At 47.1% G+C, this 115,343-nt stretch carries 100 protein-coding genes (2 of these 100 cut by a window edge); 56 read left to right on the top strand and 44 right to left on the bottom strand.

Features of this window, described 5'->3' with window-relative positions; translation table 11 throughout:
* Nucleotides 1-305, top strand: partial view of a carboxypeptidase-like regulatory domain-containing protein gene (locus GV030_RS16440; protein ID WP_159584323.1) — the 3' portion only. 289 nt of this gene lie to the left of the window's left edge; 305 of the gene's 594 nt are visible here — the last part of the coding sequence; the start codon falls outside the window, past its left edge; the stop codon is at nucleotides 303-305.
* Nucleotides 306-379: 74 nt separating this feature from the next.
* Here the strand turns inward: GV030_RS16440 and GV030_RS16435 are convergent, their stop codons facing one another.
* Nucleotides 380-1,633, bottom strand: a complete 1,254-nt coding sequence (locus GV030_RS16435; protein ID WP_159584321.1) for a dipeptidase — start codon at nucleotides 1,631-1,633, stop codon at nucleotides 380-382.
* A 139-nt stretch (nucleotides 1,634-1,772) separates the two neighbouring features.
* Nucleotides 1,773-2,723 (bottom strand): hypothetical protein, encoded by a 951-nt coding sequence (locus GV030_RS16430; RefSeq protein ID WP_159584319.1) that lies wholly within the window; start codon nucleotides 2,721-2,723, stop codon nucleotides 1,773-1,775.
* 362 nt (nucleotides 2,724-3,085) lie between these two features.
* Between GV030_RS16430 and GV030_RS16425 the strand changes: the two genes are divergently transcribed.
* Nucleotides 3,086-3,826, top strand: a complete 741-nt coding sequence (locus GV030_RS16425; RefSeq protein ID WP_159584317.1) for a hypothetical protein — start codon at nucleotides 3,086-3,088, stop codon at nucleotides 3,824-3,826.
* A 52-nt stretch (nucleotides 3,827-3,878) separates the two neighbouring features.
* Here the strand turns inward: GV030_RS16425 and GV030_RS16420 are convergent, their stop codons facing one another.
* Both GV030_RS16420 and GV030_RS16415 read right to left on the bottom strand, forming a co-directional pair.
* Nucleotides 3,879-5,306 (bottom strand): aldehyde dehydrogenase, encoded by a 1,428-nt coding sequence (locus GV030_RS16420; protein WP_159584315.1) that lies wholly within the window; start codon nucleotides 5,304-5,306, stop codon nucleotides 3,879-3,881.
* A 2-nt stretch (nucleotides 5,307-5,308) separates the two neighbouring features.
* Nucleotides 5,309-6,082, bottom strand: coding sequence for an SDR family oxidoreductase (locus GV030_RS16415; RefSeq protein ID WP_159584313.1), 774 nt, complete (start codon nucleotides 6,080-6,082; stop codon nucleotides 5,309-5,311).
* An 82-nt stretch (nucleotides 6,083-6,164) separates the two neighbouring features.
* Between GV030_RS16415 and GV030_RS16410 the strand changes: the two genes are divergently transcribed.
* Genes GV030_RS16410 through GV030_RS16400 form a run of 3 tightly spaced genes read left to right on the top strand, consistent with a single transcriptional unit; the run spans nucleotide 6,165 to nucleotide 9,294 of the window.
* On the top strand, nucleotides 6,165-6,695 hold the full coding sequence (locus GV030_RS16410) for a 3-hydroxyanthranilate 3,4-dioxygenase (protein WP_159584311.1): 531 nt from the start codon (nucleotides 6,165-6,167) through the stop codon (nucleotides 6,693-6,695).
* Nucleotides 6,696-7,973, top strand: a complete 1,278-nt coding sequence (gene kynU / locus GV030_RS16405) for a kynureninase (RefSeq protein WP_159584309.1) — start codon at nucleotides 6,696-6,698, stop codon at nucleotides 7,971-7,973.
* On the top strand, nucleotides 7,963-9,294 hold the full coding sequence (locus GV030_RS16400) for an NAD(P)/FAD-dependent oxidoreductase (RefSeq protein ID WP_159584307.1): 1,332 nt from the start codon (nucleotides 7,963-7,965) through the stop codon (nucleotides 9,292-9,294). The genes kynU and GV030_RS16400 overlap by 11 nt, the downstream gene beginning before the upstream one ends.
* Here GV030_RS16400 and GV030_RS16395 read toward each other — a convergent pair.
* On the bottom strand, nucleotides 9,266-9,712 hold the full coding sequence (locus GV030_RS16395; RefSeq protein WP_159584305.1) for a hypothetical protein: 447 nt from the start codon (nucleotides 9,710-9,712) through the stop codon (nucleotides 9,266-9,268). The two genes, GV030_RS16400 and GV030_RS16395, sit on opposite strands and share 29 nt — an antisense overlap.
* Nucleotides 9,713-9,886: 174 nt before the next feature.
* Here GV030_RS16395 and crtD point away from each other — a divergent pair, with 174 nt between their 5' ends.
* A complete protein-coding gene (crtD, locus tag GV030_RS16390; protein WP_159584303.1) occupies nucleotides 9,887-11,350 on the top strand; it encodes a 1-hydroxycarotenoid 3,4-desaturase CrtD in 1,464 nt (487 codons plus the stop codon).
* On the opposite strand, the gene GV030_RS16385 is transcribed toward crtD, so the two are convergent.
* On the bottom strand, nucleotides 11,334-12,845 hold the full coding sequence (locus GV030_RS16385; RefSeq protein WP_159584301.1) for a transporter substrate-binding domain-containing protein: 1,512 nt from the start codon (nucleotides 12,843-12,845) through the stop codon (nucleotides 11,334-11,336). The genes crtD and GV030_RS16385 overlap by 17 nt on opposite strands.
* An 84-nt stretch (nucleotides 12,846-12,929) precedes the next feature.
* Nucleotides 12,930-14,846, bottom strand: a complete 1,917-nt coding sequence (gene dxs, locus GV030_RS16380) for a 1-deoxy-D-xylulose-5-phosphate synthase (protein WP_159584299.1) — start codon at nucleotides 14,844-14,846, stop codon at nucleotides 12,930-12,932.
* Nucleotides 14,847-14,987: 141 nt separating this feature from the next.
* On the opposite strand from dxs, the gene GV030_RS16375 reads away from it, so the two are divergent.
* Nucleotides 14,988-15,767 carry a ScpA family protein gene (locus tag GV030_RS16375; protein ID WP_159584297.1) on the top strand — a complete coding sequence of 260 codons (780 nt, stop codon included), beginning with the start codon at nucleotides 14,988-14,990 and terminating at the stop codon, nucleotides 15,765-15,767.
* Between the two features lie 45 nt (nucleotides 15,768-15,812).
* Here the strand turns inward: GV030_RS16375 and GV030_RS16370 are convergent, their stop codons facing one another.
* Nucleotides 15,813-16,232: a nucleoside-diphosphate kinase gene (locus tag GV030_RS16370; RefSeq protein ID WP_159584295.1), complete on the bottom strand. Its 420-nt coding sequence runs from the start codon at nucleotides 16,230-16,232 to the stop codon at nucleotides 15,813-15,815.
* A 147-nt stretch (nucleotides 16,233-16,379) separates the two neighbouring features.
* On the opposite strand from GV030_RS16370, the gene GV030_RS16365 reads away from it, so the two are divergent.
* The 12 genes from GV030_RS16365 to GV030_RS16310 all read left to right on the top strand — a co-directional run bounded on the left by GV030_RS16365 (nucleotide 16,380) and on the right by GV030_RS16310 (nucleotide 29,649).
* On the top strand, nucleotides 16,380-17,399 hold the full coding sequence (locus GV030_RS16365) for a bifunctional oligoribonuclease/PAP phosphatase NrnA (RefSeq protein ID WP_159584293.1): 1,020 nt from the start codon (nucleotides 16,380-16,382) through the stop codon (nucleotides 17,397-17,399).
* Entirely contained in the window at nucleotides 17,396-18,280 is an 885-nt protein-coding gene (locus GV030_RS16360; RefSeq protein WP_159584291.1) for an FKBP-type peptidyl-prolyl cis-trans isomerase, read from the top strand. Before GV030_RS16365 ends, GV030_RS16360 begins: the two co-directional genes overlap by 4 nt.
* Before the next feature lie 67 nt (nucleotides 18,281-18,347).
* On the top strand, nucleotides 18,348-18,941 hold the full coding sequence (locus tag GV030_RS16355) for an FKBP-type peptidyl-prolyl cis-trans isomerase (protein ID WP_159584289.1): 594 nt from the start codon (nucleotides 18,348-18,350) through the stop codon (nucleotides 18,939-18,941).
* 5 nt (nucleotides 18,942-18,946) lie between these two features.
* Complete coding sequence (gene rdgB / locus GV030_RS16350) at nucleotides 18,947-19,525, top strand: RdgB/HAM1 family non-canonical purine NTP pyrophosphatase (protein ID WP_159584287.1); 579 nt, start codon at nucleotides 18,947-18,949, stop codon at nucleotides 19,523-19,525.
* A gap of 1 nt (nucleotide 19,526) precedes the next feature.
* A complete protein-coding gene (gene udk, locus GV030_RS16345; RefSeq protein ID WP_159584285.1) occupies nucleotides 19,527-20,147 on the top strand; it encodes a uridine kinase in 621 nt (206 codons plus the stop codon).
* 102 nt (nucleotides 20,148-20,249) lie between these two features.
* Nucleotides 20,250-20,567, top strand: coding sequence for a hypothetical protein (locus GV030_RS16340; protein ID WP_159584283.1), 318 nt, complete (start codon nucleotides 20,250-20,252; stop codon nucleotides 20,565-20,567).
* A 72-nt stretch (nucleotides 20,568-20,639) separates the two neighbouring features.
* Nucleotides 20,640-23,630 carry a protein translocase subunit SecDF gene (gene secDF / locus GV030_RS16335; RefSeq protein WP_159584281.1) on the top strand — a complete coding sequence of 997 codons (2,991 nt, stop codon included), beginning with the start codon at nucleotides 20,640-20,642 and terminating at the stop codon, nucleotides 23,628-23,630.
* Between the two features lie 133 nt (nucleotides 23,631-23,763).
* Entirely contained in the window at nucleotides 23,764-24,459 is a 696-nt protein-coding gene (locus GV030_RS16330; protein WP_159584279.1) for a hypothetical protein, read from the top strand.
* A 91-nt stretch (nucleotides 24,460-24,550) separates the two neighbouring features.
* On the top strand, nucleotides 24,551-26,974 hold the full coding sequence (locus GV030_RS16325) for a TonB-dependent receptor plug domain-containing protein (protein ID WP_159584277.1): 2,424 nt from the start codon (nucleotides 24,551-24,553) through the stop codon (nucleotides 26,972-26,974).
* 95 nt (nucleotides 26,975-27,069) lie between these two features.
* On the top strand, nucleotides 27,070-27,801 hold the full coding sequence (locus tag GV030_RS16320) for a carboxypeptidase-like regulatory domain-containing protein (RefSeq protein WP_221413400.1): 732 nt from the start codon (nucleotides 27,070-27,072) through the stop codon (nucleotides 27,799-27,801).
* Nucleotides 27,802-27,881: 80 nt separating this feature from the next.
* Nucleotides 27,882-28,409 (top strand): hypothetical protein, encoded by a 528-nt coding sequence (locus tag GV030_RS16315; RefSeq protein WP_159584273.1) that lies wholly within the window; start codon nucleotides 27,882-27,884, stop codon nucleotides 28,407-28,409.
* A 94-nt stretch (nucleotides 28,410-28,503) separates the two neighbouring features.
* A complete protein-coding gene (locus GV030_RS16310; protein ID WP_159584271.1) occupies nucleotides 28,504-29,649 on the top strand; it encodes a transporter in 1,146 nt (381 codons plus the stop codon).
* 136 nt (nucleotides 29,650-29,785) lie between these two features.
* Here GV030_RS16310 and GV030_RS21500 read toward each other — a convergent pair whose 3' ends face one another.
* Together GV030_RS21500 and GV030_RS16305 are read right to left on the bottom strand one after the other, a co-directional pair.
* A complete protein-coding gene (locus GV030_RS21500) occupies nucleotides 29,786-29,953 on the bottom strand; it encodes a hypothetical protein (RefSeq protein ID WP_185155831.1) in 168 nt (55 codons plus the stop codon).
* Between the two features lie 54 nt (nucleotides 29,954-30,007).
* Entirely contained in the window at nucleotides 30,008-30,529 is a 522-nt protein-coding gene (locus tag GV030_RS16305; RefSeq protein ID WP_159584269.1) for a mechanosensitive ion channel domain-containing protein, read from the bottom strand.
* Nucleotides 30,530-30,650: 121 nt separating this feature from the next.
* Between GV030_RS16305 and GV030_RS16300 the strand changes: the two genes are divergently transcribed.
* From GV030_RS16300 to GV030_RS16290, 3 genes are all read left to right on the top strand, one after another.
* Nucleotides 30,651-31,334, top strand: a complete 684-nt coding sequence (locus GV030_RS16300) for an energy transducer TonB (protein ID WP_159584267.1) — start codon at nucleotides 30,651-30,653, stop codon at nucleotides 31,332-31,334.
* Nucleotides 31,335-31,456: 122 nt separating this feature from the next.
* Nucleotides 31,457-31,714 carry a type II toxin-antitoxin system Phd/YefM family antitoxin gene (locus GV030_RS16295; RefSeq protein WP_159584265.1) on the top strand — a complete coding sequence of 86 codons (258 nt, stop codon included), beginning with the start codon at nucleotides 31,457-31,459 and terminating at the stop codon, nucleotides 31,712-31,714.
* On the top strand, nucleotides 31,711-31,968 hold the full coding sequence (locus GV030_RS16290) for a Txe/YoeB family addiction module toxin (RefSeq protein WP_159584263.1): 258 nt from the start codon (nucleotides 31,711-31,713) through the stop codon (nucleotides 31,966-31,968). The genes GV030_RS16295 and GV030_RS16290 overlap by 4 nt, the downstream gene beginning before the upstream one ends.
* Nucleotides 31,969-31,999: 31 nt before the next feature.
* Here GV030_RS16290 and GV030_RS16285 read toward each other — a convergent pair whose 3' ends face one another.
* The 3 genes from GV030_RS16285 to clpB all read right to left on the bottom strand — a co-directional run bounded on the left by GV030_RS16285 (nucleotide 32,000) and on the right by clpB (nucleotide 36,272).
* The gene (locus tag GV030_RS16285; protein WP_159584261.1) at nucleotides 32,000-33,325 is read right to left on the bottom strand and encodes a Gfo/Idh/MocA family protein; all 1,326 of its coding nucleotides are present in this window, start codon (nucleotides 33,323-33,325) and stop codon (nucleotides 32,000-32,002) included.
* Nucleotides 33,326-33,405: 80 nt separating this feature from the next.
* Nucleotides 33,406-33,582, bottom strand: a complete 177-nt coding sequence (locus tag GV030_RS16280; protein ID WP_159584259.1) for a hypothetical protein — start codon at nucleotides 33,580-33,582, stop codon at nucleotides 33,406-33,408.
* A 74-nt stretch (nucleotides 33,583-33,656) separates the two neighbouring features.
* Complete coding sequence (clpB, locus tag GV030_RS16275; RefSeq protein ID WP_159584257.1) at nucleotides 33,657-36,272, bottom strand: ATP-dependent chaperone ClpB; 2,616 nt, start codon at nucleotides 36,270-36,272, stop codon at nucleotides 33,657-33,659.
* Nucleotides 36,273-36,527: 255 nt separating this feature from the next.
* Between clpB and GV030_RS16270 the strand changes: the two genes are divergently transcribed.
* Together GV030_RS16270 and GV030_RS16265 are read left to right on the top strand one after the other, a co-directional pair.
* Nucleotides 36,528-37,433 (top strand): prolyl oligopeptidase family serine peptidase, encoded by a 906-nt coding sequence (locus GV030_RS16270; protein ID WP_159584255.1) that lies wholly within the window; start codon nucleotides 36,528-36,530, stop codon nucleotides 37,431-37,433.
* Nucleotides 37,434-37,451: 18 nt separating this feature from the next.
* On the top strand, nucleotides 37,452-38,576 hold the full coding sequence (locus GV030_RS16265; RefSeq protein ID WP_159584253.1) for a TRAP transporter substrate-binding protein: 1,125 nt from the start codon (nucleotides 37,452-37,454) through the stop codon (nucleotides 38,574-38,576).
* A gap of 71 nt (nucleotides 38,577-38,647) precedes the next feature.
* Here the strand turns inward: GV030_RS16265 and GV030_RS16260 are convergent, their stop codons facing one another.
* The 3 genes from GV030_RS16260 to GV030_RS16250 all read right to left on the bottom strand — a co-directional run bounded on the left by GV030_RS16260 (nucleotide 38,648) and on the right by GV030_RS16250 (nucleotide 48,585).
* A complete protein-coding gene (locus tag GV030_RS16260; protein ID WP_159584251.1) occupies nucleotides 38,648-46,357 on the bottom strand; it encodes an MBG domain-containing protein in 7,710 nt (2,569 codons plus the stop codon).
* A 124-nt stretch (nucleotides 46,358-46,481) separates the two neighbouring features.
* A complete protein-coding gene (locus tag GV030_RS16255) occupies nucleotides 46,482-48,134 on the bottom strand; it encodes a LuxR family transcriptional regulator (RefSeq protein WP_221413399.1) in 1,653 nt (550 codons plus the stop codon).
* Between the two features lie 133 nt (nucleotides 48,135-48,267).
* Nucleotides 48,268-48,585, bottom strand: coding sequence for a rhodanese-like domain-containing protein (locus GV030_RS16250; protein ID WP_159584249.1), 318 nt, complete (start codon nucleotides 48,583-48,585; stop codon nucleotides 48,268-48,270).
* A gap of 85 nt (nucleotides 48,586-48,670) precedes the next feature.
* On the opposite strand from GV030_RS16250, the gene GV030_RS16245 reads away from it, so the two are divergent.
* The gene (locus GV030_RS16245; RefSeq protein ID WP_159584247.1) at nucleotides 48,671-49,846 is read left to right on the top strand and encodes a PLP-dependent aspartate aminotransferase family protein; all 1,176 of its coding nucleotides are present in this window, start codon (nucleotides 48,671-48,673) and stop codon (nucleotides 49,844-49,846) included.
* Between the two features lie 13 nt (nucleotides 49,847-49,859).
* On the opposite strand, the gene GV030_RS16240 is transcribed toward GV030_RS16245, so the two are convergent.
* Together GV030_RS16240 and GV030_RS16235 are read right to left on the bottom strand one after the other, a co-directional pair.
* Nucleotides 49,860-51,164 carry a TRAP transporter large permease subunit gene (locus GV030_RS16240; RefSeq protein ID WP_159584245.1) on the bottom strand — a complete coding sequence of 435 codons (1,305 nt, stop codon included), beginning with the start codon at nucleotides 51,162-51,164 and terminating at the stop codon, nucleotides 49,860-49,862.
* Complete coding sequence (locus GV030_RS16235; RefSeq protein ID WP_221413398.1) at nucleotides 51,157-51,657, bottom strand: TRAP transporter small permease subunit; 501 nt, start codon at nucleotides 51,655-51,657, stop codon at nucleotides 51,157-51,159. The genes GV030_RS16240 and GV030_RS16235 overlap by 8 nt, the downstream gene beginning before the upstream one ends.
* Nucleotides 51,658-51,791: 134 nt before the next feature.
* Here GV030_RS16235 and GV030_RS16230 point away from each other — a divergent pair, with 134 nt between their 5' ends.
* The 4 genes from GV030_RS16230 to GV030_RS16215 are packed head-to-tail and all read left to right on the top strand — an operon-like array spanning nucleotide 51,792 to nucleotide 58,736.
* The gene (locus GV030_RS16230) at nucleotides 51,792-52,535 is read left to right on the top strand and encodes a hypothetical protein (protein ID WP_159584243.1); all 744 of its coding nucleotides are present in this window, start codon (nucleotides 51,792-51,794) and stop codon (nucleotides 52,533-52,535) included.
* The gene (locus tag GV030_RS16225; RefSeq protein ID WP_159584241.1) at nucleotides 52,532-55,312 is read left to right on the top strand and encodes a TonB-dependent receptor; all 2,781 of its coding nucleotides are present in this window, start codon (nucleotides 52,532-52,534) and stop codon (nucleotides 55,310-55,312) included. The genes GV030_RS16230 and GV030_RS16225 overlap by 4 nt, the downstream gene beginning before the upstream one ends.
* 5 nt (nucleotides 55,313-55,317) lie before the next feature.
* Nucleotides 55,318-56,490 carry a DUF4249 domain-containing protein gene (locus GV030_RS16220; protein WP_159584239.1) on the top strand — a complete coding sequence of 391 codons (1,173 nt, stop codon included), beginning with the start codon at nucleotides 55,318-55,320 and terminating at the stop codon, nucleotides 56,488-56,490.
* Nucleotides 56,491-56,492: 2 nt separating this feature from the next.
* On the top strand, nucleotides 56,493-58,736 hold the full coding sequence (locus GV030_RS16215; protein ID WP_159584237.1) for a hypothetical protein: 2,244 nt from the start codon (nucleotides 56,493-56,495) through the stop codon (nucleotides 58,734-58,736).
* On the opposite strand, the gene GV030_RS16210 is transcribed toward GV030_RS16215, so the two are convergent.
* On the bottom strand, nucleotides 58,714-59,091 hold the full coding sequence (locus tag GV030_RS16210; protein WP_159584235.1) for a hypothetical protein: 378 nt from the start codon (nucleotides 59,089-59,091) through the stop codon (nucleotides 58,714-58,716). The two genes, GV030_RS16215 and GV030_RS16210, sit on opposite strands and share 23 nt — an antisense overlap.
* Nucleotides 59,091-59,672 (bottom strand): hypothetical protein, encoded by a 582-nt coding sequence (locus tag GV030_RS16205; protein ID WP_159584233.1) that lies wholly within the window; start codon nucleotides 59,670-59,672, stop codon nucleotides 59,091-59,093. Before GV030_RS16205 ends, GV030_RS16210 begins: the two co-directional genes overlap by 1 nt.
* Before the next feature lie 66 nt (nucleotides 59,673-59,738).
* On the opposite strand from GV030_RS16205, the gene rlmN reads away from it, so the two are divergent.
* Nucleotides 59,739-60,782: a 23S rRNA (adenine(2503)-C(2))-methyltransferase RlmN gene (rlmN, locus tag GV030_RS16200; protein ID WP_255465505.1), complete on the top strand. Its 1,044-nt coding sequence runs from the start codon at nucleotides 59,739-59,741 to the stop codon at nucleotides 60,780-60,782.
* Here rlmN and GV030_RS16195 read toward each other — a convergent pair whose 3' ends face one another.
* The 7 genes from GV030_RS16195 to GV030_RS16165 all read right to left on the bottom strand — a co-directional run bounded on the left by GV030_RS16195 (nucleotide 60,783) and on the right by GV030_RS16165 (nucleotide 67,379).
* A complete protein-coding gene (locus GV030_RS16195) occupies nucleotides 60,783-61,481 on the bottom strand; it encodes a DUF4190 domain-containing protein (protein ID WP_159584229.1) in 699 nt (232 codons plus the stop codon).
* A gap of 84 nt (nucleotides 61,482-61,565) precedes the next feature.
* The gene (locus tag GV030_RS16190) at nucleotides 61,566-62,942 is read right to left on the bottom strand and encodes an NAD(P)H-binding protein (protein ID WP_159584227.1); all 1,377 of its coding nucleotides are present in this window, start codon (nucleotides 62,940-62,942) and stop codon (nucleotides 61,566-61,568) included.
* A 60-nt stretch (nucleotides 62,943-63,002) separates the two neighbouring features.
* Nucleotides 63,003-63,494 carry a hypothetical protein gene (locus GV030_RS16185; RefSeq protein ID WP_159584225.1) on the bottom strand — a complete coding sequence of 164 codons (492 nt, stop codon included), beginning with the start codon at nucleotides 63,492-63,494 and terminating at the stop codon, nucleotides 63,003-63,005.
* A 4-nt stretch (nucleotides 63,495-63,498) separates the two neighbouring features.
* Nucleotides 63,499-64,410 carry a rhomboid family intramembrane serine protease gene (locus GV030_RS16180; protein ID WP_255465498.1) on the bottom strand — a complete coding sequence of 304 codons (912 nt, stop codon included), beginning with the start codon at nucleotides 64,408-64,410 and terminating at the stop codon, nucleotides 63,499-63,501.
* Nucleotides 64,411-65,205: a rhomboid family intramembrane serine protease gene (locus GV030_RS16175; protein WP_159584223.1), complete on the bottom strand. Its 795-nt coding sequence runs from the start codon at nucleotides 65,203-65,205 to the stop codon at nucleotides 64,411-64,413.
* Nucleotides 65,202-67,034, bottom strand: coding sequence for a DNA mismatch repair endonuclease MutL (gene mutL, locus GV030_RS16170; RefSeq protein ID WP_159584221.1), 1,833 nt, complete (start codon nucleotides 67,032-67,034; stop codon nucleotides 65,202-65,204). Before mutL ends, GV030_RS16175 begins: the two co-directional genes overlap by 4 nt.
* Entirely contained in the window at nucleotides 67,035-67,379 is a 345-nt protein-coding gene (locus tag GV030_RS16165) for a hypothetical protein (protein ID WP_159584219.1), read from the bottom strand.
* A 151-nt stretch (nucleotides 67,380-67,530) separates the two neighbouring features.
* Between GV030_RS16165 and GV030_RS16160 the strand changes: the two genes are divergently transcribed.
* The 8 genes from GV030_RS16160 (at nucleotide 67,531) to GV030_RS16125 (ending at nucleotide 77,415) form a co-directional block, all read left to right on the top strand.
* Nucleotides 67,531-69,912, top strand: a complete 2,382-nt coding sequence (locus tag GV030_RS16160; protein ID WP_159584217.1) for a serine hydrolase — start codon at nucleotides 67,531-67,533, stop codon at nucleotides 69,910-69,912.
* A 39-nt stretch (nucleotides 69,913-69,951) separates the two neighbouring features.
* Nucleotides 69,952-71,100: an N-acetyl-alpha-D-glucosaminyl L-malate synthase BshA gene (gene bshA, locus GV030_RS16155; protein ID WP_159584215.1), complete on the top strand. Its 1,149-nt coding sequence runs from the start codon at nucleotides 69,952-69,954 to the stop codon at nucleotides 71,098-71,100.
* A 56-nt stretch (nucleotides 71,101-71,156) separates the two neighbouring features.
* Nucleotides 71,157-71,771: a sterol desaturase family protein gene (locus GV030_RS16150; RefSeq protein ID WP_159584213.1), complete on the top strand. Its 615-nt coding sequence runs from the start codon at nucleotides 71,157-71,159 to the stop codon at nucleotides 71,769-71,771.
* 301 nt (nucleotides 71,772-72,072) lie between these two features.
* Entirely contained in the window at nucleotides 72,073-73,170 is a 1,098-nt protein-coding gene (locus tag GV030_RS16145) for a VWA domain-containing protein (RefSeq protein WP_159584211.1), read from the top strand.
* Nucleotides 73,171-73,180: 10 nt separating this feature from the next.
* Nucleotides 73,181-74,698 carry a magnesium chelatase gene (locus tag GV030_RS16140; RefSeq protein ID WP_159584209.1) on the top strand — a complete coding sequence of 506 codons (1,518 nt, stop codon included), beginning with the start codon at nucleotides 73,181-73,183 and terminating at the stop codon, nucleotides 74,696-74,698.
* A 9-nt stretch (nucleotides 74,699-74,707) separates the two neighbouring features.
* The gene (locus tag GV030_RS16135; RefSeq protein WP_159584207.1) at nucleotides 74,708-75,352 is read left to right on the top strand and encodes a helix-turn-helix domain-containing protein; all 645 of its coding nucleotides are present in this window, start codon (nucleotides 74,708-74,710) and stop codon (nucleotides 75,350-75,352) included.
* A gap of 95 nt (nucleotides 75,353-75,447) precedes the next feature.
* Nucleotides 75,448-76,785: a PhoH family protein gene (locus GV030_RS16130; protein ID WP_159584205.1), complete on the top strand. Its 1,338-nt coding sequence runs from the start codon at nucleotides 75,448-75,450 to the stop codon at nucleotides 76,783-76,785.
* A gap of 3 nt (nucleotides 76,786-76,788) precedes the next feature.
* A complete protein-coding gene (locus GV030_RS16125; protein ID WP_159584203.1) occupies nucleotides 76,789-77,415 on the top strand; it encodes an MOSC domain-containing protein in 627 nt (208 codons plus the stop codon).
* A 45-nt stretch (nucleotides 77,416-77,460) separates the two neighbouring features.
* On the opposite strand, the gene GV030_RS16120 is transcribed toward GV030_RS16125, so the two are convergent.
* Nucleotides 77,461-77,652: a hypothetical protein gene (locus GV030_RS16120; RefSeq protein ID WP_159584201.1), complete on the bottom strand. Its 192-nt coding sequence runs from the start codon at nucleotides 77,650-77,652 to the stop codon at nucleotides 77,461-77,463.
* A 144-nt stretch (nucleotides 77,653-77,796) separates the two neighbouring features.
* Between GV030_RS16120 and GV030_RS16115 the strand changes: the two genes are divergently transcribed.
* The 6 genes from GV030_RS16115 (at nucleotide 77,797) to GV030_RS16090 (ending at nucleotide 87,021) form a co-directional block, all read left to right on the top strand.
* Entirely contained in the window at nucleotides 77,797-79,245 is a 1,449-nt protein-coding gene (locus GV030_RS16115) for a BatD family protein (protein WP_159584199.1), read from the top strand.
* Nucleotides 79,246-79,259: 14 nt separating this feature from the next.
* Nucleotides 79,260-80,342, top strand: coding sequence for a chorismate synthase (gene aroC, locus GV030_RS16110; protein WP_159584197.1), 1,083 nt, complete (start codon nucleotides 79,260-79,262; stop codon nucleotides 80,340-80,342).
* 52 nt (nucleotides 80,343-80,394) lie between these two features.
* Entirely contained in the window at nucleotides 80,395-81,804 is a 1,410-nt protein-coding gene (locus GV030_RS16105; protein WP_159584195.1) for a dicarboxylate/amino acid:cation symporter, read from the top strand.
* A 63-nt stretch (nucleotides 81,805-81,867) separates the two neighbouring features.
* Nucleotides 81,868-82,455 carry a NifU family protein gene (locus GV030_RS16100; RefSeq protein ID WP_370519076.1) on the top strand — a complete coding sequence of 196 codons (588 nt, stop codon included), beginning with the start codon at nucleotides 81,868-81,870 and terminating at the stop codon, nucleotides 82,453-82,455.
* Nucleotides 82,456-82,540: 85 nt separating this feature from the next.
* Nucleotides 82,541-82,918 (top strand): hypothetical protein, encoded by a 378-nt coding sequence (locus tag GV030_RS16095; RefSeq protein ID WP_159584191.1) that lies wholly within the window; start codon nucleotides 82,541-82,543, stop codon nucleotides 82,916-82,918.
* Between the two features lie 2 nt (nucleotides 82,919-82,920).
* Nucleotides 82,921-87,021: a M43 family zinc metalloprotease gene (locus GV030_RS16090; RefSeq protein ID WP_159584189.1), complete on the top strand. Its 4,101-nt coding sequence runs from the start codon at nucleotides 82,921-82,923 to the stop codon at nucleotides 87,019-87,021.
* 44 nt (nucleotides 87,022-87,065) lie between these two features.
* Here GV030_RS16090 and GV030_RS16085 read toward each other — a convergent pair whose 3' ends face one another.
* On the bottom strand, nucleotides 87,066-87,623 hold the full coding sequence (locus GV030_RS16085) for an EF-hand domain-containing protein (protein WP_159584188.1): 558 nt from the start codon (nucleotides 87,621-87,623) through the stop codon (nucleotides 87,066-87,068).
* A gap of 155 nt (nucleotides 87,624-87,778) precedes the next feature.
* On the opposite strand from GV030_RS16085, the gene GV030_RS16080 reads away from it, so the two are divergent.
* A complete protein-coding gene (locus tag GV030_RS16080; RefSeq protein WP_159584186.1) occupies nucleotides 87,779-89,341 on the top strand; it encodes an NAD(P)/FAD-dependent oxidoreductase in 1,563 nt (520 codons plus the stop codon).
* Nucleotides 89,342-89,344: 3 nt separating this feature from the next.
* Here GV030_RS16080 and GV030_RS16075 read toward each other — a convergent pair whose 3' ends face one another.
* The 3 genes from GV030_RS16075 to GV030_RS16065 all read right to left on the bottom strand — a co-directional run bounded on the left by GV030_RS16075 (nucleotide 89,345) and on the right by GV030_RS16065 (nucleotide 92,206).
* On the bottom strand, nucleotides 89,345-89,992 hold the full coding sequence (locus GV030_RS16075) for a hemolysin III family protein (RefSeq protein WP_159584184.1): 648 nt from the start codon (nucleotides 89,990-89,992) through the stop codon (nucleotides 89,345-89,347).
* Nucleotides 89,993-90,096: 104 nt separating this feature from the next.
* On the bottom strand, nucleotides 90,097-91,191 hold the full coding sequence (locus GV030_RS16070; protein WP_159584182.1) for a ComEC/Rec2 family competence protein: 1,095 nt from the start codon (nucleotides 91,189-91,191) through the stop codon (nucleotides 90,097-90,099).
* A gap of 4 nt (nucleotides 91,192-91,195) precedes the next feature.
* Entirely contained in the window at nucleotides 91,196-92,206 is a 1,011-nt protein-coding gene (locus tag GV030_RS16065) for a hypothetical protein (RefSeq protein WP_159584180.1), read from the bottom strand.
* A 252-nt stretch (nucleotides 92,207-92,458) separates the two neighbouring features.
* Here GV030_RS16065 and GV030_RS16060 point away from each other — a divergent pair, with 252 nt between their 5' ends.
* The 6 genes from GV030_RS16060 to GV030_RS16040 all read left to right on the top strand — a co-directional run bounded on the left by GV030_RS16060 (nucleotide 92,459) and on the right by GV030_RS16040 (nucleotide 99,488).
* A complete protein-coding gene (locus tag GV030_RS16060; protein WP_159584178.1) occupies nucleotides 92,459-92,842 on the top strand; it encodes an HU family DNA-binding protein in 384 nt (127 codons plus the stop codon).
* Between the two features lie 316 nt (nucleotides 92,843-93,158).
* Entirely contained in the window at nucleotides 93,159-93,305 is a 147-nt protein-coding gene (locus GV030_RS21495; RefSeq protein WP_185155830.1) for a hypothetical protein, read from the top strand.
* Between the two features lie 90 nt (nucleotides 93,306-93,395).
* Nucleotides 93,396-95,030 (top strand): site-specific DNA-methyltransferase, encoded by a 1,635-nt coding sequence (locus tag GV030_RS16055; RefSeq protein ID WP_159584176.1) that lies wholly within the window; start codon nucleotides 93,396-93,398, stop codon nucleotides 95,028-95,030.
* Nucleotides 95,031-95,041: 11 nt separating this feature from the next.
* Nucleotides 95,042-96,145: an AAA family ATPase gene (locus tag GV030_RS16050; protein WP_159584174.1), complete on the top strand. Its 1,104-nt coding sequence runs from the start codon at nucleotides 95,042-95,044 to the stop codon at nucleotides 96,143-96,145.
* The gene (locus tag GV030_RS16045) at nucleotides 96,142-96,822 is read left to right on the top strand and encodes a DUF4276 family protein (protein WP_159584172.1); all 681 of its coding nucleotides are present in this window, start codon (nucleotides 96,142-96,144) and stop codon (nucleotides 96,820-96,822) included. The genes GV030_RS16050 and GV030_RS16045 overlap by 4 nt, the downstream gene beginning before the upstream one ends.
* Before the next feature lie 2 nt (nucleotides 96,823-96,824).
* Nucleotides 96,825-99,488: a DEAD/DEAH box helicase gene (locus GV030_RS16040; RefSeq protein ID WP_159584170.1), complete on the top strand. Its 2,664-nt coding sequence runs from the start codon at nucleotides 96,825-96,827 to the stop codon at nucleotides 99,486-99,488.
* Between the two features lie 78 nt (nucleotides 99,489-99,566).
* Here the strand turns inward: GV030_RS16040 and GV030_RS16035 are convergent, their stop codons facing one another.
* The 5 genes from GV030_RS16035 to GV030_RS16015 all read right to left on the bottom strand — a co-directional run bounded on the left by GV030_RS16035 (nucleotide 99,567) and on the right by GV030_RS16015 (nucleotide 103,174).
* Complete coding sequence (locus tag GV030_RS16035; protein WP_159584168.1) at nucleotides 99,567-100,553, bottom strand: hypothetical protein; 987 nt, start codon at nucleotides 100,551-100,553, stop codon at nucleotides 99,567-99,569.
* Entirely contained in the window at nucleotides 100,550-100,957 is a 408-nt protein-coding gene (locus GV030_RS16030) for a hypothetical protein (RefSeq protein ID WP_159584166.1), read from the bottom strand. The genes GV030_RS16035 and GV030_RS16030 overlap by 4 nt, the downstream gene beginning before the upstream one ends.
* 50 nt (nucleotides 100,958-101,007) lie before the next feature.
* Nucleotides 101,008-101,997 carry a patatin-like phospholipase family protein gene (locus tag GV030_RS16025; RefSeq protein WP_159584164.1) on the bottom strand — a complete coding sequence of 330 codons (990 nt, stop codon included), beginning with the start codon at nucleotides 101,995-101,997 and terminating at the stop codon, nucleotides 101,008-101,010.
* 3 nt (nucleotides 101,998-102,000) lie between these two features.
* Nucleotides 102,001-102,663 carry a TIGR02594 family protein gene (locus GV030_RS16020; protein ID WP_159584162.1) on the bottom strand — a complete coding sequence of 221 codons (663 nt, stop codon included), beginning with the start codon at nucleotides 102,661-102,663 and terminating at the stop codon, nucleotides 102,001-102,003.
* Nucleotides 102,664-102,826: 163 nt separating this feature from the next.
* A complete protein-coding gene (locus GV030_RS16015; RefSeq protein WP_159584160.1) occupies nucleotides 102,827-103,174 on the bottom strand; it encodes a hypothetical protein in 348 nt (115 codons plus the stop codon).
* Nucleotides 103,175-103,445: 271 nt separating this feature from the next.
* On the opposite strand from GV030_RS16015, the gene GV030_RS16010 reads away from it, so the two are divergent.
* Nucleotides 103,446-104,318: a DUF4382 domain-containing protein gene (locus tag GV030_RS16010; protein WP_159584158.1), complete on the top strand. Its 873-nt coding sequence runs from the start codon at nucleotides 103,446-103,448 to the stop codon at nucleotides 104,316-104,318.
* Between the two features lie 75 nt (nucleotides 104,319-104,393).
* Here GV030_RS16010 and GV030_RS16005 read toward each other — a convergent pair whose 3' ends face one another.
* On the bottom strand, nucleotides 104,394-105,164 hold the full coding sequence (locus GV030_RS16005) for an AMP nucleosidase (protein ID WP_159584156.1): 771 nt from the start codon (nucleotides 105,162-105,164) through the stop codon (nucleotides 104,394-104,396).
* A 46-nt stretch (nucleotides 105,165-105,210) separates the two neighbouring features.
* Between GV030_RS16005 and GV030_RS16000 the strand changes: the two genes are divergently transcribed.
* On the top strand, nucleotides 105,211-105,513 hold the full coding sequence (locus tag GV030_RS16000) for a hypothetical protein (protein ID WP_159584154.1): 303 nt from the start codon (nucleotides 105,211-105,213) through the stop codon (nucleotides 105,511-105,513).
* Here GV030_RS16000 and GV030_RS15995 read toward each other — a convergent pair.
* The 6 genes from GV030_RS15995 to GV030_RS15970 all read right to left on the bottom strand — a co-directional run bounded on the left by GV030_RS15995 (nucleotide 105,510) and on the right by GV030_RS15970 (nucleotide 113,223).
* Nucleotides 105,510-106,391, bottom strand: coding sequence for a patatin-like phospholipase family protein (locus tag GV030_RS15995; protein ID WP_159584152.1), 882 nt, complete (start codon nucleotides 106,389-106,391; stop codon nucleotides 105,510-105,512). The two genes, GV030_RS16000 and GV030_RS15995, sit on opposite strands and share 4 nt — an antisense overlap.
* A gap of 8 nt (nucleotides 106,392-106,399) precedes the next feature.
* Nucleotides 106,400-106,801, bottom strand: a complete 402-nt coding sequence (locus GV030_RS15990) for a DUF86 domain-containing protein (RefSeq protein ID WP_159584150.1) — start codon at nucleotides 106,799-106,801, stop codon at nucleotides 106,400-106,402.
* A complete protein-coding gene (locus GV030_RS15985; RefSeq protein WP_159584148.1) occupies nucleotides 106,794-107,204 on the bottom strand; it encodes a nucleotidyltransferase domain-containing protein in 411 nt (136 codons plus the stop codon). The genes GV030_RS15990 and GV030_RS15985 overlap by 8 nt, the downstream gene beginning before the upstream one ends.
* A gap of 42 nt (nucleotides 107,205-107,246) precedes the next feature.
* On the bottom strand, nucleotides 107,247-110,171 hold the full coding sequence (locus GV030_RS15980; RefSeq protein WP_159584146.1) for an FAD-binding and (Fe-S)-binding domain-containing protein: 2,925 nt from the start codon (nucleotides 110,169-110,171) through the stop codon (nucleotides 107,247-107,249).
* A 206-nt stretch (nucleotides 110,172-110,377) separates the two neighbouring features.
* Nucleotides 110,378-111,205 carry an endonuclease/exonuclease/phosphatase family protein gene (locus GV030_RS15975; RefSeq protein ID WP_159584144.1) on the bottom strand — a complete coding sequence of 276 codons (828 nt, stop codon included), beginning with the start codon at nucleotides 111,203-111,205 and terminating at the stop codon, nucleotides 110,378-110,380.
* Complete coding sequence (locus GV030_RS15970; RefSeq protein WP_159584142.1) at nucleotides 111,205-113,223, bottom strand: alpha amylase C-terminal domain-containing protein; 2,019 nt, start codon at nucleotides 113,221-113,223, stop codon at nucleotides 111,205-111,207. The genes GV030_RS15975 and GV030_RS15970 overlap by 1 nt, the downstream gene beginning before the upstream one ends.
* A gap of 254 nt (nucleotides 113,224-113,477) precedes the next feature.
* Here GV030_RS15970 and GV030_RS15965 point away from each other — a divergent pair, with 254 nt between their 5' ends.
* The 3 genes in view from GV030_RS15965 to GV030_RS15955 are tightly spaced (at most 39 nt apart) and all read left to right on the top strand, a layout consistent with a single transcriptional unit that may run on beyond the window.
* Nucleotides 113,478-114,071 (top strand): RNA polymerase sigma factor, encoded by a 594-nt coding sequence (locus tag GV030_RS15965; RefSeq protein ID WP_159584140.1) that lies wholly within the window; start codon nucleotides 113,478-113,480, stop codon nucleotides 114,069-114,071.
* Nucleotides 114,072-114,110: 39 nt separating this feature from the next.
* Nucleotides 114,111-114,899 carry a HEAT repeat domain-containing protein gene (locus tag GV030_RS15960; RefSeq protein WP_159584138.1) on the top strand — a complete coding sequence of 263 codons (789 nt, stop codon included), beginning with the start codon at nucleotides 114,111-114,113 and terminating at the stop codon, nucleotides 114,897-114,899.
* A gap of 2 nt (nucleotides 114,900-114,901) precedes the next feature.
* On the top strand, nucleotides 114,902-115,343 hold the 5' portion of the coding sequence (locus GV030_RS15955) for a hypothetical protein (RefSeq protein ID WP_159584136.1). 407 nt of this gene lie beyond the right edge of the window; only the first 442 of its 849 coding nucleotides appear in the window; it begins with the start codon at nucleotides 114,902-114,904; the stop codon falls past the right edge of the window.

Below are 115,343 nucleotides of genomic sequence, written 5' to 3'. Positions count from 1 at the left end.
AAGATGTGACGCTGCTGAGTGAGGTGGAAGTTTTTCCCTATCCCACAGAAGCCATGTTTAAAGAGGCCATTCTTTCTCTGGAGACGCCCTATCAAAAGCAATATAACAACCTGAATGCCTGGCTTTCGAGTGACTACATGAGCAGCGCCTATGCTGATCTGCCAGCCAGTCCCAATGCCAACCACCAGTATTATATGCAGATGCAAATGCAGGCCATTCAGAATAAATATCAGACCCCTCAAAACAACCTGCTCAATCCCTGGGCCTGGTCTAAGTTTATAAACTCCCTCAAAAAGGGAAACTGACAGGCCTTAAAACAAAATTGCCCGGATGACCCGGGCAACTTCTAAATTCTGAATAGTTTAATGGAAATCAGTCATTAAATCCCCTGAATAGACTCAGCCGTTTTAATCACTTCATTCCACACACGGAAAGTATTTTGATAGCAGATCTTGGCTATGTCCTCCTCTGTATATCCTCTTTTCAATAATTCATAGATCACATTGGGAAACATCGATACATCTTTGAGGCCCTTTGGCAGGCTGTCGCCCACGCCATCAAAATCAGAACCAAAGCCCACAAAATCGATGCCTGCGATCTCCACCACATTATCGATGTGATCAGCCACGATTTTCACGTCTGCATACACGTCATTGTCCTCTGAGTATTTTTTAGCAAAAGCTTTATAGGCAGAATCACTTCTCGAAAGCCCGGTCTCAGCACGGTAATTGGTCATCACAGAATCCATGGCATCATATTTATCCCTGGACTCCTTTGACAGGAATGTTGAGCCAAAGTTGATGTGGATCACCCCACCTTTAGCCGCCAGGTCTTTGATCATCTGATCGGACATGTTTCTGTGAAATCCAGGTGTGAACTTTCTGCAAGATGAATGCGAAGCAATCAACGGAGCTTTGCTCAGTCTGAGTGCATCATAGAAAGCACTGTCTGTCACGTGAGAAATGTCCACCATGATGCCCAAGCGATTCATTTCGGCGATTACCTGCTCTCCAAACGGGCTCACACCATTCCAGGTGTATGTAGTGTCGTAAGACGAATCACTGATCTGGTTGTCTATAGAGTGGGTAAGCGTGATGTACCGGATTCCCTTGTTGAAGAAATACTCCACATTGGCCAGGTCGTCCTCAATAGGTGCGCCATTTTCCATACCCAAAGGCAGGGAAATGAGCCCCTTGTCAAAATTGGCCTGGATATCAGCCGGTGTATTGGCCAGGGCAAACTTGTCCGGAAAAGCAGTCGCTACATTTTGTGTCATCTCTATGAGCGAATCCGCAAACGCTTTGGCTCCACCTTTGACATAATAAGATGAGGGTATGTAGATCGACATAAAGGGTGCATCCAGCCCGCCTTCTTTGGCCTTCGGGTAGTCAAAGTTGCCCTCTGTCTCCACGGACACGTCTTCCACCTTTTTCTTGAGCATGAAGCCCTTCACTTCCATGCGATAGGGAAGGTCCACATGGCCATCCACAATAATATTTTGTTTGGCCAATGCTGTCGCATAGGCCATGACCTCCTCGTCGGTCATGTCAGCTACGGCCTTTTTAACCTCCGCAGGCTTTGCGCAGGCAAAAGCAAGGAGTGTGAGTAGCAATAATTTGGAGAAATTCAACATAGGATGATGTTTGTTTTTTGGTTTATAAAACCCTGATTGAGTTATTTGGGGCTAAAAGTACACAGTCGCAGTATTAAATAAAAAAACCCTCCCGGATAGCTATCCGGGAGGGTTTTATGATTCTGTTAAATTCTAGAAATTAGTTAGCCTCTAACTGAGCTAAAATATCTAATTCGATATAGTCATTAGACTCAAAGCCAGGCTCTATTTCAGAAACAAGGATGAGACCTTTAACTCCATCAACCGTTTCAAAAGCCAATACAGTTCCTTCAGTCAATCCAGTAATTACCCCATTTGCATCCAATGTTCCCGCCTCAAACGCAGCATCAATATCAGCATAAGTGGACACTTCATTAAACTGTGAAGCCGTAAGTGTGGTCGTTTTCAATACTGTTGCATTTTTGGTATTCCAACCTTCCACCTGTGAAGCAAATACAGTCGACTCGAAACCTTTAGGTGAAGCGATGGAAGCGTTTTCAGAATTACCGTAGTAATAACCAAAATCAATCAATGGAGAAATTGCCTCAGTAGTTGAGTTCACTTCTGACTTAGAGTACAGTTCTCCAGTGCTCACACTAAAAAAGTTTTCATTTGTAAAGTCTCCGCTAGGGGCAAGAAGTTTCTTGCTTGCGTAAATTCTCGCCTCAGGAGAGTTAACAACCACCTCGATCTCGGTAGTTGAAGTCTGATCTTTGTCATCTACTACTTCAAATTCGTAAGTAATTGTAGATCCAACGTCTTCTGCTTCGATCTCAGTAGCACGTGAGTCCGTTACCACGGCCACACCAGCATCTACGCTTAGGTCCAGTCGGGTGTACTCAGCCAATTTGGTAGCAGTACCACCATCTTTAGACGCATATACTCTGTATACATTGAATCCACCTTCAGCATTGATGCTCACATTGAACACTACCTCATCACCAGGCACCACATTCAACGGGCTGGTAGCGGCTGTCCCATTCACTGTAGTAGCTACAGCAATGGTCGGCACTGCTGGTGCTGGAGTTTCTTCGTCTCCGCCGCAGCTGTATAAAAAGGCCATTGATGCCACTGCACCGTAAATCATTAGATTTTTAAATACGTTTTTCATTTGTTCAATTTTAAGTTTGAGTTTTTAATTTTAGACGATTACTAGTTAAATCAGGACAAATCTAAGATAGTTTCACTTCATAATTTCAATAAAACCGCCGGTCACCAACAAATACTCGTCGGAATGCTAACCATTCTCTTTCGATAGTGTTTGATCTACCCCTGTGACACTTATTAGAGGAATAACGTTGGAATGATGGTGAATATTGATAAATTCATAGATTCATTGACTTGATGTATTATTTTTAATATTTTACAGGGGTGTTTTAGCGAGAATAAAATCACGTTGTAGAGACAAGTGCATTGTGATTTTAAAAAAATGTGACATTTTTGTATTTTAACCGAATAACCTAAAATTCTACTATGACCGATCCTATATCACCAAGTTTGCTTGAAGCCTGGAATACTTACGGGCAATATCTAGCCTATGCAATAGCTGGTGTTGGTGTTTTGATCTTGTTAGGTCATTACCTGAAATTATTAACCACCACAGATGCTAAATCGAAATACGATTATATCAATATGCATGAAATCAACCTCCTTTGGTATGGTTTTCTGCTGATTCTGATCGGTGCGTCACTGTATGCAAACACCCTAAGAGCTAATACCACCTGGTTGTGGTTCTTTGTTTGGATTTTTGTGACCCTCATGGTCTCCATGATCGTGGGAGTAGTTATCCAAAATGTGTTGAAGTTCTACTATCCTTTCTTCATCGAAAAGAGGTTGAAAAAATTGAGGTTCACACCAAGAATTTCTCCTGATGGTCGCAAAATGAAGCTGCTGAGTGAAGAGGAAGAGGATGTATATCTGGATGAAGGTATGCAAGCTGAGGAAGACGCCTTTTCAGTGGACTATGATGTGTGGGTAGATGAGGTTTCGGGATATACCAAAATAGAAAAATACAATGGTAGACTACACGCACTGCAGTGCTCAGAGTGTAACTACCAGACCCTGAAAATAGACAGAGAAGAAGTGGTGCAAGAGGCCACTACTACTGAAGAGGGCGAATTGATGAAATATTATACTTGTGGATACTGTGGACACAAAGAGCGTAAGTCATTCAGCATCTCCAAGTTGAGGTCTGAAGAAGAGACTACGGCATAATCCAACAATCTTAAGAATCAAAGCCCTTTCATCCAGAAAGGGCTTTTTTTCTCTATAGTTTCACGCAGATATTTTGTGGTTCGGTGAAAAACCGCAAAGCCTCACTTCCCCCTTCGCGCCCGACGCCTGATGATTTCATCCCTCCAAATGGGGTTCTCAGGTCACGGAGCATCCAACAGTTGATCCATATAATTCCGGATTTGATCTGATGCGCCACCGCATGGGCACGCTTCAGGTTCTCCGTCCAAATCACGGCCGCTAATCCATACGGTGTGGAATTGGCCTTGCTGATCACATCCGCTTCATCAGAGAATGGCATGAGTGTCACCACCGGCCCAAAAACCTCCTCCTGATTGATCTGACAGTATTCATCCAGCCCCTCGATGACCGTGGGCTCATAATAGTAGCCATTCATCAAAGTGATTCGGCTTCCACCCGCCAGCACTTTCCCACCATCTGTTCTGGCTTTGCTCACATAGGAGTCTACTTTTTCTAAATGATCGTGGGATACCAATGCGCCAAGATCCACCTCTGTAGCTGGATCACCTACTTTGAGTGCTTTCACCCGCTCCACAAAGGCCGCCTTGAACTGCTCATAAATTCCCTTCTGAATAAAAATTCGTGATCCGCAAAGGCAAATCTCCCCCTGGTTGGTAAAAGAACTTTCGACGGTAGTTTGCACCGCTTCTTCAAAGTTGCAGTCATCGAATACCACTACAGGGTTCTTGCCCCCGAGCTCCAGAGACACTTTCTTGAATTGTCTGGCCGCAGCCTGACCAATGATACGACCTGTCTGAGTGCCTCCCGTAAAGGAAATGGCTTTTACCTCTGCATGATCTACCAGCAACTGGCCAATCTCAGCTCCCCTGCCATGCAGCACATTCAATACCCCAGGTGGCAATCCAGCTTCATTAGCTAGTTGACATAGTAAAAAAGCAGTGTATGGCGTGACTTCTGAGGGCTTGGCGATCACGCAATTTCCGGCGGCCAGCGCCGGTGCTATTTTCCAGGTAAATAAATAAAGCGGCAGGTTCCATGGTGAGATACACCCAACCACCCCCAGTGGAGCCCGCCTTGTATAATTGACCGCATGGCCTTCCATGACATGAGCTTCGGTAGATTCATTGATGATCGCCGAAGCAAAAAACCGAAAATTGGCTGCTGCCCGGGGGATATCTACCCTCCTGGCCAGAGCAACCGGTTTGCCATTGTCCTGGCTCTCAGCCCTGGCCAGGGCTTCCAGATTTTCATCTATCAAATCAGCCAGTCTGTGAAGAATTTTGGAGCGCTGGGCCAGCGTCTTTCGCGACCACTCGTGAAAAGCTCCTGACGCGGCGCTCACCGCCACTTCAAGATCTTTGGCAGATGAGTTGGCAATCTTCGCGAAGACCTCCCCCACAGCCGGGTTGATGTTGTCCAGGTACTGACCGCTTTTAGGTTTGTGAAACTCGCCACCAATGAAATTATCTATGACTATCATACTTATAATGATCCAGTTCGTCCTCCGTCTACAGGAATGCTCACCCCGGTGATATACGAAGCCTTGTCCGAAGCCAGAAAAGCTGCCAGCGCTCCCAACTCGTCAGGTTGTCCGAACCTGCCGGCAGGAATACCGCTCCGCATGGCCGCTGCAGTTTGCTCTTCAGAGATGCCTTTTTTCTCAGCTGTATTACTAATAATGGCCTCCAGTCTGGTGGTTTCCACAGCGCCTGGCAGTATATTATTCACTGTAATCCCATGGGGAGCCACTTCATTCGAGAGGGTCTTGGCCCATGAGGCCATCGCACCACGCGTGGTATTACTCACACCAAGCCCCGTAATGGGGATTTTCACGCTGGTGGAAATGACATTGATGAACCTTCCGAAACCTTTTTCTTTCATGGCTGGCAATGCCGCTTGCATGAGTTGGTGACTAGCATGCAGGTGCATGCTGAAAGCCCGCTCAAAATCCTCCCAGGTAGCCTCAGAAACCGGACCCGGAGGTGGCCCACCGGTGTTATTCACCACTATATCCACCTGCTTTTCACGAATGTGCTGGGCCAAGCGATCCACATCTCCCTGCCGGGACAGGTCTGCCACAACGCTGGTATGACCAGTACCTTTCAGGTTGCTGAGCTGAGCCTGGAGTTCCTCTTCATTGCGGGCTACCAAAATCACTTTTGCACCCTCTGCAGCCAGGGCTTCGGCGATTGCCGCTCCTATTCCCTTAGATCCTCCACACACCAGTGCATATTTGCTATTTAGATTCAGGTTCATTGTTTTAAAACTTTCTTTAGTGGGTCAGGTATTATTTATAACTTTTCACCGTCTAAAGTAATTAATAAAAAAACCAAAGGCCATGGCAATTCAAAGACCCTTTAATCTGCAGGAATGGATAGACAATAACCGTGACCTGCTGAAACCGCCGGTGGGTAATAAAAACCTCTATGCCGATGCGGGTGATTACATTGTAATGATCGTGGGTGGCCCGAATGCCAGAAAAGACTTTCACTACAATGAAACCGAGGAGTTGTTCTTCCAGCTGGAAGGCGACATCATCGTGAAAATACAGGAAGATGGGCAGGCAGTAGATATTCCGATCAAAGCCGGAGAGATGTTCCTCCTCCCTGCCAAAGTGCCCCATTCGCCCATTCGATCAGAAGGATCTGTCGGGCTGGTCATAGAGCGAAAAAGAAAACCAGAGCACACGGATGGACTGATGTGGTTTTGTGATGCGTGCAATCACAAGCTACACGACACTTACTTTCATCTGACGAACATCGAAAAGGACTTTCTACCCCGATTCAGAGAGTTTTATAATGCCGAAGAGAAGAGAACGTGCCCCAATTGTGGAAGCATAATGCAAACTGACCAGAGATTTACAGACTAAATGACTTATCAAAACACCCCGGATTTTGCGAAAACGCAAGATCAAAAAGACCCACTGAGCAGGTTTAGAAAAGAGTATCATATTCCTAAAAAGAATAACAAAGAGGTTATTTATTTCTGTGGGAATTCTCTCGGGCTACAGCCAAAAAGAACTGAAAGTTTTATCCAAAACGAGCTCCAGTCCTGGAAAGAGCATGGTGTGGAAGGGCACTTTGATGGGGATAGGCCCTGGGCCGAGTATCACCATTTTTCCAAGAAATCCCTGGCTCGACTGGTGGGTGGCCTGGAAGAAGAGGTGGTCTGCATGAATAACCTGACTACCAATCTGCATTTGCTATTGGCTTCCTTTTACCAACCTGATGGCAAGCGGGTGAAAGTCATGATTGAAGGTGGGGCGTTCCCCTCGGATCATTATGCCGTGGAGTCTCACATGGAGCACCTGGGGGTCAGCCCCAAAGAACATTTAATTGTACTCCAACCTGCCGATGGTAAAACATTCAGAACCGAGGAAATCACTGAGGCCATCCTGAAACGTGGTGATGAACTGGCCTTGATCCTGTTTCCCGGTGTACAGTATTACTCGGGGCAGTACTTCGATATGAAAGCCATTTCCGAAACCGCCCATCAGGTAGGAGCCTTTGCGGGATTTGACCTGGCACACGCCATGGGTAACCTGCCTATGAACCTTCATGATGAAAACATTGATTTCGCGGCATGGTGCAGCTATAAATACCTCAATTCGGGGCCTGGAGGTGTTTCAGGCATCTTCATTCATCAGCGGCATTGTTCTGATCCAAATTTTCCAAAATTAAAGGGTTGGTGGGGCCACGACCATAACACCCGATTCAACATGGATAACCAGTTTGTGCCCAACCCCGGAGTGGATGCCTGGATGTTGAGCAATAGCAACGTGATCTCCACTGCGGCTCATCATGCGTCATTAGAACTATTCGATGAAGCAGGAATGGAAGCACTTCGGAAAAAAAGCCTTTCCCTAACCGGATACCTGGAATACCTGCTGTCTTCAGGTGACCTCATTAGCAGAAACATTGACATTCTCACCCCGACCGACCCAGAAGCCAGAGGATGTCAGCTCTCGGTATTTATCGCCAAAAATGGAAAACAGATTTACGATGGACTGATCGCCCAGGGGGTGATCCTGGACTGGCGGGAACCTAATGTGATCCGAGTGGCGCCCACGCCTATGTACAACACGTTCAGTGAAGTCTACGAATTTTGTCAAATACTCAAGGCCCTCATCATCATTTATGGAGCATAAGGAGATCAGTATTTTAGGAGCTGGCCTGGTGGGCTCACTGCTGGCAGCGTTGCTTTCGCAAAAAGGCTTCGGGGTAGATGTTTTTGAGATGCGGGGAGATCCCAGGTCTCAGAAAATTGGTGAGGGACGATCTATCAACCTGGCGCTCAGTCATAGGGGAATCACCGCTCTGAAACAAGCAGGGGTTTTCGAGAAAATAGAACCTGCGCTCATTCCCATGATGGGTAGAATGATCCACGACCTCAAAGGAAATCTCAACTTTCAGTCCTATGGCCGGGCCAGTCAGCATATCAACTCTGTCTCCCGATCAGGGCTGAACAACATCCTGATTGATCACGCAGAATCTCATGGGGTCAACTTCCATTTTGGTCACAAATGCAGTCAGGTAGATCTTGAGAGCGTGGCTATGGATTTTGATGACCCCTCAGTCCGCTCCGTTTCATCTGAAGTGCTCATAGGGGCAGACGGTGCTTTTTCCATGTTGAGAAGAGCCCTGGAAAAAACAGATCGGTTCAACTTTCACCAGCACTACATCGAACACGGGTACAAAGAGCTCCACATCCCTGCCGTCAATGGCACGTTTGCCATGGAACCCAACAACCTCCACATTTGGCCCAGGGGTAGCTTCATGCTCATTGCACTCCCCAACCCAGACTGCTCGTTCACCTGTACCCTATTTTTTCCATTCGAAGGAGACCTTTCATTTGATAGCTTGAAGGATGATGACTCGGTTTTACGGTTTTTCGAGACCTATTTTCAGGATGTGCTTCCCCTCATCCCGGATTTGGTAGCTCAATTTCAAACAAATCCTACAGCCTCTCTGGTGACTATAAAAACAAGTCCCTGGGTAAAAAACAGGAGCCTCCTGATCGGAGATGCCAGCCACGCCATTGTGCCCTTTTACGGGCAGGGGATGAATGCTGGATTTGAAGATTGCCGTCTGTTTATGGAATGGGGAGAAAAGCTCAAGTTTGACTGGGATAAGTTGTTGCCTTATTTCTCCAAACACCGGAAAGCAGACGCAGATGCCATCGCTGACCTGGCGATGAAAAATTTTGTGGAAATGCGGGATAAAGTGGCCGATGAGCGATTTGTCGCCATCAAAAAATTAGAATCCAGACTACAAGAGGCTTACCCCGATAGCTGGATTCCATTATATTCAATGGTCACATTCAGTGACATCCCTTATTCAAAAGCCAAAAAACTGGGTGAATTGCAAGAGCAAATCATGAGGGCACTACCTGACGATTTTGACCCTATGAGTCATCCGCTAGTGCCTATCATTGAATCATTTAATGCTCTAAAGAAAGACGTTCTGTAAGCATCTCTATTGTTTCCTGCTCCACATCTGAAATACCATCTGCGGCATTGGCAAACAGGTACATCGACTCCAGAACAAACTCTTTATCCGTGCGGCTGTCACTGATATGGTTTTTAAGAGCATTCAGAAACTTCTTTTGCCACTTCTCTATATTGTCAAGCAGGTATCTGAACTCCGTACGAAACGACTGCTCCAATCTCTCCAGGTCCGGATCACCCAGGCCATCACCATACTCCATGGCCAGACCCTTGGCCAGGCGGAGGACACCATCCCACTCACCTTTGTCCAGCACTCCATCGCACATGCACACGATCAGGGAAGGGTAAAGATTTAGGATATACGTAAACTGATCGAGCGTCAGGTCAATATTTCGTACCTTTTTATACTCGTCTAGAAGTTGCTCAACTTGTGTTTTCATTAATTTCTCAGGGAATAACATGGGCGATTAGGGCTAAGTTAAAATAAAGGATTTAATTGTAAATACGATTAGGTGGGAAGTTGTAACCATTTTTATGGTTATTCCACTTTTTTTTATCACTTTTTTTAGTTATTAGAGAAATGAACAGATCTTACCCTGCAGGGTTGTAACGCTATGTCATACAAAGTGGGAATTATTGGCTCCGGGGTGGCGGGACTGGCCAGTGCCATAAGGTTGGCCATAGCGGGTCACCGTGTGGAGGTATTTGAGGCCAACGCATATCCTGGTGGCAAGCTGTCCGAAATCAAACTGGGGGCCTATCGTTTTGATGCTGGCCCTTCGCTCCTCACGCTTCCGTCACTCATCGACGAGCTGTTTGAACTTGCCGGGGAGAACCCCGCGCAATATTTCACCTACCAAAAACTGGAGATTAACTGTGAATACTTTTTCCCGGATGGGGTGAATATATCTGCGCATGCCGATCATGAAAAACTCATTGAAGAAATTATTCAGAATACCGCCGAGCGACCTGAAAATGTGCGAAAAGCATTGGCCAAAAGCCAACTTCTGTACGAACACCTGAGTGAGCTGTTTATGTTTAGTTCTTTACAGGATCCCAAAACCTTCGTCTCCCGCCCTGCTTTTAAGGCCTACAGGAAGCTCCATCGATTGGGTTTTTTCCAAACCATGAATGGCGCCAATGCATCCACCTTTGACGATCCCCGGATCACTCAGATGTTTAACAGGTACGCCACCTACAACGGCTCATCCCCATATAAAACACCAGCCACCATGAACATCATTCCGCACCTGGAAATGTCTCTTGGGGCTTACTTTCCAGCGGGCGGTATGCATAGCATCACGCTTGCACTGTATGATCTGGCAAAAAGGCTGGGAGTGATCTTTCACTTTAACCAGCCCGTGGAGCGAATTTTGATCGAAAAGGGCCATGCAAAAGGGCTGATGACAGGAGGACTGAGCCTGGACTTTGACCGGCTGGTTTCTAATATGGACATTGTGAACTCCTACCGCAAGCTGATGCCGGACCTCAAAGCGCCAAGGTTTCTGCTAAACCAACCCAAATCAAGCTCAGCCTTGATCTTCTACTGGGGAGTGGGCAAGAAATTTCCTCAACTAGATCTGCACAACATTTTATTCAGTAGAGACTACAAGGCCGAGTTCGAGCATATTTTCCAAAGAGGGGTCATCTTTCATGACCCCACGGTCTATATAAATATTACCTCCAGGTATGAGCCATCGGATGCGCCGGAGCACGGCGAAAACTGGTTCACAATGATTAACGTACCGAACAACCAGGGTCAGAACTGGGAGGAACTGATCACTGAGGCGCGAAAAAACATACTGAATAAGATCACAGCAACTCTGGGGGAAGACATTGCACCGCTCATCGAAGTGGAGGAAATACTGGACCCACGTACCATTGAGTCAAAAACCAGCTCAGCACTGGGCGCCCTGTATGGGAATAGCTCTAATAATCTTTTTGCTGCCTTCCTCAGACATGCCAACAAAAGCAGGCGGGTGAAGGGGCTTTACTTTTGTGGAGGCAGTGTGCACCCCGGTGGGGGAATTCCCATGAGTTTATCTTCAGCCAAACTGGTGGCTAAATATTTTCGCTAAGTACTGGTGATTCCGCTTTGACCTCCGGGCCTTCCGGGAAAAGTATCTTGTAGTTTTTAAAAATTGATAAGATGGTGGTGACGTAGGTGACGGGCTCTATGCCCCTGCAGTAGCCAAATTGCACCACAGGATCATTGAAATAATTACTGTTCGATTTTTTCAGCAGATACTCCTTCACATCCTCCCAAAGCTGGGGATTTCCGTCATATTTTTCGGTGAGTCTGATGGCATCCATCACATGACCATGACCCACATTGTAGGCCGCCAGGATAAATTTCACCCGCTCCAAAGGATCGATGATCACATCAGAAAAATAGGATTGAAGCCATTTGATGTGCTGAGTGCCGGCATAGAGGTTTTGGACAGGATCCTCGAGCATGGTCACATTATATTCTTCTGCGGTGGTCGGGAGGAGCTGTAGCAAGCCCACTGCACCAGCCCATGACTCGGCATTGGGGTCAAATCTTGATTCCTTATAAATCTGAGCCGCCAAAAGCCTCCAGTCCCACTCCAGTTCTGCGGCTGAGCGTTTGATTAAAGAATCATATGGAGAAAGTTTGCCTCCGCCCAGGGAATAGTATTCACTTTGAGTCCGCTTCAGAGAAGCCTTCCTGCTTTTGAAGTATTTATTGTAAATGGTATAATACTCAGAAGTTCTCCTCATTTCGATAATCCAGGCATTCAAAGCTGAAAGTAATTGGTCGCCATTTTTTCGAACCCCCCAGGCAATCTGTGTAGGGAAGCTCACGGCAGTCCTGATGTCCAGATTGGGATAGTAGGTGGAATTAACCAACGCTATGTCCTCTTCTGCCACGGTAAAGTCAATTTCGCCTTCTGCCACCTTTCGGATGATCGCCTCAGTCTCCACTTCAGGTGAGTCTTCGATAATGATGATGTCGTCCCCAATCTCGTTGGACAGGTTTTGTAGCCGATCAAAATAGGATGAATGATGCCGAACCACCACTTCTTTCCCTATGAGCTCAACCGGATTTCTAATGAGTTGCTTTTCGATTTCATGGAGTTTCATTTTTCGCCAATTATCTGGCTTACGCTGGATCAGGACCATCTTCACCAGGTTGTGATAATGGGTAAAGGCTATGCGCTTTTTTCTGTCTTTTGTTACCGTGAGGTTATAGGCCAGGACATCTCCTTCTCCAGCATTCAGCTTTCGGAAGCCCTCCTCCAGGCTTGGGGTCACGTTGATCCGAAGCTCCAACCCCTGAGATTTGGCAAAAGCCTTGAGGAGCTCATACTCATAGCCCATGGTATTGCCCCGATAAATGAAAAGCCCTGTGGAGCTATTGTCCATGATGGCCGTGATGTAGCCACGCTCTTTGATCTTATCCAGATCTAAGTCCACTACTTTTTCGGGAGGTTCGCTGTTGGGATCCTTTTCTTTCTTACTACTGCTGGATGTGGTACAAGCAGTCATCAGTAGCCAGAAAACCAGGCCAGTAACAAGAAAGCCAATCTTATGTATTTGATTTCTTTTCAATGTTCCCATTTAAATTGGAACAGAATATACAAGAAATCTGACGATTGCCCATCCCATTTCTCGACGGATGGGGGTTGTTTGCAGTTAGACTACCGCACTTAGTTCGAGTAACTTGTATGTGGCCTGCAGTATGGCTTCAGCGTCGTAGCCACACTCCTGATAGAGTTCGTCCTGCTCACCATGCTCCACAATGCGATCAGGAATTCCCAGTCGGATCACCTTTGCGTGGTAGTTATGATCAGCCATAAATTCCAATATGGCCGTGCCAAATCCTCCGGGCAAACACCCATCTTCTACGGTAATGACTTTCTTATTTTTCTCAAAAACCTGATGCAGCAGCGCTTCATCCAATGGCTTCACATAACGCATGTCATAATGAGACACCCGAATTCCCTGTTTCTCCAGCTCGTCACATGCTTTCAAAGCATAATTGCCAATATGACCAATGGTGAGAATGGCCACCTCTTCTCCGGCACGCAATAACCTGCCTTTACCGATTTCCAGTTGCTCCAGTGGGGTTCGCCATACCGGCATCACGCCCTGGCCTCTTGGATACCTGATGGTGAAAGGACCGTCTTTAAACTCACTGGCCGTGTACATCAGATTTCGGAGCTCCTGCTCATTCATAGGGGCAGCAACCACCATGTTTGGGATACAGCGCATATAAGCGAGATCATAAGCGCCATGATGGGTAGGACCATCAGCACCGGCAATACCTGCTCGATCAAGACAAAAAACCACGGGGAGCTTCTGAATAGCCACATCATGGATCACCTGATCATAGGCGCGCTGCATAAATGAGCTGTAGATATTACAAAAAGGAACCATCCCCTGAGTAGCCAGTCCTGCTGAAAAAGTAACTGCATGCTGCTCCGCAATGCCCACATCAAATGCACGATCAGGCATGGCGTCCATCATGATATTGAGGGAAGAGCCGGAGGGCATGGCGGGTGTAATACCCATTACCTTGTTGTTCTGCTCGGCCAGCTCTACCATGGTATGCCCAAATACGTCCTGGTACTTCGGTGGTTTGGGCTCTGTGACTACTGTTTTTCGTATTTCTCCGGTGATTTTATCAAATTTCCCCGGGGCGTGCCATTTGGTCTGGTCTTGTTCTGCCAGTTTGAAACCCTTCCCCTTCACTGTTACACAGTGTAAAATCTTGGGGCCGGGAATGTCCTTCAAATCCCGCAATACATGAACGAGGTGGTTGATGTCATGACCATCCACCGGGCCAAAATACCTTAAGTTCAAGGACTCAAAGAGGTTACTTTGCTTCAGCAGCAAGGACTTGATGCTGTTCTCAATGTTCCCAACAATCTCACGGGCATTGGGTCCAAACTTGCTGATTTTTCCAAGCACCTTCCACACATCATCCCTGATCTTATTGTAGGTAGGTGAGGTAGTAATGTCTGTTAAATAATCCTTCAGTGCACCCACATTCGGATCTATGGACATGCAATTATCATTGAGAATAATCAAGAGGTTTTTATTAGAATCTCCGGCGTGATTCATGGCCTCAAATGCCATCCCTCCGGTCATCGCTCCATCACCAATGACTGCTATGTGGTGCTTTTCCTTCTCCCCTTTATAGTCTGACCCAAACGCCATACCCAAAGCGGCAGAAATGGAGGTGGAAGAGTGGCCCACCCCAAAGGTGTCATACTCACTTTCGGATCTTTTAGGGAAACCTGAAAGGCCATTGTAAAGTCTGTTGGTATGAAAATCTTTTCTTCGTCCGGTCAATATTTTGTGGCCATAAGCCTGATGACCCACATCCCACACGAGCTGATCCACCGGTGTATTAAATACGTAGTGGAGTGCCACAGTGAGCTCTACCACTCCCAAACTAGCCCCAAAATGCCCACCATACACCGAGACATGATCTACGATGTACTCACGAAGCTCTTCGGCCACCTGAGCCAGTTGAGTCTCGTCTAATTTCTTAAGGTCGTTGGGATTGTCGATTTCCGCTAAAAGCTTTCCGGGCCTAATCTCCATATAGTAATCTTTTGGGGTGATTCATGAACGACTTTCAATTCTAATTGTTTAGCGGCAAGACAATTATGAATCAAATATTCCACAAATCTAAACTATTTTGAGATTTCCTATTAGTGCCAGAAGTAGTAGCTTTGGCCTACTGTGAGCGATTTCCAAAATTCCAATACTTACGAGATCAAACTTCCTCTCTTTGAGGGGCCATTTGACCTGTTGCTCTTTTTCATTGAACGGGACGAGTTGGACATCTATGATATTCCCATCGCTAAGGTGACCAGTGATTTTCTGGATTACCTCCATCAGCTGGAAACGATGAATGTGGAGGTGGCCAGCGAATTCATACTGGTGGCTGCCACACTGATGCGTATCAAAGCCAAGATGTTACTTCCCAGACCGGTATTGGATGAAGAAGGAAACGAAATAGACCCCCGAGAGGAGTTGGTGAAGCACCTGCTGGAATACAAAAAATACAAATCGGTGATTCAGGAGCTCAACAGCCTGGAAAGCAATCGCCTGGATAGGGAACAAAGGGGAAATCTGCTCAAAGAAATCAAAAAGCTCTCTCAGTCCATTGATGTGGAAGCCGAGATGCAGGATCTGGATCTTTACAAGCTGATGAAGGTTTTCCAGAAGGTGCTGAAGCGGTATGAATTTGATCAAAGCAGGCCTACACATCAGGTGGTACAGTACCCTTACACCATTTCGACGCAGAAGGATTATCTGATCCAGCGGCTACACAGCAGCCCGAATCATCGCATCTCCTTCAGCTCCTTGGTGGAAGAAAAGCCCGAAAAAATTCTGGTGATCTACAACTTCCTCGCCATCCTCGAGCTCCTCCAGCTGGGCACCATCACCCTTCACATTGGCGAAGGATTCAATAACTTCTGGGTAGAAAAACTGGAAGAAGAAAAAATCCCGGACTGATCAGCCCGGGATTTCATTTTCAATCAATACTTTCTTGCTAGTTAATTAAAACTTCTCCAGGCCTGAGAAGAAAAACGAACCCTCAATCTCTGCGTTCTCGTCAGAGTCAGATCCGTGGATAGCATTGGCCTCAATAGAAGTAGCAAATATTTTTCTGATGGTTCCTTCCGCAGCATCTGCTGGATTAGTCGCACCAATCAATTTTCTGAAATCTTCCACTGCATTGTCCTTTTCCAGAATCATAGCCACGATGGGCCCAGAGGACATATAAGTGACCAGGTCATTGTAAAAAGGTCGCTCTTTGTGTACTGCATAAAATTGTCCTGCTCTGCCTGCAGATAAGTGAGTCAGTTTCATTGCTTTGATACCAAAGCCTGCTTCTTCAATCATTTTGGTGATCGCACCGGTATTTCCTGATCCGTATGCATCGGGTTTGATCATTGTGAAGGTCCTTGTTCCTGCCATTTAATTGGTTTTTTTGAGTCTTTTACTAAACGGCTGCAAAAATAACATTTATCCTATTCACTATCACCTTACCAGCCATTTTGTATTTACTTGATTTATTGTGAGTTTTGCGATTCACTTACAGCCAAGGTGAGGCAAGAATTGTTAATGAAGGAATTAAGCGCTTTAAAAGCATTACTATCCACCCCCAAGAAAATAATTATAACCACCCACGCTAATCCTGACGCTGATGCCTTGGGCTCTTCTCTGGGATTATACCATTTTCTTAAAAACCGTGGGCACGAGGCACTTGTGGTCACCCCTACGGATTATCCTGACTTCCTGCACTGGATGGAGGGCAATGATGAGGTGGTGGTGTATGGTGAGAAAAACCATCAGCAGGTTGCTGAACTGTTCGAGCAGGCAGATCTGATCTGCTGCCTGGATTTTTCCGGACTCAACAGGATCAAGAAGCTGGGCGAAATGGTAGGCTCCTCCAAAGCTAAGAAGTTGCTGGTGGACCATCACCTGAACCCTGAGCAGTTCGCAGATTATGAACTTTGGGACAACAAAGCCGCAGCTACTGCGGAGCTGATCTACGACCTTATTCTGCTTCTGGATGGTAAAGAAGAGATTAATTTGGCCATAGCCGAGGCCTTGTATGCGGGCATCATGACCGACACAGGTTCGTTCAAGCACGGCTCCACCTCCGCAAAAATCCACCGCACCGTGGCTGAGCTGATGGAGATTGGCGCTGATGTGAATAAAATAAGCCGACTCATTTATGATACCAATTCATTGAATCGACTGAGATTCATTGGTTATGCGCTAATGGAAAAGTTGGTGGTGAATGTTGAATATCAGGTGGCCTACTTTGTGATCAGTGCCGAAGAGCACGAGCGATTTCACTTGAAAAGCGGAGACACCGAAGGCTTGGTCAATTATGCCCTTTCGATCAATGGCATTGTGGTGGCGGCCATCATCATGGAAAAAGGTGGTGAAGTCAAAATGTCATTCAGATCAGTAGGCGACTATGCTGTGAACGATATTGCCTCTGAGTACTTTAGCGGAGGTGGTCACAAAAATGCCGCTGGCGGCATTTCTGATTTAGGACTAGAGGAAACTGTAGAAAAATTTAAATCGCTGATTCCAAAATTTCAGCAAACCCATAACCAAAAAACAAAATGAAAAACATCTGGATATTGATCTTTCCGCTGCTGGTATTTTCCTGCAACAAAAACAATGATTTTACAACAGAAACCGGAGTGGAAGTATCCTGCCTGGTGAAGGGTGACGGCCTTGGCGCCCAAAAAGATTCTATTGTGGTTTTATACCTGAAAATAGTGGGAGCTGATGGTGAAGTACTTACCGAAACCACTCCTGAAAAACCATTGGCTTTGGCCTTTGACCCGGAAATGAAAGCCGGCAACCTGCAGGAGGTACTGAAAGAAATGGAAGTGGGTGATAGCGTGTTTTTCACTACAACGGCCAAAAATCTATTCGAAGAAACTTATCAGACACAGCTACCTCCGGATATGGACTCTGCTGCAGTGATGAGCATCAATATGAAATTTCATGCCCAAATGAGCCAGGAAGATTACCGTGCTTACGTGCAGGAAATGACTGAAAAGCAGCGTGCCAAAGAATCAGTGATTCTTGAAGAAAAGCTTGTTTCTGATGGCGAAACCATCGATGCCTATCTCGAAGAAAATGGCATTGATGCCATCACTACTGAGTCTGGTCTGAGGTACGTCATTACTCAGGAAGGTACCGGAGCAACTGCGCAGCCAGGTGACGAGGTGACTGTTCACTACGCTGGTCGTTTATTTAGCGGAGAGCCTTTTGACAGCTCTATCGAGCGTGGCCAGCCATTCAAATTCAATATTGGTCAGGGACGTGTGATCCCGGGATGGGACGAAGGTATCGCCTATATCAAAGCTGGTGGAAAAGCTACATTGTATATCCCCAGCCCACTTGGTTATGGCAGCAGAGGCGCCGGTCCTACCATTCAGCCATACAGTATTCTTGTTTTTGACGTTGAGGTATTAGAAGTTGGTCAAAACCAGTAACCTGCACTGATTAAAGCATAACCACATAACTTTACCAAAGGGGCAGGCTGATTTTAAAAAGCGAGAAATGAAAAACATAAAAGGTCAAGTAATAGCGGTAATGATGATCATTACCGCTTCCCTTTACTCCTGCAGGCAGGACACAATCGTCACCAGCGTAGATCCGGATGTTCAGCTCAAAGCTGACTTGAAGGTGATGGAAGCCTATGTAAACGCCAAGGGATATACCGATGTGGACACTACCGAGTCAGGAGTATGGTATGTGGTACTCGACTCAGGCAATGGAGCCGGAATCAATCACAACGACATTGTTTCGTTTTTTATAGCAGGCCGACTGACCGACGGTTTTCTGTTTGCCACCAACATTGATACCGTGGATATCAATAATGGTACTTACGACGAAGACCTTACTTACAACCCGATCATCTATACCTACACGGCTGACGGCTGGAACATTCCGGAGATCATCACCAACTTCTATAGCTATGAGCGCGGATACCGCGAGGGGCTTTCCAAAGTGTTGGGTATTTTGAAAGTAGGTGGTCGTGCGCAAATTATCATTCCATCCGGGCTGGCCTATTCCACCAATCCTCCATTTGGCCTGGGCATCCCGCGAAATGCCGTTTTGGTGTTTGACATCTACCCGAGTTATGTGCGGTGAAGGACATGAAAATCTACTTTGCCACCCACAATACCAACAAACTAAGAGAGCTAAGAGCACTCATTCCTGAAAATCTGGAGCTATTGGGTCTGGATGACCTGGGCCTGCAGGAAGAAATCCCCGAAACCGCAGATACCATAGAAGGCAACTCTGCCATGAAGACCCGGTATGTATTTGAGAAGCATGGAGTGGCCTGCTTCGGCGATGATACCGGCCTGGAGGTGGAGGCGCTGGGTGGTGCGCCTGGTGTGTACTCCGCCAGATATGCTGGCCCGGACAATGACAGCCAGGCCAATATGGACTTACTCCTTTCGAATCTCAAAAACGAGGAGAACAGAAAAGCGAGGTTTAAAACCGTGATCACCTACATAGATAACCAGGGCCATGAGTACCAGTTTACGGGCATTGCCAAAGGTGAGATCATCCGTGAAAAGACCGGGGCACAGGGTTTTGGATATGATCCTGTATTTTTACCTGAAGGTGAAGACCGGACTTTTGCTGAAATGAGCGCTGCTGAGAAAAATGCCCGCTCCCACAGAGCCCGGGCCTTTGAACAACTCATCCAATTTTTGAAAACTAAATAACATGTCAAAACCTCTGATCATAGGAATCACCGGTGGAAGCGGATCAGGCAAAACGCTGTTTCTGAAGCAGCTCATGGAGAAGTTTGAAGAAGGAGAAATTAGCTTACTCTCTCTGGATAACTACTACAAGCCCCGCACAGAGCAGCCACTGGATGAGCGAGGGGTGGAAAATTTTGACCTGCCCGAATCACTCGATCGGGAGCGGTTTTCCAATGACCTGAGAAAGCTCAAGCAAGGTGAAGACATAATCATTCAGGAATACACCTTCAATAACGACGAAAAGAAACCCCAAACTATCCACATCAAGGCCACACCGATTATTGTGGTAGAAGGCATCTTCACTTTTTACTATGAAGAAATACTGGACCTGCTGGACCTGAAAATTTACATTGAAGCACCCGACTATCTCATGCTGACCAGGAGGATTACCAGAGATGCCGAAGAGCGTGGGTATGACCTAAGTGACGTGCTTTATCGCTTTCAGCACCATGTGACTCCCGCTTTCAAAAAGTACATAGAGCCTCTCAAACATGAAGCAGATGTGCTGATCCCTAATCACAACGGCTTTTCTGTGGGTCTGGAGGTAATCGTTTCTTACCTGCGCCAGAAGGTCAATCAATAATTTTCTGATTGGACTAAGTAATTAATTGTATTTCAGTAGTTTTGTCGCGCTTTGAAACCAGGCGAAAGTAACATATCGAGCTTTTTATTCAGGTCATTGGTGATGCTGGGACTAATTGTGGGCTTTTTAGCCATCACAGTGACCACCCCTATCACGCCACAACTGAATATAGAAGAGCTGGCTCAGGTAGACAATACGCCTACTGAAGAAGAGCAGCAACCTGAGACTGTTCTCAGGGCTTTCGATGCAATCCCTGTCACAGCCCATGTAAGCCTCACCCACGAATTTCTGCTCATAGACATCCTCCCCAGCTTTGAGAGTCTTGAAGAAGATATCACCGCTGGTGAGGAAGCAGTATGTGCTGGCAGCAAAGTACTGAAGATTCTTTTCAGAAGAATTATCTCCCCCAACGCACCCTAGTCTGCCCACTGCAGACCAGAACCGCCTTTTTTAGATTACCCGATTTTTTCTTAAAAAAACATACTTAACACCATGAAAAACAAAGGATTTGTTGTTTCACTAACAATCGTTATCTCCTTGCTGTGTATCTACTATTTGTCATTCACATTTGTAGCACAGAAGATCCAAAAGGAGGCAACCGAAGCTACTACTGATGCTAGCGGTAATATCAACTTCGCTGAAAAACAGCGATACCTCGATTCTATTTGGAATGAGCCCGTGTACAATCTGCTTGGGCTTGACTACACCTATCAGGACATCAAAGAGACCGAGCTTAATCTTGGCCTTGACCTTCAGGGTGGTATGCACGTGACATTGGAGGTTTCTCCGGTGGACATTCTTAAAGGACTGAGTGGAAACAATCAGGACCCTGATTTCCAAAGTGCATTGATCACTGCCAAAGCCAACATACGTGGCACTCAGAACAACTATGTGGATGAGTTTTACCGTGTGTTCAAAGCAAGCGCTCCGGACAAGTCTTTGGCTTTTATCTTTTCGAATACTGCCAACAGGGGCCGTATCAGTCTCAACTCTACCGATGACGAAGTACTGGACATCATCCAGGCCGAAGTAGAAAGTGCCATCGACCGTTCATTCAATATCCTGAGAACACGTATCGACAGATTTGGTACTTCACAGCCGAACATCCAAAGACTTCAGGGTACAGGCCGTATCCAGATAGAGCTTCCTGGTGTAGACAACCCTGAGCGGGTAAGAAAACTGTTGCAAGGTGTAGCCAAGCTGGAGTTTTGGGAAGTACACGAAATCAATGAGATTTCGCCAACCCTTCAGGCCATCAATGACCTATTGGTAAAAGAGCAAAAAGCTACTTTGAATCCTGAAGACCTGACGGCCAGCACTGAAACGGTGCAGGAAGACCTATCACTCCTTACTGAGGATGACAATGCATCAGACACTGCGGACACCACTGCGCTGGCAGAAGGTGACTCAGCCGCAAGCAACCTTGACTCGGCACTCAACAGCCAGGTTTCGCCCTTATTTTCTCTGATCAAGTCTCAGTACGGACTGGTTTACGATGTGAAAGACACTTCTACCATCAACAGAATCCTCCAAAGAGAGGATGTGAAGTCAGTCATTCCTTCTAATGTAAAGTTCCTCTGGTCTGTGAAGGCCATCAAGAGCGAAGCAGTAGGTTCTCCTGAGCTACTGGAGCTACATGCGATCAGAACTTCCCGCACGGGCAAAGCGCCACTTACAGGTGAAGTCATCACAGACGCCAGACAAGACCTGGATCAGCGCTCAAGACCCGCTGTGAGTATGCAAATGAGTGCCGCAGGAGCCAAAACATGGAGACGACTGACCGCCAGCAATGTGGGAAGAAGAATTGCCATTGTACTGGACAACTATGTATACTCTGCACCCAATGTGGAAGGTGAAATCCCGAACGGAAACTCTTCGATCTCTGGAAGCTTCACCATTGAAGAAGCCAAAGATTTGGCCAATATCCTGAAAGCTGGTGCACTACCAGCGCCTACCACCATCGTGGAAGACGTGGTGATCGGACCTACCCTGGGTAAAGTAGCTCAGGAGCAAGGGATAATTTCCATTGTGGCTGGTTTGGGTATTGTGATCATTTTCATGGTCTTCTATTACGCCAAAGGAGGTCTCATTGCCAACGTGGCATTGTTCTTCAACATCTTCTTTATCATGGGGATTTTGGCACAGCTGAGTGCTTCACTCACACTGCCAGGGATTGCCGGTATCGTATTGACCATCGGTATGTCCATTGATGCCAACGTACTTATTTTTGAGCGTATCAAGGAAGAGCTTAGAAACGGCTCAGGGCTGAAAGCAGCGATAAGCACAGGATATAGTAAAGCATACAGTTCTATCATAGATGCCAACGTGACCACATTCATCACAGCGATGATTCTCTACATACTGGGACAGGGACCTGTGAAAGGCTTTGCGATCACTTTGATGATCGGTATTGCCTGTTCATTCTTCAGTGCGGTATTCATCACCCGTGTGATTGTGGAAGCCTTCTCTAAGAAAGGAGACAACTCTAAACTTTCATTTGCCAATGCCTTCTCCAGAAATGCATTGGTAGGATTGAATATCGATTTTCTGAGCAAGCGTAAAATGGCTTATATCTTCAGCTCGACGTTTATTGCCGTGGGTATTGTGGCTATTTTCATCAAAGGACTTACACTGGGTGTGGATTTCAAAGGTGGTCGCTCGTATGTGGTGACTTTCACTGAGGCCGCTGTACCTTCAGCACTTAAAGCTTCTGTGGCCCCTTACTTTGACAATCAGGGTACCGAGGTGAAAACCTATGGAGCCAACAACATCATGAAAATCACCACGTCATACCTGATAGATGATGAAACCGATGCTGCAGATCTTAAAGTAAAGAATGCTCTGATAGAGGGAATAACTGCCTCTGGACTTACCTACAGCACCAATGCTGACCTGGGCCCGGATTCATTTACGATCAGTAGCTCTTCCAAAGTGGGCGCGACCATAGCCGATGACATCAAAAACTCATCCTATGAATCAGCCCTTTTCGCTCTCATCGCCATATTCCTTTATATACTCATTCGTTTCCGTAAGTGGCAGTTTGGGTTGGGTGCGATCGTAGCACTGTTCCACGATACACTTTTTGTGCTCTCAGCCTTTGCAATTGTCTCACTTTTTGGGATTACCTATGAAGTAGATCAGGTTTTTGTCGCTGCCATACTTACCATCATTGGTTACTCGATTAACGATACTGTGGTAGTATTTGACAGAATCAGGGAGAACCTGGGTATCAAAACCGGTAGCGAAATGAAGAAAGTATTCAACGAGTCACTCAACAGCACCATTAGCCGTACGTTGATTACCTCTATCACCACACTTATCGTGGTACTGGTACTTTTCATCTTCGGTGGAGCTGCTTTGAAGGGATTCTCTTTTGCATTGTTGATCGGTATCCTTATTGGTACTTATTCTTCGATCTTCATCGCCACACCAGTGGTCATAGATCTCAATACTAAAAAAGACGCTAAGGCAGTAAAAGCCTGATAAGCGAAAGAACAATCATTATGAGAAGGGTGTCCACATGGGCACCCTTTTTATTTGGTTCTGTGTGTAGGTATAAATTGGGATAGGTTTTCTAAGCAGATAATTGCTAAATTTAGGAAAAACTACATAACCTATGGAACCTGAACATCGCTATCGGTTTATATCCTATAGTTTATTCCTTGCTTCTACTTTCCTCATCCTTTTTGTCCTCGATCGTTTTTTTGGATTCCACTATGCCCCTGACGAACATCGACTCAATCAAAAGCCGAAAGTGGAAAGCAGTGTAAAAAGCCATGGTGAAACCGCCGAACCTGCCATAAAACCTGAGACTATACCTGAAGATCAGCCGGAATTTGAAAGCCCGACAGGAGATGCAGAAAAGGAAGCCAAGGAAACTTCTGAGGTACAGAGCTCATCAAAGAGCAATTTTTTTCAAACTTTGAAAGCTAACTATCAAGCAGAAGTCCTAAGCCAACTACCCCCTAACAAGGCAAGAACTGACATAGTAATCCGATACTACCAACATGCTCCTGATGGCAACAGCGCTTATGCACTTCAAAAATTGGGATTTTATATTCACGAACGTCCGGTAGATCCTGAGCTTGCCAACTATCAATCAAACGCCATTTACTTTGGGGAAAATGTCAAATTGGAAGACATTCAGATCGTAGGGCTCACGCTATTGAGCGAAGGCCTACCGGTCAAATTGATCAAACCTTCACGTTTTGGAGACTCCTGGAAGTCTAACTCCATCGAAATAGGTACCGACACCACCCTGATTAACCAACCTACTCTTACCTTTTCTGAAATAGAAAACCTCGCGATTTAATCCTGGAGTACTTTTTTTGAGGTTTTTCACCCCATTTACTTCCCAAATAGGTTACACTTTGGTTAATATTATGCCATCTAACGCCTCATAGATGAGAAAATTTTTTGCCCTGACGATTTTTCTGCTACACGCTACCTACCATTTCGCACAGCCCATCGAAACACTGGTCGTAGATGAGCTCACCGAATATTTGGAACTCAGACCCCAGGAAAAAGTATTTTTGCATACCAACAAGCAGATCCTCGCTGCCGGAGAGACACTCTGGTTTAAAGCCTACCTGACGGATGCCAACACCTTGAAAGCCAGTAAACTGAGCAAAGTACTCAATGTAGAGCTCATTGATCAGAATCAGCGCATACTATATTCCCGCGTTCTCAAGCTGGAAAATGGCAGCGGGTTTGCCGAAATAGACCTTAGCGACTCCCTCCCTGATGGGGATTATTTTCTGAAGGCATATACCAATTATATGCTCAATTTTGATCGGTCACTGCTCTATACCCAACCGCTCAAAATCATTAACAAATGGGTAGCATACCCTAAGGCTGAAGATCCTCCGACAGCCTTTGATGTACAATTCTTTCCTGAAAGCGGGTATTTGGTTAGCGGGTTGATCACCTCGGTGGGGTTCAAAGCCATCAACGAAAAGGGCCTTGGTGTAAGCATTTCAGGAGAAATCGTGGATGATCAGGCCAACAAAATCACTGATTTTCAAAGCCAGTTTGCAGGCATGGGCTCCTTTAAACTAATCCCGACTATCGAGCGAACGTACACAGCGCGTGTTTCGTATCAGGGCTCCGTTTTCGAATTTCCCCTTCCAACAGTACGCCCAAACGGAGCCATTATTCAGGTAACTCCCGCCCTGGAAAAAATGACCCTCAAGGTCCTGACCAAAGACTATTCTCTCGAAAATCACTTCCTGCTGGGCTACCAGCGTGGCAAAGCCGTCATGCTTTTGAAACCTGATCCTACCAACAGCTACATGTACTCCTCCTTTTCTACCGCGAACCTGCCTACCGGAGTGGTCTATTTTACGCTGTTCGATGCTAACGGACTGGCCATTGCTGAGCGGCTTTCATTCATCATGAGTCAGGGTGACCCCACGTTGACTATTGAAAACACAGAAAAAAATGCGAACCGGAGTAAAACCAGCGTTTCTCTGTCCATGGATCACCTCGGAGAATATAATGGCCTGGCAGATTTGTCGGTTTCCGTGTTCAAGGCTTCATTGGATCTCCCAATGAAAAACACTATTCAAACCCACCTCCTTTTATCCTCAGACCTAAAGGGGCACATAGAAATGCCACAGTATTATTTTGCTGATGTGGACATGGAAAAAGTGGAAGCGCTCAATAATTTACTACTTACACAAGGATGGAGACGTTTCAAATGGGCCACAGTGATCAACAAGGATTTACCCGAAATCCAGCACTTTCTGGAGCAACATCAGAGTATCAGCGGGCAGCTCTTTAAGTATTACAACCGACAGCACTCCGCCCCCGGCAACGTCAGCCTGACGGTACTCGAAAACCCACTGATCAACGCTACTGTAGAAACCGGGGAGGACGGTAGGTTTCAGTTCGCTGGCCTGGATTTTCAGGATACTGTATCCATTATCCTGCAGGCCCAAAAACCCGGAAAAAAGGCCAAAAAGGACCCCACTAAGGAAAAAAACGATGCTTACTACATCAAAGTGAACCAAAGAAAAATTCCTCCTGTGGTAATCCCACTAGTCCCCATTCCAGAAGCGGAAATGGATGATGCCATCTCAGATGCGGAAGCGCAAATGAACAGGATAAGAGAGATTGAGGCGGCCTTTTCAGAAGGTGGTGCCATCATGCTGGATGCCTTTGAATTTAAGTCATCCAAAAACCCTTATGACGATCCGGTAAGCAGCCGAGCGCTGATGTACAACAACCCCACCACAAGGGTGGAGTTGGATTCTATGCCGGTGGACCCTCGTCTGGGCGCTGCCAGTATGGCTGATGTCTTCAATGCACTCCAGATTCCAGGGTTTAACACCACCACCATGCAAAGCCGTGGTGCCTCCACCTTTTCAGGGAGCAATACAGTTGCTTTTTTCTATGACGGTATGCAGGTAGACAAGGAGTTTGTCATGCAGGACCTTTCGCCCAGCGATGTTGGTTCCATAGACTACTTCACGGGCGCCAAGGCTTCTATATTCGGGGCTGTAGGTGCCAGTGGCGTGATCGCCATATATCCACGCAGCGAGCAATCCTATGCCAATCTGGATGTAGTGGGGATCACCAACTTCAAACTCCCCGGATATTATCAGCCACGAGAGTTTTACAGCCCAAATTATGATGTGATCACTGAAGAAAAACCAGATTACCGGGCCACCCTGTACTGGAACCCTGCGGTTCAAACCGATCAGAACGGAACCGCCACTTTCAGTTTTTTCACCTCCGACGAAGATGCCGAGTACCTGATAGAAGTGCAGGGTCTTACCTCAGATGGGAGTCCCGTTTTCAGACAGAGCTATCTGATCGTGGAGTAGTCGTAAATGTTAAAAAATCCTAATTCCGGTTTCCTGTCATCTTTTTGTCAGACCTTTGTGCTGTGAAACCGACGTTCTTGTTTCTGGTAATTTTAATGTCGCTGGTACTGAAAACCGTGGCACAGGACGAGCACCCCGTTATTGGAGTGCTGGTGGACTCAGCCACTCGCCAACCGGTGCAGTTTGCACATGTAACCAACTACTCCACCAATCAGCTCACCGTCACCAATGTCCAGGGCCGGTTCCGCATTCCGGCGAGTGTAGGTGATACCATCGTGTTTTCCATTGTGGGATATCAAACACTTGGCTGGATCGCCCGGCAGGAGTGGCTGGACAAGGAAATTAGCCTAGCCCTTCCCCAGGATACCCTTTTGCTGAATGACGTCATCGTACAAAACATTCCCACAGAAGAGATATTCAAAAGAAAAATACTCAACTACCAGCCCGAAGACACCTCCTTCTGGTATCATGGGATGCCCTTGCCTGTGGCCAAAGAAGACCCCATGCTCAATGAGAAAACGATCAAAAATCCATTATACATGGCCACACATCCACTCTCTGCCATGTACTACAATTTCAGCAAGCAGGAAAAGGAGAAGCGGAAATATCACCGGGTCATCCAAAATGAACACAGAGAGCAACGTGTATCTGCCAAATTTTCCAGGGAATGGGTACATGAAGTAACGGCACTGGAAGGTAACGAACTCACGGATTTCATTTTTTACTGTGACTATTCTCTGGATTATCTGGACAAAACGCCTCTTTATCTAATTCGGGAAGATCTGCTGGCCAAACTCACCGAGTTTAAACGTGACCAGCGAGGTTGAATGTGCTGGACCCAGCCTTGTTGAAATTTTCAAGTCTCAAACATTTTTTATTATCTTTCGAGTTGGATTCAGGCCACACCGTGAAAAGACTCATTGCTTTAGGCTTTCTTACACTCTTCCTACTCTACCATATAGGGTATCTGGGTTACTATTGGTATAGCATGAAGCAAATCAATGAAGAGTGGCTCGTGCGGGTGGATGTGACTCCTGATATGAAACACATTTCGATCCCAATTACGCTGCCTTATTGGTCTGATCAATCCGAATATCGCCCATCGCATGGTAGCATCACCATTAACGGTAAACAATACAGAACGGTTCTCGAAAAATATTCTCAAGATGCCATTCACTTGATCGTGGCAGAAGATTACGCAGTGCAGGAGCTCAATCAATCCATCTCAGATTGGATAAAAATGATGAATACTTCTGACTCGGAGCATTCCGGAAAAGTGAATTTGCTCAAGTCAATTGCCAAAGATTATCTGGCTGATACCCATGACCTACTTCCTGAAAAACTTTTTAAGCTAACAGAAACATCATTTTTCAGTACCTCTGACATGCTCACAGAGTGCTATTCTACCATCACCACCCCACCCCCTCAGGTTTAAAGATTCATATCTCGTCTTATTATTTTTTTGAATCAATTCATCGGCAAAAATTCACTGAAGATGGGTGTTTGTACGATGCACTAAAACCTAAACAATGAAAAATTCATACCTAACCATAGCAGGTATCCTATGCCTGTACCTATTATCCTACAATCAGATCCACGCACAAGGATGCGTGGCCATACGCTCCGGATGTGGAGCCAATGTGGGCGGTGGAGCTTCCTTGCAAAAGGGCCAATGGCAAGCCGGAACCAATTTCCGTTACTTTCATTCCTACAAACATTTCCGAGGGAAACATGAAGAAACTAACCGGGTAAAAGAAGGATCAGAAGTGATCAATGACTCATTTTTTCTTGACTTCCTGATGAGCTACGGCCTCACAGACCGACTATCGCTCAATGTAGCTCTCCCTTTTGTGCACCATAACAGATCGTCCCTATATGAGCATGGTGGCAATCCCAAAGAAGATGACATATCCACTGTAGAAAATGAATTTTGGGCTGGAGACAGACACGCTACCAGTAGTGCGGGACTGGCTGACATCAGGCTGGGAATGACCTACTGGCTACTGGATCCTGCGGAAAGTACCGGAACCAATGCATCTATTGGACTGGGGATGAAATTTGCCTCGGGTGACTATCGTGCTCAGGACGAGTTTTATAACCAGGGAGACAATAAGGATCAAACCATCCTCTCCGGTGTGGATCAATCCATCCAACCCGGTGATGGGGGCTATGGAGTTACTTTGGATGTGCAAGGCTACCATACCCTCTCCAATGGGGTGGTCATCAGCGCCAACCTCTACTATCTTTCTAATCCTCGTGAATATTATACCCTGGAAACCAGAGGACGAAGCAGAGACTTCTCTGTCCCAGACCAGTATGCTGCCAGGCTCGGAGCCCTGGTGATGACACCTATACATGGCCTGTTTTTCTATGGTGGTGGCCGACTGGAGGGGGTGCCTTCCAGTGACCTGATAGGAGGCGACGAAGGTTTTAGAAGACCTGGGTATGCGATCTCTCTGGAGCCAGGACTGACCTACGGCATCAGAAATACGGCCTTCAATCTTACAGTACCTGTGGCCGTGGAGCGAAACCGCACCAGAAGTTTTTCAGACAAAGAAAGTGGTGGACATGGTGATGCCGCTTTTGCCGACTACCTGATCAATTTTAGCTTTTCCTACAGATTTGGGAAAAGCACTCCGGTACTGGAATCAATTCAATCGCCAACGGGCATTTAACAACGACTACTTCTTTACTATTATGATAACCCAATAAAGCCTGTTTCCGCTGGATTCAGGGTTTTTCTTAGACCTAAAAAGGGCCTCCGATTGTTATCGGAGGCCCTTTTTTTAATGGCTTATATTTTCCCAGAACTTAGCTTCCGCATCCTACGCATTCAATTACCTGGTTGGCCGGTTTGATACCATCCCGCGTCATTTTCAGGTTGTGGATTTTGTCTCTGATGTCCATATCCTGAAACATGTCGCCGGTTAGCTGGCCTTCGAGGGTTTTGATCTCGTTTTCTAGTTCTTGGTGTGTCATGATGAGTATATTTTTTAGTTAATACAATTTAAGCATAAAAATGATTCGCTCCGATTAGTCATTGATCAAAATAATCGCTTTCTGCAAAGCCAGGTTATTGGGGTATGTCACTTTCTGGCCTTCATCGTTTTTGATTATAATGGAAAACATGTTAAGGTCGTTGACAATGCCCTCAATGGAATTGTCGCCATCCACAATGCGGATCCGGTCTCCAATGCGATAAGGAAAATAAAAAAACAACAGGATGGCCGCAGTGATATTACTCAGGATGGACCAGGCCGCAAACAGGCCGATGCCTGCCACGGTGAAGAATGACAAAAAGTAAACAGAAAGCCCCTCAAATGAAATATCCCAGGTCAACCCCAAGAGCAGGAGGATAAACACCACCAGCACAAACCGAAAATATTTGGTGGTATAAACCACGCGTGGTGTGGATATTTCTCTTCGCTTCCCATAGCGCTTGATGAGTCTGGAAGTCACTTTATTGAGGATGGCATACAGCAGCACCAATGCAGCTGTGATCAGAAGCTGGATGGTCAAACTATCCGTTGATTTGAGAAACTCAATAAATTTCATGACTGCAAAAGTAATTCCTGAATCGGCAACTCCACCACACTGCTCCGCATATTGACCACAATACCTGACTAAAAAATTTCGTTTAATACATATAATCTTTTCTCACCTAAACCATTACCTCATGGAACTCAAGAAAAATGCAGCGTACGATCTGGAGCCTAAAACTCCACTATTCTTCAGCATTGGCCTGGTTATCGCCCTGGTGCTGGTCACAGCGGCCTTCGAATGGCGCGGCCAGTACGAGCCCCTTGATTTGGGATCTCGTGAACCTGTCTGGGAACAGGCCTATATAGTGCCAAACACGGTGATCCCGGCCCCCAAGCCACCTGAGCCAATGCCTGTGAAAAAGCAGCAGGTAATCACCCAACCACCCATTATCGTGGAGGGCAGTGAGCTGGAATCTTATATTGAAGAGACAGAACCCATAGACGACATTCCATTTGACGACATCCCGATAGAGCCATCGCCAGAAGTGGACAACAACGTGTATATGGGCGAGCTTATCGAGACACAAGCCAGCTTTCCGGGAGGGTTATCTGCATTTTATGAGTATGTGGCCACCAATATCAAGTATCCTAAAAGGGCAAAGACTATGGATGTGACCGGGACTGTCTATGTACAATTTATCATAGACAAAGACGGATCCCTCACAGAATTAAAGACGCTGAAAGGAATAGGACTCGGCTGTGACGAGGAAGCCATAAGAGTGCTCGAAAACAGTCCCAAATGGAATCCGGGCAAGCAACGCGGCAGAGCTGTGAAAGTACGAATGGTGTTACCGATTACTTTTTCTCTGGCACATTAAAAACTTAAAGTGATCACTACAGAACTTCATCAGGCGTATTCAGTTCTGTCAATCCCGCTCTGAACACCTACAAACTTTCCATAATTAAGTACGTATATTTGTACAACTAAAATGGACGAAAGATGATAGCAGCAAATTATTCAGAGTTTAGAGCGGGATTGAAAAAATACCTTGATCATGTTGAAGAAGATAATGAAACCTTAGTGATCAAAAGGAAAAGCGGGAAAGGCACGGTATTAATTTCACTCGAAGAGTACAACTCTATCATGGAGACCCTGCACTTACTCAATTCCAGAAAAAATGCCGATCGCCTTTATGAGTCCATCGAGCAAATGAAATCAGGTAAAACCCACAAGCCAAACCCTGAACAACTAAAGTGACGCTGGTTTTCACAGCAAATGCCTGGGAGGACTATGTCTATTGGCAAAAGGTTGACAGAAAGATGGTCAAAAAAATCAATGACCTTATTAAAGTCATCAAAAGAACACCGTTTGACGGCATTGGCAAGCCCGAGCCCCTTAGGTATGATCTTGCCGGACATTGGTCCAGACGGATTGATTTAGAGCACCGACTTGTTTATCGGGTAAGCGGGGATGAATTACTGATTTATGCCTGTCGCTATCATTATGACTGATTAAGTCAAGGTCGCTGCACTGCCAACCAATCTACCTACTCACCTTCCAGCCATTCTGGTAGTTGGCCATCAGGTATTGATTGGCTTCCGGGTTGTTCTTAAACTTCCCTGCCTCCTGGTCCCAATAGACCTTCTCTCCGGTTTTAAAAGCTATATTTCCCATTTGCGCATTGATGGCGGCTATACTCCCTGAATCGATCGGTGTATTGAGCAGCCCTGGATCGTTGGCTTTCATAGCTGCCACAAAGTTCTGCGTGTGCATGTCCAGGTAATTCTCTGCGTCAGGTTTGGTCACCGGCGCAACAGGGCTCATTTTTGATTCCCCTTTGTTAGAGTATCCGATTGATTCGCGTTCCACGAGAACTTCCAGACCGGATCGATCCACCACCAAGGTGCCATTGTTGCCAATGAAAGCTATGCCCTCACGGCGACCGTATGGCCCATAATCGATACCGGTGGCGTGCTCCCACAGCATGTTGAAGTCTTTATACTGATAGATCGCCTGCAGGGTGTCTGGCGTTTCGGAAGCATCATCAGGATAGGCCAGCTTGCCTCCGGAAGCCACCACCGAGATCGGGGCCTTCTCCTCCATGATCCAAAGGGCAATGTCTATTTCGTGCACGCCCCAGTCGGTCATCAGCCCTCCGGCATAGTCCCAAAACCATCTGAAATTGAAATGAAATCTGTTTTGATTGAACGGTCTGGCTGGGGCAGGACCGAGCCATGTTTTATAATCTACCCCCTCTGGCACCGGCCCATCAGATACCACCGGAATGGCACCCATCCAGCCCTGATATGCCCAGGTCTTCACCACCCTGATCTTGCCCAGAACTCCCGACTGCACAATCTCTCTGGCCTTCCGATAATGCGGACCACTCCGCTGCCACTGACCAGTCTGCACCACCTTGCCTGTGTCACGGGCAGCGTCTACCATGATTCCGCACTCTTCAATGGTATTGGCCACTGGCTTCTCTACATATACATGCTTGCCAGCTCGCACGGCATCCACCATTTGCTTGCAGTGCCAGTGATCAGGGGTGCCGATGACTACTGCATCTAGTTTCTTATCATTGAGAAGCTCCCGATAGTCTCCATATTGTGTGGGTTTGTTGGTTCTCAGCTTTTGGTAATCCACCAGCCTTTTCGCAATCACACCCTCATCCACATCGCAAATACCCACCAGGTCCACTTCCGGCATTTTTAGCAGGGAATTGGTATCGGACCATCCCATGCCATTGCAACCAATTACCCCAATATTGATCTTATTGTGTTGGTTGATCCCGCCTCTGAGAATGTTAGGAAAAGAGAGTGCTCCGGCAGCCAGTGCGGTGTTTTTGACAAATGTGCGTCGTTTCATGGGTTTGGGTTAGTGGGTGATCAATCAATTTTCAACTTCTTAATTTATTGATTTTCCATGAAACCCGCTTTGAAAAAACATCAAGCCAGATCCGATTCCCAATCAAAGTCCCCGGCCTCTTTCTCCTCGTCCTCTTCCAACTGTGTCTGCTCGATCCGGTCCTCCTCACGCAAGCGATCATCCTGAAAATACACATTGTGCCAGGCAATCATAAACCCAATGGTGCATACCCAGAGAAACCTGCGAACCGTATGCATAAGTGATGAAAATCTATTTGCGGACATAGGTGCAAAAAAAGAAGCCAGCTTCGAAGGCTGGCTTCAGGTAAATTTTACTCAACTTCTACCTCATCGAGGTTAATAAACTCTATCGTGTTGTTTTCAGATAAAGTAACACCGATTACGGCATCCTTTAGAATCTTCCCACTGAGAATATCCTTGGATAGCTCATTGAGAATCTCTCGCTGCAAAACACGCTTAAGGGGTCGGGCTCCAAACTGAGGGTCGAAACCAATCTTACCCAGGTGATCCAGCACCTTGTTATCCGCTTCGATCTTGATGCCATTCTCTTCCAGTCTTTTCTGAATCAGCTTAAACTGGATCGCAACAATCTTTCTCAGATCTGCCTTACTCAGCGGTCTGAACATGATGGTTTCATCCACACGATTCAGGAATTCCGGACGCACAGATCGTTTGAGTAACTCAAAAACTTCTTTTTTGGTCTCTTCAATCAATCCTTCAGCATTTTCATCCGTCAGGTTTTCAAACCGCTCCTGAATCAGACCTGAACCGATGTTGGTGGTCATAATGATAATTGTATTCTTGAAATTGGCCAACCGGCCCTTATTGTCCGTCAGTCGCCCATCATCCAGCACCTGCAGCAGGATGTTAAACACATCAGGATGCGCCTTTTCTATTTCGTCAAGCAGGATCACACTGTAAGGTTTTCTCCTGACTGATTCGGTCAACTGTCCACCTTCATCATAGCCTACATATCCTGGAGGTGCACCTATAAGTCTACTCACGGCGTGACGTTCCTGGTACTCAGACATATCTATGCGCACCATGGCGTTCTCATCATTGAAAAGGTAATCAGCCAGTGCTTTGGCCAGCTCGGTCTTACCTACTCCCGTGGTACCCAAAAAGATAAACGATCCGATGGGCCTTTTGGGGTCGTGCAGACCAGCCCTGCTTCTGCGAACCGCATCAGCCACGGCCATAATGGCCTCCTCCTGACCTGCTACCCGTTTACCCAGCTCTGTCTCCAAATGCAAGAGTTTTTCCCGATCACTCTGGAGCATTTTAGACACTGGTATTCCCGTCCATCTGGCGATCACTTCAGCAATATCCTCACTGTCCACTTCCTCTTTTAGCAGAGATTTTTCACCCTGCATGTCCGAAAGCTGTTGCTTGTAGGCTTCTAGTTTCTTTTCTGACTCTACGATCTTACCATACCTGATCTCTGCTACCAGACCAAAATCACCAGAGCGCTCTGCCTGCTCAGCCTCGGTCTTGTATCGTTCTATATTCTCTTTTTCCGAACGCAATCCCTGGATTACCGCCTTTTCGTTTTCCCACTTGGCTTTCAGCTCATTTCGCCTGCCTGTAAGGTCTGCAATCTCCTTGCTCAGCTCATTCTCCTTCTGCTTATCCTTTTCCCTGCGAATAGCCTCCCGCTCGATCTCGAGCTGCATGATTTTCCGGTTCAACTCATCCAATTCCTCAGGCAGTGAGTCTATTTCTATCCGAAGCTTAGAAGCTGCCTCGTCCATCAGGTCAATGGCCTTATCCGGTAAAAACCGATCAGAGATGTACCTGTTGGAAAGCTCTACCGCCGCTATGACCGCATCATCCTTTATCCTTACTCCATGGTGTACTTCGTATTTGTCCTTAATACCCCGAAGAATAGAGATGGCATCTGGAACAGATGGTTCATCCACGATCACAGACTGAAACCGACGCTCCAGCGCTTTATCCTTTTCTATATATTTCTGATACTCCTTGAGCGTAGTGGCTCCAATGGCATGGAGTTCTCCGCGGGCAAGTGCTGGTTTCAGTAAATTGGCGGCATCCATGGCTCCTTCGCCACCTCCTCCGGCACCGATCAGGGTGTGAATCTCATCTATGAACAAGATGATCTCACCATCGCTATCTGTCACCTCTTTGATCACGGCTTTTAGACGCTCCTCAAACTCTCCCTTGTATTTGGCTCCTGCCACCAGCAGTCCCATGTCCAGAGAAATAATGACCTTGGATTTTAACGTCTCAGGCACGTCTCCGTCCACAATTCGCTGCGCCATTCCCTCCACAATCGCCGTTTTTCCCACTCCGGGCTCTCCTAGCAGGATGGGATTGTTTTTGGTCCTCCTGGCCAGGATCTGGAGCATGCGCCTGATTTCTTCATCTCGCCCAATTACCGGATCAATCTTACCCTTTTTGGCCAGCTCGTTGAGGTTAATGGAATAGCGCTCCAAAGACCGATATTTAGACTCAGCATTCTGGTCAGTAACCTTATCTCCTCCACGTAGTTCCTTGATCGCCTTGATGAGTGGCTTCTCCTCAAACCCTACATCCTTCAACACCTGGGCAGTCTTATCACCCCCGGCAAGAAGGCCCAAAATAATATGCTCCACGGCCACATACTCATCTCCAAAATCCTTGAGGTACTTCTCAGCTTTTTGTAAGGCCTGGTGTGCCTGACTGGATAGGTAAGGTTGACCACCTGAAACCTTAGGATAGGTATTGATGAGCTCATCCAGCTTACCATCTAGCAGCTGCCTTGTGGCTCCCAGCTTCTTCAGCAAAAATGAGATCAGGTTTTCATCTGACACCAGGATCGCCTTCATGAGGTGACCGGTTTCGATGACTTGCTGACCACCACCGCTGGCTATTTCCGTAGCCTTTTGTAGGGCCTCCTGTGATTTTATAGTATAGTTATTGAAGTTCATCTTCGTATGATTAATACATTTAACTACTGTCTTGTATCTGCTGATTCACAAATGCTATTCCAATGAGCAAATTGGACTATTTCAAGACAAAATGACAGGGAAACACTCCTCTTTCAGCAAAAAGAAGCCAAGAAGGCAGCATAATCCAAGATCAGTCTGAATTTTCGGGTCAGCCACATGATTAATTATTCACAATAGATTTTTTTCCTGTATTTTTCAAAATCATCCAGTTTTAAGTTCACAGATCCAATAATCATGAAGAATCTATGCATCGTGTTGGCTATAGCCCTGCTGGCCAGCTGCCAGCCCAAATCAACTACGCCGGATCAGCTCCTACGAGTGCCTTATCAGAGCACCGCCATGAAGGTGGAACGTGATTTCTTCGTGTACCTGCCTGCAGGCTACGAAGAGTCCGAAAGGGATTTTCCGGTATTGCTTTTCCTACATGGAAACGGAGAACGGGGTGACGGGAAAGCCGAGCTGGACTATGTGAAAGCTCACGGCCCCCTTTATGAAGTTTGGGCCCAGAAAAAAGAATTGCCCTTTATATTAATTGTACCACAGCTCCCCATGTATGGGATGGATAGCCTGGCGGACTATATTAGAAATCGTACTCCTGATCAAATACCTCAGCGACTGGAAACAGGCGTGCCTCCTCGTCCAGGAAAGTTTCCCACACCTGAAATCATGAGCGGCGATCCTCAGGACACCTCTTTCAATGTTGGAGTGGAAGGCCTTCCAGTAGGGTGGCCAATGGTGGAAGATGACCTCCTCTGGATGATTGATCATGTGCTGACCAACTATAAAGCCGATGCTTCCAGGCTGTACCTCTCAGGGCTCAGCTATGGTGGGTTTGGCAGCTGGTATATGGCCAGCAAGCACCCCGATCTTTTTGCAGCAGTTGCGCCTGTAGTGGGCTGGGGACACCCCGGCCTCATGGAACCCATCGCCAAAAATCAAATTCCCGTATGGGCCTTTGCAGGAGGTAGAGATCCGGTGGTCAGGGCTAAATATTTCTATGCCGGTATCAACAAGCTGGAGGAATTGGGTCTAAAAGAACTAAGATTTACGGTGCATGAGGACATGGGTCATGATGCCTGGACCCGCATCTATGCCGGGGATGACTTATACAATTGGTTCCTGGAATTTGAAAAGGAATAAGATAACCTTCACCACAATATGACATCCAAAAAAGGAAATAAGGACCGCCGTGACTTTGTGAAAAAAATAGGTGGGTCCATGGCCATGGTGGGCACAATTGGACTGGCAGCCTGCACGCCTGAAGAAAAAAAATCCATCAACATCAATTTCAACAATACCTACAGGTGGAAAATGACCACTACCTGGCCCCCAAACTTTCCCGTGGTGGGTGAGGGCTGCAAAATGATGGCCGAATGGGTGAGGAAGATGTCTGGTGGTCGGATGGAAATCACTGTCTATGGAGGTGGAGAACTCATACCGGCCCTGGAGGGCTTTGATGCAGTGAGCAATGGAGCCGTTGAGATGAACCACGGAGCGGCATATTACTGGGCGGGTAAACTTCCGGCAGCACCCTTTTTTACCTGCGTGCCTTTTGGGATGAACGCTCAACAAATGGGCTCGTGGATCATTTCGGGAGGTGGCCAGAAACTTTGGGATGAGCTGTACGCGCCTTTTGATCTAAAACCTTTTATCTGTGGCAACACCGGAGTGCAAATGGGTGGTTGGTTCAATAAAGAAGTGAATTCTCTGGAAAGCCTTAAGGGATTGAAAATGCGCATGCCTGGACTGGGAGGAAAAGTATTTGCCAAAGCAGGGGGGACACCGATGCTCGTATCTGGTGGCGAGATTTATACCAATCTGGAACGTGGTGTGATTGATGCCACTGAGTGGATTGGCCCGTATCACGACTATAAAATGGGGCTCCATCAGGTGGCCAAATACTACTACTATCCAGGCTGGCATGAGCCGGGGCCGGTACTGGAGATGATCGTGAACAATACAAAATATCAGGCCTTGCCAGAAGACCTTCAGGAAATCATCATAACGGCATGCTATAGACTGAACCGCTGGATGATGTCAGAATTTGATGCCAAAAACGGGGAGTATCTCCTGAAAATACTGGAAGAAAAGAAGGTGGATGTGAGGCCTTTTCCTGACGAGGTGATGCAAGGCCTGAAGGAAGCCACCAAAGAAGTGCTGGAAGAGCTTACCGCTTCTGACCCCATGTCCAAAAAAGTCTACGAGCACTATTCCGCTTTCAGAAAGCAGATCAAGCCATGGATGGACATTAGTGAGAAAGTGTTCTACGATCAGATTGGATAATCCCTAAACGAATAAAAAAAGGCGGCTCCCTGGGAGCCGCCAATAAAGCCAACCAAGTGGTCAGCGCTGCCCTAGTCAATGACTATTCGCCTTAGTACCTTTCTGTTGAGGGTTTGTATGACCAGCATATAGACCCCTCCCGGAAGATGAGAAACCTCTACTGTGTCCTTTGATATCTCCTGATGTACCATGCGACCATCCAAAGCCATGATGGTAATATTTACTTCCTGATCCAGTCCCTTGATGAACAGACGCTCTGATACCGGATTTGGATAGACCTCCACCTGCACATCATTGAGAGCAGACAATGGCCGGCTGATTGTGAATACTCCCTCAGCGTTTCCTTTATAATTGGCTTCATCAATCACCACTTTGAAATCATAGGCTCCAGCCTCCGAAGGCTCACTACCTGCGGCAAACTCGATGATGTAATTCAGACCCTCCGGGGTAGTGGTGACCACAGGACTCTGCGGACTGCCAGTATAGCCTACCTCCAGCTCACTCAGTGTAATCAAGGCTTCTGCTTTGCCGACGGTCAATACGGCATGTTCATAGGATATCTCATAGTCTGATGAAGCTGCGCCATCCACCTTGATGGTATATGCTCCAGCATCAGAAGAGCTCGTCGCAATAGTGGTCAACACCGGGCTGATTTCCAGGTCGGATTCATCATCGCCATGCACAAATCCGGTGATGGTATAGGTGAGTGGAGGGATAGGATCTCCGTAGGTGATGGATTGGTTATGAGCACTGATTTGAAGGTTTGCCTTACCAATCGTCAGATTTCCAGCCTCATACTCAAATGTATAATTACCAGAAAGCGCTCCGGAACCGGTAATTTCATAAATCCCAGCTCCGCTGGTTTCCTCTGCGGTAGTGGCCATCACCGGAAGGGCATCTAGCACCGTAGCATCTTCGCCGTGTACAAACCCCGAAATGGTATAGGTCAGAGAGGGAATGGCTTCTCCATAAATAAGAGATTGATCGTCGGCACTGATTTGAAGGTTTGCTTTACTGATGGTCAGACTTCCAGCCTCATACTCAAATGTATAATTCCCCGAAAGCGCTCCGGAACCGGTAATTTCATAAGTCCCTGCTCCGCTAGTCTCCTCTACGGTGGTGGCCATCACCGGAAGTACATCAAGCACCGTAGCATCTTCGCTGTGCACAAACCCCGAAATGGTATAGGTCAGCTCAGGAATGGCTTCTCCATAGATAAGAGATTGATCATCGGCACTGATGGTGAGCTGTGCTGGATTCACTTCAAGTATTCCGGCTTCATACACAAACACATAGTTCGCGGCAGCACCATTGGCCACTGTGATGAGGTATTCTCCAACCGGGCTCATCGTCGTAGCCTCCGTTGTGATTTCCGGCACGGAAGCCAATGCAGTCACATCCTCGTTATACACAAACCCGGCAATTTCATAACTCAACTCCGGCAAACTCTCTCCATATGTCATGGTTTCGTTATCCGCGGTAACGGTCAGTGTCGCCTGTGTAATGTCAAAGGTGCGTGACACTGTACTGGCGGCATGGTAAATATCATCCGCGTCTACAGTGGCCTCGATGACCACAGATCCTGCTCCGGTTATCGTCAACAGGTTTCCATTCTTAACCACCGGACCACTGACCAGGGTAAACTCCACGTCATTGCCTGACGTACTGGTAGAAGAAAGAACAATAGGTTCCGCTCCATAGACTACATCGGGTAAGGCCGCGAAGGAAATGACCTGATCCAGTTTTTCAATAGTCAAAGTACCGCTGACAAATTCAAATGCATAGTTGGTAGCCTCAGCGCCTGATACCAGTATGTCATAATCACCCACTGGCGAAGTACTGGTGGCCACGGTATTAATAATCACCTGGCTGGTGAAAACACTTTCATCCTGATTGTTGGCAAACCCCGTGATTTCGTAGGTGAGCTCAGGAAGATCTCCGCCATAGAGGACAGACTGATCATCAGCAGTCACTGTCAAAAGCGCTTTCTGAATGGTCAGTACAGCCTGCTCATAAGTGAAATTGTAATTATCTGATGCCGCTCCGCTCACATTGATGGTATAGGTGCCAACTGCCGAAGCAGAACTGGCTCCTGTGGTCAAAATGGGTAGTGTAGTCAAGTCTGTTTCATCTTCACCAGTAATGAATCCGGCGATCTCATAGGCAAGGTTACCCACTGTTTCACCATACTTCATTTCATGATCCAAAGCAGAGATTATGAGGTCTGCTTTACCAATGGTGAGCACAGCCTCTTCCAATAGGAACGTATAATTGTCGGCTGTGCCTTCAGACAGCTCTATAGCATAATTACCGGCACCGGATTCGGCGGTAGCGGGGGTACTGATCCCAGGGGTGTCGCTGAGTGCTGTCTCATCCTCTCCATTGACAAACCCCGAAATGGTATAGGTCAGAGAGGGAATGGCTTCTCCATAGGTGATTTCAGCGTCTGCTGCAATCACCGTGAGCACGGCAGGGCTTATTTCAAAACTCCTCTGAACAGAAACTGCTGCTGCATATTCACTGTCGCCGGCTTGATCGGCCTGAAGGGTAACCAAACCTGTTCCAAGGATGCTTATTTCATTTTCCGAGAGAGAAATCAGGTCTTCACCCGTAACAAAGCTCAGATCCACAGGAAGTCCGGAGGAAGCAAACACGGAGATATCAAAAGCTTCATCGCCGTAGATTTTGTCAGGTATGCTTTCAAAGGTGATAGACTGGAGAGATTTCACGGTGACCGAAACGGTATAAGATTTGGTGAAAAATCCGCTTTCAGAGGTGACCGTATAAACCACAGGATCAGTGAAGTTTTGCGAACCAAGAGGTGAAACGGTAGCTCCTTGTGGCACTTCGATGGTGGGCTCCAGGCTGGTGACATCCGTGCCATCTTCCACAGAAATCATGATCGTTTCACTCTCACCATCAATCACCTCATCTCCCTCCTGAAAAGGCAGGTCAAAGGATAAAATCTCAGCCTCAAAATTCTCACAGGCTACAGCAGTGAAAGTTAGCTGTTCATCGTAAAAATAATTCGCCTCGGCATAGGCCACGTCATCCACCAATGCACAATACAGATCAGGGTTATCCACCAGAGACACCTCATAGACGCTCCCCAGGGTTGCCTTTTTGAGGGGATTTTCATCCAGACGCACAACTGCATCAACACCTACAATCCCTGATAGATCGATTGAATCCAAGTCATTTAAGGAGAGGTCCAAATTAAAATCAGAACCACTCACTCCCGTGAGATTCACAGAGTTTAGCTTGTTACCCCTCAGATAAACGTCTAGGTTCGAATTGGTCATCTCACTGAGATCGATGGATTCCAGCAGGTGAAATTCCAACGTGACATCTGATAATTCCCCTCCTTTGGGAAGTAACACTTGTGTGAGCGATCCATAATCTTCAGGAGTGGGATCTCCTCCCTCCAAACCGTTGGCTGATGCATAGAGTAAATACAGTAGCTCATTTTGTGACACATCCAGGGAGGTCAGTTTCTTGGCTCCCTCCAGCCTAAGGTCTTCGAGCAGGGACAGGTGGGAAACTTCCAGCGTAGTGATCTCTGCACCTGAAAGATCAACCTCTACCAACAGTTCATTCGCAGACAAATCAATACTCGCCAGGGGATTGCCATACAGATACAGGTAAGCCAGGTTGGTATTGGCACTAAGATCAATTCCTGTCAAGCTATTGTCACTGAGGTTCAGGTTTTCCAGGTTTACACTGGATGAAAGATCGATAGAAACGATCCCGCAATTTCTCAGATACAGTCTGTTCAACTCGGGATAAGTGGTCAAATCCACCCCACCCAACTCAATATTACTTAGGGAAAGCACCTCCAGATTTACATTCTGACTGAAGTCAACAGACTGAACATTATGCGACCCATAGATATTAATCTCTGTGAGGGCCTGGTGCGGAGAGAAATCAAAGTTTTCTATCAGGCTACCGGAGTAGCGGATTCCGGAGATGTTGGTAAAGGCCTCCAGCCCGGTGATGTCCTCGGTATTGGAATGAATTGTCACTAAACCAGTGTATGCATCCGCTTCAGCATAAGTAATATCTCCACTGCTGTTCACATCTGCGGCATAAAGGCTAGTATGCATATAATAGTCTGGGATGTAAACCACGTCATTGGGATCACAATACCTGGCAAACCCAACTCCCTCATCCACATTGGTCCAGTTGGCTTCCGCATATGCCGGATCATCCACTTTGATACAGGTGAGGTCGGGATTGCCGGTGGCGTTGAATACTGTGAAATTCTCATTATTTTGGTTAGCCACATCCAATGCAGTCAGACTGTTATTCGCTGCGCTGACCGAGATTAAGGCCCTATTTCTGCGCACATCGATGGCTGTCAAAAGATTATTATCCGCCACCAGCCCAATGGCATTGATGAAATACTGAATCCCTTCCAGGCTGGCAATTTCTTCTCCACTCACATCTATTGTCCCCTCAAAAGCTTCGGCCTCACTCATTCTGACTTCTCCATCTCCATTGTCCTCTATCATGGACAAAAGAGCACTCTTGAAATTGGCATCCGGAATGACCACCAGAGGATCATCACAATTAGTGTCAAAGAAGACTTCTTCGTCTACCATGTCAGAGAAGTTGTCATAGAAATGGTCCACATCATCCACATTGATACAGGTGAGGTTATGGTCTATATATCCGATGTTGCGGGCTTCGAAGACAGTGATTTTATCATTGTGCCCATTCCTGATATCCAGAAAGGTCATACGCGCATTATCCAGGTCGATATGTGTAAGGTTGGGGTTCATACTCAGGTCTAGTGAAGAGAGGTATCCACTGGCAGCATAGATCTTGATCAGATTGTGGTTGGCGGTGAGGTCCACAGTAAATAATGGATAAGTGGAGTTGATATCCAGCTCTGTGATATTCTGAAATGCCTCAATGCCGCCAATGCTGCTATGGCTATAGCCATCAGTGAGCTTTCCGGTCACCGCCTCAGCTTCACTCAGCTGTATCTCATCGTCATCATTGAGATCGTATCCTTTGAAGATTGCATGATTCTTAAAAGTTTCATCCTCAAAATTCACTGCACAATCGGTACTGAAGCCCACCCCTTCCGGGATGCCCACCCAGTTATTTTCTGCATAGGTGGGATCATCCACATTGATACACAGCAGGTCAGGGTTTCCTGCCAGACTCAGTGTAGTGAAATTTTCATTGTTGCCATTGTTTAGCTTAAGGATAGTTAATCCCACATTTTGCGCACTGAGCGACTCAAGGGAGCTGTTTCCCGAAAGGTCGAGCCTCAGAAAATCGTTATCATCCAGTATCAACGCATCAATGCTACTAAATGCCTCCAGTCCGGCAGCATTACGGATCCCCAGGCTTGACAAATCCAAGGCCCCTGTGAATACCGCAGCTTCACTGGTTTCAATGAGCTGATTCGCATTGAGGTCAATAGCTGGCTCATAGGCTAGTAATGCCTCCAGTAACTTTGGATCTACTACATCAATGGAAGGGTCATCGCAGTTATGGTCATAGCCAACTCCAGCGGGAACATTGGTGTAAGCAGCCCCAAAATCAACATCATACACCGATATACAGGTCAAATCGTCATTCCCCGTGGCATTCAGATAATTGACATTTTTCCCCACGTTGATATTCAAAGAGGTAAGTTCATTATTCCTGCAGTCCAGATAATTCAGAGCATTCCCATTGCTAAAATCGAGCGAACTCAACGAATTATTTGGCAACTGCACAGTCTGAAGGGCCGGAGAATTACTCAAATCGAGGGCAGTTAATAAATTATCACCCAAATTAAGTTGGCTCAACAGTGGCAGTCCGCTGGGATCGAAGGTAGTCAGTTGATTGTTGAAGGCACTTAGGCTAAATATGTCAGGATTGGCAGACAGATCCAGTTCTGTGAGCAGATTATTATTACAGTTGAGACTCCTCAAATTGGGCAACATGCTCACGTCCAATGAAGTGAGCTCACCGCCATCACATCCCAACGTAATCAATGAGGTATGAGGCGCAAAATCGAAATTTCCTGTCAGTGGGTTTCTTCCATAATCCAATACCAACAATGTGGCTTCTGCAGAGAGCGAGAGAGTGGTCAACTCATTTCCCTGACAGTACAAAGTGGACAAATTATCGTTTTGGCTTAAGTCGAGCCCCGTCAGGTCGTTGTTGTAGACATAAAGTGTGGTCAACTGAGAATTATTGCTCAGGTCCAGGGTTGTGAGGGCATTGTTTGAGAGGTACAAAGACTTCAAATAGGCATTTTGGGAGACATCCAAATCCGTCAATCCACAGTACTCTGCCGAAAATTGGGAAATAAAAGGATTGAGACTAAGATCAAGTTCGGAAATCGTATTGCCATTGATACTTAATGTGGAGATCTTTCCGAACCCTTCCAGACCAGCCAGATTGGTAATGCTCTTATAAGATAGCTCCAATGCCCCACTGAATGATGTAGCCTCGCTTACCTGAATCTCATCGTCATCATTGGTGTCTATGACGGGATTATGGGCCAACAGCGCATTTTTAAAATTCGTATTGGGGATATTGAGCACACAGTTCACATCAAACCCCGCGCCGGCAGGTATATCAGTCCAGTTGGAAGTAGAGTAATCCGCATCATCCACTGTGATGCACGTGAGGTTGTCATTGCCTGTCGCATCAAAACTCACAAAGTTGGTGTTGTTGCCGTTGGCCACCGAAAGGATCAGCAAATCATTGTTTGCTACGTTTACAGTTGTCAGGGCGGCATTCTCACTCAAAGTCAACACCTTGATTGCATTACCAGACAGATTGAGGGAAGTGGCATTCTCAAAAGCTTCTATGCCGAGTGCTGTAGTGATGCTCAGCCCGCTGAGGTCCAGTGCCCCGGTGTAGGCCAGAGCCTCGCTTTGGCGAATCTCTCCATCGTCGTTGGTGTCAATATCGGGAGTGTAAGTCAGCAATGCTTCCTTGAGATTGGCGTCAGGAATCCCTACTATTGGGTCGGCACAGTTGTCATCAAAACTCACCCCGGCATCCACATAAAGGGTAACTCCATTCATTGCCGGGTCATCTACCTGGATACAGGTAAGTGCTGGATTGTTGAGTCCATAGAGGTAAATAATTGACCCGGTGCCATTTTTGGCATTCAGGCTGGTGAGGTTATTATTCTGACAGAACAGGTATTGCAGGTTGGTCAGACCACTGACATCCAGAGTGGTCAACTCACTGTCATTGCAATACAGATGTGTCAGCTCTGAAAAAGACGTGAAATCAAAAGATGAACTCAGAGGATTGCCTCCATAGCCCAGGACTTTGAGTGACCCTGTGAGATGACTCAAGTCGATACTGCTGATATTGTTGCTTCCAAAATGTACATATTTCAGCGCTACATTCTGACTCACATCAATGGTACTCAACTGATTATTGAAAGTATTAAGAGTATCCAGCAAGAGATTTTGAGTAACATCCAGTGTCGTAAGCTGATTATTATAACAAAACAAGCGTGTCAAGGCTGTATTAGCGGTCACATCCAGGGCTGTAAGCTGATTAGCTCCACAATTGAGTTTGGTGAGGTTTACAAAGGCTTCAATGCCCGTGAGATCAGCAATGCTTTTATTGAAAACGCTGAGCTCTCCGGTAAAAGCCTCGGCTTCACTCACCTGAATCTGATTGTCTCCATTGGTATCAATCGTCGGGTTATGAGCAAGAATGGCCGCCTTAAAATTGGCGTCAGGAATCGTCACATTCTGCGCATGAGTAGCCACGGCAGATGTCAGAATTAGAATGGTTAGGAACTTTTTCATAGGGCAAATAAATTTTCGGTTTGTGACAGTGAAAGTGGTCACAGAATCCAAAAAATTACCTAACCCCATGGGGTAGTTTTGCACCTACCCGGCCGGGTAGTTTTTGCAACTAATTAATTATCAACTACTTAGATGAAGACTTCATAGCCATCTTCAGGGCTTCCTTGCGGTTAGCTACCCCGAGTTTGGAGTAAATATTCTTTAGGTGAAACTTCACGGTATTGACGGAAACAAACACTTTTTCCGCAATTTCTGTATTGGTAAGATCGGAAAGCGCAAACTTCAACACCTCAAGCTCTCTCTCCGAGAGCGGATCCTGAATAGAGTCATTGAGTTGCTGGATTTCAATTCCAAGATCCTCCGCACTTCCATCCACAAGGCTCCTGATCTGAAGTCGAAGTTCATTGACTTGAGCCGTGAGCAAGCTTTTCTGAAGCCTATTACTTCTTCGAATTGAAAGAATCACAATCAACCCCACCACCAGCAATAAAAAAATCACGGTAAGCAAAAGCACAATGTTTTGCTTGCGCTCGGCCAGTTGAAGCTCAGCCACCAGAGCCTTGGCTTCCAGCAAGGCTATTTGTTGCTCTTTTTGATTGGTTTGATATTCTCTGTCCAACACCAAAATTGCCCTCTGTTTATCTCGCTTAGACAAAGTATCTCTGATGGCCTGATACCTTTTGTAGTAAGTCAACGCATCTTTCTGATTACCATAGCGCTCCTGTTCGCTGGCCATTTCGCGATAGACCAGTGCCTGGTCTTCGAGTAGGCCGTTTTCTTCCGCAATAAGTGCAGCCTGTATCAATAAATAGTCTGCCCGGTCCTTATTGGACAGGCCATTATGAGCCTGGGCCAGCGCCAAAGCAGATGCCACCTGATACTGACCCTGCCCCACTTCTTTGAAGTAATTGTAGCATAAATTTCCTACACGGGTAGCGGCCGGAAATTCCCCCTTTGCATTGAAAATTTTGGTTTTGGTAATCCACTGTTTGGCCAGACTCAGGCTGTCATTGAGGTCTATGGCCGCTTCTTCTGCCATTCGGCTATAAAAAGTGGCGCTATCCAATTCTCCCATTTTTAAATAGGCCTCACTTAATTTTCCTAAACGAAGTACATGGGTATTGTGATTGCCCGCTTTGGTGCTCTTTACCTTCAGGGCTCTTTTGTAATAGTCAACTGCCTGAGGATACTCCATGATAGAACACTTCAAATCACCAAGATTAACCAGGTCATAAGCCAGGGCGGTGCTGTCATTTAGGGCAAAATCAATCGCATAGCCTTCGTTGTAATAGGCGGCTGATTCCTGATACATACCCAAATGACTATACAAAGTGCCCAAATGAGCCAATTGATTGGATATCTCCAATGAGTCATCGGCCGCCCGACATATAGATAGGGCCATCTTGTAGTAGGGTATGGCATCCAGATACTTGCCGAGATACTTGTAAGTAAATCCTGTGTGACTGTAGCTCTCTATCAGGTAAACCGTATCCAGCGGATACTCATCCAGCACCGACACTGTCAGCAGGTAATTCTCAAGGGATTCCTCCACCTGGTTGAGAAAATAAAGGGCATCGGCTTTGATCTGATAAATTCTGGACAGATTCTCTGGCTCTCCTTTCAAAATAGAATCCGCCTTTTCAACCACGAGTTGATACTTCTCCTGATTGTATAAACTGAGCAGATACGACTCGCTGGATTGCCCCATACATCCGCTATAGGAAAACCATAGGATGAAGAAGCCGTAGCGGGCGATCGCCGGAAATGAATTAGACATACTTTAGGCAGCTGGGTAGAATAATCTTAATCTAATATAAAACTAGACAAAAACAGGAAAACAGCCTCTACTCTGCCCCAAACAAAAACACCGCCTTACAGCGGTGTTTCGTCAAATATTCATTGGTGACAGCTCAGTATTTCTGCACGCTTGGGTCTATCTCATCTGACCAGGCAAGGATTCCTCCCGCCAGGTTATACAGGTTGTCAAACCCATGCTGCTGCTCCAGGTACTGGATGGCATTGGCACTTCGCTTACCACTGCGGCAGTGTACCACCACTTTTTTCTCTTTTGAAAACTTATCTGCGTTGTCTGGCACAGTAGACAATGGGATCAATTCCCCACCGATTTCGGCCACCTCAAATTCATTGGGCTCCCGCACATCGATGAGTTGAAAATCTTCACCACTATCCATCATTTGTTTCAGTTCTTTTACGCTTATCTCTTTCACTACTTTAGATTTAAGGTTTATTTACATATTTGCATTCCAAAAAAATCACCCCGCTTTTTTATAACGAGCCCTAAAGATAAATCCGATGAGCGACAAAAAGTTCGAAACCGCGGCAATAAGACATCAAATAGAGCGATCTTCTCAAAAAGAGCACTCTTCTCCTATCTACATGACCTCCAGCTTCAAGTTTGACGATGCGGAGGACGCCCGATCGCTATTTGCTGAAGAAAAGCAAGGAAATATTTATTCTCGCTATTCCAACCCAAACACGGACGAGTTTATCCAGAAGCTATGCCTGCTGGAAGGAGCCGAAACGGGTATGGCGATGGCTTCCGGTATGGCCGCTATGTTTACCAGTCTGGCGGCCTTCCTCAGCAGTGGCGACCATGTGGTAGCATCACGTTCACTTTTTGGGTCCACACATCAGATTCTCACCAAACTCTTACCCAAATGGGGCATCTCCAGCACTTATGTGGATATTCTGGATGATGCTGGCTGGGAAAAGGCCATTCAGCCCAACACCAAAATGATCTTCCTCGAGACTCCAAGTAATCCTGCTTTGGATCTGGTAGACCTGGAGAAAATCTGTGCGCTTGGCAAGTCCAAAGGCATTCTGGTAAATGTGGACAATTGCTTTGCCACGCCCTACCTGCAAAACCCTATCAAATGGGGCGCAGACATTGTTACTCATTCGGCCACCAAGTTCATCGATGGACAGGGCCGGGTAATTGGTGGGGCCATTGTTACTACTGAGGAGCTCTTTCCTGAAATCAAATTTATGGCGCGGCACACCGGCCCATCCATGTCACCCTTCAACGGTTGGCTGCTGTCCAAAAGTCTGGAAACCCTGGCCGTGCGCATGGACAAGCACTGTGACAATGCCCTAAAACTGGCTCAACTCCTGGAAGGGCATTCGGCACTCAAGCAGGTTCGGTATCCGTTTTTACCATCATTCCCACAGTACGAGCTGGCCAAAAAGCAAATGCGACTTGGTGGTGGTATAGTGACTTTTGAGCTTAAAGGGGGAATTGATCAGGGCAGAAAGTTTCTCGATGCATTGGAAATGATCTCACTGTCTGCCAACCTGGGTGACACGCGTACCATTGCTACGCATCCTGCCTCTACCACCCATAGCAAACTTTCCGAAGAGGAGAGATTGGCCGTGGGCATTACCCCCGGTCTTGTGAGAGTATCCGTAGGCCTGGAGCATATGGACGACATCATTGCTGATGTAGAGCAGGCATTGGACCGATCCAAATAGGCAGTCACCGTCTCTACAGCAACATGCTGGTCATCTCCGGGAAAATCACCAGCAAGATCAAAAAAGCAATCTGAATCAGCACGAAAGGGATGATTCCCTGATAAAGGTGGCTGGTTTTCACCTCTGGTGGGGCCACGCCTTTCAGGTAAAAAAGCGCAAAACCAAACGGAGGGGTAAGAAAAGAAGTCTGCAGATTGACGGCCAGTAAGATCCCAATCCAGATCAGGTCTATACCCATGGCCACAAAAAGAGGTGCTACCACAGGCACTATGATGAAAACAATTTCGATGAAGTCTATAAAAAAACCGGCCACAAACACCAGTACCATCACCAAAAAGAGAAAAGCATAAGGACTCATATCTGCCCGCTCTATCAATCCCAGAAATAATTTATCGCCCTCCAGGCCCCTGAATACAAGGGAAAACGCTGTAGCGCCCACCAGGATCATAAAGACCATAGAGGTAAGCAGTGTGGTTTCTCTCATCACCTCTTTCAGCACAGGCATAGTGAGCTTGCGCTGTGACAGTGTGAGTAATATGGCCCCAAAGGCTCCCACTCCGGCGGCTTCTGTAGGAGAAGCAATTCCTGCAAAAATGGACCCCAATACCGCCAGAATCAGGAGAAAAGGAAAAACAAAAGACTTCACTAATTCTCCGGAAAAGCCCCTTTCCCGAAAGGCAGACACTTCAGCTTTGGGCATGGCTGGCGCCCTACCGGGAAATACCTGCGCATAGATAACAATGTAAAGTACGTAACAGACTACCAGACCAACCCCGGGAATCACGGCGGCCAAAAACAAGTCACCCACCGGCACATTGAGGACGCTACCCAGCAGCACTAATACTACCGAAGGGGGAATAATCTGCCCCAGGGTACCGGAAGAAGCAATCACTCCGGTGCTCAACCTCGGGCCATATCCACGCTTCAGCATAGTGGGCAAGGAAATCAACCCCATGGTGACCACCGTGGCACCAACGATACCGGTGGAGGCAGCCAGCATAGCCCCCACAATGACCACAGAGATGGCTAAGCCACCTCTGAACCTGCCAAAAAGTAGCGCCATGGTTTCCAGAAGGCGCTCGGCGATCCCGGATTTCTCCAGCATGATCCCCATAAAAACAAACAAGGGTACCGCCAGCAAGACGAAGTTTTGCATGGTACCATATACCCTGAGTGCCAGGAGATAAAAGAAGTCTACGTCAAAGACCACAATGCCCACCAACACCGAGAGGCCTCCAAGGGTAAATGCTACCGGAAAGCCAAACAGGATCAGGACGAAAATGGTGGCAAACAAAATAATCGGGAGATACTCAATCATGACTCAAGATGGTCTTCAGCGATTTCAAAATAATGGAAACACCCTGCAAGCCCAGGAGTAAAAAGCCAACCGGGATCGTCGACTTTATGATAAATCTGGCTGGCAAGCCGCCAGGATCAGGGCTGGTCTCGCCCATGAGGTAGGCATTTTTAGCAAACTGATAGCCCTCGCCAATGCCTATCACACAGAGGGGGATCAACAAAAACAAACACCCGATGAAATTCACCACGGCCTTTTGTCGATCCGAAAATCGTTGATAAAAGACATCTACCCGCACATGCTTGTCCTGATGGAGTGTCCACCCGGCAGAGAGTAAAAACAGGGCCGCAAACAAGTGCCATTCCAGCTCGAAAGAAGCCGAAGAGGTCATGTGAAAGGTGTACCGAAGCGCCACATCTATGATGATAATTACCACCAACAGGAGACTCAGCCAGCTCACGCTCTTGCCAACATACTCATTGACCCCATCAATCCATTCTGAAATTCTGATCACATTTTTAATTTTTTTGAAGTTTCATGCTACCGCCAGCACCAATATATCCGCCATTTATCAAAAAATACATTAGATACAGGAAATGGATACCAAAAAACCACCAAAATCAATATTTCCCCAATATCATTGCGGATATGAGAAATACCTCATGCATAAAATTTGGAATTATTTCCATTTTACTGCTCCTGACCAACCTTCCTTCAACAGCCCAATATTCAATCGACGGCCTTGATCTGAACCAAAACATCTACGCCTGGCATGACAAAGCTTTGGGAGTAGACAAAACCGGTATTTTGCTTGGTGAATATCAGGAAATTCAACGTCAGTCCAGAGAAACGAGCCAGTTTTTTGACGACAGTCAGTGGATCGCCAACCGATTGAAATACCGTGGTGAGATATATGAAGGCATCTATCTGAGCTATGACATTGAATCCGACCTGCTGCTGATTCGTCACCCTACTAACTATAACTATCATTCCCAGGCGATCAAGTTGATCCAGCAGGACGTGGAGTGGTTTGAGTACTCCGGTCATACGTTTCGTTACATTCATGAACCGGTCCTTCATTTTGGCGAAGGCTTTTTCGATGAGATGTACATGGGCGAGCATCTGCAGCTTTTTGCCAAACGCATTAAAATCACTGAGACCGATCGGGTCATCAGCTACGTGACTGCAGACAAATTCATCATCCAATACCTGGGGGAATATTACAGACTCAGGTCGAAACTGACAGTGATGAAATTGCTCAAGCCTTACAAAAAAGAAATAAGACAATTCATCAAAACCAACGAGATCAAAGCAAAGCCGGAATACGAGTCGGATATGATTCAACTTATTTCCTTTTGCAACCAACTACTTAATGCACCCACCAACCAATGAAGTTTAGCACCATCCTGATTGGCACAATACTCACCATGGCTTCATGGCAGGCGTTCTCCCAAACCAAAGGGCCGGTTGTCACCGGTGATTATTCAGACACGCCATTGCAGGAAGTTTTTGAGGATGTGGAGCAGCAAAGCGGTTTGCAGTTCTTCTATCATCAGCCATGGGTAGACTCCGTGAAAGTCACAGGCGTCTTTCGCCAGACACCCATCAGCACTGCGCTTGCCACCATATTGGAGGGCTCCACACTCAGTTTTCACCAGATCGACGGGCGAATCATTATTACCAACAATGCGGTGGTCATTAATCAACCTACCATCCTTCATTCATTCAGTCAGTCGTCCGAAGTTTCTCGTGGCATCGCCAAAGGACTCGTTTTCGCCCGCGAATATCAGGATCAGACCGATGACCAGTCTGATCTGGAAAACTACGTGTTTGAGATCGGCAATCGAAATAGCATGAAAACAAATGGCTCCTCTACCATCGCAGGATATGTAAAGAGCGCAGAGAATGGTGAGCCTGTAGTGGGTGCCCTTGTGTACCTCCCCGAACCCTTCACCGCTACCTCCTCGGATGAGAGTGGTTTTTACTCCCTCACTTTGCCCAACGGTAAACACAAGATCATGATACAATACGTGGGAATGAAAACCACCCAACGCAATGTGGTGCTGTTCTCCAGCGGAAAACTCAACATAGACATGGATGTAGACGTGATTGCTCTGCAAGAGGTGACCATTGAGTCTGACAGGGACATCAATGTAAAAAGCGTGCAGATGGGCGTCAATAAAATCAATATTGAAGAAGTAAAGACCGTGCCCATCGTACTTGGGGAAAATGATATTTTGAAAATTGCCACCACCAAAGCCGGCGTGCAAACAGTGGGCGAGGGGGCCTCGGGATTTAATGTGCGCGGAGGCAAGGCTGATCAAAACCTCATCCTCATCAACGATGCGCCTGTTTACAATGCCTCACACTTCTTTGGTTTTTTCTCGGTTTTCAATTCGGATGCCATAGAAAACATGGAGCTCTACAAAAGTGGAATTCCCTCCAAATTCGGCGGTCGCCTGTCTTCAGTGTTCGACATACAGGCCAAGTCGGCCAGCAAAACAGAATTCAAAGGTCAGGGTGGCATCAGCCCCATCACCTCCAAGATGACGCTGGAGATCCCGCTGATCAAAGACAAAACAAGCCTGCTGCTGGGAGGCCGCACCACCTACTCCAATTGGGTATTATCCAAAGTAAAAAGTGCCGGATTCAATGAGAACCGCGTGTCCTTTTATGACCTCATCACCCAGGTAGATCATCAAATAGACGATAAAAATGACCTGAGACTCTCGGCCTATGTGAGTCATGACAAGTTCAGGCTTTCTTCGGATACCCTGTTTTCTTTTTCCAACTTCTCCTTTGATAACATCAATGGCTCTGCCCGCTGGACCCACAAGTTTACCAATAACCTGGAGGGTGCATTTTCGGCTATTTATTCAGATTATCACTACGACCTGCAGTATGACGAGTCGGCTCCCAATGCCTTCACCCAGAACTTTGGCATCAATGAGGCCACGGCCAAAGCAGATTTTGATTACTACATGGAGGAAAACCGCAAAATCACCTTTGGGGCATCTGTGAAAAGGTATGATGTAAATCCCGGACAAAAGATTCCTCTTGGTCAGGAGTCACTCATTCAGGGTCAGGAGGTAGCTCGTGAAAGGGGAATAGAAAGTGCGATTCATCTGGCCAGCGAAATAGAAATTAATGACTTCTCCATTTACGGGGGCATCCGGTATGTGATGTTTAATGCCGTAGGACCCCAAAAGGTATATACTTATGAGTCCGGCCTGCCCAAAAACAGCGATACCGAAATAGACTCTGCGCAATATGGCCCCGGCGAAATCATCAAGACCTATCATGGGCCAGAGTGGCGTTTCTCCGGAAGATACACCCTCAACAATGCGAGCTCTCTCAAACTGAGTCTGAGCCGCACCCGGCAATACATCCATAGCTTGTCCAACTCGGCCTCACTGTCGCCTACAGACACCTGGAGGCTTTCCAGTGAGCACATAGCGCCACAGACCGCCGATCAGGTGGCACTGGGTTACTATCGAAACATGTTTAGAAACCGAGTGGAGATCTCCATAGAAGGTTACTACAGGCTGCTTCAAAATCTGGTAGACTTCAAGACGGGCTCTACTTATTTACTCAATCAAAAAATAGAACGGGAAGTGCTGCAGGGGCCTGGAAAATCGTATGGCATTGAGTTTTCCCTTACCAAATCGGGCCGACTCAATGGCTGGCTCAACTATGCCTATGCCCGAACTTTCATCAAACTCGATGGGAACTTTCAGGAAGAGATCGTCAATGATGGAAAATTCTTTCCAACCGGATATGACAAGCCGCACACCATCAATCTGGTGGCTAATTACAAGCTCACGCGAAGGTTTAGTTTCTCACTAAACACCACCTACAACACCGGTAGGCCGGTCACATTTCCCGTGGCAGCCTTTGACTTCAAAGGGTCACAAAACATTCACTTCTCAGACAGAAATGCTTTCAGAATTCCTGACTATTTCAGAATAGACCTGGGGATCAACCTGGAAGGAAACCACAAAATTCAAAAACTATCACACTCCTTCTGGTCATTATCCATCTACAACCTTACCGGACGAGACAATCCCTTTTCGGTATTCTTTGATGTGAAAAACGGACAAATACAGGGCTCACAGCTCATTGTCTTTGGAAACCCCATCCCAACACTCTCATATAATTTTAAGTTTTGAGCCGAATGAAAAAACAATACCTCATATTGCTGTTGACCCTTGGCTCTGTGGTGGCGTGCGTAAAACCCTATGACTTTGATCCACTCTCCTATGAGAAGGTGCTGGTGATAGACGGTGCAGTGACCAACGAACCAGGTCCCTATGAAGTCAGTATTACCTATACTTTTCCATTGGAGGAGACCACTGCAGAGACAGTGGCTGACGCCCAGGTGTGGGTTATGGATGGCGCCGGACTCAGAACAGACTTCAGCCCGTCAGAGTCGGGGGTGTACACTTCACCTCCTGCATTTCGCGGGGTGGTGGGCAATCGCTACAGCCTCTTTGTGGAGATGCCCGATGGCTCCCTCTATACCTCCGATGAGCAGTTGCTCAAGGCTTCGCCTGAGATAGACAGTATATATGGAAAATATGCCCAACTGCCCAACGACGCTGACGAGCAGAATGTGGGTGGCATCCAGTTTTTCATAGACTCCCATGATGATACCGGAGAAACCAGGCATTATCGATATGAATGGGAAGAAGCTTATAAAATACAGGTACCATACCCGGCTCATTATGAGGTGGTGGTTTCGGATACCGATACGGTCATCGTGCCACTGGATACCCCAAAAGGGATTTGTTATCAGGAGTATTATTCCAACTCGCTGATTTATGGCACGTCAGTAGGCTCCCGCGAAAATCGCATGGCCGAGTTTCCGGTGCGCTTCGTCAGCGAAAAACTCCCCCATCTGCGCACCCGCTATGCGCTTCTGGTCAAGCAATACGCCATTTCGGAATCAGCCTATCTTTTCTATAAGCGGCTGAGGGAAAACAATGAATCAGGCGGCTCGCTTTTTGACAAACAAACCGGATCCATCTTCGGAAATATTCATGCTGTAGACAATGCCGAGCAGTCCGTTCTGGGGTATTTTGAGGTATCGGGAGTTTCCAGCAAACGGAGGTTTTTCTACAACCGTGACCTGGATGAGCGATTGAGGGCGGGCCATTTCCCCTATAGCTGCCTCTACACCGAGCGCATTTCCACAGTACCAGACAGTGCCTATTACTATCTTCAGATATACGACGGTAATATTTACGCCCTTTACACATTTCCCCCTTCAGTAGATATTTACTCCAGGGGCTGTACAGATTGTTCATTCTACGCCGAGGTGATCCCTCCTGACTATTGGGTAAACTAGTAATGATAAAAAAGATCCTTTCCATAACAGCCATCATGCTCATCGTCTTCACGGTCACAGGTCAACACCTCGACGTTCGTGAGGAGGTTTACTTACAAACCAACAGTGCCTTTATGCTTACCGGAGAGACACTGTACTTCTCGGCCTTTGTCCGCAGTGCCGATACCGGCCAGCCTTCCCCGCTTAGCAGTATCCTATATGTAGAACTGGTAGGATCCGACGGAAAACCTGTGTTTCAAAAGAAAATTCATTTGACCAAAGGACGGGGAAACGGTACTTTCTTCCTTTCCTCACTAGTATCTTCAGGACGCTATCAACTGCTGGCCTATACCCGGTGGATGAAAAATTTTCAGGATTATTTTCAGACACCCATTACGGTGATCAATCCCTTCGAGGAATATCCTCAACCAGCGCAAAATGAGGAATTGTCCGTTTCCTTTTACCCTGAGGGTGGCGTGATGGTCGCCGGACACGAAAATGACCTGGTGATGAAAATTGATCAAGGCAACCCAGCAGGCATCGGTGGACGGGTTGTCAGCGCATCCGGCGAAAAGATCGCCGATATCCCTGCCTCCCAAATAGGGTTGAGTCACTTTACCATCCCGGTGAAAGAGGGCGAGTCCTATCAGACCATATTAGAGGATCAGGCGGGTAATTTTCTTTTTTTTGACCTACCAAAAGTGACTTCCGATGGAGCGACCATCCAGATAAGGGACGCTGGCCATAGCTATGGCATCACGCCCATCGGGCCCTCCAGCCCAGGCATCTTAACGCTCTCCATACATGATGGCCAAAATGCCGTTTTCCAACAAACTGCAGTAATAAATGCACGCATTTCACTGCCCAAAACCAAACTCGTGGCAGGTACTTATCTGGTCACCCTGACCAGTGGTACAGGTGATCAATTGGCCTCACGGCTCCTATGGCATCCGGGTAGCTTGCGTGAGCAAAGGAGTGAGGGCATGGCGGCTTATCATACCCGATCCCCAGTGACCATTCCGCTCGAGTTTGACGATGAAGCAGATGTGTCCGTCTCCGTAAGAAGAATGGAAATGGGCCATCAACCCACCTCTGCCATCCATCAGGCCCTGTTTGGCAAAATCAACAAGTCCTGGAGTCTTTCTGTTCAGGAAACTTCTGACTGGAAAACGATGGACAATAGCCTCATGGCGAGCGAATGGAAAGGGCCGAAAACCGAAATGCCAAAAACCGTAAAATGGTTGCCTGAACTCCGTGGTGAGTTGATAGTGGGAGCACTGAATTATGAAGCGCCATCGGAAGACAAACCACCTTTCGTGGCACTGAGCATCAGTGGAGATGATTATCAGTTGCAAACCGCCCAGGTAGATGAGTACGGTCACTTTCAGCTCTTGATCAATCCAGCAGAAGGGCCCCGCAAGGCATACATCAGTGTACTGGGCTCTACCAATGAGGTTTCCTTTCAGCTGGAAGGCCAGTTTCTACAGGCTTATCCTCCTTTCGATTATTCTTTACCCTATTTGGATTCCGCACAGGTCTCCGCTTTGGTTGAGCGCAGTGTGAGAAACCAGATTGAAAATGCCTACTATGAACTGAAAAAAGACAGCATTGTCCCACAGACTTACTGGAACCCTCAGTTTGACTATGACATAAGCTATGTACTGGATGATTACAACAGGTTTCCCGAGCTCTACGAGCACTTTATAGAGTTCATTCCTGAAGTGATGGCCAGAAAAAACAAAACACGATCAAAAATCAAAGTGCTCACTAAATATGTGACACCAGGTTCATTAGATCCACTTCTGCTCATAGATGGAGTGCCCACCACGGCGGAAGAAATTCTGGACTTCAGCCCTTACAAAATTGAAAGCATTGGGATTATTAACAATAGAGTATTTGTGGGGCCACTCGTGGCAGATGGCATCGTTTCTTTTCACACTTTTGAAAGAAACCTCCACGGCTACAAGCCCGGGCCCAATAGTTTGAATATTCAATACAACGGACTCGATCCGGTTCAGCAATTCAGCTTCCCGTCTTACGAAGATGCCGACCAGCGACTGGCCAGAATCCCGGACTACAGGCAGCAGTTATTCTGGAACCCCTCACTTACTGTTGGTGAAAATGGAACAAAAGAACTTGAATTTTATACCGGTGACACTGCCGGCACTTTTGAGGTCTCTATTGATGGCTATGACAAAAATGGATCACCAATCAGTATCAGGCGATATTTCAAGGTGCAATCCACTAATCCGCCAGCTTCAAATTGAGGGAGAGATTTTCCGCATAGTCACAGTCACAATCGTCCGAACCAATGGTCATTTTCTTGCCATCCACTGCCACGATCTGACGGATACCTTTCGAGTAAGTCACTGTGGCTGAGTAATATTTACCTGCCTGCAGATCATAGTAAACGGGCGACTCTGTCACCCACTCAGAGAAAAGGGTGTCTTGTTTTTCGATTTTTCCTTCGAAGATGGTCAGTAACACTTCCGGGTTTTCCTCATTGATGGTGAATCTTACTTTCAACTCCCCGAAAAAAGGTCCTGGATCGCAGGCGCAATCATCACAATGAATGCACATTGCCACCAAAACAAATACCGGGATCAATAGCAGCTTTCTCATTAGTTTCTGGTTATGAATCCTCCAAATGAAAGAAAAACCCTATGCCTATCCACCTTGCTGGTTTTGGTATCAAAATAGGAATACCCCAACTTCAGAAATGCTGAGTCTCCCACTTTTCTGAAAAGCCCAAATCTGGGAATAGCCACCCAACCATTTGGTGGCTTCCTTTCGGTACCACCGTACACTCCCCAGGTATACACCCCATTGAACTGGGCAAAAGCGCCCAGATCCGCTACTTCGAAATGCTGAAGGTACTCAGCGCCCAGCCCAAGGAAATAGCGCTCTTCAGGATATTGATAAAACACATTATTTCCACGGTATTCCAGGGTCTTTTTTCTGAATGGCCGAGCGTCAAAAGTAGTGAAGAGGTTTAGGTTTCTGGCCTTGTTCATAAGGCCTGCCTCCAGCCCCATTGCCGCATCTTCCATGTTCAGGTCACTCCTCAATCCCAGATAAAAAGCTGGTTTCAGACCAAATACCTCATCATAGCGGTCTTCCACCACCACCTCCTGAGCAGCAGCAGTCAGGAACCAAAAGCCAATGAATGTGTTAATGATCAGGCGCACAGCGTGTGAGGTCAAATGTTAGTGAATTTAACAACAAACACAATCTATGCCAAAGCTAATTTCTTATCGTAACTTTGCATGATGGAGAAGAAGGATATCAGAAAGATGAGTCTGCAACAGATCAAAGACTACTTTGCTTCTGTGGATGAAAAAGCATTCAGGGCTGTACAGGTCTGGGAGTGGCTCTGGCAGAAGTCTGCGCGATCTTTTGAGGAAATGACGAATCTCTCCAAAGGGCTTCGCGAAAAGCTGGAAAGTGAATTTGTTCTTCGGCCTATCAGCATTGCCACTTCGCAAAAGTCAAACGACGGCACCATCAAATCGGCATTCAAGCTCTATGATAATGAGTTGATAGAAGGGGTACTGATCCCCGCAGATGACCGCATGACCGCCTGCGTATCCTCACAGGTAGGTTGCTCGCTGAGCTGCAAATTCTGTGCGACCGGCTATATGGATCGCAAAAGAAACCTGGACCCGGGAGAGATCTATGATCAGGTAGTGGCCATCGATGCGCAGGCTAAGAAAGATTTTAATCTCCCCCTTTCCAATATCGTTTTTATGGGAATGGGCGAACCCCTCCTCAACTATGCCAATGTGCTCGAAGGGATCAACCGAATCACTGCCGAGGATGGGCTGAACATGTCACCCAAACGCATCACGGTCTCTACGGCGGGAATTGCCAAGATGATCAAAAAGTTGGCCGACGATGAGGTACGATTCAACCTGGCCCTGTCATTGCACGCAGCAGATGACAAGAAAAGGAACCAGATCATGCCGATCAACGAAAGTAATACCCTGGAAGCCTTGCGGGAGGCGCTGATGTATTTCTACCAAAAAACTCAAAACAAGATTACGTTTGAGTACATCCTGTTTTACAACTTCAATGATACCCTGGAGGATGCAGAAAACCTGTTGAAATTTGCCCGTCAGATTCCTTCTAAAATCAACATCATCGAATACAACCCCATTTCGGAAGCCAACTTTAAGAATACCGAGGAAGATCGGTTGGAGAAGTTTGCCAACTACCTGAAGAAAAACAAAGTGACTGTAAACATCCGAAGGAGTCGTGGTAAGGATATAGACGCGGCATGCGGTCAGCTGGCCAATAAGAATAAAGCGGCATAATTACCATCCTCCTGAAAAGAGCAGTATGACCATGATCAAAACTGCCAGAATCAAGGCGAGCCAGGCCGAACTGATGATCACCCCGGCAATGGCTAGCCCCTTGAAATCCTTATTAAATGCCTTCTTGTACCGCTTGAGCGAAATTATCCCTGTAACTAACCCCACGATAATCAGAGGAAATATGAACATCGGCAAAGCAATGGCCAGAATGGAAGCAATGGAGCTGGAAAAGGAGATAATGGCCAATGATTTGGCTTCATTGTAAACATCATCGAAGCGCGTGACAGAGGTATCCTGCGCTTGGCTCATCTGATCCATCAAATCCGGTGGTATCACCTCGGCCACTCGTGCCTTCAGCTGCTCAATCCGTCGGGATTCAATCCCCGACAGCCTTCTCTCACCGCGTTTGCGCTCAGCCATCATTTCGAGGCCTCCCATCTCAGGCATCACGAACCCCACATTCTCACTTGAAAGGATGACCGGATCCGTTGCCATCTTGGCCAAAAAAGGGTACTCCTCCAGCAAGTCGTCCGGGGATTCTAAGGCCTGCTGGTTGTCAGGTGCCACAAAATGCTTTTTGATCCTACTGTGACGAAAGTCTTTTTTCTTTTTTTGAGTCAGGTCAATACAGGCATACTGGGGGGAGACGCACTGACTCAGTGTAAACATCAAAAGCAGCAATGAAAAAAATCGAGACATATGGCGTATGATTACTTCTAATAAATGTAATCATATCTTATGATATAAGATATACTTTTCCTGCCCATAAGAAATGTGAATTTTTCAAATCTCCGTCCGCTGCTGACGGGACAGAAACTTCCCAAATCTATTCATTACCCAGAGGTGCAGCAGCGCCTGTGAATTCACATAAAGATACCAGGGCAGACGCGGCACAAACTCATGAATAGCCGCAACAATGTATCGCCCCTCCAATACCGACCTGAACTCCAGCCAACCATAGCCTTCCTTGCCAGCCAATAGGCCGCCCACGATGTAAAAGACCTGACGTTCTTCATCACTCCGCTCCGTGGCATATCGCAACTTGAGGAGTACCCTCCCAAATAGTTGAAAGCTCACCAAATCCGCTTCTTCATTCACCTTGATCAGGTACCGAAAAGCATCCGGCAGCCATGTCAAATAAGCCTTCGCTACCCACTCTGCACTTTTCACACCCGGGTTGGACAGGCGCTGCACACTCCGCACCGTATTTTTAGCCCGAATTCCCGGTAGGCTTTTAGGTAATTGAGGCACCTTATCCGCATTTTTCAAGGTAAATTCCACAGCCTCCTCAAACGTTTTATATTTCAAACCAAGGGCATTGATCAGGGGATGCTCCTCCACTGTCATCTTGTGCCGCAGACTCTCTATCAGTGGGGAAACAAACGTGGTACTGCTATCAGAGAACACCGCCACCCAGAGTTTGGAAAGCCCGAGTGAAAACACCGGCACGGATCTGATAAACCGGCGTTTTCCAAGCATTTTGGCCGTAGTCCGCAGCATCCCCATGTAGGTATTCTGCTCTGTAGTCCCGATCTCAATGGCCTCATCATAGGCCTTCGCATTTCCAAAACAGTAGTCAATGACCTCCAACACATCTGCCAGAGCCACTGGCTGGGTCTCCGATTTTGTCCATTCAGGACAAAGCATCACAGGAAGCCTGGTCACCAGTTTTTCGATGATCTCAAATGAGGAGCCCCCTGGCCCCACTATAATGCCCGCCCTCAGCGCTGTGAGGGCAGCGCTCCGGCTACCAAGGGTAAGCTCTACTTCATATCTGCTTCTCAGGTGGGTAGACAGCTGACTCTCATCTTTGGGCAGAATACCTCCCATGAAAATAATTTGTTTCAGGCCCACAGTCTCCGCCGCCCGGGAAAAATTATCCGCCAACAGCAGATCAGTGTCCTCAAAATGGCTTTGATTAAGTCTGGTAGACGGCTGCATTGAATGCACCAGATAGAGTGCATAATCAGCTCCTCTGATGGCCTCCGTAGTACTCCGAACAGAATAGAGATCTACTTTTTTCCACACAACCCCCTCCCCGGCTGGAGGCTCCATGTCATTTCTGCTCAGGGCTACGATGTTGTACTTATGTGCGTAGGATGCTATGAACCAGCGACCTATAAATCCTGTGGCTCCGGCAATGGCGATTGTAGGCTTCATCCCTGTCAAACCCTCAATCCGTAGAAGAGTTTAATTTTCACCCTTAAAACCGGCAATCAATTATTTCAAAGGAAAATATCCGCCAATGGAATAAATGAGCTGTGTCGGCGGTAAATCTGTGCTTATTTGCTTGGCTCCTGGACCTTCTTCCAGCTGAAAACCTAACCCTATCTGGGCAGTAAACCACTTTTTGCCTCTAAACACATAGCTCGGCCCCAACAAACTCTGGGTGTAATATTCCTTAAACCCCTGATGCCAATAAGTAAGTGACAAAAAAGATGATCGGATGCCTCCTTTTGGGTGATAGTTGATGGCGGCACCATACCCTATCAGACCGGCCCCTACCTGAAGGCCCAGCTTGTTCTCTATCAGAAACTCCAGATCGCCACCTATGAGCGACCCGCCACCTTGCAGGAGGCCCAGAGTGACCGTGCCGATATAATCTTTATCAGCTTCTCCGTTGAGCATTTTCATCAGTTCCTCCTGAGTGATCTGACCGTAAGAAGCTACCCAAATCAGTAGCATAGAGGCGAAAAAGGCGAGAATTTTCACTGAATTACTTTTTACTAGCGTTAAAGAGTTTTTGTTTTTCCTCCTTGCTCAGGCTGTCATAGCCCGATTGGGAGATTTTGTCCAGAATGGCATCTATTTCTTCCTGCTCACTTCTACTTCCGGCGGCCGATTTTCTGGGTTTGGATTTAGCGGGCTCACCGCGATGGGTCACTTTGATTTTGGGCGATGCTACAAAAAAACTTTTCACCCACTCCATGAAACCGATGATCCAGGCACCAATATCTGTGCCCGACCGCAGCTGGGAGATGTACAACCAGCCTATAAGTGCTCCACCCAGGTGAGCAATATTGCCCCCGGCATTGCCCCCCGTACTACCAAGGAAGGACACCACCACATAAAATGCGGCGATATACTTGATCTTCACCGGGCCCAGAAAGAGCATGAAAAAAGTATAATTAGGCATGAATACGGCTGCTGCCACTACTGTGGCGTACACCGCCGCAGAGGCCCCTACCATACCGCTAATGGATGCCACCTGCTCCTGATAGAAGGGAATGAGGTTGTACACCAACAAATAAGCCACCCCTCCAGCCAACGCACCCAAAACGTAGATGGCAATGACTTTTTTATTTCCCAAAAACTCGAGGATCAACTTACTGAACCAATAGAAAACCAGCATATTGAACAGGATATGCAAAATGCCTGTGAGACTATGGGCAAAAGCGTAGGTGATCAGCGTCCATGGTCGCGTGAGAAACTCCCCGAAAGAAGGGGGAATGGAAAATTGATTGTAAATGACACTGAACAAAGCATCCGCATTGGATAGTCTGCTGATCACCATCAATACCCCCAGAAATAAAAACACAATGATGTTGATAATGATCAACTGCGCCGGAGCGTTGTTGGGCTTGTTCCAGGCGTTCTTAAAATCGTCTAATATGCTGTTGTTCATCATTTAGTAAAACCTCCCATTGTCCTTTTGCCAAATCTTAAGTAGTATATATGCAATCAACATGCCTCCCAGGTGTGCCAGGTGTGCGACATTATCCCCTGACGTCCGACTAAATTCGGAATAAAGTTCATAGAGTCCATAAAAAAGGACCAGATATTTAGCCTTGATCGGGATCGGTGGAAAAAGCAGGAAAAGCTGCGTATTGGGAAACAACATGCCAAACGCCATCAAAATTCCAAATACCGCACCGGATGCACCCACCATAGGCACATTGGTGATGGATGAGAAAATATCTTTAACAATCTCTATGGCCTGCTGCTGATAGGCCACATTGTCTGCATTTTTATAATAATCATCCGAGAACTCCGCCAGCCTCGGCAGGTTGTAATGATAAGATTTGTGCTCTACTATGAACATGCTGAAAGCCTCTGGATTTGGGTTGTCCAGATACGCTTCGGTATCATTTTTCAAGCTGATGTTTTCCACATAATCAGCCGCCCCGTAGAGCACACCGGCACCTATCCCACAGATCAGATAGAAAGTCAGAAAGCGCTTCGATCCCCATACCTGCTCCAGCATAGGTCCGAAGATGAATACCGCAAACATATTGCCCAAAATGTGGCCAAAGCCACCGTGTATCCACATGTAGGTGACAAACTGATACGGCACAAAATCATCAGCAAAAACCACCCGAAGGCCAAATATTTGTGATAAGGGGAGGGAAAGAATGGCTTGAATTAAAAAAATCCCGACATTGATGATCAGGATGTTTTTCACCATCGGTGTGATTCTCATCATGAGCTAAACCAGCTTTTAATTTTGTCTAAACTAATCAATTTATAAGTCGGATTACCATCAGGTGTATAGTTGGGCTGCTTACAGGCAAAAAGTTGATCAATCAGCTGTTCGGCCTCCTGATCTCCCAGATTTTTACACTTGATCGCCGCGGTTCTTTTGGCCAGCGACCGGCACAAGTTTTCCTTTTGGTTAATCCCCAGTTCTTTTTTATTGAATTTAAATTGTTCAAGCAGCTCCTCAAAAATCTCCTTCTCATTACAATTGGAAAGTTCTGCTGGTACGCCCTGAATAACGATCATATGCTGACCCATCTCCTCAAACTCAAATCCGAGCTTCTGAATTTCCGGCTTTATCTCCATAACGAGGGAATAATCAGATGGGTTTAAAGAAATCTGCTGTGGAAACAAGCTACTCTGCGAACCACTGGCATCGCGGGTGAGCTTGGTCTGGTATCGCTCAAAAAGGATGCGCTCAAAAGCCGCACGCTCATCTATGATCGTCATGCCCGACTTCACCTGCCGGATCAGGTACTTCCCGTGCAGGCGATAGGTCTTGCTGGGTATGAGCTCTCCCTGATCGGGGTGCTCGTGCATGCTGCTGGAAAACGTGACCGTCTCCTCAGGCATTTCCTTCTCCATTTGCTCAGAGGATATGATATCCTCCCGCTTCGCAAAATCATAAAGCGACTCCCAGTTTTTGGCTTTGTCCCTTTCTGAATCAATGTTTTTAAACTGTGCGTACTGATTGTCTTTGATACTCGACCCCCCTCCGGATCGCATGGCTGAGGAAGTAAACTGCTCGAAGTTTACATCGGTAGAAAAATCCAGCGAAGGAGTCACGTTGAACGAGCCCAGGGACTGTCGCACTGCAGAGTTGATCACGCCATAGAGCATTCGGTCATCATCAAACTTCACTTCGGTTTTGGTGGGGTGCACATTGATATCTACATGGAGTGGGTCCATCTCCACGAAAAGCACATAAAAAGGAAAATAATCCTCCTTCAGTAAGCCCTGAAACGCTGTGGACACAGCATGATTGAGGTAATTATTCCTGATATACCTTCCATTCACAAAGAAAAACTGCTCACCACGTGTTTTCTTGGCAAACTCCGGCTTGCCCACATACCCAGTGACCTTTACGTGCGGGGTTTCCTCGTCGCAAGGGATTAGTTGTTGCTGATAGTTTTTTCCGAACAGCTGGACGATGCGTTTGCTCAGTTTACCCGCTTCCAACTGATACATCTCCAGGTCGTTGTTGGTCATGGACATGGCCACCTCCGGATTGGCAAGGGCCACCCGGTGAAATTCATCAGTAATGTGCCTGAGTTCCACAGGATTGGATTTCAAAAAATTCCTGCGGGCCGGCACATTGTAAAAAAGATTCTTCACGCTGATCGAAGTGCCATCCTTGGTCGCAAGGGGCTCCTGCTTCTTGATTTCGGAAGACTCCACCTGCAAAATGGTACCGAGCTCGTCTTCCCTTCTTTTGGTGCGCATCTCCACCTGAGCTACTGCAGCTATGGAAGCCAGCGCCTCTCCACGGAAACCCATGGTCCGAATCTTAAAAAGATCCTCGGCCGTCCTGATTTTGGAGGTGGCGTGCCGCTCAAAGCTCATCCGTGCATCGGTGACGCTCATGCCTTTGCCATCGTCTATCACCTGGATCAGCGTACGACCGGCATCCTTCACCACCAGCTTGATCTGCGTGCCGCCGGCATCTATGCTGTTTTCCAGAAGCTCTTTCACCACAGACGCAGGGCGCTGTACTACCTCTCCGGCAGCGATCTGGTTGGCAATACTATCGGGTAGTAAGTAAACAATATCCTCCATCTACTGGGCGCCTCGTGATGGTTTTTTGAATCTGAAGTATAGGTAAACGGGTACCGCAAGCCAAAGCACATAGAGGGCATCATTGCCAAAGTATAACCAGCCCATGACCAGGCAGCCGAGTATCGCCGCTATCAACATCTGCAAAAGCGATGTATTGGGTACTGCGTCTGTTTTTCGCTGAAAGCTAATCTTACCAGGGCTATAACTTTCTGAATGACCACCTTCCATTTCCCTCCGGATATATTCGGTACGTTCTTTGATCTGCTCTTTTACAGGGTCGTAATAGCGAGGTTCTATTTCGAAACGACGGGTCTTGGGCACTTTTATAAAAGAAGGGAATCTCATGTTGATTATCTTATGTTCTACCAAATAAACAAGCGATTGATCTCCTTGTTTTGGTATCCCGCCAAGGATATTCATTGCTTATTCGACTGGCTAGCTGATATTTTCGATCAGTAACACAGGTCTTTGTACAAAGTTAATTTAATTTGACACAATGCATTTTATTAAAAGCATATTGGTCACTCTTAGTTCCATGCTCTTTTGCGGAGCGCTCTATGCCTCAGGTTTTGTAGCCGAGAAAGCTGACAGCCTGTATCGGCACATGAGTACCATACAACGCCTCAACCAGCTCGTGCTGGTGAGCACCTCACAAGCTACCGTCCCCACAGTCTCGGGTGACTTTGGTGGCATCTACTTTTCTGAACCCCTTAAAATCTCCCTTGGGAAAAGCGACCAACTCATTGTGGTGCAGCTCGACGAGCGACTGAATCCCTTCACGGAAGAATTGGTCAACCTTCCCGGGCTCTACACCCTGGCAGCACTCTCCCGCGCCGACCTGCTGAACACCTACCTTTACCACCTGGAAGCTGCCAGCAAAAGCCGGGGTATCGACATGCTTATCCTCCCGGAGGTAAACCATCCCGGCACCACCGTGGACCTGGTTTTGCAGAAAATGAAAGCACATGATCCCGACTTCTTCCGGGATAAAAAAAGCCTCTCATTCACCTCTGCCAGAAAAAAGAAGGAGCTGATCCGGGTATTTGAAGAGAATGACTTCTGGGTGATCCCTGAAGCGGATACCCAAACCGTGAGCAGCCGACTGGAAAAGTACTCCGATAAAATAGCCTCCACCGTGTCTCTGGAAGACAAAATACGGCACAATATCCTCGCCAGACTCTTGAGCCCTGCTATGTCTCCCACAGACCAAATACCAAACCAACTGGCTGTGGCGATCAGCAAAGCCTCCATCATCCCCCTGCAACGTGTGGCCGGAATATTCCCTATCCAGAGTGACACCATTTCCTTTGTGACCAACCAGCCCTATGGCCCTATGGCCAACATGCTCAGAAAATATGCTTATGTGAAGACGGCTTATGGGGAAATTCTGACCAGTCATTCACCCATTGTTTTAGATAACAACTCTTTCATACCACCAGGTATTTTGAGTGGAGACCGTGATATCATCTTTGTCGGAGAAATTGAGAACCTCCGGGATCATGCAGAGATGCTGGACGCAGCGCTCGTTTACAGCCACCCCAGTGAAATTTACAGCTACGTGATCCCTCAGCAGCTCTTCGGTGCCTCGGACATCAGCGGCAGACTCCCTTATGCGGTTGAAAAGCTTTCAACCTTCAATAATGACGAGGTGGCAGGTAAAAAAATATTGGGCTATGCTCCGGCTGAAATGACCGGACTTGACAAGTCTGCGCTATTCAAAATAGAGCAGATAATGGCCGATGCCATCAGTAGTGGGAGCACCCCGGGTGGTCAGTTGGCCATTGCAGTAGATGGCGCTATCGTCCTGGATCAAGCCTATGGCTTCCTGACTTACGACAGCCTGATTCCCGCTGAAAAAACCACCCTGTATGACCTGGCTTCTGTCACCAAAGTAACGGGTACATTGCTGGGCATCATGAAACTTTATGAAGATGGGCGCCTGGATTTGGATGCCAGAATCGATGAATACCTCCCGGCATATCAAAATTCCAATAAGGGACACATTACCGCACGGGCGCTGCTCGCTCACAATGCTGGCCTAAAACCTTATGTCCCTTTTTGGCAAAAAGTACTGTCGGCAGACATGCTGGAAACCTTTTTTTATGAGGATGAGGCGGCTTTGCTGGCCGATCGTCGCAGCTACCATACCCGCCCCAATACCATCGTTCAGGACACTTTGAAAAACTGGATCATCCAGTCTCCACTGATTCAGTATGACAGCATACCCTTCTATAGTTACAGCGATATCGGTTTCATGATCCTGCACCAGGTAGTGGAACAGATTTCCGGGCAGCCACTTGATCAATATTTGTCTGAAACCTTCTATCAGCCCATGGGCCTCAGGAGGCTTACTTTTAATCCATTGGATCATGGCTTTCAGCGGTTCGAAATAGCCCCGACAGAGCACGATTATTATTTTAGAGAGGAGCTCGTTTGGGGCGAAGTACATGACCGCAATGCCGCGGTTTTTGGTGGTGTAGCAGGCCATGCTGGTCTTTTTGCTACGTCTCACGACCTGGTGGTGATTTTGCAAACACTCCTGCAGGGCGGCACTTATGGTGACCACCAATTTTTGCAAGCCTCCACCATACAATATTTCAATCAGTGTTTTTTTCCTAACAACCGCCGCGCCCTAGGCTGGGACAAAAAGGATGACAAGGTGGGCAATGTATCAGCCTTCACTACCAGCGAGAGCTTTGGCCATACCGGATTCACCGGCACCATGATCTGGGCAGACCCCCAGTACAACCTCATTTTTGTGTTTCTATCTAACAGAATACACCCCAACTCTAATAACTACAAACTTATCCAGAAGAACATTCGTACAAAGATCCAGGATGTCGTGTATGAGGCATTAATGGCTAAATGGATAAAATAAGAACAAAAGGTTAAACCCCACGTTTACCTTTGCATAGTTATGAAAATAGGAATTGTCTGTTATCCCACCTACGGTGGGAGTGGTGTAGTGGCTACGGAATTGGGAAAGGCCCTGGCCAAAGAAGGTCACGAAATTCATTTTATCACCTATTCGCAGCCCACCCGGCTCGATTTCTTTAGTGAAAACCTCTATTATCATGAGGTCTCTGTGAAATCCTATCCCTTGTTTGACTACCCGCCATATGAGTTGGCCCTGGCCAGTAAAATGGTGGATGTGGTGGAGCACGAAAAAATTGACATTCTCCATGTTCATTATGCCATTCCTCATGCGTCTGCTGCCTATATGGCCAAGCAGATTCTGAAGACCAAGGGTATCGTGATCCCGGTGATCACTACCCTACACGGTACAGACATTACATTGGTGGGCAAAGATGCCACCTACGAACCCGTGGTTACTTTCTCTATCAACCAGTCGGATGGTGTCACAGCTGTTTCTGAAGACCTGCGAAAAGACACTCTGGAGCATTTTGACATCACACGTGAGATAGCGGTCATCCCCAACTTCATAGACCTGGAGCGCTTCAAAAAGCAAAAAAAGGATCATTTCAAAAAGGCCATTTGTCCACTCGATGAAAAGCTCATCGTTCATACCTCCAATTTCCGAAAGGTAAAAAGGGTACAGGACGTCATTGATGTTTTCAACAGGGTGCGCAAAGTCATCCCTTCCAAGCTGCTCATGGTTGGTGACGGTCCTGAGCGCCATACCATGGAAGAGCTCTGCAGAAGCATGTGCAACATAGACGATGTGCGCTTTCTGGGGAAACTGGAGGCCGTAGAGGAGGTGCTCTCCGTATCAGACCTCTTTCTTATGACTTCTGAAAAGGAAAGTTTCGGACTGGCGGCGCTGGAGGCTATGGCCTGTCAGGTCCCGGTCATTTCTACCAACGCCGGTGGGCTTCCCGAGCTCAACCTGCACGGTACTTCCGGTTTTGTCTGTGAGGTAGGAGATACCAAAACCATGGCCGAGCATGCCATACACATTCTGGATGATGCTAACCTCGGAAAATTTAAAGAAGGTGCGCTCAACCGAGCCAAGGATTTTGACGTAACTAATATTTTACCGCTATATGAGCGGTTTTATGTGCAGACTATGGAAAACACTAAAAACAGTGTCTCAACACTCTTGTGAAATACTTTTCATTTATCATTTTAAAATTAACTTTGCAGCAAATCGGCTGATAAGGTATGGAACTTAAGAACAAACCTCATACAAAAGGGACCAAAGCGCTATTCAAAAATCCAGTTCTGGAAAGACTCACCAGAACGCACATTGCCATTCCCTTGATTTTGTTTAGCACTATTTCCACTATTTTGATCGTCTACGGGATCAACCAGGGATACATCAATGCTGTGAATACACCATTATTATTCGTGGCTGGACTTCTGGCATTCACATTGATTGAATACATCATGCACAGGTTTTTATTTCACCTGCAGCCCAAAACGGACAAACAGGAGAAATTTGCCTACACCGTACATGGCGTTCACCATGACTATCCAAAAGATAAAGACAGGCTGGCCATGCCACCGCCATTGAGCATCGTGATCAGTGCACTTTTCTTTGGACTGTACTGGTTGATCATGGGCAACCTGGTATATGGGTTTCTTCCCGGATTTCTGATGGGATACGCCTCATACCTTTGGGTGCACTACATGGTACACGCCTTCAAACCACCAAAGAATTTTTTCAAGGTGCTTTGGGTACATCATGGCATCCACCATTACAAAGACCAGCACAACGCCTTTGGGGTATCTTCTCCCCTCTGGGATGTGGTATTTGGCACAATGCCTAAAAAATAAGCCTTAAGAATTTTTGTTTTTGTTGTCCTTCATTCGCTTCGCCCTGCGTTTCTCCGGCGAAGCGGGTTCAAGGAAAATTTTGTAGAGACCGTCACGCAGCACTGTCATAATATCTACAAAAAGGCTGGCGAATATGGGTTTTCTTCCTGGCATATCGAACGGGTCTATCTCTTAAATTTAAGAGGATTTTTCTATTTCCGCTAATCATTTGAACCATCCTTAGAAAAATCTGAGGTATTCTTAAAAAAGTGGAAATCATTCTTGGTTTTTTTTAGTTTACTAAGACCAAAACCACATCCGTATGATTGGCCAACGATTTACCGAATACATCCCTGAGAAAAACCCCGAGCAAAGCACCTTTGACAACCTGCTCAATGTCTTTCTTCAGCTCATGGTGATCACCGCGGGAGACGTGGCTGAGGCCCTGAGCTGGCTTACCAATCTGGACAGACAGTACAATATCAGCAATGCAGAATACGGGATTGGGGACTTCATTGAAGACCTGAAAGCCAAGGGATACATTACTGATGACAATCAAAAAGGGGAATTCAAGCTCACCGCAAAGAGTGAGCAAACCATCCGGAAAAGTGCGTTGGAAGAAATTTTCGGAAAGCTCAGAAAATCCGGAAAAGGCGACCACCATACCCGGCATTCCGGACGTGGTGACGAGATCAGTTCAGACTTCAGAGAATTTCAGTTTGGCGACAGCCCGGAGCAGATTGAGCTCACGGAAAGTCTCAAAAACGCGCAGATCAACCATGGATTTGGTGACTTCATGCTCACAGAAGGCGACCTGGAGGTGCGGGAGCGCGAATTCAAAACTCAAACCTCCACCGTGTTGATGATAGACATCAGCCATTCCATGATCTTATATGGAGAGGATCGCATCACCCCTGCGAAGAAAGTGGCCATGGCACTTGCGGAAATGATCACCAAAAAGTACCCCAAGGACACACTGGACATCATCGTGTTTGGCAATGACGCCTGGCAGATCGAGATCAAAGACCTTCCCTACCTGAATGTAGGCCCCTATCACACCAATACAGTTGCCGGACTGGAACTAGCTATGGATCTCCTGAGAAGGAGAAAAAACAAGAACAAACAGATCTTTATGATCACTGATGGCAAGCCCACCTGCCTAAAGGAAGGAATCAAATACTACCAAAACAGCTTCGGACTGGATCCAAAAATCCTGAACAAAACCCTTAATCTGGCGGCCCAATGTCGTCGAATCAACATTCCCATTACCACTTTTATGATTGCTTCTGATCCCTACCTCCAGCAATTTGTCCGGGAGTTTACGGAAGTAAACAGTGGCAATGCCTATTACAGCAGCCTTCAGGGATTGGGCCATCTGATTTTTGAAGACTACAAAAAAAACCGAAGGAAAAACCTTTAACAAACCGTTGATGAACTACACAGAGATACCAGCCAATAAACTCCTAAGCATAAAGACATTGGGAGCGCTGAAAAATACGGGGTACGAGCCACTCACCATTAAGGAGGAACTCAGAAAAAACCTGATTGCCAACTTTCAGAAAAAGCACAACGTGTTTGAAGGAATCTGGGGGTATGAAGACACGGTCATCCCTGACATAGAGCGGGCCATTCTTGCCAAGCATAATATCAACTTTCTGGGACTCAGAGGGCAGGCCAAAACCCGAATCGCCAGAATGATGACCCTCCTCCTCGACGAATACATCCCCTGTGTGGCCGGCTCTGACCTCAATGATGACCCCATGAGGCCCATCTCAAAATTTGCCAAGGATGCAGTGGCTGAGCACGGTGATGATACGCCCATCCATTGGATGCACAGAAGTGACCGATATACCGAAAAGCTGGCTACACCCGATGTGACCATCGCGGATTTGATTGGCGATGTAGACCCCATCAAAGCCGCGAGTCTGAAACTGCCCTATTCGGATGAGCGGGTGATTCACTACGGACTCATCCCTCGATCACACCGATGCATTTTTGTGATCAATGAATTACCTGACCTCCAAGCCAGGATACAGGTTGCGCTTTTCAACATCCTACAGGAGGGCGACATCCAGATCAGAGGATTCAAACTTAGGCTCCCGCTAGATGTACAATTTGTTTTTACAGCCAATCCTGAGGATTATACCAACCGGGGAAGTATTGTCACCCCTCTGAAAGACCGTATCGACAGTCAGATCATTACACACTATCCCAAATCCATCGAGATTGGTAAAAAAATCACTCAGCAGGAAGCCAACATCGAAAAAAGTCAGTCGGAACAGATCGGGGTTTTCGATCTCATGAAAGACCTGATCGAGCAAGTGGCTTTTGAAGCCAGGGAAAGCGAGTACGTAGATGCCAAAAGTGGTGTTTCAGCCAGGCTGACCATCTCCGCTTACGAAAATCTGATCAGCGCCGCGGAGCGAAGACTTCTGGTCAATAATGAGAAGAAAACATTTGTACGGGTTTCCGACCTCATCGGGGTGATCCCGGCCATTACCGGCAAAGTGGAACTGGTCTATGAAGGCGAACAGGAGGGCCCGGGCATAGTGGCGCAAAATCTTGTCGGAAAAGCCATTCGTAAGCAGTTTATTAACTATTTCCCTGATCCTGAAAGCAACAGAAAACAGAAAGAAGGGAAAAATCCGTATCAAAAAATTACTGACTGGTTTGGTGATGGCAACATGGTGGACGTGCTGCACGACTACTCCGCCGCTGCCTATGAGCAAGAACTCATGCAAATCCCCGGTTTGGAGCAGCTGGTGAGTGATCAGCACGGTAAACAGCCCAAAGAGTTTAAGCTGTTCCTGATGGAATTTGCCTTGCACGGTCTGGCTGAGTACAGCCTCCTCAGCAAGCACAAACTAGAGCGCGGCATGCAGTTTAAGGACCTCCTGAGTAGTATGTTTTCTATGCCCGAAGGAGAAGATGAAGAGGAAGATTATTAGATTTCGGTTATGGAATTGCATGAGATCAAACGACTGATCTATGGCGGTGAAAGTGATCTGGTAGAGTTCAAACGTAAGATTGCCCACCCTGAAAAGGTCATCCGGGAGGTAGTGGCTTTCGCCAATACCAAGGGAGGACATTTGTTTGTAGGGGTGGACGATGACCGGTCCATCGTGGGGTGTAAATATGCAGAGGAGGAAGATTTTCTCCTCCAAAAAGCCATCAGAGAACTCTGCCGTCCGTCCATAGCTTTTGAAGTGCACACATTTCAGCTCACCGAGAAGCGTGGGCTACTGCATTACCACATTTTACCAGGCAAAAAGAAACCGTACTACGCTTTTGAAAAGAAGCAACATCGCTACGGGAAGGCCTTCGTACGCGTGGGTGACCGTTCCATACAGGCCAGCCCCGAGATCAGAAAGATTCTGAAATTCAACAATCAGCCACAAGACACCCATTTCGCCTATGGGCTGAACGAAAAGCTCCTTTTCAACTACCTCAATGAAAACGAAAAAGTCACCGTCAATCAATTTAGAGAACTCACCGGTCTGGACTACCCATCTGCCTCCCATACCATGGTGCAAATGGTGATCGCCAATGTACTCAAAATCATCCCCCGTGAGCAGGAAGACTGGTACATGGCGGTAGAATAATTTTTTGCAGATTTTTAGCTGTTTCTTAAAGTTATTATCTCCAAATTTTTAATATTACAAGACGCCCCCTTTTTCACTGCAAGCAACTTCTTACTATGGCTAAAACCACCATCAAAGACAAGAAAATATTCGTTCTGGATACTTCTGTGATCCTTTATGCTCATGATTCTATTCTCAATTTTGCAGAGCATGACGTGGGCATTCCTATCACGGTTTTAGAAGAACTGGATACCTTCAAGAAGGGGAATGACACTAAGAATTTTGAGGCCCGGGAGTTTACCAGACTACTGGATAAGCTCGCCGAGGGCAAAATGCTTCAAAACTGGAATCCACTCAATGGGAAGTCCAAGGGACAGTTTAAAGTACTCATGGAGATGAACAGTGAGGTGGACGCCCATAAGGTATTTGGCGAACGCAAAAATGATCACAGCATCCTCAATGCCGCCCTGACCCTGAAGCAAAACGAAAAGAAGCGACAGGTGATTCTGATCAGCAAAGACATCAACCTGAGGCTCAAGGCCAAATCGCTGGACCTGCCGGCTGAAGACTATGAAACCGGGAAAATCAAAAATGTAAGCACCCTGCATACAGGAAAATATGAAGTAGATGTGTCCTCGGACAGCATCGATCATCTTTTCAGGATGGGGTCTATAGATCGTAAAGAAGTACTGGGCAGGAAAAAAGGCATAGCCAACAGTTATTATATTCTGAAAAGTGAGAAAAACTCTGTGCTCTCTCACTACAATGCTGTAGAAAAGACCATCGATAAGGTGGATAAAATGCCTATCTACGGAGTGAAGCCACGCAATGCAGAACAGACCTTTGCGATACATGCCATGCTGAATCCGGACATCAAACTGGTGAGCATCAACGGAGTGGCCGGAACCGGAAAAACCCTCCTGGCACTGGCGTCTGCGCTGGAGCAACGGCGAAATTTTAAACAGATCTACCTTGCCCGCCCCATCGTGCCACTGAGCAATAAAGACATTGGATACTTGCCCGGCGACATCAAATCCAAACTCAACCCTTACATGGAGCCGCTTTGGGACAACCTGAAGTTTATCCAGAACCAGTTTAAGGAAAGTGATAAGGAATTTAGAAACATCACCGAGATGGTCAATCAGGAGAAACTTATGATCACCCCCCTGGCATATATCAGAGGTAGGAGCTTGTCCAATATTTTCTTCATTGTGGACGAGGCTCAGAACCTTACCCCGCATGAGATCAAGACCATCATCACCAGAGCCGGCGAAAACACTAAGATCATCTTCACCGGGGATATTTATCAGATTGATACGCCCTACCTGGACTCCCAAAGTAACGGACTTTCGTATCTGATTGATCGCATACAGGGGCACCCGATGTACGCCCACATCACGCTGGAAAAAGGTGAACGCTCAGAGCTGGCCAACCTCGCAAACGAACTGCTTTAGGCCATGCAGGTGGTCTCAATCAATCTGGGAGAAAGGCAAACCGTCCGATGGAAACGGAAAGAAGTGGAAACCGGAATCTTCAAGTATCCGGTAAATGATCACATCACCCTGGGATATGAAGATGTGGAAAACGACCATGTGGTGGACCGCAAGTACCATGGCGGCATAGACAAAGCATGCTACTTATTCTCTGCCGATGTGTACCCTTCCTGGAAAACCAGATACCCCCAGTTATCCTGGGATTGGGGCATGTTCGGTGAGAATATTACTGTGATGGGTCTGGATGAATCCAAAATTCACATCGGATCAATCTACAGCATTGGCACAGCGGTGGTGGAGGTTTCAGAGCCGCGGCAGCCCTGTTTCAAACTCGGGATTCGTTTCGGAACACAAAAAGTCCTCAAGGAATTTATTGCTGCCGGCCACTCCGGTGTATACCTACGGGTGATCACACCTGGAAAAGTGAAAGCTGGGGATCAGATGTCCCTGATCGAAGAAGGTAGTGATATTTCTATCCTCGATATTTTTCAACTGTTTTATCACCAGCACAAAAACCCTGAGCTTGTGCACAAAGCCCTGGAGCTGGAAAAACTGGCAACTGGTGCCCGGAGAAATTTACAAAAGCTCTGACATAAAAAAGCCCTCCCGATGACTATCGGGAGGGCTTTTTGGGGCTTAATTGAGTGCCTTCGTGAAGCACTTATTCAAAATAGATTCATAAATCTGACCAAACTGATCATAACACCAGTCCCTTAAAGTGATTATCTCTTCCGGGACCAGTGACCTGATCGCTTTCTTCAGCTCTTTTTCAAAGAGCCACCGGTCAAAACTTACTTTTGCAAGGATGGTTTTGAAATACTCTAACATAAATGTGAAATTTTGTTAAAGGGTTAACTAACACTACAAAATTGACGTTTTCCTTCTGAAAACGCATTACTTAAAAGTTAAACAATTAATAGCTTTGATGCAAGATCAAAAAGCATTCACTGCAAACGATTTCAAGTAACACATATGTTAAAAACGAGAGAAGGCTGGCTAGGTTGTTTGATGGTACTTATTTTTTCATTACCTGCTTTGGCTCAGGAAAAACAAGTGGAAATTGGGGATACAGAAATCGGGATGAACCAATATTTCCGAATCACCATCAAAGTAGAAAACGAACGGCTCAAAGGCTATACCCCTTTCCCGGAGATTGAAGGTTTTGTCAAAAGAGGAACCTCCTCTTCCACCTCCACAAGTTTTATCAATGGCCGGATGACTTCCTCGCAGAGCATCATCCAAAATTATCAGGCCACCCGTGAGGGCTCCTTTCAGGTCAATGGCTTTTCCATGACCATCAACGACGAAAAAATAGAGGTTCCCGGATTCACCATAAAAGTGGGTCCTCCAGCCAAGCAACAACAAAGACCGTCCAACGATCCTTTTGTAGATCCTTTTGATGTATTCAAAAACAGAAACAGCGAACCCACAGAGTTTATCGATGTGGATGCCGATGCCTTTTTGGCCCTCACCACAGACAAAAAGGAAGTATACGTGGGTGAAGGCTTCACCACCACACTCGCCTTTTATGTGGCTGAGTCCAACAGAGCGGATATGCGCTTTTATGACCTGGGCAAACAGATCACCGAAATCGTCAAAGAAATAAAACCCGCCAATTGTTGGGAGGAAAATTTCAACATCGACAACATTAACGGTGAGCCCGTAACCATCAACAACCGCGCCTTCACGCAGTATCGGGTCTATCAGGCCTCGTTCTATCCACTCAATCAGGAAAACATCACTTTCCCCACTGTGGGTTTGAAACTCATCAAATACAAAGTGGCCAAGAACCCTTCTTTTTTCGGGAGAAACAGGCAGGAAGATTTTGAGACGTTCTATTCCAAACCAAAAACTGTAACCGTAAAAAGCCTGCCTCCTCACCCGCTGAAAGAGCAGGTAGCTGTGGGGGACTATCGCCTTGCAGAAAAAATCAACAGTTTGGACCTCAAAACCGGAGAAAGCTTCAACTATACTTTCAATATCCTGGGCGAAGGCAACATCAGTGCCATAGAAGAACCCCGATTGCCCGAGACGGACATATTTGATTTCTACGCACCCAACGTGAAGCAAAACGTGACCCGCTCAGGTGGTGAGGTAAAAGGCACCAAAAGCTTCAACTATTATGGAATCCCCAATGAGCCGGGTACCTATCAGCTTGGTGACTATTTCAAATGGATCTTTTTCAATCCAGAAAAAGGCGTATATGACACCCTGAGGTCGCAACAGGTACTGGCGGTAACCGGCGAAAGCCGGAAAAACGAATATATCCTCTCCAATGATATGGGCTCATTCTATGATGGGATAGAATTTAAAGAAAATACCCTCTCCAGCTTGGACGATAGCTCATGGATGCGAATCTTTGCCAACGTATTTATTTTGGCTATGTTAGCGCTTACGGTCTTGGTTTTCATCCGTAAATAATCACTCGATCATTCATGGGAAATATTTTTGGGAAGATTTTTAGCATCACCACCTTTGGTGAATCACACGGTGTGGCCATTGGCGTCACCATCAACGGCTGCCCGGCAGGAATACCAATTGACATGGCCTTTATCCAGTCTGAGCTCAGCCGCAGAAAGCCCGGCCAATCTAAAATCACCACCCAAAGAAAAGAAGAAGACGAAGTAGAAATATTATCCGGTGTGTTCGAAGGGCTCTCCACAGGCACCCCGATAGGACTTCTGATCCGCAATAAGGATCAGAAAAGTAAAGATTATAGTCACATCGCCGAGAAGTTCAGGCCATCACACGCGGACTACACCTACCATGAAAAATATGGAGTGCGGGACTATCGCGGAGGTGGGCGAAGCTCTGCCCGTGAGACTGCCGCGCGCGTAGCTGCCGGAGCGGTCGCCAAGCTTATGCTCAAAGAATTTGGCATCTCCTTTCATGCCTATGTATCTCAGGTTGGCACTTTAAAGCTGGAGAAAAGCTATGAGCAACTTGACCTTTCCAAAACGGAAGACAATGCTGTACGCTGCCCGGATCCTGAGATGGCTCAGCAAATGTTTGACTACATCGATGACGTCAGAAAATCACAAGACACTGTGGGTGGGGTGGTCACTGGCGTAATCAAAGGCGTACCCGTAGGGCTGGGTGAGCCAGTCTTCGATAAACTCCATGCCGAATTAGGCAAAGCCATGCTCAGCATCAATGCGGTGAAGGGGTTTGAGTATGGAAGCGGTTTCGAAGGAATCAAAATGAAAGGCTCGGCACACAACGACGCTTTCTACGTAGAGGACGGAACTGTGAAAACAAAAACCAACCTTTCTGGCGGCATACAGGGTGGCATATCCAATGGACAAGACATCTACTTCAATGTGGCCTTTAAACCTGTAGCCACCATCATGCAGGATCAGGCCAGCATAGATACCCAGGGCAACGAAGTAACCGTTTCCGGTAAAGGTCGTCATGATCCATGTGTGGTGCCACGTGCTGTCCCTATCGTAGAAGCCATGGCCGCACTGGTCATCGCCGATTTCTATTTGATCGCCAGAACCAATAAATTACGAGGATAAATATTCTCGCAATTTCGGAAAACATAGATCAGCGGTATCTAAAAACTTCAACATGAAAAAACTTCCACTCCACGTAAAGATCATTATTGGGCTTGTTCTTGGCATTATCTGGGCCTTTATATCCAGCGCCCTTGGATGGAATCAGTTTACCATTGATTGGATTGATCCTTTTGGTCAGATCTTTATTCGTCTGCTGAAATTCATCGCGGTACCCCTGGTCCTTTTCTCCATTATAGATGGGGTATCAGGTCTGAATGACACCTCCAAACTGGGCCGAATGGGCGCTAAAACCCTGGGCCTATACCTGGTCTCCACGGTGACTGCCATTACGGTCGGCCTCCTTATCGTCAATTTCATTGCACCGGGCTCGCACATTGATGATGCCCAGCGGATGAAAAACAGAATCTCCTATGAGCTTTGGGTGCAAAATACCCCTGGTGTGGAAGTAAAAGATGGCAAGAACTTTCTCAATGATCCTGCCTATGCAGATCTGGTGATGGAGATGAGTAATGGACAAGAACTGGCCGCTCAGCAGCAAACGGTTGAGGACAAGGTAGCCCTCGCCAAAAAGCAAAAGGAGGTACCTCCATTGCAGTTCATTGTGGACATGGTACCTGAAAACATCATCCTGTCCATCTCAGACAATAAGCTGATGCTTCAGGTCATCTTCTTTGCCATTTTCTTCGGGATCACACTCGCAGTGGTCCCCAATGACAAAGGGGCTCCTGTAAAAAACTTCATTTCCTCGATCAACGAGGTGTTTCTGAGAATGGTGGACACCATCATGGCAGCGGCACCTTTCTTCGTTTTCGCGCTATTAGCAGGTGTGGTGGCCAAAATGGCTGACAGCCCTGCGGAGGTCTTTCAGATATTCAGAGGACTGGGCTCCTACACCATCACGGTACTTATAGGTCTGGGTGTGATGCTGTTTGCCTTCTATCCCCTGGTCACGTCCACATTCATCAAGAAAATCTCCTACAAAAAGTTTTTCAAAATCCTGAGCCCGGCTCAATTCCTGGCATTTTCTACAAGCTCTAGCGCAGCTACCCTGCCTGTGACTATGGAGTGTGTGGAAGATGGAATGGGCGTTTCTAAAAATGTATCGAGTTTTGTCCTGCCTATTGGCGCCACGGTGAATATGGATGGCACCAGTCTTTATCTGGCAATCGCCACTGTATTCCTTGCTCAGCTGCACTTTGTGGACCTCTCGCTTTCTCAGCAGCTCGTTATCGTGCTTACAGCCACTATGGGCTCCATAGGTACCGCCGCTGTGCCAGGCGCGAGTTTGGTGATGCTCATCATTATTATTCAGACAGTGGGCTTAAACCCCGCCTGGATCGCCATCATCTTTCCGGTAGACAGAATACTTGATATGACGCGTACGGTGGCCAATATTACAGGAGACGCCACTGTGGCCACACTCATCGCCAGTAGTGAAGGAGAGTTAAGGGCAGAAGATTAATGGATAAAGTGACTTTCTTCTGAACTTTTATCTCACTTTTGCATTTAGTATAGAATCAAATCAATGACTATGGAAACCACTGTAAATCCTATCAACATATATACTGAGTCTAACCCGAACCCAAACTCCTTGAAGTTTGTGGTGAATTTCCTGTTGCTCCCAGAGGGTGTAAGCCGGGACTTTCCGGACAGGGCCAGTACCACAGAGGCTCCATTGGCCGCCGAACTCTTTGATTTTCCCTATGTGAAGCGCGTGTTTTACATGAGCAACTTTATCACCGTGACCAAAGACGAAGGTGTAGACTGGCATGAAGTAAAAGGTGAGGTGCAAAACCACATCAAATCTTTTCTGGAGGCCGGAAAGCAAATTCTTACCGAAAAGGAAGTAGAAGAAGACCACAAAGTGTTGGATGGTGATACTGACATTGAAGCCAAGATCAAAGGAGTCCTGGACGAATACATCCGACCTGCAGTGGAAATGGATGGTGGTGCCATCACCTTTGGTTCCTTTGAAGATGGTAAAGTAAAAGTACTCCTTCAGGGTGCTTGCAGTGGATGCCCCTCATCCACTATCACTCTTAAAGCAGGGATAGAAAATCTACTGAAAAGAATGATACCCGAAGTGCAGGAAGTGGAGGCAGAAGGAGTTTAGGTTTTCTCGCATAAAATTTCAGCTTAACGGAACGCCCTCTTGACTGCAACTTGCAATTTTGCTATATTCGTCAATGATTCGGCCTTTGTTTGCGTTCTTACTCCTCTCATTTTCTTGGGCCTGCAAGGGCCCACAAGATGCTTCTTCGAGCAATGAAATCATTACGGAAGCACTTCCCGGCACCTGGTATAAACTACCTGCAGATGCCTCCGGTGGCGTAATCCAGTTTACGGCAGACAAAACCAGTCTTCCACCCAGTCGCTTTCAGGAACGAATCATTTTTGAGTCTGATGGCCAAAAAGTCGTCAGATATACCCCCGGGCCGGATGACCGACCAAAGGCCACCCATGGCTCCTGGCGATGGATCACGGCAGACCTACTTGTAGTCTCATTTGGTGAGGCTGAAGACACGCTCTCCGTCCTTTCGCTGAATAAAAACTACCTACAATTCAAAACACCATAACAATGAACTACCGTCTGACCCTCGTCATGCTTTGCCTGGGATTTATGGCAACAGCACAAAGTTTGACTCCTCAGAGGAGCAAACCCACCCAACCAAAAGGACCCTTTTTCCAAACACTAACTCCAAAGTCCCCAATCACTGTGCCGGAGCACCGTACCTGCTTCACTACAGAAATGGAGCAGAAGCTCCAAGCCAAATACCCTCAACGACAAACTACTACCTCTTTCGAAGAAGCTCTGCAAAAGCGCCTGAGCCAGGCCAGTAGTGCCAGAAGCACTGATGAGGTATACCGAATCCCTACCATTGTGCATGTGGTGCACAATGGCGAATCCGTGGGCACCAGCTCCAATATCTCCGCAGCTCAGGTCAATTCTCAGTTTGAAGTGCTCAATGAAGACTTCAGACGACTGGGAGCAGGAGCCAATACCCACGAAAGTGGTGCTGATGTCTTTGTGGAATTTGTACCTGTTTTAACCGATCCTGATGGTCAGACACTGACTGAACCAGGCATCAATAGAATCAACGGAGGCAGGGTTTTCTGGGAAGAAACTCCGCTGGAAGGGACGCTCAAGCCGGAAACTATTTGGGACCCGGAAAGATACTTCAATATCTGGGTGGTCAATTTCGGAGGTGACCTGGATGGCGTACTGGGGTATGCCCAGTTTCCTTCACTCTCCGGACTGGATGATCTCCCAGACGATATGGGACCAGCCAGTACAGATGGGGTGGTGATCGGTTATCCATTTTTTGGAAAAACCGGCAATGTACTCGAACCTTATGACCTGGGAAGAACCACCACTCACGAGGTAGGCCACTGGTTGGGCTTAAGACATATCTGGGGAGACGGTGGTTGTGAGGTGGATGATTTTTGTGAAGACACCCCGAATGCGGGCGGACCAAACTTTGGATGTAGTGCCAATGACAGCTGCACCGAAGATGCGTTTCCAGACATGATTGAGAACTACATGGACTACTCCGACGATGCCTGCATGAATATTTTCACCATCGATCAGAAAGCCCGTATGCGTACGGTCCTTGAATTCGGGGCCCGACGCAGCACGTTGATAGGTCCACTATGTGATGAGGCTGAAGTAGCTCAGGTCGGCACCAACACCACCACTCCGCCCATGTGGTATACCTTCACCACCACAGAGGAATCCATTGTGACGGTCTCATCAATCGGTCAAACGACTCAAAACACCTACTTGACCTTATACCCTGGGTGCGACATGCCAGCGATCAACACCAGCGATGACGTTTTAGGCACTACCCAATCTGAATTATCTACGCTTGTGGCAGCTGGCGAAACCGTCAAAATCCTCTGGTCGGCCAGAAACTCGGAAGAAGAATTCAACTGGACCCTGAGCACCACAGCACCTACGGAAGGTGCTGCCTGTGGCCTTGCCCTCCTTGCTATCGAGGGCAATAACCAAGTGGCGTCAACCGACTTGAATACCCTCTGGTACAGCTTCACCCTGGCTAATACGGAATCCAAAATCATAATTGATGGGGGAGATAAAAGCTATAAGACCTATGCTGGCAACTGTCAGCAACTCCAATTGATCACTGAAGGATCGGGATCACAGACCTTGCTTGATGTAGCGCAGGGTGATGAGATTTTTATTGCTTTTGAACCAGGCGGTGGAGACTTCTCATGGAGCCTGGCAGTGGAAGATTTGGAAGCTGGTGAAGCCTGCTCAGTGGCAGTGGACGCAATTGAGGGTACCAACACCACCCCTTCTACTCCTTACTGGTTTACCTATACCATGACTGAGTTTGCCAATCTCACCATCTCCAGCACTGGACAGACGGAGGTGGCTACCTATGCCAAACTCTTTGATGGATGCTCCGGGAATCTCATCTCCGACAACCAGCCCTCCGGTGATCAAACAGAGATCACGGTGGCACTAAGTGAAGGCACTGAGGTTAAGATTCTTTGGGACAACAGTTCAGCTTCTTTCGACTGGACACTAGAAACCAATCCATTTGAGCCGGGGGAAAATTGCTTTGCCGCCATCACGGCACAAGAGGGAATCAATACTGCACCGCAGGCTCCCGTTTGGTTCACCTTTACCATGCCAATGGAAGGTAATTTGCACATCACCTCCGCTGACCTCACCGATGAAGATACCGATCTTTACGTGTTCGAGGAATGTGAAGGGTCGTTGCTATTCAGCAATGATGACATTGACTATGACAATGATATATACCAGAGTGAAGGGATTATCTATGGACTGGAAGAAGGTGCAACTGTCAAAATATTTTGGGCTGATTCGTGGGGTACGGAATCTTTTGACTGGAAACTCACCGTACTGGAAAGCCAGCCCGGTGATGCTTGTGGAAATGCCAAAGAAGCAGTACTCGGGTCAAATACTGTTCCTGAAATCGTTGGGGACTTGTTTTGGACATACTACACGATACCAGAGTCCGATAAAAAGCTGGTGATTTCCAGCACCTCCTCAGAGACCGTATATGTGGCCTCAGACTGTGAAGAACTCTTATTATTCGCCTCCGGTTACGAAGGAGCAATCGCTCCCGGTTTAGTCGCCGGACAGGAAATTTTAATCGTATGGAGCATAGAGGGTGGCGGCGACTTCAGTTGGACCCTGGCCATGGAAGCACTTGACCAGGGCGATGACTGCTCTGATCCTCTGACAGCCGAGGAAGGCACCAACGCGGCGGGCTATGCCCCCGCATGGTACACCTTCACTATGCCTATGGCAGGAAACCTCCTCATCTCATCTGAAGGCATGACCACCGAAGACACGGATCTGTTGGTATTGAGTGCGTGCGACGGGGATGTACTGGGTGCAAGTGACGACATTGATTTTAACAATGGCATATTGCAGAGCGAAGTATACCTCCAGGGGCTAAGTCAGGGTGAATCAGTGTATATCTACTGGACCCCACAGTGGTCTTCAGCCGCTTTCAGCTGGCAGTTGACTGTGAGCGAACCCTTACCCGGGGAAGAGTGTGAAGCACCAGCTACCGCTCAAGTTGGTACGAATACGGTCCCCGAACTAAGAGTTCCTTTTTACTGGATGACCTTTACCATGCCAGAGGCCAATCAAAAACTGGTGATCACGAGTACCTCTGAGGAGTATGTTTACACCGTGGTGGACTGTGACCTGCAGATCATCTCCAGTGGATATGAAAACCTCACCATCTATGATTTGGCAAAAGATGAGGAAGTGCTCATTGCATGGGAACTCTATTTTGGTGGTGGCTTTGATTTTCAGCTGAGTGTCGAGGACATTGAACCCGGGGATCTCTGTGGCGACCCAATTGAGGCGCAGGTAGGTAGTAACTCCATGGACCATGCAGCTACCTGGTACAGCTATACCATGCCCAAAGCCGGAGACCTGCGAATCAGCTCTGTGGGTCAAACAGATGCAGATACTTACCTTTTCATATTTGATGCCTGTGAGGGCGACATCATTGCACAAGTAGATGATACTGAGGATAACCTTCAAAGCGAAGTGCTGCTGCAAGAGCTCGCTGCCGGAGAAACAGTGTTAATTTATTGGGCAGATCTCTACTCCACAGAAGGGTTCAGTTGGAAACTGGAATTGGAGGGAATTACCAATGCAGCTCCGGTAATCGCCAACCAGTCCTTTGAGGTACTCGGGCCTGTGGCGAACGGACATCAGATCGGAACCGTAGTGGCCACGGACCAGGATGGAGATGACCTGAAATATACCATCACCGCTGGTAATGATGATGCGGCCTTCGCGCTACACGAATCCAATGGAACCCTCACACTTGCAGACGTTGACCTTTGGGATCAAAATGATACACAATTGACCATAGAGGTGACAGATCAAATAGAAAAAGCATCTGCCAAAATCACTGTCAGATTTTTGGTGCTGGGATGGTCTGCGCAGGATTTCAGAATCTTCCCTAATCCAACAAGTGACCTCCTCACGATAGAAGGGGCTAGCTATACAATCGGATATCTGACCGACCTCAGCGGAAAAGTGGTAAAAACCTTCAAAGGAAACACATCCACCGTTTCACTTCAGGACCTGAGAGACGGGATATATCTACTCAAATTGGAAAAAGATGGAGATTACCAGGTAACGAAAGTTTTACTTCAGCGGTAATTTTAATGGGGGTTGATGAGGAGGCTCATCAACCCTTGTTTTTTTTATTCAACCTCCTGCCAATCACCAAAAATCCAGTTACCGGATGCCTCAGGGTTTGAGGACATCAGGAAGTCTCTGAATCCGTTAACCATCTCAGAAAGGGTGATCTGCCCATCATGGTTCTGATCCAGTTTTTCAAATCCCATTTCAGAATATTTCATGTCTATGTCATAGATTTTGAACATGTCATAATACTCCTTTTTGGAAATGATGTGATCCTCATTCTGATCAAAAAGCGTAAAAATATAAGCGGCCGTACGGAAAATATACTTCTTCGCCGCCTTGGGTGAAATGGTATTTCGCGATCCGAACAGACCCAACCACTCATCCCGTGTGATGGAAACGTCTTCCTTTTCCATGTCTGTGAGCAGCTGTACATACAACCTCAGAGACTTCAGCTTTAGACGCAGCCGCTCTTTGGAGTTCTCCTCAAAATTGAGGGAATCGCTCATCTTTTCGGCAACCTGCGAAAAGTCATCAGGCTGCAACAGTTCATTTTTATTAGAATCAAGGATGTTGAATAGATAGGAAAGTTTTTTCCTTCTTACTTCTGTTAACATGTTCAATATTTCGCTTGGTTGGAACTAATAAAAATATATGATTTAGATTATTAAAAGAAGATTTTACACTTATTATAGATAAAAATACAGCTTAAGCCACGTTGGCACCCATAACAACCCATTCGCATTGACGGGGAAAAAAGTACTTTTGTGCCATGCGTGAATTCGATCTTGTGGTGTCCCCCGAAGTGGGTTTTGACGAAGACCAGCTTACTACCTACCTCAGGCAGCAGGGAATGCTTTCTGCTGAGGAATATTTTCAGATCATCCGCAGATCGATTGATGCGCGTCAGAAACAAATCAAGATTAATCTCCGTGTACAGACAGATACTCAGCCCATTGACCTGGAGTTTGTGGAGTATTTTCAGCAGGCCCACCAGATCTCCGGATGTCCTGAGGTGATTATTATAGGTGCAGGACCTGCCGGGCTCTTTGCGGCCATCAAAGCCATAGAAAATGGCCTGCGGCCTATCGTACTGGAGCGAGGCAAGGATGTAAGAACCCGACGCAGAGACCTGGCCGCCATCAACAAGGACCATGTGGTGAACCCTGAAAGCAACTACTGCTTCGGGGAAGGTGGCGCGGGTACTTACTCTGATGGGAAGCTCTATACTCGTTCCAAAAAGCGGGGCAGTGTACGACGTGTCTTTGAAATACTGGTGGCTCACGGCGCCCCCAGAGAGATTCTGGTAGAGGCCCACCCACACATCGGCACCAATAAGCTACCCAACATTGTCACGGCACTGCGGGAAACCATAGAAGCCGCCGGAGGTCAGGTGCTTTTCGATAGCAAAGTCACTGACCTGATTTTGGAAAGCAACGAAATCAAGGGCGTAAAACTACAGGATGGCAGCACCATCCATGGGGTAGCCACTGTGCTGGCCACGGGCCACTCTGCCCGGGATATCTTCCATTTACTGCATGATAAGCAGATAAAAATTGAAGCCAAGCCATTTGCTTTGGGTGTGCGTGTAGAGCACCCGCAGCAGCTCATCGATCGGATTCAGTACAAGTGTGAGAACCGAGGTGAATACTTGCCGGCGTCCTCCTATGGAGTGGTGGCCCAAACGGTACTTCACAAGACGGAGCGTGGGGTCTTTTCCTTCTGTATGTGTCCGGGTGGGTTTATCGTTCCCTCCGCCACAGCTCCTGGCGAAGTGGTGGTCAATGGCATGAGCCCCTCCCGGAGAAACAGTAAGTACGCCAATTCGGGCATTGTGGTAGCTGTGGAACTGGAAGACATCAAAGCCTTTCATCAATTCGGGCCGCTGGCCGCCCTGGAGTTTCAGGCTTCAGTAGAGCGCCAGGCCTGGCAGCTGGGTGGACAGACGCAGCAAGCACCTGCACAGCGCCTCGCTGACTTTGTGAATGGAAAGGTGTCGGATAGCCTGAATGAAACCTCCTACCAGCCGGGGCTTGCTTCCGTGAATATGGACGAGGTACTCCCAGACTTTATCGCTCCACGCCTCAGAGATGGGTTCAAGGTCTTTGGCAAAAAAATGAAAGGTTACCTCACCAATGAGGCGCAGATAGTCGGGGTGGAAAGTCGCACATCGTCACCCGTGAGGATCCCACGTGACAAGGAAACCCTGGCACATCCGGAGATCAAAAATCTTTTCCCATGCGGGGAAGGCGCCGGCTATGCCGGTGGTATTGCCTCGGCAGCTATGGATGGGGAAAAGGTCATGGCAGCCGTCATTGCCAGCCTCAGACACTAAGGGTCAATTCCAGAGATAAAAAAAGATGGACACGAAATGGAATGCTGTGCCCAGCAATACCCACAGATGAAAAATGGCGTGATTGTATTTTACCTTTCCTAAAGAATAGAATATGGCACCAATGGTGTAACTGACTCCTCCCAGAATCAAATACAAAAGTGCCTCTGACTGCAGGCTCTCATATAGGGGCCTGGCTGCAAACACAGCCACCCAGCCCATCAGCACATAACCAATGGTAGAGAGTCGGTCATACTTTCCTGTGTAAAATATTTTAAAAAGAATACCGACCACAGCCAATCCCCAGGTAATCCCAAAGAGTACCCAGCCAATGGTGCCATTGAGCGCCACCAGGCAGTAGGGGGTGTAGGTGCCCGCGATGAGCAGATAAATGGCGGAGTGGTCAAAGACATTCAGTTTTTGGCGAAGGGTTTTCCTGCGAGCCGAGTGGTAGAGGGTGGACGCCAGGTACAGCACCACCATGGTGCTGCCAAATATGCTGAAGCTCACAATGTGCCATACCGTGCCATATATACTGGCAAACGTGACCAGCAGGGCCAGTGCTGCCACACTGAGCACAAAGCCCAAAAAGTGAGTGATTACATTGAGGACTTCCTCTTTGTGTGGGTAATAAGTGATGGGAGACTTAGTCATTTCTATGCTTTCCCCGGTTAACGTATTTGGTAGAGATTTGGTGCGTGGGTGGGTGCAATTCACGAAAAACCGATAAATCACCGCTGATGGATTTTGAGTAACCGCTAGTCTTTTTTAAACTCACCCCACAAGCCAGGTGGCACAGAGTCTGTGGAGGTGCCCTCAAACTCACCAGTGGTGCTAATTTTATAGTCACCGGAGGCATCCACCTCTATGATAATGTCTCCCACCACCAGGCCTTCAAAACTTGTTTTGCCCTTGTCCAATCCCTCCTCGGTTTGCAACACCAGTGCCGGGGGTACCGTGATACACGGCGCCTGAGCCATCAGCACGCGTTCCACAATATCGATGCGTGGATGCTGATAAGTGGTAGACTGGTTTTGCCCCACAGAAATCACCGCCACAGTGGGCGACATCCCATTCATAAACTCATAGTTGGTACTACTCTCACTGCCATGGTGTGACACGTGCAGGACTTCTATCCCCTTATCCCGCTCTATAAAACGCTCCCGCTGCATCGCCCGCAGCAAGGAACTCTCTATGTTCTTTTGGCTGGTAGACCGGTTGGTACACTTCTCATCGGCGGCAAACTTACCACCACCCAAATCGCCCGCCGAGAAAAACTCAAAATCACCATATTCAAAAAGCAACCCGATGCTTTTATCATTCTCAGACAGGTCCTCTATCACTTCACCACCTATGAGCTGACCACCAGAGACCATGCAGGTAATCAGTGCCCCATTGCCCATGTTGATGCTATAGCCGGGTTTCATCACATAGAGTTTTCGGGCCAGCTTCTTCACCTGCGGGATAAACTCCGTATCATAGTCCTTTTGCACCTTGTCACTGCCGCTGTGATAGAAAGTATCTATGTCGTATCCGGCACTGAGCAGTCCCATGAACCCCTCAAAATGATCCGCATCCTTGTGAGACACCACCATATAGTCTATGACCGTCTTGTCTGGCATGTAGCCCAGCCGGGTGAGGTAATCCACGATCTCATAGCTGCGCTCCGACTTACCTCCATCAAAGATCAGTGTGCGGCGTTTGCCATCCACTTTGGGACCCTCCACAAACACACAGTTGCCCTGGCCCACATTGATCACATGAATGGTCATCTGTGCAGAAGCGCCTGCAAACAACAGAAGGAACAAGCTCAAAACAGCTCCTTTGATGACCATATTCATTTGCTCTTTCATGGCTTTACTTTTTAGAGTCTGCAGACGTGGTGTTTTCATTGTTTTTGATCAGCGCATAGGCGCCATTGCTCAGCCCCAAAAGTGTCAAAATATCCGAATCAAAAGAAGGAAGCTGCAGGGTATTGTACACTTCTATGAGGTAATAAACGCCAAAGCCCAGATTGAACAGAAAGGCCTGTGCCCGGTGAATGGAGATACTCCCGGTGTTGTCTTTCAGTACGTCATTGAACCAATCCTCTCCGGGAGAGTCCTGATGTCTGGAGATACCCACGCTGTTAATATCCCTCCTATCAATGGCACTGCTCACCCCCAATGTGCCACCACTGATGGCCAGCAGTATCCATACCGTAGGGTTGAGGGCAAACTGTGAGGTGGAAATAAAGATGTAGGCGATAGAAGAGATCACGATGAGTGTCCACCAAAACACCTGACTTTTGGAAAAGCTGTAGGGCTTGTGAGATTCCAGTTCGGAGCTGTCACGCAGGGCATTGGTCCAGAAGCCCACATAGATGAGGAAGATGGCTATGATAGCCACCGCCACCCACGCACCTATCTGGAGGTATCTGGTGCGAGTGAGCCCATAGATTGTGAGTGTCCCCTGCAGGTCAGCATCATTGGGTAGTGACAATATCACAAAGGCCGACTCCATAGACTCGAGGTTTCTCAGTCCATCCAGCTGCTCTCTGGAGAGCTTTTCTTTTTGGATCACAAAGGCCAGCAGATCCGTACGAATGGAGTCTTCCTCTTCACCTGGCATAGCGATGGTTCTGGGGATTCTCCGGGGGGTGATCTCCTTCAGCGAAATATCGTTGATGGACAAGTCAATGTCCTTACGGTCCCATTCTTCCTTCTCTATCATTTCATTGATGCCCGGGTAGTAGACAAATATGATGTCCTTGTCGTTGATACGCTTATCCTGCGTATAATCCTCTACAAAAATGAGGAGCCCCTCGGCAGACTGGCTGTAGCTGCACAGGCCTGCCAGCAAGAGACATAGTGTGGTGAGTTGTTTCATTTCATGTGGTGTTTAGGCTAGTATTTGGTAGGCGCAGGGAAGGGCGCCAGTCTATTCAATTTAGAAAAAATCAAGAACTCTTCATAGCATGGCACATACACTTTTCGGTATTTGCCATAGAAAATCCAATCCGCTCAGGGGATGTTCCTATTTTCACTGATCCGCTAACTACAAATTACCAGAAATAGGGTATTGACTCTCAAGTCACCTCCGAATATTTTAGGTTCTTTTTTACCTAAAATTCAAAACTTTATGGCAATCAAATTCAATGTAATCGAGCGGGGCGAACCCGGGGTGACCGGTGGCGGCACCAAAAAATTCTATGCCAACACCATCACCGCTGGTGAAAAGGACATAGACCAGCTGACCAAGTCCATCGAGAAGATCAGTACAGTGAGTGGGGCTGACATTCGTGCAGTGCTATACGCACTGGTAGAGGTGGCGGCAGATGAGCTGAGCAATGGCAACATCGTACGTCTGGGAGACCTGGGCAATATGCGGGTGTCCATCAGCAGCAGCGGCTATGCCACAGCAGATGAGGTGAAAAGCACCGCCATCAAAAGCAATAAGGTGATCTTCACACCAGGCAAAAAACTAAAGGAAATGCAAAAGCTAATTACCTATCAGAAAGCCTGAGAAAAACATGCCTATGTTTTAGAGAAAACGTGCTTACGTTTTGTTGGAAACGTGCTTACGAAATTTAAAAACGTAAGCACGTTTTTTTAAACCCTCCTTGCACCCTTTGGCCAGCAGTTCCAGAAGACACTCATCCGGATCAAAGCCTACCTGTCTACTTACTGCTTTTACCACCTGCTGATAGTAAGCCCCGTGGGGGTGGCTGTGGTGGTGTATGTGCTGAGGAGGGTGTTATGCACTTGAAACACACTTAGATTATGCTTATATTGTATACAACTAAAACAATTATTCACCACCATTAAAAATAATGACAACTATGCCAGTAAAACACACCCCCACCGGAGAAGTACATGTAGGTACCAAAGGAGGCACCACAGGATGTGGCGTCAATACCAACCTCCATCCTGATCACTGGGTAAATTCCAGTAGTGCCATCACCTGTGGCAAGAATGGCTGCAAGTAAAAGTTATACGAGCAGATGACACCAAAACTCCCTCTATCAAGGGAGTTTTTTTTATCTTCATGCCTTCATATAGTCTTCAAGTATTAGCTAATGCCTACACTCCACTGGATAGGAAAAGAAAAAGTGATCAACCACCATCGCGACGTGCCTTACAAGGTGATGGAGCATCAGTACCGTTTTGAAGCCGTCACTGCAAATGAAGGGAAGCAGTCTGGAGAGATCGCTTCGCAAGCTCGCGATGACGGTAATGACCATAGTGGCAACAAAATCATCCATGGTGACAACCTGGAAGCCCTCAAAAGCCTGCTGCCGGAGTATGAAGGCAAAATAAAATGCATCTACATAGACCCGCCCTACAACACTGGCAATGAAGGCTGGGTGTATAACGACAATGTGAACGACCCCAAGATGAAAAAGTGGCTGGGCGAAGTGGTGGGCAAAGAAAGCGAAGACCTGAGCCGACACGATAAGTGGCTCTGCATGATGTACCCCAGACTGAAGCTACTCCATAAGCTGCTGGCGCAAGATGGGGCTATTTTCATATCATTAGATGACAATGCTTCTTTTTTCTGCGTTCCGATGATGAATGAAATCTTTGGCTCAAATAATTTCGTTACGAGTGTGATTTGGGAAAAAGCTGACTCCCCTCGTAACTCAGCCAGACAATTCTCCACTGACCATGATTTCATTTTGGTTTATTCAAAAAGTCCTGAATGGATTCCTAACAAATTGCCACGAACAGACAAATCAAATTCCATTTATACTAACCCCGATAATGACCGTAGAGGTCTCTGGATTCCAGGTGACCCTTATGCAAATAAACCTTATTCTAAAGGAGAGTATGAAATAACTGGACCAACCGGCAGAAGGTTTTCTCCTCCAAAAGGGCGCTATTGGAGAGTCTCTGAGAAAAAGCTTAAAGAGTTGGATAAAGACGGAAGAGTATGGTGGGGCCCTACCAACAATGCTAGACCAAGCATAAAAAGATATTTAAATGAAGTGTCCGATTTGGTTCCAAGGACTTTATGGAAAAAAGATGAGGTTGGTAGTAATAGGACCTCAAAAAATGAAATTAGGTCAATCTTCCCTGAATCATCTTCTTTTGATACTCCAAAACCAATTGAACTTATCGAACGGGTTCTTCAAATCGCCTCTGACAAAAACGCTATCATCCTCGACTCCTTTGCTGGCTCTGGCACCACCGCCCATGCGGTGCTCAATCTAAACAAGCAGGATGGTGGCCACCGCAAGTTTATCCTGGTGGAGATGGAAGACTATGCGGAGACCATCACCGCAGAGCGGGTGCGCCGCGTGATGAATGGATACGGTGAAGGCACCAAAGCAGTAGAAGGCACAGGCGGCAGCTTTGACTACTACACGCTGGGGCAGCCCATCTTTCTGGAGGACGGCCTGCTCAATGAAGCCATCGGCGTAGACAAAATCAGGGAGTACGTGTGGTACTCAGAGACAAAAAGTCCCCTCCTGGGAGCCGCCCGGGAGGGTGAGGATGAAGCTTATTTTCTGGGTTCAGCCCATGACACGGCCTATTACTTTTACTACGAGCCGGATCAGATCACGGTACTGGACACAGACTTTCTCCGCACGCTCCAAACCAAAGCAGACCAGTACATCATCTATGCAGACAAATGCCTGCTGGATGAAAGTCTGATGCAGAAGTATCACATTGTGTTTAAGAAAATACCAAGGGATATTACTAGATTTTAAAGGGGAAGCATATGATAGACTATTTGGAAATACAAGGATACAAGTCCATCAAAGATTTGAAAATAGAGTTGAAACCTATCAATATACTCATAGGTAGTAATGGCGCGGGTAAAAGTAATTTTGTTTCATTCTTCAAGCTGCTACGGGCGATTTTTAATCAGCAGTTGCGGCGCTATGTATTGGAAGAGGGCAAAGCGGATCATCTCCTCTACTTTGGCCGGAAAACTACGGAACATTTGTTTGGAAAGATCATTTTCAAAGATGGGCATTACAACAATGCTTATCATTTTACTCTGGCCCAAAACAGAAATGGAGGGTTGTTTTTAGAGGAGGAGGCAGCCGGCTATAATGTTCACAGAGATAGTTTGAGCTCTAATTACTTCAAGAATTACAATCTAGAGGAAAGTGAAGCGGCTACAGCCAACTTCCCTAGAAATCAATATCTGCGTGATTACCTGAAAGAGTTACAATTCTTTCATTTTCACGACACCTCTTCCAAGAGTAGCCTAAGGCGGGAGTGTGATGTAGAGGACAACCTTTACCTAAAGCATGATGGGTCCAACCTGCCAGCGTATTTGTATTACCTGAAAATCAAGCACCCTGTTATTTATAAGCGCATAGCCTTTACAGTTCGAAGTGTTGCACCGTTTTTTGATTCCTTTATACTGGAGCCAAGCCGAATCAACGATGGTAAAATAGAGCTGCGCTGGACTGAAGCCGATGATCCTGACTCCAACTTTGGGGCATCTCAGTTTTCTGACGGTACCATCCGGTTTATAGCGTTGACTACTCTGCTAATGCAGCCCGAACCACCTGAGGTAATAATCATTGATGAACCGGAGTTGGGGCTTCATCCTATGGCTATCAGTAAACTGGCAGGCATGATTCAGTCTGCTTCCAGCAGCACACAGCTAATCATCTCTACACAATCTGTAAACCTAGTAGATCAGTTTGATGCAGAAGATATCATCACGGTGGATCGTAGCAAGGAAGAAAAGCAGTCTATTTTCAGACGCTTGCAAAAAGAGGATCTTTCTGTGTGGCTAGGAGACCATACCATGGGTGAGCTGTGGCAGAGAAATATTATTGGGGCAGGTCAACCGTACAAGCAATGAAGCGACTAATCATCATTGGGGAAGGGCAAACGGAACAGGCTTTTTGCGAAGAAATTCTACGGCCACATTTTTACAGTCATGATATCCAAATAGAAAGTCCCACCATCTCAAAGACTGGCGGAGGTATTGTGGCTTGGCACCATTTGAAAGACGACATAATGAGATATCTGTCACGACCGGATGTTTACGTGACACTACTGATTGACTACTACGGCATACAAGATAAGCACGCCTTTCCCGAATGGGAAAATGCGAAGCAAATACCACCGCGACCAGGACTGGCCAATCGCATGGATCACCTAGAGCAGGGTATGGCTACTGATATTCCCGATGCTGTCCGCTACCGATTCATTCCATACATCCAATTGCACGAATTTGAAGCGTTGTTATTTGCCAACAAGGAAGTGTTCGATCGCTCATTTACTGCAAATGAATTTGAAGACTATGATTATCTGAATGAGACCATTACTGCGTTCCCGAATCCAGAAGACATCAACGACGGGACGGAGACTGCCCCTTCCAAACGCCTCGAAAGGATATTAACCAATTATACTTCTCACAAACCAAGTACCAAGGCACTTTGGGGGCCACTTTTAGCAGATGCCATTGGCTTGAAGGTAATCAGAAACAAATGTCCGCGCTTCAATGCATGGATTGAAACCCTGGAGAATATTTAACTATGGAGCTCAAACCCTACCAACAGCAAGTCATCAATGATCTTCAGAAATATCTGGAATACCTGAATACTTATCAAAATCCCGGAAAGGCCTTTAATCAGTACTGGGCAGATCGGGTAGGCGAATATGAGATGACCCTCAATGGCCCCAAGGGTATGCGCCCCTACAAGGACAATATTCCCGGAGCCGCACACATTGCCATCAAAGTGCCCACTGCAGGAGGCAAAACTTTTATGGCCTGCAATGCCTTGCATAGCATCAGTAAAAGCATGGACGTGACCTGTCCGAAAACGGTAGTCTGGCTGGTGCCATGGAGCAACCTGCTCCAACAGACCGTAGCAAACCTCTCCGACCCAGACCATCCCTACCGCAAAAAGCTGAACAGCCTGTTTGCAAACCGCATAGAAGTATTCGAAAAGGATCAACTGCTGCAAGGCACGGGGTTTAATCCTACCTCGGTACATGATCAGCTCAATATCCTGGTTTTCAGCTTTAGTAGCATCCGCATAGACAAGCTGAAGAAGGAAGACCGCAAGATTTTTCAGCAGAATGGTATGCTGGAGCCGTTTCGGGCATTCATAGATGATACGGCCGTGTACCCAGATAGTGAAGACACAGTCACCCTTATCAATGTGATCCGCTCTCTCAACCCCATCGTGGTGGTAGATGAAAGTCACAATGCTGAAAGCGACCTGAGTGTGGAAATGCTCAAGGCGCTCAATCCTTCCTTTGTCCTGGACCTCACGGCCACACCCAAGCAAAACAGTAACATCATCAGTATGGTGAATGCCGTAGCGCTGAAGAAAGAAAGCATGGTGAAGCTCCCTGTGATCGTGTATAACCATCATAAAAAGGAGGAAGTGATCACCAGTGCCCTGCATCTGCGCAGGCAGTTGGAGGCTTTGGCCGTGGAGGAGGAAAAGGAAACTGGCAAATACATCCGCCCCATCATCCTCTTTCAGGCCCAAAGCAACATCAAGAGCAAGGACAACACCACCTTCGATAAAATAAAGGAACAGCTGGTGAAACTGGGGATTGATGAAGAAGAGATCAAAATAAAGGTAAGCAGCAATGATGAACTGAAAGGAATCGACCTCATGAGCAAGTCGTGCAAGGTGAGGTACATCATCACTGTGAATGCCTTGAAGGAGGGCTGGGACTGTCCGTTTGCTTATATCCTCGCTTCATTGGCCGACAAGAGCAGTGCGGTGGATGTAGAGCAAATCCTGGGGCGTGTGCTCCGGCAGCCTTATGTGGTGCAGCACAAGAAGGCACTCTTAAACCTTTCGTTTGTACTTACGGCCTCCTCAAAATTCAATGACACGCTCAATAATATTGTAAAAGGATTGCAGGATTCGGGCTTTAGCAAAGACGATTACCGGGCAGAAGAACTGGCACTTCCTCCAAAGACAGAGGATCAGGTCTTGCAAGAGGAATTATTTGGACAACCGCAGGAAGAATCAAAGTCAGATGAGGCATTTGACCTGAATCAGGTTGCCTTCAATCCCGATGCTCCTGCAGATTTGTCCGAAGCGGATCGGTCCTTTCAGACCTTGCAGGAGATTACCTCCAAGGCCGAGGCGGATGCAAAGGAATTTGATCAGAAAGTGAAGGAAGCAGATACCGACAATGAAACCTTTATGCTCTCGGAAATGGGAAACGAAGTGAAGAAATATCGAATAGAACCAGCCTTTCAGGAGTTGGCCGAAAGCATCAAGATTCCTCAGTTTTTTATCAAAGAAGCCACGGATGAGGATCGGGCAAATGTCCTTTTTGAGGAACTGGTTCCTTATGATGTGTTTTTAAGTCCTAATAAATTGCTCAGGGAGTTTAAACTTAGCAACCAGGATACCAAGATTAACTTTGACGAGAGTTCGGCAGATGTCTATAAAGTGGATTATGATGAAATCAAGAATACTACCACCATTGACAAACTGCGAGACAATGCGAAAAACATTTTGATAGGAAACATCCTGGCCAAGCCCAAAGAAAATCAGATTATGGAAGTGAGTAAGCTCATCGTAAGCAAGTTGGGCGATATGACTCCACTTTCGGATCAGGAGTTGCGCAAATACGTGGGTCGTGTGTTCGAAGACTTGAGTCCCGAAAAGGTGAGGGACATTATAAACAATGAATACATCTATATTCAAAAGATCAAAAACAAAATCAGAGAATTACAAGCTGCCGAGGCACGAAGGCAGTTTGATGTCTACCTAAACACGAATAAGATCACCACCCAACCCAGATTTATATTTAGTGAGACGATCCTGCCCGGAAAGGAAGCCCCATCAATCAATAAATCACTTTATGAGCGCGAGGGTGCCATGGGAAAATACGAGCAAGAGGTCATCATGGAGATCGCTTCACTGGACAATGTGGTCTTCTGGCATAGAAATCTGGAAAAAGGGAAAGGCTTTATGCTCAATGGCTTTGACAAAAATCATTATCCTGATTTCATCATATATACCAGGAAGGGCACCCTCATCCTATTGGAGACCAAAGGCGATTATCTGGATAATGATGACAGCAGAACCAAAAATCTGCTAGGAAAAAAGTGGGCCGAGAAATCGGGTGAAAAGTACAAGTACTTCATGGTATTTGAGACTAAAGAGGTCCAGGATACTTATACAGCAAAGAACATAGCCGGAGTGGTGAGGGAGTTATAACAAGGTTTGATCCTGAGAACGTGTGACCATTAATAGCCCCCGAAAAATTCGGAGGCCATTAAAGATAAATTTAGCTCCTCAATTCCCAATGTTCCATTTGAGCGAGGACTTCAGGGCCAATTTGTTAATCTCTTCTCCTCCAGTCTCCACCTTAGTGGTCCCAAATGACATCAGATAAGATATTTGATTAATCAACTTAATGGTGAGAATGCCCGATAAGGAATTCTTCTCACCATTCGGTTCGTTATCGTTAAAAACATACTCTGCTGTAAAGGAAGCTTTATCCCAGTTGTATCTGAGAGACGCGCCGGCCTTAAACTCATTGTCCATGTCTTTAAACATCCTTGATACAGCCATTACATTAAAATCTAATCGCTCGGTGATTGTAAAACTACCCGCTCCCCAAAACTGATTAGAAGTAAGATTGATACTATCTCCATCCAAAATGGAGCTTTGAACCACCGACTTCCCTGCATAACCCAGTGAAAAACTGCTGCCGGAAGTTTTGGCATATTCAGCCTTCAAGTCTTCATACGCCTTGGCCAGCTTGGCATTATCAAGAATCTGCACCTGATCATTCGTCATGTTTGGTGGCACTGGACTCGGCTGCAAAGCCGCATCAACACTCTGTGACAATCCATTATTGGTCAACAAATCTTTATCATCCCAGAGCGTCACTCGTATACCGTGAGCCAGAATGGTGTTATCACTATCCGTCTCCTCTAGTGAAGCAAGCGAAAACTGCGTATTGATCAGGAGTCTTTTCACATAGCTGTTGCGATATTCATCTACCCCTTTGAGCTGGCCACCTAATAGAAAATAGGGATTGAAATCTATGGCAATGCCATTGTCAATAGAGCCCTTAGAGGCAAACTGGTTGACAATATTGACCACCACAGGTTTGGCGGAGGCCCCACGCATGACTTCATTGGGGTTCAGATCCAAAATGGAGAACGCCGGAGACTCGGGCACATTGTAGTCTAGTATATATTCCTTAGCCGCATCCTGAGCTATGAGTTGCATGGATGCACTGATTATTAGGGCAATGATGATGGATCTTTTCATGATGCAACAAATTTTAGTTTATCAGAATAATTCCCCATTTGTCCATTCTGGCATTTTGGCGGGTCAGATACTACTTTCTTTGTAGGCTCTGTGGTGGGCAAATCAACACCATCCTGGGAAAACTTAATTGTGATCGTAGATTGGATTGCTCCTGGCACAAAGGCACAAAAGTTTACATTCCAGGTAATAAACTTGCCTATCAGAGTTGAAGGACTAGTTACTACTTCCTTCGCATCTTCTCCATCATCACCAGTGACGAGATTTAGCTGCTCCACCAGCTCCCACTCCCCGGTAGGATGGTGCTTATAAACTCCCACCGCCACATTGGCCCTTACACCATTATTGGCAGTACAGGTCACCTTGACCTTACCTCCGTCTTGATCAATTACGCAAAAATTGTCCATAGTTTTAATTGGTTAGTTGTTCTCTAAATGACCTGGCGGCTTGCGTTTTTTTAAAGCTCAAACCACTTAGCCAGTGCTTCTTTATTATCCTGAAAGAGCTTTTCTCCCAGCTTCTTCAGTGCAGCCATATTGGCTGGGGTCACATTATCCATCTCCGGATCCACATCTCCGGGCATTTTGGAGTTGATCCGCATGTACTGGGCGGGGTTCTCAGTGGTTTCAAATATTCGCTTCAAGTAAAAATCGTCCACCTCCACACTGCCAGACATCATGATGTCGATAACCGGCCGCACCCACTGAGCCATACCCCATTTCCTGGCCTGACGGTACAGATAGTGTTTTTTGGTAAACCCTGTCCCCATCGAAAGGATCTTCATGTCTTTGGCAGCAGCGGGCGCTCCATCCACGTTCTTAAAACCATCTCTGATCTCAGCATAGGCACACATGGCCGGATTGTTCACAAATACACCCCCATCCACCAGGGTGAATGAATCCCCCAGCTTATTTTTCACATGGGCACAATTGAAATAGGTGGGTGCCGCAGAGGTGGCCCTGGACACCTCCCTGATCAGGAAGTCATAGGCCTCCTTTTCTTTTGCATCATGCTGGGCAAAGAAGTGCCCATTGCGATTGGTAATATCGTAGGAGGTAATCACTGTGGGCTTCAGCAGCTGACTCAGCCACACTTCCCCAAAGTATTCCTTCAATGCTTCATCGATACCCCGCTCCGGAAACTTGGCAGAGATAATCCCCCAAATGGACCTGAGCTTATGCATGAAAGGGTCATCGAATATTTGCTTTCCTTTATTGAAGTATAGCCCCACTACCTCCTCTGCAGTGAATTTGGGTTTGGTGGCATCCGTGTCTGATGGGCAGAGGTAGGCACAGGTGAGAATCCCTCCGGTGCTGGTGCCCGCGATGAGGTCAAAATAGTCGGCTACTTTGATCCCAAATTCTCTCTCGGCTTCTACCATGATGGTGCCGGGCACTATCCCGCGGATACCGCCTCCATCGATGGACAATACTTTTAATAGGCTCATAGGCTAGGCGTTTAATATGGTATTCAATAAATTCTTCGTCTTTGGGCCATACACACCATCGGCCTTGAGTCCGCCATTGGCTTGCAGTAGTTTGATGGCAGCATCCATTTTGGCCCCAAATACCCCATCAGAAGTACCCACCTCGTAGTTGGCAGCTTTCATAGCGTCCTGTAACTGCACCACCTTCTCCCCGGTATCTCCTTTGCGCAGCACACCCTCCGGAAGAGAGATAATGGTGGATTTGGCGAGCCTGCGAAAGCCCAGCAACCGCTCGGCACTTTGTGCCGATATACTCACCTGATTGCCCTGATTTCCGCCAAGGCAATAGATTCGTTTCAAATCCTGTGAATAGCCCATAAAGAAACCCACGTGACCGCTGGTGCCCAGCAGACTCTCCCGCCAGAAGACCACAACATCTCCGGGCTCCGGCACATTCACGGGCGTACCTATGTGCAGCCATGATCTGGCCAGGGCACTTTTGGAGTAGCTCAGCCCGGCTTTAAGGGCACACCATCCCACGAATACTGAGCACCATGGGGTCTCATCATCGTTGATCCAGGAGAGGCCAATCTCTTTGGCGTAGTTCACAATGGTAGGATTATCTTCGGGACCGGAGATCTCTTTTTGTCCAAGTTGGGACGTGGCGATTTTCAGTAATTCACTCATAGCTGCTTTTGTCTATGTTCAGTCATATTTTACTCAAAACTGAATGACAACATCTAAGCTAGTGATTTGAGAAGGCTAAGTCAATACCTCAAAAGAGTGATCACATAAAAAAAGGTGGCCCAATAGCACTATGGGCACGTTAAATAGAACTATTCCTATACGCCTAGTTGCGGCGGGTAATGCAGGTGAGTTGCTTCAGCCATTCGCGGCAGGTATGGTCGGCGGGTAGCTCGGTGAATGACAGACTCACTTCCAAAGGAAAATCCTCTAGCTGTATACCCTCGTTCACAAAAAAGTCTCTGAGGATGTCGTTGTACTGAATCCTGAGCGTATCCCTTTCGTCACTGCTGACAAACTGATAATTACCTCCACAAATCCAGTAAGTCTGATCCTGCGCTACAAGGGTATAGTCCACATCACAATTCACCTGAACGGTTTCCTTCTGACAGGAGGTCAGCACTACAATGAAAAATGGGATCAATAATTTTCTCACATCCCTATAGACCTGCATCCTCAGGAATTGGTTGTTTCTGTGGGATTAAAAAATGTTAAAAGCCACACTGGAAATTCTCAATTTGACTTTCAAAAAATCATTCTTAGAAAAAAGATCAATTCAGGCCTTTTTCAACCGACTGAAAAACAAGTGCTTAGATAAAAACACTGTTTTGGCAACACTTTTGTCTTATGCCATGCAGGCTGTGATAGGCCCCGCCATCTTTTGTTCACTGGCAGATTGATTTTTGGTATGGGGCCTATCTTTTTTACACTTAAAAAAAGATAATATGAAGACTCAATTTCTAGTAAGCCTCCTTGCGGGAGTCTTGATCCTGGCAAGCTGTGAAGAAGGTGCTAATGACTCTATGAAGTCCGTCCGAGGCAATGCCGCTATGCGAATAGTACTGGTGGATGACCCGGCAGCATACGATGCTGTACTGATAGACGTGGTTGGACTGGAGTACAAACATGAACTGGATTCAATAGAGGATGAGGACCTTGAAGATGAAGAAGGAAATTCCGAAGATCAGGAGGAATCAGAAAGTCACTGGGTAACGGTGGAGATAGAGCCCATGGTTTTTGACCTGCTGGAGCTCAACAACGGCAACGAGGCCCTGCTGGCAGACATTGATATTCCTGAAGGCGAACTCAAAGAAGTGCGGCTGATCCTGGGTGCCAATAATCACCTGGTGGTAGATGGGGACACCGTGGAGCTGAAAGTGCCCTCAGGAAACTCCTCAGGGCTCAAGATCAAAATAGATGCAGACATAGAAGAAGGAAAAGAATACAAACTGGTGCTGGACTTTGATGCCTCCAGATCCATTGTAAAAGCCGGCAACTCTGGCAAATACAACCTAAAGCCTGTCATTCATGCCACGCTTCTGGCGCTTGACGAAGAGGATGAGTATGGCGCGATCGAGGGTATGATCTGGCCTGACACAGTTTCTTCCGTAGTTTATGTCATTCACGATGAAGACAGTGTATCCACCATTCCCGAAGAAACGGGTTACTTTTTGATTGAGCTTTTGGAAGAGGGGGATTATGAAATAGTGGCTGTCCCTGAAGAAAACAGTGGATTTAACGTCACTACCATGAGCGGAGTGAATGTAATGAGCGGGGTGGTCAGCAACATAGACACGCTAACACTCGAACATCAATAGCACAGTTTTCCTTTATATAGATCAATTGAGTAAACCGGAGCGGCCTGTGGCCGCTCCGGCTTTTTTGTGTCTCGCTTAGAACTTCAGGTGCTTCACTGTTTGAGCGTTATTGATCAACTGCTTCAGTGAATCGATACCGATCTTCAGGTGCTGCTCCACAAACTGAGCACTCACCTTTTTATCACTTTCGTCCGTTTTTACGCCCTCCGGAATCATGGGGATGTCCGATACCAGCAGCAGTGCTCCGGCCGGCATTTCATTGGCAAAAGCCGTGGTGAAGATGGTAGCCGTTTCCATGTCTATGGCCATGGCACGAATCTTCTTGAGGTATTTTTTGAACTTGTTATCATGCTCCCACACCCGACGGTTGGTAGTGTAGACCGTACCTGTCCAGTAGTCCTGGCCGTACTCCCGGATGGTGGTAGAGATGGCCTTTTGCAGAGCAAAAGCCGGCAGAGCGGGTACCTCAGGTAGCATATAGTCATTGGAAGTACCTTCTCCCCTGATGGCGGCAATCGGCAAAATAAGGTCTCCCACTTCATTTTTCATTTTGAGACCACCGCATTTCCCCAAAAACAAAACCGCCTTGGGCTCAATGGCCCCCAGCAGATCCGAAATGGTGGCAGCATTGGCCGAGCCCATTCCAAAGTTGATAATGGTGATGCCATCTGCTGTAGCGCACTGCATGGGGTGCCCAGTGCCTACTACTTCCACGTCGTTCCACTCAGCAAAGAGCGTCACGTAGTTTTTAAAATTGGTCAGCAGAATGTATTGGCCAAAGTTTTCCAAAGGCAAACCTGTGTACCTGGGTAGCCAGTTTTCGATGATCTCCTGTTTTGTTTTCATACTTTCAAATTTGGGTTATTCTGAATGAACTCTTATCTTAAACACAATGGATGAAATTACGCTGGTCAATTTACTGAATAAAATATGTGAGAAAAATCACGAACTGACCTGGAAGCTTAATTGCAAATATCATGATGAACTCCACACCTCCGTCATGCAAATCCATTTTCTCCAATCCAACAATCTGGCGGAAACCACAAAGATCACCTTTAAAATGGAAACGGGTCAGGTCATCGAGGGCAAGCACCGAGGATTTCTGGGGTTCAAACAGCCGACCATGCTGATAGACGCGCTGCTGGATATTTTGATCTACGAAGACAGCCGCATCGGCTCCCTCACTACCAACTAATCTCTCCGCTTTGCCTGATAGGCCGCTTCAAACAAATCTTTCCCCAGCTCTATCATCTCCTTGGCCTTATAAAACTCAAAAGTACTACAAGCCTCACGGGATATATTCACCAGCAGGTCAGGCTTATATTTTTCCAGCAGCAAGGAGGTAAGCTTATCCTGCATCAGGTCAATGGATTCATTCAGCAAATCGAAAAAGCCAAGTTTTTTCTCCGTCTCAGTGTTGCCCGGCAGGAGCTTACCCCATCCGTTGATAAAGGCCTGGATTTTCTGATTGTAGGTAGCACTTTCCGCCTCCAACACCTTGTCCTCCTTTACCTTCACAAAAGGCATAATGGCGTTTACGTTGGACACCACCAGTATATCTCCTTCAGTGCGGTGCACGTGCTCTATGGGAATGGGGTTGGTGACACCTCCGTCTATATACTCCCTGCCATTGATCATCACCGGCTTGATCACCGTAGGAATGGCCACCGAAGCTTTGATGGCCTGATACATGCTTCCTGTCCTGAATACCTCCTGGGTTTTGGCTTTGATGTCTGTCACCAAAGCCGCAAAAGGAATCCGCATGTCTTCAATGTTCTGATCAGGGATGATGGTTTTCAAGGTCTTGAACACCCGCTCTCCTTTCACAAATCCCTGCACCGAAAAGGTAAAATCAATCAGCTTGAATACATCGTATCGATCCAGATTCAAGGCCCACTCTTTATACTCCTTCAGCTTTCCGCAGGCATAAAAAGCACCTACCACAGCGCCCATCGAGGAACCAGAAACTGACGTGATCTCATAACCTTTTTCCTCCAGGGCTTCGATCACGCCTATGTGGGCCAATCCTCTGGCGCCACCGCTGGATAGTACTAACGCTACTTTCTGAGACATTTTTTTACTTACAAGGATAGGTTGATGACTGTTTTGCAAAAAGAAGAGAAGACGGTCAATTTCCTGGTTAAAATGGCTTCCAAAATATCGAGATTGAGTGTTGCGTAATCATGTACTGCCAAATTTCTGAAGCCAACCATTTTTTTCATATTTTCAGAAATAGGCGAATCGATAATCCCTGCATTATTCAGAAGGTCAAATGCTTCACGGGTGATTTTGGGTAGGCCCAAATGCTTCTTTCTCACAATGTGCAAAGCACAATCAATAGCAGCCTGACACGCACGCTCCAGATTCAGAAGTAAGGCATCCTGATGGGTGAAATTATTTTTCCAGTCATGAGATGCCTCTTCTTGAATGCGCTTGAGGCATTTTTCGATTGTGGCTACTTTCGCCTGAATAACATCATCCATAAATGGTCTTGTTTTTTTCTATTTCTTCAAGAATTCCTTTACGGTCATCATTGAGGGTGAGATACATACTAAATATCAGCGTCTCATACCGCTCCGAAGCGAGCGGTTCGGAGGAGTAAATGCGAACTCCGCCTGAGACCACCTGCATAGCCAGCACCGTGGTAGCCACTGATAAATCCACCAGGTCCACTTCACGTCGCACCAAATCGCTCAACTGATTTTTGAGTTCCCAAAGTACCTCCGTGGCTATCTGCTTTTGCGGCAATAGCGCCAGATCCACGTCGCTTTCATCGGTGTAGCCCGTCCCTGCGCCACTCCCAAAGACATAAATGCCTTTCACAACACCTATCTGTTCGGTGACCAGAGTAATTACCTTTTGTATTTGCTTGGGTTGCAAGATCATGTACCCCTAAAATAAAGGAAAATACCATCATGCACGAATACTTTACTTCAAAGCCTCCCAGATAATCTCCACCGGATGTTTGGCCACTCTGCCGGTGCCATCCTTTACCTGATGACGGCAGCTGGTACCTGCAGCAGCAATGATCACCTCCTCTGGCTGCTTGCGCACGGTAGGGAAGAGCACCAACTCGCCAATTTGCATGGAGAGGTCATAATGCTCCTTTTCGTACCCAAATGAACCGGCCATCCCACAGCATCCCGAAGGGATGAGGTGTACCTCATTGCTTCCCATTTTTGTCAGTATTTTTTTGACAGGTGTCAAAGAGGATAGGGCCTTCTGTTGACAATGGCCATGCAGTTTGATGAGTTGTTTTTGCTCCCTGAAAAGCGACAAATCGATGTGACCAGCCTCCAATTCCTTAGCTAAGAACTCCTCTACCATAAAGGTGTTGGCAGCAATAGCTTTGGCGGCTTCTTTATCCTCACCCCTCAGCAGGTCAGGGTACTCGTCCCTAAAAGTGAGAATGGCCGAGGGCTCCACCCCGATCAGCGGAGTCTCTTCATCGATCAGGTTTTTGAATAAATCCACATTGGCCCGTGCTAATGATTTGGCCTTATCCAGCAGTCCTTTGGACAAGAAACTACGACCAGACTCCTGATGCTCAATGTATACCACTTCATACCCAAGCTTATCCAGTAGTTTGACGGTAGTGATTCCAATCTCCGCTTCATTGTAGTTGAGCAACTCATCAATAAATAGATAGACTTGTTTGATAGGCTCACTCACCGTAGGCTTAAATTCCTTTTTGAACCAGCGTTCCCAAGTTTGCTTGGAGAGCTTTGGCATGCTTCGTTTTTGGGCAAATCCCATCACCGACTTGGCCAGGGTAGAAGTGACCTGATTGCCAAAAGTGAACCGATAGCCCCAGGGCACCCATGATGCCAGCTTCATGCCTCCGGCGAAGTTCCCAATGAGTCGGCTCCTGAAAGGCACGCCCTTTTCTTTGTAGTATTGATACTGCCACTCCTGCTTGAGCTTACCCATGTCTACGTTGGAAGGGCACTCAGACTTGCAGCCCTTGCAGCTCAGGCAGAGGTCCATCACTTCCTTGATCTCCTCATGAGCAAAAGGATTGGCCTCCTCGGACCTGGTGAGCATCTCCCGAAGGATGTTGGCCCGGGCTCTGGTGGTCTCCTTTTCGTTGCGGGTAGCCATGTAACTCGGACACATCGTGCCTCCGCTGAGCTCGGTTTTTCTACAGTCTCCGGAGCCATTACACTGCTCTGCGGCCCGCAGATACCCCTCAGTATCAGAAAAATCCAACACCGTCTCAAACTCCCGGGTTACCTGATTCTCTTCATACCGCAGGCTGGTATCCATCGGAGGTGTGTTCACGATCTTACCCGGATTGAGAATGTTCTTAGGATCCCAGGTCTGCTTCACCTTTTTGATGAGTTCATAGTTGTGCTCACCGACCATCTGTGGAATAAACTCTCCACGCAAGCGTCCATCTCCATGCTCCCCGGAGAGCGATCCCTTATATTTCTTTACCAGCGTGGCGATCTCCTCAGCTATGGTTCTGAAAAGCCGTCTTCCATCTGCTGTTTTAAGGTCAATGATCGGGCGCAAGTGCAATTCCCCTGAGCCTGCGTGGGCATAGTGCACACAGAAGAGGTCATGCCTGGCCAGTATCTCATTAAATTCTGCAATGTATTCCGGCAGATCCTGCACATCCACAGCCGTGTCTTCGATCACCGGAGCAGGCTTGGCATCTCCGGCCACATTGGACAATAGGCCCAGGCCAGCTTTTCTCAATCCCCACACCTTTTTGATATCCTCTCCGGCAATCACCGGAAAAGAGTATCCATATCCTGCGTCCTGTAAATCTTTGATCAGGGCAGCGGCTGCCACATCAGCAGCCTCCTCCGAATCGTGGGTGAGCTCTGCCACCAATATGGCCTGTGGATCACCTTCCACAAAAAAGCGATAATCGCGATAGGTAATATTTCTTTTGGTGGCCTCCAGCACATAGTGATCCATCAGCTCACAAGCCGTGGGCTGATGCTTAAGGGCTACCAGATTGGCCCGCAAGGACTCATCGATGGTATGGCAGTGGATACATACCAGCCGCTTATGTGGTGGAGCGATGGGCGTCAGCTTGATTTTAGCGGATGTGACAAATGCCAGCGTTCCCTCTGAGCCTGCTATCAGCTTTGAAAAATTAAAAACCGCACCATTTTCTTTGAATGGAACCATTTCTGCCAGCATGTCGATGGCATAGCCTGTATTTCTTCGGGGGACAGAAGCCTTCGGGAAGCCCTCTTTGATGGCTCCCAGGTTCTCCTGATCCGATAACATTTCCTTGATCTGAAAGTAGATCGATGCCTCCAGTTCACCGGAGGTACTCATGCCGTTGCATCGCGCCAGGAAGGCATTCATATCCAATGGGCCAAACCACGCCTGGCTGCCATCTGCCAGAATCGTATTCACTTCCATCAGGTGTTCGCGTGTACTGCCGTAGACGATGGAGTTGCTGCCACAGCTGTTGTTACCGATCATCCCGCCGATCATGGCTCGGTTGGCTGTGGAAGTTTCCGGCGCAAAGAAATAGCCGTAAGGCTTCAGTGCGGCATTCAGGTCGTCGCGCACGATGCCTGGCTGCACCCTGGCCCAGCCTTCTTTTTCGTTGATCTCTAGTATCTGATTGAAATGCTTGGACACATCCACCACGATGCCTCCGCCCACCACCTGACCGGCGAGAGAGGTGCCGGCCGTGCGGGGAATGACCGAGGTTCCATGCTCATTGGCAAACCGAATAAGTGCGACAATGTCCGCATCCGACTCAGGAATGGCCACAGCCAGGGGAATCTCACGGTAAGCCGAAGCGTCCGTAGCATACAGCTTTCTGGTGGTCTCATCGGTGAAGAGTTCTCCCTCTAGTTGCTTTTCAAGCAGGTCAAAATTCATGATACAAGGTTAAAGAATACCAATTTTACATCCATGTGCCAGTCTCTGGCCAGTCGGATTAGTGTTGCTTTGGGCTTACCATTAATGCCAATCACTTTCCGGTCAAAATTAGGGAGTGTTACTTAGAAAGTGCGGGTATTCAAATGTCTTTTCGGCATGTCGGAAACATATTATTTCTGAAAGGCTTCACTTCGCAAGAGAATCGCTCACTTAAATGCCAATTCACAGTATACTGCAAAGTGATCAGAAATATACTTTTGATCATTGGAGTCCGTAAGAACCGCATACTTCAGCGCATCAAACTGTTCGTTGATAGCGATGTAGTCAATTCTCTTCTGGGGAGTTTCTTCAAATCTGAAACCATTGAAGGTGGCATCCGGACCAAACGTCAGCTTGGCCACTGCACGTGTATCATCAAGTTTCCTGGTCATCTCCAGAATGGGTCCTTCGGTAGGTTCTACATTCAAATCACCCATCAGTACAGTTGGTAGTTTTTGCTTGTTGAAACGCTCCATCTGATCCAAAATCAACTTCATGGAGTTCACCCGAGCTTCCACCCCAATGTGATCAAAATGGGTGTTGAACACCCAAAATTTTTGTCCGTCAGATTTCTTTTCGAAGAGCCCATAGGTACAAACACGAGGCAGTGCGGCATCCCAGCCTACTGATGGTTTTTCGGGTGTGGTAGACAACCAGAAGGTACCACTTTGAAGTAAATTGAATTGCTCTGCCTGGTAATAAATGGCACTAAATTCACCTTTTTCAGCACCATCGTCGCGCCCCACACCCACATAGGCATAGTCGGCAAGTGCCGAATCGAGGTATTTCACCTGATGGGGTAGGCCCTCCTGAATTCCGAAAATATCAGGCTCATAAAATCCGAGCTGTGCCACCATGTTGGCCTTGCGCATGTCCCACCTATTCACCCCATCACCAGCATGATCCAGCCGGATGTTGTAGGTCATGACGGAGAGGTCCTGGGACCATCCTGTCCCTAAAATAAATGCGAAGCAGACTACAAAAAGCGCTTTCATTATTTCACCTTTTTCAATACTATGGCCACTCTACTAGGTAGATATACGCTCAAAAAATGCTCCCCAAACAAAGCCACTGTAGGGTAGGTCATTTCGTCATCAATGCGGTCATGGCCGCCAAACTCTCCTTTGTCAGAGTTTAATATGATTTTGTATTTGCCCGGTACTGGTACCTTGAACCGATAATCCGGAACGGAATTGGTTGGGGAAAAATTAAACGCAAAAATCAGGTTGTTGCGCTCGAAGATGATGGCCTTATTGTCCTCGTCCATATTGAGCTGCTGAGCAGGCAATGATCCCACAATTTTCTCGTCATTGGCCATCTGCACCATTGCCGCGCCAAAGTTATACAGCTGCTTATACCTCAGGTCAGGATGTTCCTGCAGATTCCATTGTCGCCGTGCATATTTGTAGCTCCAGCCATTGCCTTCTCTTGGGAAATCTACCCACTCAGGATGGCCAAATTCATTTCCGATAAAATTCAACCAGCCCTCCCCGCCAAGACTCAGCGTAAAGAGACGGATCATTTTGTGCAGTGCAATGCCCCGATCGATAATCAGGCTGGGAGTATCCTTATGCATATGGGTATACATCTCCTTATCCATCAGCCAAAAGGCAATGGACTTATCCCCCACCAGTGCCTGGTCGTGCGACTCGGCATAGGCAATGGTCCGCTCTCCATACCGTCGGTTGGTCAAGGTATCCCACATTTCGTGGATATTCCACTGCTCATCATGTTTGTGCTTGAGCAACTTGATCCAATAGTCCGGTATACCCATACCCAGTCTGAAATCAAACCCCATTCCCCCTTCACTCACCGGTCGGCAAAGGCCAGGCATTCCGCTCATATCCTCCGCAATGGAAATGCCTTTAGGTTTAATCTCCTTGATGAGATCATTGGCTAGCTGAAAGTAGGTGAGCACGTCCCAGTCTACATCCTTGAAATACTTTTCGTAGTGGTCAAAGGATATATCGCCATGGTGGAAATAGAGCATAGAGGTAACCCCGTCGTAGCGGAAGCCATCCATATGAAACTCTTCCAACCAGTATTTTACATTGGAGAGCAAAAACCTGAGCACCTCCTCTTTTCCATAATTGAAAAGCTTGGAGTCCCACAGGGTATGGAAGCCACGTCCTCCCGGGTGGAAGTACTGATCGTCAGACCCGTCAAATTCATTCAGCCCTTCGGCCAGGTTCTTCACGGCATGCGAGTGCACAATGTCCATGATCACGGCAATGCCCAACTTGTGGGCAGTGTCTACCAGGTATTTCAAATCATGAGGCGTACCAAACCGACTACTTGGAGCAAAGAAATTACTCACATGGTAACCGAAAGATCCGTAGTAGGGATGTTCCTGCACGGCCATCACCTGAATGGTATTATAGCCCTGCTCTTTTATTTTGGAGAGTATCTTATCTGCAAACTCGCGGTAGGTACCCACACCTTCCTTCTCCTGAGCCATGCCCACATGACATTCGTAGATATAAGGATTGTCGAAGGACTGATCCGGAGCAAATTTCTTATCTGTCCATTTGTAAGGTTTCTCGGGATGCCAGAGGCGGGCAGTAAAATCATAGGTTTTCTCATCCTGAGTGACATACCTGGCGTAAGCAGGAATGCGGTCTACCCCGCCTTTGTCGGACACTACGTGTACCTTCACCGCAGCCTCATGGGTGAGTTTGGAGCCATATAGTTTGTCCTCCAAAAAAATCTCCCAGATTCCCCGATCATTTTTTTGAAGTGGGTGAGCAGATCTGTCCCAGTTGTTAAAGTCACCGATCACACTGAGAGCGCTGGCATTTGGGGCCCACTCTCTATACCACCATCCTTTTTTCTTAGTATCGTAGTTAAACCCCAGGTAGTTGTAACCACTGGCAAAAGCATCAATGCTACCATATTCTGACTCCAGCTGCTTTTTGCGAGCTTCAAATCGCTTCATCCTGTCCTGAATATCTGACTCAAAGGGAGCAAGCCAGGGATCATTTTTGACTAAAATGGGTGTGTTCTTTGAAGGCATACCTCTGTATTAAAAATAAGTGCGCATGCAAGTTAGTGATCAGACCTTGCGGAAGCAAATATTTTAAATAAATACGGTGTTTCATTAAAATATTCACAAATAATAGGGAATAAATTTATGAATAGTAGTGTTTTTGTCAGCTTATAATGAGTGATCTGTCAGCGAAAAAATGGAGTACGGAGCAGAATAATTTCTTAAATTCCTTTGTAACCTATTACATATGGGTCGGTTTGCCTCATTGAAACTATGACTTGATGTTGAATTCACTGGATGATCATGCAATCATGCTGAAAGTAAAGGCCGGGGACGTGGAGAAACTCGGCTTGCTTTATCACCGCTATAGCCGGAGGTTATTTGGTTTTTTTTACCGGATGACCAGCGACTCAGCGACCAGCGAAGACCTGGTGCAAAATGTCTTTATGCGGATGCTAAAGTATAAACACAGCTATTCGGAGCGTGGCAACTTTGAAGCATGGACGTTTCATATGGCCCGCAATGTGCACAAAGATCATTTGCGTAAAAACAAGCGTTACTCCTGGCAGGAGGACATGTCGGGATGGGAGGCCCACCTGAAACACAACGATACACAGGAGACCTTCCACCAGAAAACCGACGAACTGGAATACCTGGCCCGGGCGATGCAAGCACTCTCTGAAGACAAACGGGAAATTTTGGAGCTCACGCGTTTTCAGAAAATGAAATATGAAAAAGTGGGTGATCTGCTGGGGATCACCGAGAGTGCTGTGAAAGTACGTGTCCACCGGGCACTCAAGGCGCTCAAGGAAAATTACCTGAAGCTGGATGGGCCGGCTCTGGGCTCCATGAGTAATCAGGCTGGTGCAGATTAGGCAAATGGGAAGTTTTAAGATGAATAAAATCGCAGAGAAATGAAACTGAGTAAGGATTTAGCTACAGAATGGTGGATGGACAATCTGGAAGGTCAACTGGATGCTGAGCGCAAGCTTCAGCTGGATGCCTACCTGAAGGAAAATCCTGAACTGGCCACAGAGCTCCGGGAGACCACCGCTTTTTGGACGCAAATGGAAAACCTGGAAAGCCCGGCTCCCAGTGAGGCGATGGACTTGAAGTTTGAAGCGATGCTCTCGGGGTATCAGTCTGCTGCCAACAGAAGGGCTTTTGATTGGGCACCATTGACACAGTGGTTTCGTGCCAACTGGCAGGTGGGCTTTGCCGCGCTCATCATCGGGCTGGTTGTCGGCACCCTGATCATTCCCAAACCCACTCAGGAGGTTGACCAACTGGCGGCCGAGGTACAGGATATGAAAAAAATCTTAATGCTCACCCTCATAGAAAAACCACAGGCCCAGGAGCGGATCAAGGCCGTGAATATGGTCAGTGAGATGCCCCGCTCTGATGAAAAAGTCATCGAAGCACTGGTATTCACCCTCAACCAGGATCCCAGCAACAACGTCCGGCTGGCGGCGCTGGAAGCTCTGATGGTTTATGGCAGTAATTCGAGCGTACGTGAAGCTTTAGTGTCGTCCATTGCCACACAGGATTCTCCACTCCTGCAGGTAGCCCTGGCCGATGCGATGGTCCTGCTACAGGAAAAATCCGCTGCAGCACAGTTCTCCAAAGTATTGAGTTCATCGAAAGTTGACGACAGCATCAAGTCAAAACTGGAATCAACTATTCAAACACTAAAAGAAATCTAATCATGAAATTATCATTATTTAGTTTAATCATACTTGGTGGCCTGCTTTGTCAGGCACAGGTTAAAGAGATGCAGCTGCAGGATCGGCTACCCATCGCACCAGACAGGCCAATCACCGTGGTGATAGACAATGTATTTGGCGCTATAGAAGTGACCGCCTCCAGTGCGCCCACGGTGAGCTACGAAGTGTTAAAAACCATCAACGCAGATCATGAGACGGCACTGGAAAAGGGTCTCTCGGAAGTCAACATGAAGGTTGTTCAGAGAAACGACTCCATCATCTTCTACCTCACCGCGCCATTCATCTGTGATCACTGGAGTGGCTGCTACCAGCGCGGCAGGTGGATGGATGGCCCGGAGGATTACAGTTTTACCTTCGACTACCAGCTACAAATCCCGGCTTCCGCCAACCTGAAAGTGCAGACAGTGGATCAGGGAAAGGTAA

Source organism: Marinoscillum sp. 108, from assembly GCF_902506655.1.
Taxonomy (GTDB): Bacteria; Bacteroidota; Bacteroidia; order Cytophagales; family Cyclobacteriaceae; genus Marinoscillum; species Marinoscillum luteum.
The sequence above is the reverse complement of the archived record's forward strand: the minus strand, read 5'-3'. Positions and strand labels throughout refer to the sequence as shown.

What these genes read in the sequence shown, in the direction of transcription:
- GV030_RS16435 (WP_159584321.1), bottom strand. Translation starts at nt 1,633, where the DNA reads ATGTTGAATTTCTCCAAATTATTGCTACTCACACTCCTTGCTTTTGCC.
- GV030_RS16430 (WP_159584319.1), bottom strand. Translation starts at nt 2,723, where the DNA reads ATGAAAAACGTATTTAAAAATCTAATGATTTACGGTGCAGTGGCATCA.
- GV030_RS16425 (WP_159584317.1), top strand. Translation starts at nt 3,086, where the DNA reads ATGACCGATCCTATATCACCAAGTTTGCTTGAAGCCTGGAATACTTAC.
- GV030_RS16420 (WP_159584315.1), bottom strand. Translation starts at nt 5,306, where the DNA reads ATGATAGTCATAGATAATTTCATTGGTGGCGAGTTTCACAAACCTAAA.
- GV030_RS16415 (WP_159584313.1), bottom strand. Translation starts at nt 6,082, where the DNA reads ATGAACCTGAATCTAAATAGCAAATATGCACTGGTGTGTGGAGGATCT.
- GV030_RS16410 (WP_159584311.1), top strand. Translation starts at nt 6,165, where the DNA reads ATGGCAATTCAAAGACCCTTTAATCTGCAGGAATGGATAGACAATAAC.
- kynU (WP_159584309.1), top strand. Translation starts at nt 6,696, where the DNA reads ATGACTTATCAAAACACCCCGGATTTTGCGAAAACGCAAGATCAAAAA.
- GV030_RS16400 (WP_159584307.1), top strand. Translation starts at nt 7,963, where the DNA reads ATGGAGCATAAGGAGATCAGTATTTTAGGAGCTGGCCTGGTGGGCTCA.
- GV030_RS16395 (WP_159584305.1), bottom strand. Translation starts at nt 9,712, where the DNA reads ATGAAAACACAAGTTGAGCAACTTCTAGACGAGTATAAAAAGGTACGA.
- crtD (WP_159584303.1), top strand. Translation starts at nt 9,887, where the DNA reads ATGTCATACAAAGTGGGAATTATTGGCTCCGGGGTGGCGGGACTGGCC.
- dxs (WP_159584299.1), bottom strand. Translation starts at nt 14,846, where the DNA reads ATGGAGATTAGGCCCGGAAAGCTTTTAGCGGAAATCGACAATCCCAAC.
- GV030_RS16370 (WP_159584295.1), bottom strand. Translation starts at nt 16,232, where the DNA reads ATGGCAGGAACAAGGACCTTCACAATGATCAAACCCGATGCATACGGA.
- GV030_RS16365 (WP_159584293.1), top strand. Translation starts at nt 16,380, where the DNA reads ATGAAGGAATTAAGCGCTTTAAAAGCATTACTATCCACCCCCAAGAAA.
- GV030_RS16360 (WP_159584291.1), top strand. Translation starts at nt 17,396, where the DNA reads ATGAAAAACATCTGGATATTGATCTTTCCGCTGCTGGTATTTTCCTGC.
- GV030_RS16355 (WP_159584289.1), top strand. Translation starts at nt 18,348, where the DNA reads ATGAAAAACATAAAAGGTCAAGTAATAGCGGTAATGATGATCATTACC.
- rdgB (WP_159584287.1), top strand. Translation starts at nt 18,947, where the DNA reads ATGAAAATCTACTTTGCCACCCACAATACCAACAAACTAAGAGAGCTA.
- udk (WP_159584285.1), top strand. Translation starts at nt 19,527, where the DNA reads ATGTCAAAACCTCTGATCATAGGAATCACCGGTGGAAGCGGATCAGGC.
- GV030_RS16340 (WP_159584283.1), top strand. Translation starts at nt 20,250, where the DNA reads ATGCTGGGACTAATTGTGGGCTTTTTAGCCATCACAGTGACCACCCCT.
- secDF (WP_159584281.1), top strand. Translation starts at nt 20,640, where the DNA reads ATGAAAAACAAAGGATTTGTTGTTTCACTAACAATCGTTATCTCCTTG.
- GV030_RS16330 (WP_159584279.1), top strand. Translation starts at nt 23,764, where the DNA reads ATGGAACCTGAACATCGCTATCGGTTTATATCCTATAGTTTATTCCTT.
- GV030_RS16325 (WP_159584277.1), top strand. Translation starts at nt 24,551, where the DNA reads ATGAGAAAATTTTTTGCCCTGACGATTTTTCTGCTACACGCTACCTAC.
- GV030_RS16320 (WP_221413400.1), top strand. Translation starts at nt 27,070, where the DNA reads ATGTCGCTGGTACTGAAAACCGTGGCACAGGACGAGCACCCCGTTATT.
- GV030_RS16310 (WP_159584271.1), top strand. Translation starts at nt 28,504, where the DNA reads ATGAAAAATTCATACCTAACCATAGCAGGTATCCTATGCCTGTACCTA.
- GV030_RS21500 (WP_185155831.1), bottom strand. Translation starts at nt 29,953, where the DNA reads ATGACACACCAAGAACTAGAAAACGAGATCAAAACCCTCGAAGGCCAG.
- GV030_RS16305 (WP_159584269.1), bottom strand. Translation starts at nt 30,529, where the DNA reads ATGAAATTTATTGAGTTTCTCAAATCAACGGATAGTTTGACCATCCAG.
- GV030_RS16300 (WP_159584267.1), top strand. Translation starts at nt 30,651, where the DNA reads ATGGAACTCAAGAAAAATGCAGCGTACGATCTGGAGCCTAAAACTCCA.
- GV030_RS16295 (WP_159584265.1), top strand. Translation starts at nt 31,457, where the DNA reads ATGATAGCAGCAAATTATTCAGAGTTTAGAGCGGGATTGAAAAAATAC.
- GV030_RS16285 (WP_159584261.1), bottom strand. Translation starts at nt 33,325, where the DNA reads ATGAAACGACGCACATTTGTCAAAAACACCGCACTGGCTGCCGGAGCA.
- GV030_RS16280 (WP_159584259.1), bottom strand. Translation starts at nt 33,582, where the DNA reads ATGCATACGGTTCGCAGGTTTCTCTGGGTATGCACCATTGGGTTTATG.
- clpB (WP_159584257.1), bottom strand. Translation starts at nt 36,272, where the DNA reads ATGAACTTCAATAACTATACTATAAAATCACAGGAGGCCCTACAAAAG.
- GV030_RS16270 (WP_159584255.1), top strand. Translation starts at nt 36,528, where the DNA reads ATGAAGAATCTATGCATCGTGTTGGCTATAGCCCTGCTGGCCAGCTGC.
- GV030_RS16265 (WP_159584253.1), top strand. Translation starts at nt 37,452, where the DNA reads ATGACATCCAAAAAAGGAAATAAGGACCGCCGTGACTTTGTGAAAAAA.
- GV030_RS16260 (WP_159584251.1), bottom strand. Translation starts at nt 46,357, where the DNA reads ATGAAAAAGTTCCTAACCATTCTAATTCTGACATCTGCCGTGGCTACT.
- GV030_RS16255 (WP_221413399.1), bottom strand. Translation starts at nt 48,134, where the DNA reads ATGTCTAATTCATTTCCGGCGATCGCCCGCTACGGCTTCTTCATCCTA.
- GV030_RS16245 (WP_159584247.1), top strand. Translation starts at nt 48,671, where the DNA reads ATGAGCGACAAAAAGTTCGAAACCGCGGCAATAAGACATCAAATAGAG.
- GV030_RS16240 (WP_159584245.1), bottom strand. Translation starts at nt 51,164, where the DNA reads ATGATTGAGTATCTCCCGATTATTTTGTTTGCCACCATTTTCGTCCTG.
- GV030_RS16230 (WP_159584243.1), top strand. Translation starts at nt 51,792, where the DNA reads ATGAGAAATACCTCATGCATAAAATTTGGAATTATTTCCATTTTACTG.
- GV030_RS16225 (WP_159584241.1), top strand. Translation starts at nt 52,532, where the DNA reads ATGAAGTTTAGCACCATCCTGATTGGCACAATACTCACCATGGCTTCA.
- GV030_RS16220 (WP_159584239.1), top strand. Translation starts at nt 55,318, where the DNA reads ATGAAAAAACAATACCTCATATTGCTGTTGACCCTTGGCTCTGTGGTG.
- GV030_RS16215 (WP_159584237.1), top strand. Translation starts at nt 56,493, where the DNA reads ATGATAAAAAAGATCCTTTCCATAACAGCCATCATGCTCATCGTCTTC.
- GV030_RS16210 (WP_159584235.1), bottom strand. Translation starts at nt 59,091, where the DNA reads ATGAGAAAGCTGCTATTGATCCCGGTATTTGTTTTGGTGGCAATGTGC.
- rlmN (WP_255465505.1), top strand. Translation starts at nt 59,739, where the DNA reads ATGGAGAAGAAGGATATCAGAAAGATGAGTCTGCAACAGATCAAAGAC.
- GV030_RS16195 (WP_159584229.1), bottom strand. Translation starts at nt 61,481, where the DNA reads ATGTCTCGATTTTTTTCATTGCTGCTTTTGATGTTTACACTGAGTCAG.
- GV030_RS16190 (WP_159584227.1), bottom strand. Translation starts at nt 62,942, where the DNA reads ATGAAGCCTACAATCGCCATTGCCGGAGCCACAGGATTTATAGGTCGC.
- GV030_RS16180 (WP_255465498.1), bottom strand. Translation starts at nt 64,410, where the DNA reads ATGATGAACAACAGCATATTAGACGATTTTAAGAACGCCTGGAACAAG.
- GV030_RS16175 (WP_159584223.1), bottom strand. Translation starts at nt 65,205, where the DNA reads ATGATGAGAATCACACCGATGGTGAAAAACATCCTGATCATCAATGTC.
- mutL (WP_159584221.1), bottom strand. Translation starts at nt 67,034, where the DNA reads ATGGAGGATATTGTTTACTTACTACCCGATAGTATTGCCAACCAGATC.
- GV030_RS16165 (WP_159584219.1), bottom strand. Translation starts at nt 67,379, where the DNA reads ATGAGATTCCCTTCTTTTATAAAAGTGCCCAAGACCCGTCGTTTCGAA.
- GV030_RS16160 (WP_159584217.1), top strand. Translation starts at nt 67,531, where the DNA reads ATGCATTTTATTAAAAGCATATTGGTCACTCTTAGTTCCATGCTCTTT.
- bshA (WP_159584215.1), top strand. Translation starts at nt 69,952, where the DNA reads ATGAAAATAGGAATTGTCTGTTATCCCACCTACGGTGGGAGTGGTGTA.
- GV030_RS16150 (WP_159584213.1), top strand. Translation starts at nt 71,157, where the DNA reads ATGGAACTTAAGAACAAACCTCATACAAAAGGGACCAAAGCGCTATTC.
- GV030_RS16145 (WP_159584211.1), top strand. Translation starts at nt 72,073, where the DNA reads ATGATTGGCCAACGATTTACCGAATACATCCCTGAGAAAAACCCCGAG.
- GV030_RS16140 (WP_159584209.1), top strand. Translation starts at nt 73,181, where the DNA reads ATGAACTACACAGAGATACCAGCCAATAAACTCCTAAGCATAAAGACA.
- GV030_RS16135 (WP_159584207.1), top strand. Translation starts at nt 74,708, where the DNA reads ATGGAATTGCATGAGATCAAACGACTGATCTATGGCGGTGAAAGTGAT.
- GV030_RS16130 (WP_159584205.1), top strand. Translation starts at nt 75,448, where the DNA reads ATGGCTAAAACCACCATCAAAGACAAGAAAATATTCGTTCTGGATACT.
- GV030_RS16125 (WP_159584203.1), top strand. Translation starts at nt 76,789, where the DNA reads ATGCAGGTGGTCTCAATCAATCTGGGAGAAAGGCAAACCGTCCGATGG.
- GV030_RS16120 (WP_159584201.1), bottom strand. Translation starts at nt 77,652, where the DNA reads ATGTTAGAGTATTTCAAAACCATCCTTGCAAAAGTAAGTTTTGACCGG.
- GV030_RS16115 (WP_159584199.1), top strand. Translation starts at nt 77,797, where the DNA reads ATGTTAAAAACGAGAGAAGGCTGGCTAGGTTGTTTGATGGTACTTATT.
- aroC (WP_159584197.1), top strand. Translation starts at nt 79,260, where the DNA reads ATGGGAAATATTTTTGGGAAGATTTTTAGCATCACCACCTTTGGTGAA.
- GV030_RS16105 (WP_159584195.1), top strand. Translation starts at nt 80,395, where the DNA reads ATGAAAAAACTTCCACTCCACGTAAAGATCATTATTGGGCTTGTTCTT.
- GV030_RS16100 (WP_370519076.1), top strand. Translation starts at nt 81,868, where the DNA reads ATGACTATGGAAACCACTGTAAATCCTATCAACATATATACTGAGTCT.
- GV030_RS16090 (WP_159584189.1), top strand. Translation starts at nt 82,921, where the DNA reads ATGAACTACCGTCTGACCCTCGTCATGCTTTGCCTGGGATTTATGGCA.
- GV030_RS16085 (WP_159584188.1), bottom strand. Translation starts at nt 87,623, where the DNA reads ATGTTAACAGAAGTAAGAAGGAAAAAACTTTCCTATCTATTCAACATC.
- GV030_RS16080 (WP_159584186.1), top strand. Translation starts at nt 87,779, where the DNA reads ATGCGTGAATTCGATCTTGTGGTGTCCCCCGAAGTGGGTTTTGACGAA.
- GV030_RS16075 (WP_159584184.1), bottom strand. Translation starts at nt 89,992, where the DNA reads ATGACTAAGTCTCCCATCACTTATTACCCACACAAAGAGGAAGTCCTC.
- GV030_RS16070 (WP_159584182.1), bottom strand. Translation starts at nt 91,191, where the DNA reads ATGAAAGAGCAAATGAATATGGTCATCAAAGGAGCTGTTTTGAGCTTG.
- GV030_RS16065 (WP_159584180.1), bottom strand. Translation starts at nt 92,206, where the DNA reads ATGAAACAACTCACCACACTATGTCTCTTGCTGGCAGGCCTGTGCAGC.
- GV030_RS16060 (WP_159584178.1), top strand. Translation starts at nt 92,459, where the DNA reads ATGGCAATCAAATTCAATGTAATCGAGCGGGGCGAACCCGGGGTGACC.
- GV030_RS21495 (WP_185155830.1), top strand. Translation starts at nt 93,159, where the DNA reads ATGCCAGTAAAACACACCCCCACCGGAGAAGTACATGTAGGTACCAAA.
- GV030_RS16055 (WP_159584176.1), top strand. Translation starts at nt 93,396, where the DNA reads ATGCCTACACTCCACTGGATAGGAAAAGAAAAAGTGATCAACCACCAT.
- GV030_RS16050 (WP_159584174.1), top strand. Translation starts at nt 95,042, where the DNA reads ATGATAGACTATTTGGAAATACAAGGATACAAGTCCATCAAAGATTTG.
- GV030_RS16045 (WP_159584172.1), top strand. Translation starts at nt 96,142, where the DNA reads ATGAAGCGACTAATCATCATTGGGGAAGGGCAAACGGAACAGGCTTTT.
- GV030_RS16040 (WP_159584170.1), top strand. Translation starts at nt 96,825, where the DNA reads ATGGAGCTCAAACCCTACCAACAGCAAGTCATCAATGATCTTCAGAAA.
- GV030_RS16035 (WP_159584168.1), bottom strand. Translation starts at nt 100,553, where the DNA reads ATGAAAAGATCCATCATCATTGCCCTAATAATCAGTGCATCCATGCAA.
- GV030_RS16030 (WP_159584166.1), bottom strand. Translation starts at nt 100,957, where the DNA reads ATGGACAATTTTTGCGTAATTGATCAAGACGGAGGTAAGGTCAAGGTG.
- GV030_RS16025 (WP_159584164.1), bottom strand. Translation starts at nt 101,997, where the DNA reads ATGAGCCTATTAAAAGTATTGTCCATCGATGGAGGCGGTATCCGCGGG.
- GV030_RS16020 (WP_159584162.1), bottom strand. Translation starts at nt 102,663, where the DNA reads ATGAGTGAATTACTGAAAATCGCCACGTCCCAACTTGGACAAAAAGAG.
- GV030_RS16015 (WP_159584160.1), bottom strand. Translation starts at nt 103,174, where the DNA reads ATGCAGGTCTATAGGGATGTGAGAAAATTATTGATCCCATTTTTCATT.
- GV030_RS16010 (WP_159584158.1), top strand. Translation starts at nt 103,446, where the DNA reads ATGAAGACTCAATTTCTAGTAAGCCTCCTTGCGGGAGTCTTGATCCTG.
- GV030_RS16005 (WP_159584156.1), bottom strand. Translation starts at nt 105,164, where the DNA reads ATGAAAACAAAACAGGAGATCATCGAAAACTGGCTACCCAGGTACACA.
- GV030_RS16000 (WP_159584154.1), top strand. Translation starts at nt 105,211, where the DNA reads ATGGATGAAATTACGCTGGTCAATTTACTGAATAAAATATGTGAGAAA.
- GV030_RS15995 (WP_159584152.1), bottom strand. Translation starts at nt 106,391, where the DNA reads ATGTCTCAGAAAGTAGCGTTAGTACTATCCAGCGGTGGCGCCAGAGGA.
- GV030_RS15990 (WP_159584150.1), bottom strand. Translation starts at nt 106,801, where the DNA reads ATGGATGATGTTATTCAGGCGAAAGTAGCCACAATCGAAAAATGCCTC.
- GV030_RS15985 (WP_159584148.1), bottom strand. Translation starts at nt 107,204, where the DNA reads ATGATCTTGCAACCCAAGCAAATACAAAAGGTAATTACTCTGGTCACC.
- GV030_RS15980 (WP_159584146.1), bottom strand. Translation starts at nt 110,171, where the DNA reads ATGAATTTTGACCTGCTTGAAAAGCAACTAGAGGGAGAACTCTTCACC.
- GV030_RS15975 (WP_159584144.1), bottom strand. Translation starts at nt 111,205, where the DNA reads ATGAAAGCGCTTTTTGTAGTCTGCTTCGCATTTATTTTAGGGACAGGA.
- GV030_RS15970 (WP_159584142.1), bottom strand. Translation starts at nt 113,223, where the DNA reads ATGCCTTCAAAGAACACACCCATTTTAGTCAAAAATGATCCCTGGCTT.
- GV030_RS15965 (WP_159584140.1), top strand. Translation starts at nt 113,478, where the DNA reads ATGTTGAATTCACTGGATGATCATGCAATCATGCTGAAAGTAAAGGCC.
- GV030_RS15960 (WP_159584138.1), top strand. Translation starts at nt 114,111, where the DNA reads ATGAAACTGAGTAAGGATTTAGCTACAGAATGGTGGATGGACAATCTG.